This is a genomic window from Exiguobacterium sp. UBA6309 (genome assembly GCF_002439205.1).
Taxonomy (GTDB): domain Bacteria; phylum Bacillota; class Bacilli; order Exiguobacteriales; family Exiguobacteriaceae; genus Exiguobacterium_A.
The window spans coordinates 1-115343 of record NZ_DJTL01000025.1 but is presented as its reverse complement, the minus strand read 5'-3'; the positions used below and the strand labels follow the sequence as shown (position 1 = coordinate 115343).

The 115343-nt window shown below is 47.1% G+C and carries 102 protein-coding genes, 1 tRNA gene, 1 other RNA gene, 2 pseudogenes and 5 other annotated features (1 of these 111 running past the window's edge); of the genes and pseudogenes, 94 read left to right on the top strand and 12 right to left on the bottom strand.

Annotation, left to right across the window (positions count from 1 at the left end; genetic code table 11):
• The 22 genes from B3M90_RS07085 to B3M90_RS06980 all read left to right on the top strand — a co-directional run.
• On the top strand, positions 1-172 hold the 3' end of the coding sequence (locus B3M90_RS07085; protein ID WP_214852973.1) for a metallophosphoesterase family protein. Its footprint begins 338 nt before the window's first position; the window shows 172 of its 510 coding nt (coding positions 339-510); the start codon falls outside the window, past its left edge; its stop codon occupies positions 170-172.
• 73 nt (positions 173-245) lie between these two features.
• Positions 246-319, top strand: a tRNA-Arg gene (locus B3M90_RS07080).
• 102 nt (positions 320-421) lie between these two features.
• A complete protein-coding gene (locus B3M90_RS07075; RefSeq protein ID WP_290783169.1) occupies positions 422-946 on the top strand; it encodes a hypothetical protein in 525 nt (174 codons plus the stop codon).
• Positions 947-972: 26 nt separating this feature from the next.
• Entirely contained in the window at positions 973-1959 is a 987-nt protein-coding gene (locus B3M90_RS07070; RefSeq protein WP_290755026.1) for a hypothetical protein, read from the top strand.
• Between the two features lie 110 nt (positions 1960-2069).
• Positions 2070-3362 carry a trigger factor gene (gene tig / locus B3M90_RS07065; protein ID WP_290772025.1) on the top strand — a complete coding sequence of 431 codons (1293 nt, stop codon included), beginning with the start codon at positions 2070-2072 and terminating at the stop codon, positions 3360-3362.
• Positions 3363-3596: 234 nt separating this feature from the next.
• Positions 3597-4862 carry an ATP-dependent protease ATP-binding subunit ClpX gene (gene clpX / locus B3M90_RS07060; protein WP_290783166.1) on the top strand — a complete coding sequence of 422 codons (1266 nt, stop codon included), beginning with the start codon at positions 3597-3599 and terminating at the stop codon, positions 4860-4862.
• A gap of 69 nt (positions 4863-4931) precedes the next feature.
• On the top strand, positions 4932-7241 hold the full coding sequence (lon, locus tag B3M90_RS07055; RefSeq protein WP_214852982.1) for an endopeptidase La: 2310 nt from the start codon (positions 4932-4934) through the stop codon (positions 7239-7241).
• 1 nt (position 7242) lies between these two features.
• Entirely contained in the window at positions 7243-7824 is a 582-nt protein-coding gene (gene yihA / locus B3M90_RS07050; protein WP_023468975.1) for a ribosome biogenesis GTP-binding protein YihA/YsxC, read from the top strand.
• 183 nt (positions 7825-8007) lie between these two features.
• Positions 8008-11055 carry a hypothetical protein gene (locus tag B3M90_RS07045; protein WP_290755022.1) on the top strand — a complete coding sequence of 1016 codons (3048 nt, stop codon included), beginning with the start codon at positions 8008-8010 and terminating at the stop codon, positions 11053-11055.
• Positions 11056-11802, top strand: a complete 747-nt coding sequence (locus B3M90_RS07040) for a response regulator (protein WP_214852987.1) — start codon at positions 11056-11058, stop codon at positions 11800-11802.
• Positions 11799-12821, top strand: coding sequence for a HEAT repeat domain-containing protein (locus B3M90_RS07035; protein WP_214852990.1), 1023 nt, complete (start codon positions 11799-11801; stop codon positions 12819-12821). The genes B3M90_RS07040 and B3M90_RS07035 overlap by 4 nt, the downstream gene beginning before the upstream one ends.
• Complete coding sequence (locus tag B3M90_RS07030) at positions 12811-14244, top strand: glycosyltransferase family 2 protein (protein ID WP_056062594.1); 1434 nt, start codon at positions 12811-12813, stop codon at positions 14242-14244. The genes B3M90_RS07035 and B3M90_RS07030 overlap by 11 nt, the downstream gene beginning before the upstream one ends.
• A 27-nt stretch (positions 14245-14271) precedes the next feature.
• Positions 14272-15414, top strand: coding sequence for an AI-2E family transporter (locus B3M90_RS07025; RefSeq protein ID WP_052018986.1), 1143 nt, complete (start codon positions 14272-14274; stop codon positions 15412-15414).
• A 214-nt stretch (positions 15415-15628) separates the two neighbouring features.
• Positions 15629-16969, top strand: coding sequence for a glutamyl-tRNA reductase (gene hemA, locus B3M90_RS07020; RefSeq protein ID WP_035406423.1), 1341 nt, complete (start codon positions 15629-15631; stop codon positions 16967-16969).
• A gap of 83 nt (positions 16970-17052) precedes the next feature.
• Complete coding sequence (gene hemC, locus B3M90_RS07015) at positions 17053-17979, top strand: hydroxymethylbilane synthase (protein WP_214852993.1); 927 nt, start codon at positions 17053-17055, stop codon at positions 17977-17979.
• Positions 17945-18649, top strand: a complete 705-nt coding sequence (locus tag B3M90_RS07010; protein ID WP_290783162.1) for a uroporphyrinogen-III synthase — start codon at positions 17945-17947, stop codon at positions 18647-18649. Before hemC ends, B3M90_RS07010 begins: the two co-directional genes overlap by 35 nt.
• The gene (hemB, locus tag B3M90_RS07005; protein WP_023468970.1) at positions 18646-19635 is read left to right on the top strand and encodes a porphobilinogen synthase; all 990 of its coding nucleotides are present in this window, start codon (positions 18646-18648) and stop codon (positions 19633-19635) included. Before B3M90_RS07010 ends, hemB begins: the two co-directional genes overlap by 4 nt.
• The gene (gene hemL / locus B3M90_RS07000) at positions 19632-20942 is read left to right on the top strand and encodes a glutamate-1-semialdehyde 2,1-aminomutase (protein ID WP_290755011.1); all 1311 of its coding nucleotides are present in this window, start codon (positions 19632-19634) and stop codon (positions 20940-20942) included. Before hemB ends, hemL begins: the two co-directional genes overlap by 4 nt.
• A gap of 54 nt (positions 20943-20996) precedes the next feature.
• Positions 20997-21226, top strand: a binding site (T-box leader).
• Positions 21227-21276: 50 nt separating this feature from the next.
• A complete protein-coding gene (locus B3M90_RS06995; RefSeq protein WP_396200878.1) occupies positions 21277-23913 on the top strand; it encodes a valine--tRNA ligase in 2637 nt (878 codons plus the stop codon).
• Between the two features lie 54 nt (positions 23914-23967).
• On the top strand, positions 23968-25212 hold the full coding sequence (locus B3M90_RS06990) for a bifunctional folylpolyglutamate synthase/dihydrofolate synthase (RefSeq protein WP_290783160.1): 1245 nt from the start codon (positions 23968-23970) through the stop codon (positions 25210-25212).
• Positions 25213-25282: 70 nt separating this feature from the next.
• The gene (locus B3M90_RS06985; RefSeq protein WP_290783158.1) at positions 25283-28882 is read left to right on the top strand and encodes a DUF5057 domain-containing protein; all 3600 of its coding nucleotides are present in this window, start codon (positions 25283-25285) and stop codon (positions 28880-28882) included.
• 18 nt (positions 28883-28900) lie between these two features.
• Complete coding sequence (locus tag B3M90_RS06980) at positions 28901-29587, top strand: ankyrin repeat domain-containing protein (RefSeq protein WP_290783156.1); 687 nt, start codon at positions 28901-28903, stop codon at positions 29585-29587.
• Between the two features lie 48 nt (positions 29588-29635).
• On the opposite strand, the gene B3M90_RS06975 is transcribed toward B3M90_RS06980, so the two are convergent.
• Genes B3M90_RS06975 through B3M90_RS06965 form a run of 3 tightly spaced genes read right to left on the bottom strand, consistent with a single transcriptional unit; the run spans position 29636 to position 32336 of the window.
• Complete coding sequence (locus tag B3M90_RS06975; RefSeq protein WP_290783154.1) at positions 29636-31207, bottom strand: type II secretion system protein; 1572 nt, start codon at positions 31205-31207, stop codon at positions 29636-29638.
• Between the two features lie 18 nt (positions 31208-31225).
• A complete protein-coding gene (locus tag B3M90_RS06970; RefSeq protein WP_290783152.1) occupies positions 31226-31846 on the bottom strand; it encodes a PilW family protein in 621 nt (206 codons plus the stop codon).
• A complete protein-coding gene (locus B3M90_RS06965) occupies positions 31809-32336 on the bottom strand; it encodes a prepilin-type N-terminal cleavage/methylation domain-containing protein (RefSeq protein WP_214853014.1) in 528 nt (175 codons plus the stop codon). The genes B3M90_RS06970 and B3M90_RS06965 overlap by 38 nt, the downstream gene beginning before the upstream one ends.
• Positions 32337-32565: 229 nt before the next feature.
• Between B3M90_RS06965 and B3M90_RS06960 the strand changes: the two genes are divergently transcribed.
• From B3M90_RS06960 to B3M90_RS06850, 23 genes are all read left to right on the top strand, one after another.
• Positions 32566-33894 (top strand): G5 domain-containing protein, encoded by a 1329-nt coding sequence (locus tag B3M90_RS06960; protein WP_290783150.1) that lies wholly within the window; start codon positions 32566-32568, stop codon positions 33892-33894.
• 15 nt (positions 33895-33909) lie between these two features.
• Positions 33910-34224, top strand: coding sequence for a hypothetical protein (locus B3M90_RS06955; RefSeq protein ID WP_214853017.1), 315 nt, complete (start codon positions 33910-33912; stop codon positions 34222-34224).
• A gap of 8 nt (positions 34225-34232) precedes the next feature.
• On the top strand, positions 34233-35897 hold the full coding sequence (locus B3M90_RS06950) for a GspE/PulE family protein (protein WP_214853019.1): 1665 nt from the start codon (positions 34233-34235) through the stop codon (positions 35895-35897).
• A complete protein-coding gene (locus B3M90_RS06945; protein WP_214853021.1) occupies positions 35894-36940 on the top strand; it encodes a type IV pilus twitching motility protein PilT in 1047 nt (348 codons plus the stop codon). Before B3M90_RS06950 ends, B3M90_RS06945 begins: the two co-directional genes overlap by 4 nt.
• A gap of 4 nt (positions 36941-36944) precedes the next feature.
• The gene (locus B3M90_RS06940; RefSeq protein ID WP_290783148.1) at positions 36945-38162 is read left to right on the top strand and encodes a type II secretion system F family protein; all 1218 of its coding nucleotides are present in this window, start codon (positions 36945-36947) and stop codon (positions 38160-38162) included.
• 138 nt (positions 38163-38300) lie between these two features.
• Positions 38301-38834 (top strand): type II secretion system protein, encoded by a 534-nt coding sequence (locus B3M90_RS06935; protein WP_290783146.1) that lies wholly within the window; start codon positions 38301-38303, stop codon positions 38832-38834.
• 59 nt (positions 38835-38893) lie between these two features.
• A complete protein-coding gene (locus tag B3M90_RS06930; RefSeq protein ID WP_290783144.1) occupies positions 38894-39649 on the top strand; it encodes a prepilin peptidase in 756 nt (251 codons plus the stop codon).
• Positions 39650-39667: 18 nt separating this feature from the next.
• Positions 39668-41407, top strand: a complete 1740-nt coding sequence (locus B3M90_RS06925; protein ID WP_290783142.1) for a fimbrial assembly protein — start codon at positions 39668-39670, stop codon at positions 41405-41407.
• Positions 41404-42138 (top strand): hypothetical protein, encoded by a 735-nt coding sequence (locus B3M90_RS06920; protein ID WP_290783140.1) that lies wholly within the window; start codon positions 41404-41406, stop codon positions 42136-42138. Before B3M90_RS06925 ends, B3M90_RS06920 begins: the two co-directional genes overlap by 4 nt.
• Before the next feature lie 107 nt (positions 42139-42245).
• Complete coding sequence (locus B3M90_RS06915; RefSeq protein ID WP_290783138.1) at positions 42246-42821, top strand: Maf family protein; 576 nt, start codon at positions 42246-42248, stop codon at positions 42819-42821.
• A gap of 46 nt (positions 42822-42867) precedes the next feature.
• Positions 42868-43500: a RadC family protein gene (radC, locus tag B3M90_RS06910; protein ID WP_050677672.1), complete on the top strand. Its 633-nt coding sequence runs from the start codon at positions 42868-42870 to the stop codon at positions 43498-43500.
• Between the two features lie 162 nt (positions 43501-43662).
• Positions 43663-44697, top strand: a complete 1035-nt coding sequence (locus B3M90_RS06905) for a rod shape-determining protein (RefSeq protein ID WP_029342258.1) — start codon at positions 43663-43665, stop codon at positions 44695-44697.
• A gap of 14 nt (positions 44698-44711) precedes the next feature.
• Positions 44712-45596: a rod shape-determining protein MreC gene (gene mreC / locus B3M90_RS06900; RefSeq protein ID WP_035406478.1), complete on the top strand. Its 885-nt coding sequence runs from the start codon at positions 44712-44714 to the stop codon at positions 45594-45596.
• The gene (gene mreD, locus B3M90_RS06895) at positions 45589-46092 is read left to right on the top strand and encodes a rod shape-determining protein MreD (protein ID WP_035406481.1); all 504 of its coding nucleotides are present in this window, start codon (positions 45589-45591) and stop codon (positions 46090-46092) included. Before mreC ends, mreD begins: the two co-directional genes overlap by 8 nt.
• A gap of 3 nt (positions 46093-46095) precedes the next feature.
• Positions 46096-46770 (top strand): septum site-determining protein MinC, encoded by a 675-nt coding sequence (locus B3M90_RS06890; RefSeq protein ID WP_214853036.1) that lies wholly within the window; start codon positions 46096-46098, stop codon positions 46768-46770.
• A gap of 50 nt (positions 46771-46820) precedes the next feature.
• A complete protein-coding gene (minD, locus tag B3M90_RS06885) occupies positions 46821-47624 on the top strand; it encodes a septum site-determining protein MinD (RefSeq protein ID WP_029342255.1) in 804 nt (267 codons plus the stop codon).
• Between the two features lie 63 nt (positions 47625-47687).
• On the top strand, positions 47688-49028 hold the full coding sequence (locus B3M90_RS06880) for a ribonuclease E/G (RefSeq protein ID WP_290783134.1): 1341 nt from the start codon (positions 47688-47690) through the stop codon (positions 49026-49028).
• A 74-nt stretch (positions 49029-49102) separates the two neighbouring features.
• Positions 49103-49172 (top strand) — a sequence feature (ribosomal protein L21 leader region).
• A gap of 15 nt (positions 49173-49187) precedes the next feature.
• Complete coding sequence (gene rplU / locus B3M90_RS06875; protein ID WP_012370978.1) at positions 49188-49496, top strand: 50S ribosomal protein L21; 309 nt, start codon at positions 49188-49190, stop codon at positions 49494-49496.
• A 3-nt stretch (positions 49497-49499) separates the two neighbouring features.
• On the top strand, positions 49500-49838 hold the full coding sequence (locus B3M90_RS06870; RefSeq protein WP_023468945.1) for a ribosomal-processing cysteine protease Prp: 339 nt from the start codon (positions 49500-49502) through the stop codon (positions 49836-49838).
• A gap of 14 nt (positions 49839-49852) precedes the next feature.
• Positions 49853-50131, top strand: a complete 279-nt coding sequence (gene rpmA / locus B3M90_RS06865; RefSeq protein WP_012370976.1) for a 50S ribosomal protein L27 — start codon at positions 49853-49855, stop codon at positions 50129-50131.
• 68 nt (positions 50132-50199) lie between these two features.
• Positions 50200-50682 carry a Spo0B domain-containing protein gene (locus tag B3M90_RS06860; protein WP_035406489.1) on the top strand — a complete coding sequence of 161 codons (483 nt, stop codon included), beginning with the start codon at positions 50200-50202 and terminating at the stop codon, positions 50680-50682.
• Positions 50683-50697: 15 nt separating this feature from the next.
• On the top strand, positions 50698-51993 hold the full coding sequence (obgE, locus tag B3M90_RS06855) for a GTPase ObgE (RefSeq protein ID WP_214853046.1): 1296 nt from the start codon (positions 50698-50700) through the stop codon (positions 51991-51993).
• Positions 51994-52046: 53 nt separating this feature from the next.
• Complete coding sequence (locus tag B3M90_RS06850) at positions 52047-53315, top strand: hemolysin family protein (protein WP_290783131.1); 1269 nt, start codon at positions 52047-52049, stop codon at positions 53313-53315.
• Between the two features lie 45 nt (positions 53316-53360).
• Here B3M90_RS06850 and B3M90_RS06845 read toward each other — a convergent pair whose 3' ends face one another.
• Positions 53361-53903, bottom strand: coding sequence for a transcription repressor NadR (locus B3M90_RS06845; RefSeq protein WP_058264756.1), 543 nt, complete (start codon positions 53901-53903; stop codon positions 53361-53363).
• 24 nt (positions 53904-53927) lie between these two features.
• On the bottom strand, positions 53928-55010 hold the full coding sequence (locus B3M90_RS06840; RefSeq protein WP_290783129.1) for a cysteine desulfurase family protein: 1083 nt from the start codon (positions 55008-55010) through the stop codon (positions 53928-53930).
• A gap of 98 nt (positions 55011-55108) precedes the next feature.
• Here B3M90_RS06840 and B3M90_RS06835 point away from each other — a divergent pair, with 98 nt between their 5' ends.
• From B3M90_RS06835 to B3M90_RS06740, 19 genes and pseudogenes are all read left to right on the top strand, one after another.
• Positions 55109-56578, top strand: a complete 1470-nt coding sequence (locus B3M90_RS06835; protein ID WP_290783127.1) for an L-aspartate oxidase — start codon at positions 55109-55111, stop codon at positions 56576-56578.
• Positions 56493-57344, top strand: coding sequence for a carboxylating nicotinate-nucleotide diphosphorylase (nadC, locus tag B3M90_RS06830; RefSeq protein ID WP_349679685.1), 852 nt, complete (start codon positions 56493-56495; stop codon positions 57342-57344). Before B3M90_RS06835 ends, nadC begins: the two co-directional genes overlap by 86 nt.
• Positions 57334-58431: a quinolinate synthase NadA gene (gene nadA / locus B3M90_RS06825; protein WP_290783125.1), complete on the top strand. Its 1098-nt coding sequence runs from the start codon at positions 57334-57336 to the stop codon at positions 58429-58431. Before nadC ends, nadA begins: the two co-directional genes overlap by 11 nt.
• Positions 58432-58593: 162 nt before the next feature.
• Positions 58594-59187: a Holliday junction branch migration protein RuvA gene (gene ruvA / locus B3M90_RS06820; protein ID WP_023468936.1), complete on the top strand. Its 594-nt coding sequence runs from the start codon at positions 58594-58596 to the stop codon at positions 59185-59187.
• 4 nt (positions 59188-59191) lie between these two features.
• Positions 59192-60187, top strand: a complete 996-nt coding sequence (gene ruvB, locus B3M90_RS06815) for a Holliday junction branch migration DNA helicase RuvB (protein WP_035406506.1) — start codon at positions 59192-59194, stop codon at positions 60185-60187.
• A 4-nt stretch (positions 60188-60191) separates the two neighbouring features.
• Complete coding sequence (queA, locus tag B3M90_RS06810) at positions 60192-61232, top strand: tRNA preQ1(34) S-adenosylmethionine ribosyltransferase-isomerase QueA (RefSeq protein WP_214853061.1); 1041 nt, start codon at positions 60192-60194, stop codon at positions 61230-61232.
• Complete coding sequence (tgt, locus tag B3M90_RS06805; protein ID WP_214853063.1) at positions 61232-62377, top strand: tRNA guanosine(34) transglycosylase Tgt; 1146 nt, start codon at positions 61232-61234, stop codon at positions 62375-62377. The genes queA and tgt overlap by 1 nt, the downstream gene beginning before the upstream one ends.
• 72 nt (positions 62378-62449) lie before the next feature.
• A complete protein-coding gene (gene yajC, locus B3M90_RS06800) occupies positions 62450-62740 on the top strand; it encodes a preprotein translocase subunit YajC (RefSeq protein WP_214853065.1) in 291 nt (96 codons plus the stop codon).
• A 153-nt stretch (positions 62741-62893) separates the two neighbouring features.
• Positions 62894-65105, top strand: a pseudogene (gene secD / locus B3M90_RS14495) (protein translocase subunit SecD).
• A gap of 72 nt (positions 65106-65177) precedes the next feature.
• Positions 65178-67487 carry a single-stranded-DNA-specific exonuclease RecJ gene (gene recJ, locus B3M90_RS06785; protein ID WP_290783120.1) on the top strand — a complete coding sequence of 770 codons (2310 nt, stop codon included), beginning with the start codon at positions 65178-65180 and terminating at the stop codon, positions 67485-67487.
• Complete coding sequence (locus B3M90_RS06780; RefSeq protein WP_290783119.1) at positions 67466-67984, top strand: adenine phosphoribosyltransferase; 519 nt, start codon at positions 67466-67468, stop codon at positions 67982-67984. Before recJ ends, B3M90_RS06780 begins: the two co-directional genes overlap by 22 nt.
• Positions 67985-68125: 141 nt before the next feature.
• The gene (locus B3M90_RS06775; protein ID WP_035406523.1) at positions 68126-70324 is read left to right on the top strand and encodes a RelA/SpoT family protein; all 2199 of its coding nucleotides are present in this window, start codon (positions 68126-68128) and stop codon (positions 70322-70324) included.
• Between the two features lie 14 nt (positions 70325-70338).
• Positions 70339-70788 (top strand): D-aminoacyl-tRNA deacylase, encoded by a 450-nt coding sequence (gene dtd / locus B3M90_RS06770; protein ID WP_214853089.1) that lies wholly within the window; start codon positions 70339-70341, stop codon positions 70786-70788.
• Positions 70789-70833: 45 nt separating this feature from the next.
• Positions 70834-71055 (top strand) — a binding site (T-box leader).
• 42 nt (positions 71056-71097) lie between these two features.
• Positions 71098-72378 (top strand): histidine--tRNA ligase, encoded by a 1281-nt coding sequence (hisS, locus tag B3M90_RS06765; RefSeq protein WP_214853092.1) that lies wholly within the window; start codon positions 71098-71100, stop codon positions 72376-72378.
• Positions 72375-74141: an aspartate--tRNA ligase gene (gene aspS / locus B3M90_RS06760; RefSeq protein WP_290783116.1), complete on the top strand. Its 1767-nt coding sequence runs from the start codon at positions 72375-72377 to the stop codon at positions 74139-74141. The genes hisS and aspS overlap by 4 nt, the downstream gene beginning before the upstream one ends.
• Positions 74142-74203: 62 nt before the next feature.
• Positions 74204-74788: a DNA-3-methyladenine glycosylase gene (locus B3M90_RS06755; RefSeq protein WP_290783114.1), complete on the top strand. Its 585-nt coding sequence runs from the start codon at positions 74204-74206 to the stop codon at positions 74786-74788.
• Between the two features lie 289 nt (positions 74789-75077).
• Positions 75078-76262 (top strand): DASH family cryptochrome, encoded by a 1185-nt coding sequence (locus B3M90_RS06750; RefSeq protein WP_290783112.1) that lies wholly within the window; start codon positions 75078-75080, stop codon positions 76260-76262.
• A gap of 73 nt (positions 76263-76335) precedes the next feature.
• Positions 76336-76525: non-coding RNA, 6S RNA (gene ssrS / locus B3M90_RS06745), on the top strand.
• Between the two features lie 93 nt (positions 76526-76618).
• Complete coding sequence (locus tag B3M90_RS06740; RefSeq protein WP_290783110.1) at positions 76619-77383, top strand: tRNA threonylcarbamoyladenosine dehydratase; 765 nt, start codon at positions 76619-76621, stop codon at positions 77381-77383.
• 10 nt (positions 77384-77393) lie between these two features.
• Here B3M90_RS06740 and B3M90_RS06735 read toward each other — a convergent pair whose 3' ends face one another.
• Positions 77394-78731 (bottom strand): replication-associated recombination protein A, encoded by a 1338-nt coding sequence (locus tag B3M90_RS06735; protein ID WP_290754944.1) that lies wholly within the window; start codon positions 78729-78731, stop codon positions 77394-77396.
• A gap of 60 nt (positions 78732-78791) precedes the next feature.
• Here B3M90_RS06735 and cymR point away from each other — a divergent pair, with 60 nt between their 5' ends.
• Genes cymR through B3M90_RS06715 form a run of 4 tightly spaced genes read left to right on the top strand, consistent with a single transcriptional unit; the run spans position 78792 to position 82157 of the window.
• Positions 78792-79199, top strand: coding sequence for a cysteine metabolism transcriptional regulator CymR (gene cymR, locus B3M90_RS06730; RefSeq protein WP_290783413.1), 408 nt, complete (start codon positions 78792-78794; stop codon positions 79197-79199).
• Positions 79200-79212: 13 nt separating this feature from the next.
• Complete coding sequence (locus B3M90_RS06725; RefSeq protein WP_396136358.1) at positions 79213-80340, top strand: cysteine desulfurase family protein; 1128 nt, start codon at positions 79213-79215, stop codon at positions 80338-80340.
• Positions 80341-80356: 16 nt separating this feature from the next.
• Positions 80357-81478: a tRNA 2-thiouridine(34) synthase MnmA gene (gene mnmA, locus B3M90_RS06720; protein ID WP_029342234.1), complete on the top strand. Its 1122-nt coding sequence runs from the start codon at positions 80357-80359 to the stop codon at positions 81476-81478.
• Between the two features lie 13 nt (positions 81479-81491).
• Positions 81492-82157 carry a tetratricopeptide repeat protein gene (locus B3M90_RS06715; RefSeq protein ID WP_058703823.1) on the top strand — a complete coding sequence of 222 codons (666 nt, stop codon included), beginning with the start codon at positions 81492-81494 and terminating at the stop codon, positions 82155-82157.
• A gap of 44 nt (positions 82158-82201) precedes the next feature.
• On the opposite strand, the gene B3M90_RS06710 is transcribed toward B3M90_RS06715, so the two are convergent.
• Positions 82202-82750, bottom strand: coding sequence for a VOC family protein (locus B3M90_RS06710; protein WP_214859649.1), 549 nt, complete (start codon positions 82748-82750; stop codon positions 82202-82204).
• Between the two features lie 116 nt (positions 82751-82866).
• On the opposite strand from B3M90_RS06710, the gene B3M90_RS06705 reads away from it, so the two are divergent.
• From B3M90_RS06705 to B3M90_RS06635, 15 genes are all read left to right on the top strand, one after another.
• On the top strand, positions 82867-85092 hold the full coding sequence (locus B3M90_RS06705; protein WP_290783108.1) for an ATP-dependent RecD-like DNA helicase: 2226 nt from the start codon (positions 82867-82869) through the stop codon (positions 85090-85092).
• 42 nt (positions 85093-85134) lie between these two features.
• Positions 85135-85345: a binding site (T-box leader), on the top strand.
• Between the two features lie 57 nt (positions 85346-85402).
• Entirely contained in the window at positions 85403-88045 is a 2643-nt protein-coding gene (gene alaS, locus B3M90_RS06700; protein ID WP_290783106.1) for an alanine--tRNA ligase, read from the top strand.
• A gap of 34 nt (positions 88046-88079) precedes the next feature.
• A complete protein-coding gene (locus B3M90_RS06695; protein WP_029342229.1) occupies positions 88080-88349 on the top strand; it encodes an IreB family regulatory phosphoprotein in 270 nt (89 codons plus the stop codon).
• A complete protein-coding gene (gene ruvX / locus B3M90_RS06690; protein WP_056062458.1) occupies positions 88346-88768 on the top strand; it encodes a Holliday junction resolvase RuvX in 423 nt (140 codons plus the stop codon). The genes B3M90_RS06695 and ruvX overlap by 4 nt, the downstream gene beginning before the upstream one ends.
• A gap of 14 nt (positions 88769-88782) precedes the next feature.
• Entirely contained in the window at positions 88783-89070 is a 288-nt protein-coding gene (locus tag B3M90_RS06685; RefSeq protein ID WP_023468909.1) for a DUF1292 domain-containing protein, read from the top strand.
• Positions 89057-89350 carry a DUF1292 domain-containing protein gene (locus B3M90_RS06680; RefSeq protein ID WP_023468908.1) on the top strand — a complete coding sequence of 98 codons (294 nt, stop codon included), beginning with the start codon at positions 89057-89059 and terminating at the stop codon, positions 89348-89350. The genes B3M90_RS06685 and B3M90_RS06680 overlap by 14 nt, the downstream gene beginning before the upstream one ends.
• Before the next feature lie 78 nt (positions 89351-89428).
• The gene (gene mltG, locus B3M90_RS06675; protein ID WP_290783104.1) at positions 89429-90577 is read left to right on the top strand and encodes an endolytic transglycosylase MltG; all 1149 of its coding nucleotides are present in this window, start codon (positions 89429-89431) and stop codon (positions 90575-90577) included.
• 71 nt (positions 90578-90648) lie between these two features.
• Positions 90649-91287 carry an O-methyltransferase gene (locus tag B3M90_RS06670; RefSeq protein WP_081780346.1) on the top strand — a complete coding sequence of 213 codons (639 nt, stop codon included), beginning with the start codon at positions 90649-90651 and terminating at the stop codon, positions 91285-91287.
• A 16-nt stretch (positions 91288-91303) separates the two neighbouring features.
• Positions 91304-91951, top strand: coding sequence for a uridine kinase (gene udk / locus B3M90_RS06665; RefSeq protein ID WP_214853116.1), 648 nt, complete (start codon positions 91304-91306; stop codon positions 91949-91951).
• Between the two features lie 56 nt (positions 91952-92007).
• The gene (gene greA, locus B3M90_RS06660; RefSeq protein WP_029342224.1) at positions 92008-92481 is read left to right on the top strand and encodes a transcription elongation factor GreA; all 474 of its coding nucleotides are present in this window, start codon (positions 92008-92010) and stop codon (positions 92479-92481) included.
• A gap of 52 nt (positions 92482-92533) precedes the next feature.
• Positions 92534-93232, top strand: coding sequence for a 5'-methylthioadenosine/S-adenosylhomocysteine nucleosidase (mtnN, locus tag B3M90_RS06655; RefSeq protein WP_035406568.1), 699 nt, complete (start codon positions 92534-92536; stop codon positions 93230-93232).
• Between the two features lie 107 nt (positions 93233-93339).
• Positions 93340-94284, top strand: a complete 945-nt coding sequence (locus B3M90_RS06650; protein WP_214853126.1) for a beta-ketoacyl-ACP synthase III — start codon at positions 93340-93342, stop codon at positions 94282-94284.
• A 1-nt stretch (position 94285) separates the two neighbouring features.
• A complete protein-coding gene (gene fabF / locus B3M90_RS06645; protein WP_214853128.1) occupies positions 94286-95524 on the top strand; it encodes a beta-ketoacyl-ACP synthase II in 1239 nt (412 codons plus the stop codon).
• A 226-nt stretch (positions 95525-95750) separates the two neighbouring features.
• Positions 95751-97178 carry a peptide ABC transporter substrate-binding protein gene (locus tag B3M90_RS06640; protein ID WP_214853130.1) on the top strand — a complete coding sequence of 476 codons (1428 nt, stop codon included), beginning with the start codon at positions 95751-95753 and terminating at the stop codon, positions 97176-97178.
• Positions 97179-97384: 206 nt separating this feature from the next.
• Positions 97385-99028 carry a peptide ABC transporter substrate-binding protein gene (locus B3M90_RS06635; RefSeq protein ID WP_290783099.1) on the top strand — a complete coding sequence of 548 codons (1644 nt, stop codon included), beginning with the start codon at positions 97385-97387 and terminating at the stop codon, positions 99026-99028.
• 97 nt (positions 99029-99125) lie between these two features.
• Here the strand turns inward: B3M90_RS06635 and trpS are convergent, their stop codons facing one another.
• Both trpS and B3M90_RS06625 read right to left on the bottom strand, forming a co-directional pair.
• On the bottom strand, positions 99126-100127 hold the full coding sequence (trpS, locus tag B3M90_RS06630; protein ID WP_214746458.1) for a tryptophan--tRNA ligase: 1002 nt from the start codon (positions 100125-100127) through the stop codon (positions 99126-99128).
• Between the two features lie 51 nt (positions 100128-100178).
• Positions 100179-100384: a binding site (T-box leader), on the bottom strand.
• Positions 100385-100440: 56 nt separating this feature from the next.
• Entirely contained in the window at positions 100441-100821 is a 381-nt protein-coding gene (locus B3M90_RS06625; RefSeq protein WP_214853136.1) for a DUF3899 domain-containing protein, read from the bottom strand.
• Positions 100822-101093: 272 nt separating this feature from the next.
• On the opposite strand from B3M90_RS06625, the gene B3M90_RS06620 reads away from it, so the two are divergent.
• The 5 genes from B3M90_RS06620 to B3M90_RS06600 all read left to right on the top strand — a co-directional run bounded on the left by B3M90_RS06620 (position 101094) and on the right by B3M90_RS06600 (position 107055).
• The gene (locus B3M90_RS06620; RefSeq protein ID WP_214853139.1) at positions 101094-102707 is read left to right on the top strand and encodes a peptide ABC transporter substrate-binding protein; all 1614 of its coding nucleotides are present in this window, start codon (positions 101094-101096) and stop codon (positions 102705-102707) included.
• A 331-nt stretch (positions 102708-103038) separates the two neighbouring features.
• Positions 103039-103965, top strand: a complete 927-nt coding sequence (gene opp3b / locus B3M90_RS06615) for an oligopeptide ABC transporter permease (protein ID WP_035406592.1) — start codon at positions 103039-103041, stop codon at positions 103963-103965.
• Positions 103965-104996: an oligopeptide ABC transporter permease gene (opp3C, locus tag B3M90_RS06610; protein ID WP_214853140.1), complete on the top strand. Its 1032-nt coding sequence runs from the start codon at positions 103965-103967 to the stop codon at positions 104994-104996. Before opp3b ends, opp3C begins: the two co-directional genes overlap by 1 nt.
• A 32-nt stretch (positions 104997-105028) precedes the next feature.
• Positions 105029-106102, top strand: a complete 1074-nt coding sequence (locus B3M90_RS06605) for an ABC transporter ATP-binding protein (RefSeq protein ID WP_035406599.1) — start codon at positions 105029-105031, stop codon at positions 106100-106102.
• Positions 106102-107055, top strand: a complete 954-nt coding sequence (locus B3M90_RS06600) for an ABC transporter ATP-binding protein (protein ID WP_035406602.1) — start codon at positions 106102-106104, stop codon at positions 107053-107055. The genes B3M90_RS06605 and B3M90_RS06600 overlap by 1 nt, the downstream gene beginning before the upstream one ends.
• A 46-nt stretch (positions 107056-107101) precedes the next feature.
• Here B3M90_RS06600 and B3M90_RS06595 read toward each other — a convergent pair whose 3' ends face one another.
• Positions 107102-107635, bottom strand: coding sequence for an HD domain-containing protein (locus tag B3M90_RS06595; RefSeq protein WP_290783096.1), 534 nt, complete (start codon positions 107633-107635; stop codon positions 107102-107104).
• A 223-nt stretch (positions 107636-107858) separates the two neighbouring features.
• Here B3M90_RS06595 and B3M90_RS06590 point away from each other — a divergent pair, with 223 nt between their 5' ends.
• From B3M90_RS06590 to mecA, 3 genes are all read left to right on the top strand, one after another.
• Positions 107859-107996, top strand: coding sequence for a hypothetical protein (locus B3M90_RS06590; protein ID WP_023468890.1), 138 nt, complete (start codon positions 107859-107861; stop codon positions 107994-107996).
• A gap of 172 nt (positions 107997-108168) precedes the next feature.
• Complete coding sequence (gene spxA, locus B3M90_RS06585; RefSeq protein WP_012370920.1) at positions 108169-108567, top strand: transcriptional regulator SpxA; 399 nt, start codon at positions 108169-108171, stop codon at positions 108565-108567.
• A gap of 171 nt (positions 108568-108738) precedes the next feature.
• The gene (gene mecA / locus B3M90_RS06580; protein WP_035406608.1) at positions 108739-109365 is read left to right on the top strand and encodes an adaptor protein MecA; all 627 of its coding nucleotides are present in this window, start codon (positions 108739-108741) and stop codon (positions 109363-109365) included.
• 62 nt (positions 109366-109427) lie between these two features.
• Here mecA and B3M90_RS06575 read toward each other — a convergent pair whose 3' ends face one another.
• Positions 109428-110150 carry an SDR family NAD(P)-dependent oxidoreductase gene (locus B3M90_RS06575; RefSeq protein ID WP_290751705.1) on the bottom strand — a complete coding sequence of 241 codons (723 nt, stop codon included), beginning with the start codon at positions 110148-110150 and terminating at the stop codon, positions 109428-109430.
• 70 nt (positions 110151-110220) lie between these two features.
• Between B3M90_RS06575 and cls the strand changes: the two genes are divergently transcribed.
• From cls to pepF, 3 genes are all read left to right on the top strand, one after another.
• Positions 110221-111732: a cardiolipin synthase gene (cls, locus tag B3M90_RS06570; RefSeq protein WP_214853158.1), complete on the top strand. Its 1512-nt coding sequence runs from the start codon at positions 110221-110223 to the stop codon at positions 111730-111732.
• Between the two features lie 18 nt (positions 111733-111750).
• On the top strand, positions 111751-112701 hold the full coding sequence (locus tag B3M90_RS06565; RefSeq protein WP_290754914.1) for a competence protein CoiA family protein: 951 nt from the start codon (positions 111751-111753) through the stop codon (positions 112699-112701).
• 64 nt (positions 112702-112765) lie between these two features.
• On the top strand, positions 112766-114568 hold the full coding sequence (gene pepF, locus B3M90_RS06560; RefSeq protein ID WP_035406619.1) for an oligoendopeptidase F: 1803 nt from the start codon (positions 112766-112768) through the stop codon (positions 114566-114568).
• 230 nt (positions 114569-114798) lie between these two features.
• Here the strand turns inward: pepF and B3M90_RS06555 are convergent.
• Positions 114799-115343: pseudogene (locus B3M90_RS06555) on the bottom strand (IS3 family transposase); the annotation flags it as partial.

The window sequence follows — 115343 nt, the reverse complement described above, 5'->3', positions numbered from 1 at the left end:
GTATCGGGATGGTGTGTTATTCATCAATCCAGGATCGATTCGGATGCCACGCCATCGCCCAGACAAGACGTATGCGATTCTTGAAGTAGAACAAGACCGCTATTCTGTCGATTTTCTTGACATGAACGGGGATCGCGTCAATGCACTTCACCTCGACGGAACATTTTTGTAATAAAATAAATGCAATCTTTGTAATGTGATTGACACGAAAGAATTGTTCTAGTATAGTTTATTCGTGTTGACACGTCCCAATAGCTCAGCAGGATAGAGCAACGGCCTTCTAAGCCGTCGGTCGGGGGTTCGAATCCCTCTTGGGACGCTATAATTAAAATAGAGACTGCCCTTACGAGGGCGGTCTCTTTTTTTTATTTCAATTTTCGCTTATAATTAAGGTATCATGAACTTGAAAGGGATGAAAGCGATGTGGAAGAAAGTTGGAACAGTCCTGTTACTCAGTACGTTTCTTGTAGGATGTAGTGAGATTTCAAATACAGTTGATGATGCAAAACAACAGGTCAACGATGTGAAAAATAGTGTCGATTATGCTGGAGAACTTCAAGGGATTGCGAAAGATACCGCACAAGTCACGTCCGACTTATCTTCTTCTTTTAATGAAGCGGCTACGAAAGCACGCGAATCCACGAATCCGGAGCAAGCGCTCGACCAACAAATCGAAAAGTTAAAGGAAAACGGAACGATTGATCAGTTCAATCAAGAGCTGGACCAAATCGACCAACGATTGGCGGGACTTGAAAATCCACCGCAAGAGTTACAAAATTTAAGTGCAAAGCTCGAGCAGTTCGTGAATCAATCAGAAGACATCACACGACTTCTTGAAACAGACGTCTCTCTCGATACATTAAATCGTCTCGGTATCGAACAGGCAGGGAAATTACAAGATGCGATCACAAACTGGACGTCTTTGCTCGATCCGTTTACGAAATAAGTAGTTGAATGAAGGAGTGCAGGAATATGGAGACATCCCGCTGGATGGAACACGAACTAGAAGCAGAACGAGCTCGGGTCCTCCGTTTGCCGGCAGCTGAACAAGAACGGCTGGTAAAAGAATTAGAGACTGACCAATTGATAGGAGAAGATGTATTATACCGACTCTATGTCATCCAGCCGTTTTTACTGCATGACCGTGAACGATACGAGACTGTAGCAGAACGTTTTCTTGAAGTCGAGGGTGTGGAGCAAGTGCTCGCACTCTTTCTTTATGAACTCGGAGAACGGTATCCAATGAAGCTCGCTCTACGCTCGGCGTCACCGTATCTGCCGTATGGACTTGCGCTTCGATTAGACGAGATTAAACAGCGGATGACGGTGCGAGAACAAAAGACGACACCGGTTCAAAAAAACAATGTTACTCAGAGTGCCGTAACTTCTGGAACGGCGTTGATGCATGTGTTGCAACATGGAAGCTGGGTCGAACAAATGCGCCATTTGGCTGGTGCTGAATTCGAACGGACACCTGCGCTCTTTGACTACATTACACACAAGTATCTTCGTGCTCAGGATACAGAACATCAAAGCCTAATCGTCATCGATCAGTTATTAGGAAGTGTGATTGAGCATCTGTCCTATCCGGCAGACATTTATGTGCCGCATTTAGATGTACACTGGACGATCTCGACGCGTCAGGATTTAGAAGAAGTGCTGATTGCACATCAACAGGAACAACAAGCGTTACTCGCATCGATGCATACATTAGAACGAATGGATCCTTTTCGAGCCTTGCTCGTCTTGCGTTCGGACCAGTTGATTCATCTTGAAGAACGAGAAGCAATCGGGTCGGATATGGAGAAATGGCTCCTCGCATGCGAAGAACTAGCAGGGTTGTCGTTTGAAAAAGAAGAGCCGGAACGTGTCTTAAGTCCGCTAGCAAAGCGATTATATCAGGGAGTGCATATCCTCTATCCGGAAGTCATCGCATTCGAGCAAATTTACTTCGATTGAGACATCCGGAAACGATTCGTTCAACAGTGGTAATCGTCAGAACGATTGTGCTATAATGTGACTTGTTGTACACACATGTACGCTAATTGACAATTTTGGAGGGACTCAGCATGACTGCAAAATGGGAAAAACAATCAGGTAGCCTCGGCGTCCTCACGTATGAAGCGCCTGCTGAAGCATTTGATAAAGCGGTAGACCAAGCGTTCAAGAAAGTCGTTAAGACTTTGAACACACCAGGTTTCCGTAAAGGAAAAATGCCACGCGCAATGTTTAACAAAATGTACGGTGAAGAAGCACTGTACCAAGATGCACTCGATATCCTTTATAAGGACACAATCGAAGGTGCAGTCGTCGAATCAGGAATCGAGCCAATCGCGCTTGAAAACATCGACGTTGAAACACTCGAAAAAGGCAAGCCAGTCGAATTCAAAATCACGTTCGTCATCGAGCCAGAAGCTACACTCGGTGAGTACAAAGGTCTTGAGTACACAGCAGTTGAAACGAACGTTACTGACGAAGACGTCGACGCTGAACTCAAAACATTGCAAGAACGCGGTGCAGAACTCGTCGTTAAAGAAGATGGCGTCATCGAGAATGGCGATACAGTCGTATTCGACTTCGCAGGTTTCGATGGGGAAAACCAATTCGACGGCGGAACTGCTGAGAACTACTCACTCGTCATCGGTTCTGGAAACTTCATTCCTGGATTCGAAGAGCAAATGATCGGTTTAAAAACTGGCGAGCAAAAAGATCTTGAAGTGACATTCCCAGAGGAATACCACGAAGCATCACTCGCTGGAAAACCAGTTACATTCAAAGTAACAATCCATGAGGTCAAAGCGCAAGAGCTCCCTGAATTGACAGATGAGTTCGCAAAAGAGATGGATGAAGAAGTTTCTTCACTCGACGAGTTGAAAACAAAAATCCGTACGCGTCTCGAAAACACACGCAAACAAGAAGCTGATGCTTCAATGCGCGATGAGTTAGTCGAAGCGGCTACGAAAAACGCGACAGTTGATCTTCCAGAAGTCATGGTCGAAAACGAAGTCGAGCGTATGGTTCAAGAGTTCACACAACGTATTCAATCACAAGGCATCGACCTCAACATGTACTTCCAGTTGACTGGAACGACAGAAGAGGCAATGCGTTCTGAAATGAAAGAGCAAGCGGAAGAGCGCGTTAAGGCACGTCTCGTCCTTAAGCAAATCGTTGCTGACGAAAAAATCGAAGTAACAGATGAGGAAACTCAAACTGAACTTCAATCAATGTCAGAACTCTACAACATCCCTGCAGATCAACTTGAAACGATGCTTGCACCACAAGGTGGTCTTGAAACGCTTAAAGGCGATCTTCAATTCCGTAAAGCTATCGATGTTCTCGTCGACAACGCAAAAGCAAAATAAGCCATTTCATGGTTTTCGATCGACTTCAAGCCCAATTTCTGGTCTTGGAGTCGATTTTTTTGTACGATAGGTCAAACAAGGACAAACAATCCTTGGTTCAGAACATCAAACTGTAAATCGTTCGTCCAGGATTTGAAAGACTTTCCTTGTTCATGCTACAATCATAAATAGTAAAACGTGAGACGGGATGCTACAGGCATCCATACAATTTCCACGTTAAAGGGGTGGACCTTTATGTTTAAATTCAACGAAGAAAAAGGTCAGCTAAAATGTTCTTTCTGTGGAAAGACACAAGAACAAGTACGCAAACTTGTTGCTGGACCTGGCGTTTACATTTGCGACGAGTGTATCGAACTCTGCAATGAAATCGTAGAGGAAGAACTCGGTACCGAAGAAGAAGTCGAGCTGAAGAACGTTCCAAAACCGCATGAAATTCGTACGACACTTGACGATTATGTCATTGGTCAAGAGAAAGCGAAGAAATCGTTGTCTGTAGCGATGTACAATCACTACAAGCGAATTAATGCTGGTGGTCGCGCAGATGATGTCGAGCTCTCAAAATCGAACATCGTCATGATTGGACCAACAGGTAGCGGTAAGACACTTCTTGCCCAAACGATGGCACGTATCTTAAACGTACCGTTTGCGATTGCAGATGCAACAAGTTTGACGGAAGCCGGTTATGTCGGTGAAGACGTCGAGAATATCCTGTTAAAACTCATTCAAGCAGCTGACTATGATGTCGAGAAGGCTGAAAAAGGAATCATCTATATTGATGAAATCGATAAGATTGCTCGTAAATCAGAAAACCCGTCAATTACACGTGATGTTTCTGGTGAGGGTGTCCAACAAGCTTTACTGAAGATTTTGGAAGGAACTGTTGCAAGTGTACCGCCACAAGGTGGACGCAAACATCCGCATCAAGAATTCATCCAAATCGATACGACGAACATCTTGTTCATCGTTGGTGGAGCATTCGATGGTATCGATCAGTCGATCAAACGTCGTCTCGGTAAAAAAGTCATCGGCTTCGGAAACGATTCAGAGAACCGTAACCTCACACAAAAAGAAATTCTAGCAGCCGCATTGCCAGAAGATCTTCAAAAGTTTGGTTTGATTCCTGAGTTCATCGGTCGTTTGCCAGTCATGGCAACACTCGAGCCACTCGATGAAGAGGCACTCGTTCAAATCTTGACGAAACCGAAAAACGCCCTCGTGAAACAATATAAGAAAATGCTTCAACTTGATGATGTCGAACTCGACTTCACGGAAGATGCACTTCTTGAGATTTCGAAGCTCGCAATCGAACGTAAAACAGGTGCGCGTGGTCTTCGTTCAATCATCGAAGAAACTATGCTAGATATCATGTTCGAAATTCCATCGCGTGAAGACATCGCGAAAGTCATCATTACAGCAGAAACGTTGACTGGTAAGCGCGGTCCAACGCTTGAGCTGAAAGATGGTACAATTGAACATGGGAAAGAAAAAGAAACGGCGTAACACCGTGACAAATCGGCTCGGAGGCTACTTGTACGCCTTTCCGAGTCTTTTTGTTTAGGAGGAATTCGAATGAAGAAAAAACAATATCCACTTTTACCGTTACGCGGTGTCGTCGCGTATCCGTTGATCGGATTGACGATTGATGTCGGGCGTCCGGTATCCTTAAAAGCCTTACTTGCATCAAAGGAACACGAGATCGATCTCGTCGTCGTCACGCAACGTGATCCAGAAGCAGAGCCGTCTGTAGACGGGTTGCATCAGGTCGGTACACTTGTTCAAATCGCGAAGATGAGTGAACTTGGGAATGATACAGTTCGTGTCCGCGTTATCGGGAAGGAACGCGTCCGGATTGAAAACGTTGAGGAGACGGACGAAGGGTATCAAACAGTCATCGAACCAATCGAGAAGATGGACATCAAAGGGGCGAAACAAGAAGCGCTCGTTCGTCTAATTAAAGAACAGTTCGGTCAACTCGTCTCTCGGATCAAAGGAATCGGCACGGATGAGCGTCGTCGGTTCGAGACCTATGAACGTCTCGACTCATTGACGGACTATATCACATCGAAGTTACCGATCGATATCTCGAAGAAACAGGAGTTCCTCGAACAACAGGATCCGGTCGAACGGGGATTGATGCTGCTTGACGTCATGAAACATGAATATGAAGTCGTCGAACTCGAACGTGAGATGCGTGAACGGACGAAGAAGACGATTGAACAATCGCAACGCGAGTATTACTTGCGGGAACAATTGAAGACGATTCAACAAGAACTCGGTGGCGAGTCGACATCCGTTGAAAGCGATGCGACGAAATACCGGGAGCAACTGTCCATGCTTGATTTACCGGAAACGACGGTTGCGAACGTCGAGAAGGAAATCAGTCGTTTAGCTGTCGTACCGGCGACAAGTCCCGAACATGGGGTCATCCGCAACTATCTCGAATGGTTCTTCTCGTTACCATGGAATGAGGCAACCGATGATTTCTTGAACGTTTCAGCTGCTTCGGAACAGCTTGAAAAGGATCATTACGGTCTAGAAAAGGTCAAAGAACGAATTCTTGAGTATCTCGCCGTTCGTCAATTGACGGATTCGCTACGGGGTCCGATTCTCTGTCTTTCTGGTCCTCCGGGGGTCGGGAAAACGTCGCTTGCTCGTTCGATCGCAACAGCGCTCGAGCGGAAGTTTGTCCGCGTCTCACTTGGTGGCGTGCGCGATGAAGCGGAGATCCGTGGACATCGCCGGACGTATATCGGTGCGATGCCAGGTCGAATCATCCGCGGTTTAAAACAAGCAGGAACGAATAACCCGGTCTTCTTACTGGATGAGATTGATAAGATGTCAAATGACTTCCGTGGTGACCCATCGTCCGCGATGCTTGAAGTTCTTGATCCGGAACAAAACAACAGCTTCTCCGATCACTACATCGAAGAACCGTTCGATTTATCAAATGTCCTCTTCATTGCGACAGCAAATGATGTCTCGAACATCCCAGGACCGTTGCTCGACCGAATGGAACTGATTCAGATTGGTGGCTATACGGAACAAGAGAAGACGGAAATTGCCGTTCGTCATCTATTATCGAAGCAACTTGCTGAACACGGTCTGAAAAAGAGTCAATTGACGGTCAAAGCAGACGCGCTAGAAGAAGTCGTTCGTCGTTATACACGAGAAGCCGGTGTCCGTAATCTTGAACGTGTCCTCGGCTCACTTTGCCGGAAAGCAGCAAAACAAATCGCGATGGGTGAGAAGAAGCGGGTGACGGTGACGAAGCGTAATCTAGATGATTTCTTAGGTAAACCGATCTACCGTTATGGTCAAGGCGAGCTAGAAGATATGATTGGCGCAGTGACTGGTTTAGCGTATACTGCTTTTGGGGGCGATACGTTGACGATCGAAGTCAGTCTTGCTCCGGGTAAAGGGAAACTGCAGTTAACCGGGAAACTCGGTGACGTCATGCAAGAGTCCGCTCAGACTGCGTACAGTTTCGTCCGAGCAAATGCGACGTCCCTTGGCATCGAACCGAACTTCTACGAAACACAAGACATCCACATCCACGTCCCTGAAGGTGCTGTACCAAAAGATGGTCCATCTGCTGGTATTACACTGGCAACAGCACTGATTTCCGCCTTGACGAAGCGTCCGGTTCGCCGGGACGTCGGGATGACAGGTGAAATCACACTACGCGGACGGGTCTTACCGATCGGTGGACTAAAGGAAAAGTCACTCGCAGCACATCGTGCGGGCTTGACGACCGTTCTTCTACCACAAGATAATACGCGGGACATCGATGATATCCCGGAAAGCGTCCGCGCAGGAATGGAATTCATTCCGGTCGCGACGATGGAGCAAGTGCTCGAACATGCATTAAAAGGAGAGTAACATGAAAATTTATAAAGCTGATTTTATTACGAGTGGTGTTAATCCGGAACATTATCCGGAGCCATTGTTGCCAGAAGTGGCACTCGCAGGGCGATCGAATGTCGGAAAGTCCTCTTTCATCAATAAACTGGTTCAGCGAAAAGCACTCGCGCGGACATCTTCGAAACCAGGTAAAACGCAAACCTTGAACTTCTTTAACATCAATGATGAAGTCATGTTCGTCGATGTACCGGGTTACGGGTATGCGAAAGTCTCGAAGACGGAGCGTGAAGCGTGGGGCAAGATGATGGAGAAGTACTTCACACAACGTGAAATCCTCAAAGGTGTCGTACAGCTCGTCGACATCCGACACGATCCGTCTGCGGATGATGTGACGATGTACGATTTCTTGAAGTATTACGATCTACCGGTCATCGTCGTTGCGACAAAACTCGATAAAATCAAAAAGAGTCAACGTGATAAACATATCGCGGCAATCAAACGTAAATTGCAATTTGATGGTCAAGATACCTTAATTCCTTTCTCATCTGAGACAGGAGAAGGCGTCGATGCCGCATGGGAAGCGATTTATCGTCTTCTGTAAAAAACGAAACGTTCTGTTCTCCTACAATAGGAGAGCAGGACGTTTTTTTTATGAGGGTTAAAGTAATCTAAAAATAGCATCTAATTATTTCCTTACAACATTTTTGATTTCCATTATATGAACATCATTTGATTCACGTTACAATGATAGGAACAAATTGTTCTAGTGGGAGGCTATGCCAATATGAGGCGTTATAAATGGACGTTCGCAATCGTCGTCTTACTCATTCTGACACCATTTGCCATTTGGTTCTTGAAGCAGGAAAAGACATTAGACATTGCGCTATTTGATTACACGAACGGAACGGAAGAGCGAGAGCATGCCGGAACGACGTGGTTATTGAATCACTTAAAGATCCGAAATACGCAAGGGCAAGATTATACGTATTCGGACTACATCAACCGGTATGATGGTACACAAGGTAAAAAAATGTTACAACAAGCCTCTAAAGCAGATGTGCTGTTGTTTACGGATACGTACGGAAAATCATATGACGTCAACGGGAAAAAAGAACATCGTGGTGGCTTGACGACAGAAGACGTCGAACTAGCAACTGAAGCGATTTCGCAAGGAAAAACCGTCGTGGCGGAATTTAATACAGCAGCAAGTCCGACGTCAGTCGAGCGGTCCAGTGCGTTTCGACAATTATTCGGAACGGCTTGGACAGGATGGATAGGTCGATTTTTTCCAGATTTAACAAAACTGCAAGGTCTTGAGAAAAACGTCGTAGCTCAATTAAAAACACAAGCGAAAGAAAAAGAGTTCAAACTATCAGGTCCGGGTTATGTTTTTATTAATGATTCGACCGAAAAAGCTTTTTTCGTCAATGATGACACTCCTTTACTTTACAAGTGGGATCAAAATAAGGGGAATGCAAAAGATGAGGTCCGTTATAACTACTGGTTCGAGATTCTTGAACTAGATGGCGGGAAACAACAAGCGCATTTCTCTTGGAATCCTTCGAAACAGACACAAGCAATGCTTCGAAAATACCAGTTGCCGCTTGAGTTTCCAGCGTATGTCACGCAAGGAAGTGGTCACTATTTTGCCGGTGATTATACGGACGTCGCGGATATCCCACGTTATTATCGATACAGTGGTCTCGATTGGTTCCGCAAACAGTTCATCCTCGATAGTGCGGAAAGTGAATCGGCGTTCTTCTGGAAGATTTACGCCCCGACGCTGACGCGGATTCTTGAAGATACGAAACGGATCTCGACACAAACTGCGAAGATCAAACCACTTTCACAAACGAAGGTCGGTAATCAAGAGTTGCGGACCCGAGCTCGTGAAGGACAGGACACGCTTGAGATGTATCAAGATGGTGAATGGAAGCCGTACTTCGTTAAGGGTGTCAACATTGGACTTGGTCGACCAGGTGCATTTCCCGGGGAACATGCCATCAGCCGAAACGAATATGATCGTTGGTTGAAGGAAATCGGAGCGATGGGGGTCAATACGATTCGTGTGTACACGTTGCACCCTCCTGCTTTTTACGATGCATTAAAAGCTTACAACGAACAGGCGAAACAACCGATTTATCTCATGCAAGGCATGTGGGTCGAAGAGAAGCCGTTCGAGGAACTAAAAAATGCATTTGATCCAAAGTTCATGAAGATGACAGATACGGAAGCAAAACGAATGGTTGACGTCATTCATGGAAACGCAGTCGTTAAAGAAGTTGTTGGTCATGCTTCCGGAACATACACTTCAGACGTCTCGCAATACGTTTCAGCATTTGTCTTCGGAATCGAATGGTTACCGGAAGCTGTCGTTGAAACAAATAAAAAGAACAAAGGAACACGTTTCGAAGGACAATATGTAACGACGACGAAAGAAGCGTCTCCTTTCGAATCGTGGTTAGCAGGTCGGATGGATACGGCGACTGCACACGAAATCAAAGAGTACGGCACAACACGACCAATCGGTTCGACGAACTGGCCGACGACGGATCCGTTGAAACACCCAAAAGAGATTGAGGAAGAACAGGACCTCGTCTCCATTGATTTCAATCACTTAAAAGCAACGAAGGATTTCCCGGGTGGCTTGTTCGCGTCTTACCACATCTATCCGTACTATCCTTCGTTCATAAAGGAAGAGTACAGTCAAAAAACGGACAAAGGATCTGAATCGTATGCCCGTTACTTGAAGAAGATGAAGGATTATCATGATATGCCGCTACTTGTATCAGAATTCGGAATTCCGAGTTCTCGCGGGAAGACGCACCTCGGACCAAATGGTTTCGATCAAGGGCATGTCAGTGAGAAGAAACAAGGCGAACTCGTCGCACAACTCTATCAAGACATTAAAGACGTCAAAACAGCCGGTGGACTCGTCTTCATCTGGCAAGATGAATGGTTCAAACGGACGTGGAACACGATGGATTATGATGATGCCAATACGCGTCCCCGTTGGTCGAATGTCCAGACGAGCGAACAACATTTCGGTATGCTTGGTTTCCTGCGTTCAGATATCGTCATTGACGGGAAATTGGATGATTGGAAAGGGTATGCACCAGTCGCTGAAAATAAGGATCAAGCGATATATATGACATCCGACGAAGCCTATCTCTATTTGCGTATCGACCGGAAAAAAGCAGAGCCGACGACACTTGCGCTATCGACGAAACCGAACGATGGGAATACGAAAGTCGGTCCGTTGATGCTTGACGAAGGAGCGGAATATCGCCTGACGATCGATCAGAAGGCGCGCATCGATGTCGATGCTCGTTATGATATCTTCCGTTATCACTATGGTCTCAAGATGCCGTTTGAGATGGTAAAACCACCGTCTGATCAAAAAGACAGCGGTAAGTTCGTTCCAATTTATCAAATGCTCGATTATGCAAGACGCGACCCGGTGACGAAAAAAATCGTCAAACCAGCCGTCAAGTGGGACACGGGTGTTTTACATGAAGGAGAACCAGACGATATCTTGACAGATATCTCAGATATCACGAAACCAACCGTAGAGCTCCGTATTCCATGGATGGTCTTGAATATGCGAGACCCTAGTAAACATGAAATCATCGGTGACTTCTGGAAAGATGGATTAGAAGCGAAGATGATTACGGAAGGAATCGAAGTCACAGGTCAAGTTGGTGAGACACGTATCCCTGAAAAGGATCGTGGTTTCTACAACTGGGCAGAGTGGACGAATCCGCAACAGCGAGAAGAACTGAAACCTGTCTATCGGACGATGAAAAAAGCATTCACTGAGGGAGGAAACTAAATGCGACGTGAAGAGATGTGGAAAATAATCAATCAGTCGTTTGAATCAACAAGTCAAGATCGTGAAGTCAGTTCGTCGATTGAATGGACGGAAGAAACCGTCCGGCAATCGTCGACGAATACCTTGTTCGTGCACACAGTTGGACGAATGCCGGAGACGGTCAATGGTCTGATCGAAGAGGGATGGTGCGTGCAAACGGACATCTCTTATGCCGATGTCGTTCTCGCAAGCGAACCTGTCATCGAGGAACGAATTCCCGTCGTGTATTTTAATACGGAGACCTCTTTCTATGGTTTAGAAAATGCGCGAGAAATTCTACCGGCGACACTATCGCGGGAGCTTGTCCTTGACCGGCTAGCGCGTTATAAGAAAATCCATCATATCGCGGATGTCGTCGTCGTAACGGAAGATCCGCATATCCGTCGGATGATGGAACGGGAACTGACGGAACGCTTCGAACGGTTCGTCACATTCGAACGAGCAGAGACATTCCTTGACGAGTACGTAGCATCCCGTCCGTACTTACTCGTGTTTACGTCAGCATTACCACGAGCAGATGGGCTGGAATTACTACTGCGAGCAAAACAACAGAGTGTCGCACCGTTCCAATCGATGATGATCTCGATGTACAACCGTGAACGCGATCATGTTCTTGCGATTGACCGAGGTGTTGATTATATTATGACCCTTCCCTTAAAAATCGAAGAATTCCGCGCGTGGATTCGAAAAGTTGAGGATGGCCGATGATGCAGGCGATTCTAGTATTTATCGTTGTACTCGTTTTCTTACAAGGTGGAGCATTGGTCTATCTCGTCGTTCAAAAACGAAAACGTGCCAACCGCGAGCATTCCCGTAGCGATTGGCAACTTGCTTTTCGAGATGACATCTACGACTATGCGACAGGTGAACGTCAGGACATGCCGACGGTTCAAAAAGGAAACGAGGATTTAGCTGAGCTTGAGCTCTTCGCACTGTCTAACTTGACGGCAACACCGGCACATCTCGAACGAGTGCAAGCTTTTGTCGCTGCTAATATGCAAGCCTATTACGAACAACAATTGAAGCATCACCGTATTGACCGTCGCTTGAACGCTTATGAGGCCGTCTCTCAATTCCGTTTGGTAGCAGTCGCACCGATGATTCATGCGCGTTGGGGAAACACGATTGAAAAAGAAGAGAGCGATGTCATCGTTCGGACCCTCGTCTCACTATCACCGCAAGATGCAATCGCCATCGCCAAGCAAGAAAATGGGATTAGTTTCTTCGGTGCGATTCTTGCGGTCGGTCGTAGTCAAGACTTAGAGGAATGGGTGGCTGTGTTTGAAGAATTGACACTGTCTTTTAAGTTAGCGATCCTTCAGTTGATCTTTGATCGCGATGAGACACGTTATATCGCACTCGTTCGTGACAAGACGACAGATGAAAATCCAGAAATCCGAAAACGTGCCCTTCGTGCGCTCACGCGAATCGGGCTTGAGGAGGACTGGAAGTTATATGTGCCTTACTTGGAAGAAGAATCAAGTTGGGTTGAGCAAATGCTTGCCCTTCGTTTCTTAGAACATGTCGTTCCAGCCGATGCGATACCAGCGATCTTGCCGTTTGTCGGTAGTCGATCGTGGTGGGTCCGGACGGCTGCCTTTGATGCGCTGCTTGCTTGTGGCGGGATCGAACAATTGGCGAAGGTATCAAGTACACATCCCGACCGCTATGCACGTCAAAAAGCTACAGAACGGTTGGCAAAGGAGATGAAGCATCATGTCGTCTGAGACAATCCAAGCCATTATTGAAGTCCTTTCATGGACAGTGTTGATTTATATGTTACTCGTCATCGTGTTCTATTCGATGCTTTACCTGATTTCAGCTCAAATGGTGCGACGGCAACGCTTCCGTCGGAAAGAGAGCTCTTACTTGCCACTGATGCGCTCTCTCTATACACGGCCGGTCAGTATCCTTGTACCAGCGTACAATGAGGAATATACGATCGTCTCGAGTGTCCAAGCTTTGCTAGCACTTGACTATCCGGAGCATGAAGTCATCGTCATCAATGATGGTTCAAAGGACGGAACGATGGACGAATTGTTCCGATCGTATGAGCTGGAGAAGGAAATCCGCTATCCGAGGATTCTAATCGGTTCGAAGCCGGTCAAACAAGTCTACCGTTCGCGGATCGATAGTCGTTTGATCGTTATCGATAAAGAGAATGGTGGAAAGGCGGATGCCTTGAATGCCGGTATCGACCATTCCAGTTATCCGTATTTCTGCTCGCTTGACGCGGATTCGATTTTAGAGCGGGATGCCCTATTAAAAGTCATGAAACCGATCGTCGAGTCCGACGAAGAGGTCGTCGCGACATGCGGTTCAATCTTCCTCGTCAATGGCTGTACGATTGAAGGTGGTGAAATCGTCGAGATTCGGACACCAAAACAACGGATCGTCTTGATGCAGATGATTGAATATTTCCGAGCATTCTTATTTGGCCGCCTTGGACTTAGCCGTTTCAACATCTTATTGATTGTCTCTGGTGCGTTCGGTCTGTTCCAAAAGAACATCGTTGTCCAGGCAGGTGGATATAAGGAAGGACTTGTCGGTGAGGATATGGAACTTGTCGTTCGTTTGCACCGATACATGAAGGAAAATAAACTCGATAAACGCATCGAGTACGTTCCGGCACCAGTCTGTTGGACGCAAGCTCCGGAGTCAATGGAAGTGTTGCGGTCGCAACGGACACGTTGGCACCGTGGGCTAGCTGAGACACTCTGGACGCATAAGCGCATGATCGGTAATCCGAAATATGGTTCTGTTGGTGGCGTTTCGATGCTATATTTCTTTTTGATTGAATTACTCGGACCTATCGTTGAACTGATCGGATATTTCATCATTCCGCTCAACCTGCTCGTCGGGACGCTTAACTTTGAATTTGGTATCGTCTTATTGGTCGTCGCCTTACTCTATGGTTCCTTATTATCAGCAGGTGCCGTATTATTGGAAGAGTGGACGATGCACCGATTCAAGAACGTCAAAGAATTGATTCGGTTGTATTTATGGTCCTTGACCGAGTCGTTCTGGTACCGTCCGATTTTAGTCTTCTTCAAACTAGGTGGATTGATTCAATTCTTGACTGGTCGAGGAAACTGGGGACAGATGGAGCGCCAACGCCTCGAAGACGTCACCGAGGAAAAAGTCGGCTGACGAATAGGTATGAGGAGGATATGCTAGGTGGATTTGTTACGAAACAAATGGTTTAAAGCATTAATTTGGGTATTAGTGATTTTTCTTGTCATCTGGGTCGGTACAAAGATCTCATTTTTATTCCAGCCGATAAAAGTCATGCTGGCATTGATCTTCCCACCGCTCATTATTGCGGGTATTTTCTATTACTTCACGCTCGGGATCGTAGATGCGTTACAAAAACGAGTCAAGAAACGTGGTCTTGCCGTGTTGATCGTTTTACTTGGTTTCATCACGATCCTGACGATCGCCGTCGCTTCAATCGGACCGATCTTAGTTGAGCAGGTGACAGATTTTGCAACGAGCATTCCGACGCTCGTCATCGAATTGCGTGATCAAACGTTAAATTTACGCGATCAGCTGATGGACAATCGTTTTATCTCGACCTGGGTACATGAGAATACAGATTTATTTGATAAGTGGACGAATGAAGCGACATCGTATGTCGGTACCGTCTTCAAGTCCGTCTCGACGTCCGTTGGAACGATTTTCGGTGTCATCTCTTCGACGGTCTTAATCATCGTCTTAGTGCCGTTCATCTTAGTGTATATGTTGCTTGACGGGTATAAATTCCCTGACTCCGTCGTGAAATTGTTACCGCGTAGCTACGAAACGGAAACGCGTAAAATTCTGCACGACATGCACGTGACAGTAAAGCATTACGTCAACGGACAGGTCATCGTCTCAATCTGCGTCGGTGTGATGTCCTTGATCGGCTTTTTCATTGCTGACATTCAATATGCGTTATTGCTTGCCTTATTCTGTACGGTGACGAACATCATCCCGTATCTTGGACCTTACATCGGTGCCGTCCCGGCAGTCATTGTCGGATTCATTGATGATCCGATCAAAGCGGTCTATGCGATCATCACGATCGTCGTCGCGCAACAAATCGAATCGAACTTGATTTCTCCTTACGTTCAAGGAAAAACACTCAAGGTCCATCCCCTGACGATCATCATCGTTTTGCTAGTTGCCGGGAAAATCGGTGGCATCATCGGTGTCATCTTGGCAGTTCCGACCTATGCGGTCTCAAAAGTCGTCATTCAGAACATCGCTCGGATTTATCGTTTACGTCAGCAACGTCTCGACGTACCGGACGTGACGGTATCACCTGAATCGTTGAAGTAAAGTGTAACCCTCTGCTCTTTTTAGGAGCAGAGGGTTTGTGATTTTTACGGGAGAGGGATAAGGTAGAAGAAGAGAAAAAATGAAGAAGATTTCACAACTTCGACTCATTTTAGTTTATAAATTGATTGGAATCTTTTTTATAATGGTTATAATGTAGGATAGAGAACGAAAAGATAGATCGGAACGAAATCTTTGGACGTAAGGGGTAGAGCGCATGCATATCGTAGTGGTCGGCTTGAATAACAAAACAGCGCCTGTATCAATACGCGAACAAGTCTCATTTGGGGAGCATGAGATGAAGGGAGCGGTCGTCGCATTGCGCGATGAAAAAAGTATCTTTGAAAGTGTCATCGTCTCGACATGTAACCGGACGGAACTGTACGTCGTGACGGATCAGCCACATACAGGACGGTATTATACAAAACGTTTCCTTGCAAACTGGTTTGGTTTGACGATGGAAGAGCTCGAGCCGTATCTCTTCATCCATGAAGGATTCGATGCGATGAAACATCTGTTCCGCGTGACAAGTGGTCTTGATTCAATGATCGTCGGTGAAACGCAAATCCTTGGTCAGGTCAAGACAAGCTTCTTCATGGCACAGAAGCTTGAAACGACAGGAACGGTCTTTAACAAACTCTTCAAAGAAGCGGTCACGCTCGCCAAACGGGCTCACGCAGAAACTGGAATCGGTGAAAATGCCGTTTCTGTCAGTGCTGCTGCCGTCACGCTTGCCGAACAGTTACTCGGATCGCTTGAAGATAAATCGATTGTCGTCATCGGTGCGGGAGAAACTGGCGAATTGACGACGCTCAACTTATATGAAGCAGGAGCTCGTGACATCACGGTCTTTAACCGAACGCTCGCCAAAGCAGAAGAGGTCGCGAATCGGTTCGAAGGATCAGCGCATTCGATTAATGAAATGCAGTGCGGTTTGCTTCGGGCAGACATCGTCATTTCTTCAACAGGTGCAAAACGTGCCATCATCAAACGGGAAGACATCGCAGCAGCACAGCTGTTCCGTCACGATCGTCCATTCTTGTTGATTGACATCGCAGTACCGCGCGACATCGAACCGACCGTTGGTGACTTGCCAGGCGTTCATTTATATGATGTCGATGATCTGACATCGATCGTCCAGCAAAACATGGCGGAACGGATGAAGGAAGCGGCGAAAATCGAACAACGAATCGAAGCGGCAATCGCTGAGTTCGAAGGGTGGATGACGACACTTGGTGTCGTGCCGATCATCACGGAATTACGAGACCAAGCATTGCGGATTCAACAAGAGACAATGCAAAGCTTGGAACGGAAATTACCGGAGATGTCAAAACGTGAAAAAACCGTCATTGGTAAACACATGAAATCCATCATCAATCAATTGTTGCGTGAACCGCTATCTTACATCAAAGATGCGGCAGCGAAACCGGATGCTGATGAGCGGATTGCGCAGTTCATGGATACGTTCGCATTAAACGAAGACTTGTTTGATGGGCTCGAAGATGAAATCGTGACGTCAGAAGAGACGACACCTTCAGCAAAAGCTGTGAACCGGTGAACAAAGTACGATTTGTGTTACAATAGAAAATGCATGGGGCGGACTTGTGCCGCCCCTTTATCATTGTACAGGGGGATTTTAGCATGCGAAAAATCATTGTTGGATCGCGAAGCTCGAAGCTAGCGATGACACAGACGAAATGGGTCATTGATCAGTTGAAACAAGCCGGCGCGCCGTATGAGTTCGAAATCAAGAACATCATCACAAAAGGAGACCGCATTTTGGATGTGACGCTCTCAAAAGTCGGTGGTAAAGGGTTATTCGTAAAAGAGATCGAACAGCAGATGATTGACGAAGAAATCGATTTTGCTGTTCACAGCATGAAGGATTTACCGTCTGAACTACCGGATGGTCTCATCATCGGTGCCACACCAGCGCGTGTCGATGCGCGTGATGCCTTGATCACGAAAACAGGAGAAGGTCTTGCTTCCTTGCCAGAAGGTGCGGTTGTCGGCACGAGCAGCTTACGTCGTGGATCACAATTGCTAAAACTCCGCCCTGATTTAAAAATCGAATCGATTCGCGGGAACATCGATACACGACTTGATAAATTAAAAAATGGTCCGTTTGACGGGATTCTGCTTGCAGCAGCTGGTCTAAAACGGATGGGTTGGTCTGAAGACGTCGTCTCGGAATATCTCTCGACAGATGACATGATTCCAGCCGTCGGTCAAGGAATCCTCGGTATCGAATGTCGCGAACATGACCAAGAAGTACGTGACCTTCTGCACCTGATTCATGATCAGATGACGGAAAAAGTAGCTTACGCAGAGCGCGCTTTCTTAGCGGCGATCGAAGGTAGCTGTCACGTTCCTGTTGGTGGATTCGCAACGATCAACGAAGACATGTCAACGACACTTGTTGGATTCATCGGATCCGTCGATGGAGAGCAAATCCTAATCGAGCGCGAATCAGGTCTTGACCCGATGCAACTCGGTCAAGACGTTGCCGAACGTCTGCTTGCTTCGGGCGGTCGTGAGATTCTCGCGACACTTCCGGATGACTTGTAAGCAGGTACTCTTCACGGGCAGTCGACCACCGACGACCGAGCAGATGGCGCGACTGCGCGCCGTTGCGATCGAGTCGGTGCACTATCCTGTCATTGAAACGCGACCGGTTTCGTTTACGTTGCCAAGGGGAATTGATTGGCTCATCGTGACGAGTCCGAATGGTGTCCACCGGATTGCTGATGCGTTGCCTGAATTAGCTGCAACGCGTATCGCGGTCGTCGGACGAAAGACGGCAGACGCACTTGCGAAGTACGGTCGAACAGCCGACTTCTGTCCGTCGACCTTTACAGGAGATGCACTCGTCGCAGAACTCGTACCATACTTGTCTGACGGCGATCATATCGTTTTTGCGCGAGGGAACCGCTCGCGGCAAGCACCGGTCGATCAGTTACGAAAACTGAATCGATATACGATCGAGGATATCATCACCTATGAAACCGTCACTCGTCGGCTACCTGAAGCACTTGTCAAAACAGCCACCTATATTGGACTGCAGAGTCCTTCCGCTGTCGAAGCGATTGCTCCGCTAGACCCGAAGACGACCTTCATCGTCATCGGGACGATCACGGAGCAAGCAGCTAAAGCAGCCGGACTTCAACCGATCCATGTCGCCCGTGAATTCACGGTGGACGGCATGATTGATCGTATCATTGAGGAGGAATCAGCATGAACACATTAGAATACGCACGTCACCGTCGTTTGCGCCATACCGCATCACTCCGGTCACTCGTCCGCGAGAACCAGTTGCATAAATCAGATTTGATTTATCCGATCTTCGTCGCTGAAGGTGAAGATATTAAACGCGAAGTCAGTTCGATGCCAGGCGTCTTCAACTTATCACTTGATCATCTGACGGCTGAGATTGAAGAAGTCGTCGCACTCGGAATCGAATCTGTCATTTTATTCGGTGTCCCGCACGACCACTTGAAAGACGAGCAAGGATCAGGTGCGTTTCACGATCACGGGATCGTTCAAGAAGCGACACGTCTCGTCAAAAAGGTTGCCCCGCAGCTAACGGTCATCGCCGACACATGCTTATGTGAATATACGTCGACAGGTCATTGTGGAATCGTCGCCGACGGTACGGTCGATAATGATGCGTCATTACCGCTTCACGTCAAAACAGCCATCTCACAAGCTCGAGCAGGTGCCGACGTCATCGCTCCATCATCGATGATGGACGGATTCGTCGCAGCGATTCGTCAAGGATTAGACGAGAACGGCTTCAGCCATATTCCGGTCATGAGCTATGGTGTTAAATACGCGTCTGCTTATTACGGCCCATTCCGTGACGCGGCAAACTCGGCACCGGGAGAAGGCGACCGGAAAGGTTATCAAATGGATCCAGCAAACCGTCGCGAAGCGTTCCGCGAAGCAACAGCGGACGTCGATCAAGGAGCTGACTTCATGATCGTCAAACCTGCACTTGCGTTCATGGATATCATTCGTGATGTGCGCGAGCGAATCGATCTACCAATCGTTGCGTATAACGTATCGGGTGAGTATGCAATGGTCAAAGCCGCTGCCTTGAACGGCTGGATCGACGAAGAACGAATCGTCCTTGAGACGATGCTTGGCTTTAAACGAGCAGGCGCTGATTTAATCATCACCTATTTCGCAAAAGACATTTGTCGTTACCTGGAGGGGTCGAAATGAGCTTAATTAACCAGAACTCAAAATCAAAAGAAGCATTCGAGCGGGCACTCCCGCTCATGCCGGGTGGTGTCAACAGTCCGGTCCGTGCTTATAAATCGGTCGGGATGACACCGATTTTCGCAGATCATGCGAAAGGATCAAAGCTCTATGATATCGACGGAAAAGAGTATATCGATTATGTCCTGTCATGGGGACCAATGATTCTCGGTCATGCCGATCCAATCGTCACTTCAGCGATCCAAGAACAAGCGACACGTGGCTGGAGCTACGGGACACCAACGGAAATCGAATCAGCGATGGCGGAAGTCGTCATCAGTCGGGTGCCGTCGGTCGAAGTCGTCCGGATGGTCAACTCAGGGACTGAAGCAACGATGGCAGCGCTTCGTCTCGCACGTGGCTACACAGGTCGGACGAAAATCCTCAAGTTCGAAGGCTGTTACCATGGTCACGGTGACTCGCTCTTGATCAAAGCAGGTTCAGGTGTCGCGACACTCGGATTACCGGATTCACCAGGCGTTCCGGCGCAAATCGCGAGCATGACGCTGACAGTTCCGTACAACGATTTGGATGCTGTCCGGATCGCGTTTGAAAAACACGGCGACGATATCGCTGGTGTCATCGTCGAACCGGCTGCTGGGAACATGGGCTTCGTGCCACCAGAACCAGGCTTCCTCGAAGGCTTACGGGAAATCACGTCGGAAAACGGCGCTTTATTGATCTTTGACGAAGTCATGACCGGTTTCCGTGTCGGATTCCACTGTGCGCAAGGACACTTCGGTGTCACACCGGACATCACATGTCTCGGTAAAGTCATCGGCGGTGGCATGCCAGTCGGGGCTTACGGCGGACGTCGTGACATCATGGAACAGATCGCACCACAAGGTCCAATCTATCAAGCGGGTACATTATCCGGGAACCCACTCGCGATGGCAGCGGGTCTAGCGACATTGACACAATTGAAACCAGAGCACTATGAAGAGTTCGACCGGAAAGCAAGCCGTTTGTCGGAAGGTTACCTGAACGCTGCGGCGAAATACAACATTCCGCTGACGACGAACCGTGCAGGCGCGATGTTCGGTGTCTTCTTCACGAATGAACGCGTCACGAACTTCGAAAAAGCGAAAACATCGAACCTTGAGATGTTCCGTTCGTATTATCAAAAGATGGCGGCGCGTGGTGTCTTCTTACCACCATCACAATTTGAAGGTCTCTTCCTGTCGATCGCTCATACGGATGAAGACATCGAGCGGACGATCGAAGCCGTCGAATTGACGTTCAAGGAACTCCAAGTTGAATTTGGTCGTTAAGCAGTTCTTGACGATTGCTTGAACTCTCGGCTAAAATGAGTAAAGAAGAAAATGGCAACAGCGATGACGGGAAGAGTAGTCCTGTATTCGTACCGGTGTAGAGAACACATCCTTGGCTGAAAGATGTGACGGGCGAACAGGAGGAAGGTCACCCCACGAGCTGGTATCGTGAGTCTTACGAGCGATATCCGTCCTCCACACGTTACGTGGCTCGAGGGCATCCGATTTTGGATGAACTAAGGTGGTACCGCGGAAAAAAGCAACGGCTTTCTTTCGTCCTTAGCATAGGACGAGAGAAGCCGTTTTTATTATGGACAAAAAGGGAGCGATCAGGATGCAGGAATTATCAATGCCAACGAAGTATGATCCGCAGGCAACGGAAGAAAAATGGTACGACTTTTGGGTGAAAGGTGACTATTTCAAAGCCGATCAGGATCCAGAAAAAGAGCCGTACACGATCGTCATTCCACCACCGAACGTCACAGGTAAATTGCACCTTGGTCACGCGTGGGACACGACGTTACAAGACATGCTGACACGGATGAAGCGGATGCAAGGATTCGACGTCCTTTATCTACCAGGAATGGACCATGCCGGTATCGCGACGCAAGCAAAAGTCGAACAAAAACTGCGGGCAGAAGGGCAATCACGTCTTGAAATGGGTCGTGAGAAATTCCTCGAGCAATCTTGGGCATGGAAAGAAGAGTACGCGTCAACGATCCGTGCACAATGGGCAAAACTCGGTCTTGGACTCGATTATTCGCGTGAACGCTTCACGCTCGACGAAGGGTTGTCGGAAGCAGTTCAAGAAGTCTTCGTGAAACTTTACGAAAAAGGCTTGATCTATCGTGGCGAATACATCGTTAACTGGGACCCAGCGACGAAAACAGCGATCTCGGATATCGAAGTCATCTATAAGGATATCGAAGGGGCGTTCTATCACTTCAACTATCCATTGACGGACGGTTCAGGTCACGTTGAACTCGCGACGACACGTCCTGAGACGATGCTCGGTGATACAGCGATCGCCGTGAACCCGAAGGATGAGCGTTATGCTCACCTCGTCGGAAAAACGATCACGTTACCAATCGTCGGTCGCGAGATTCCGATCGTTGCCGATGACTATGTCGACATGGAGTTTGGTACAGGTGTCGTTAAGATTACACCAGCACATGACCCGAACGACTTCGAAGTCGGTAACCGTCACGAGTTACCACGTGTCCTCGTCATGAATGAAGATGGAACGATGAACGAGAACGCAGGGAAATACGAAGGCATGGATCGTTTCGAATGCCGAAAACAAATCGTTGAAGATTTAAAAGCAGAAGGTGTTCTGATCAAGATCGAACCACACTTGCACTCTGTTGGTCACTCGGAACGTTCAGATGCAATCGTCGAGCCGTATCTCTCATTACAATGGTTCGTCAAAATGGAACCACTCGCGCAAAAAGCACTCGAGGAACAACAAGGACCGGACAAGGTCAACTTCGTTCCACAACGCTTTGAAAACACGTATGTACGCTGGATGGAAAACATCCGTGACTGGTGTGTCAGCCGTCAACTGTGGTGGGGACACCGGATTCCGGCTTGGTACCATAAAGAAACAGGCGAAGTCTACGTTGGCAAGGAAGCACCAGCCGATCTCGAGAACTGGGAGCAAGACAACGATGTTCTCGATACATGGTTCTCTTCAGCCCTTTGGCCGTTCTCAACGATGGGTTGGCCGAACACGGACGCAGCGGATTATCAGAAATACTTCCCGACATCGACACTCGTTACAGGGTACGACATCATCGCCTTCTGGGTATCACGGATGATCTTCCAATCTTATGAATTCACGGGACAACGTCCATTCCAAGACGTCTTGATCCACGGATTGATTCGTGATTCGGAAGGACGCAAGATGTCGAAATCCCTCGGGAACGGGATCGACCCGATGGATGTCATTGAGAAGTATGGTGCCGATTCACTTCGTTGGTTCTTAACGACAGGATCGACGCCAGGGAATGATCTTCGTTTCTACTGGGAAAAGATCGAAGCAACATGGAACTTCTCGAACAAACTGTGGAACGCAAGCCGTTTTGCCTTGATGAACATGGATGGTCTAACGTTTGATCAGATTGATTTGACAGGCGAGAAATCACTCGCAGATAAGTGGATCCTGACACGTTTACAGACAACGATTGATGACGTGACACGTCTATCGGATAAATATGAGTTTGGTGAAGCAGGACGTATTCTCTATCACTTCATCTGGGAAGACTTCTGTAACTGGTATATCGAGATGGCGAAGTTACCGCTCAACGGGGAAGACGAAGCAGCGAAACAAACGACGCGTTCGGTTCTTGCCTATACACTCGACCGGATCATGCGCTTGATGCATCCGTTCATGCCGTTCATCACGGAAGAAATCTGGCAACACTTACCGCATGAAGGTGAGACGATCACACGTGCCGCATGGCCGACACGCGAGGCGTCACTCGACTTCCCGGAAGCTGTTCCAGCATTTGAAGCGGTTCAGAACGTCATCCGTTCGGTTCGTAACATCCGCGCGGAAGTGAACGCACCGATGTCGAAACAGATCCAACTGTTCATCTCGACGAACGACGCACGTGTTCAAGACGACTTGTCGTCAAACAGCTCGTACTTGCAAAAGTTCACGAACGCGTCTGAACTCCGGATTGAAGAGCAAATGCCAGCGCCAGAAAAAGCGATGAGTGCGATCGTAACGGGAGCAGAATTGTTCATCCCACTCGCTGACTTAATCAACATCGAGGAAGAAATCGCGCGCTTGAATAAAGAACTCGTCAAGTATACGAAAGAAGTCGAACGGGTCGAGAAAAAACTCAACAACCCTGGCTTCGTCGGCAAAGCACCGGCACATGTCATTGATGAAGAAAAAGCGAAGGCACTTGATTACACGGAAAAACGTCAAGCTGTCGAAGCACGCATCAACGAACTCTCACACTAATTACAGCAGTGGCTCAAGTCTCCTTGAGCCACTTTTTTTAAAGGAGCGAACAGCATGAGGACGCGAGAAGATGTATTGGATTGGTTATCGAGCTTACTAGCATTCGGCGTCAAACCAGGTCTTGAACGGATGCAGGCGATGTTACTGGAATTACAGATTGACCCGGACGCGATTCCGACGATTCATGTCGCTGGCACGAACGGAAAAGGATCGACGGTTGCGTTCTTACGTGAGATGGGAATTGCGGAAGGATTACAAATCGGGACGTTTACGTCGCCGTATATCATTCAGTTCGAGGAACGGATCATGTTGAACGGGGTGCCGATCGCAGAAGATGAACTGGTCGCAGCTGCGATCGCTGTTCAAGCTGCCATCGGGCACATCGATCCGGCACTCGGTACGGTCACTGAGTTCGAGGCATTAACGGGGCTTGCCTTCTACTACTTTGATCAGATTCGCCCGGATTTCGTCATCTATGAGGTCGGTCTCGGTGGACTGTATGACTCAACGAACGTCTTCAAGAAGCCGTTCGCAGCGATCATCACATCAATCGGTCACGATCATCAAGCGATTCTCGGAGATACGCTCCAAGAGATCGCCTTACAGAAGTTCGGCATCATCAAACAAGGGACACCGGTCATCGCCGGGAAACTGCAAGAAGAACTGACAGTGCCGTTAATGGCGTATTGCGGTGACCGGAATGCAACGTTGAAATGGAGTCAGGAAGCCATCATCCGTTACCGCTTAAAAGAGACGGGGACCTGGGCGACATATGATGGAATACCAGAGACGCGCTTAGGTCTTGAAGGCCATCATCAAGTCCATAATGCGGCGAACGCCGTCATTTGTGCGCGGCGACTCGGCTGGTCGAAGGCGGCAATCCGAAAAGGATTACGGGAGGCAAAACATCCGGGACGGTTTGAGATCATCTCGCGCAAACCACGAATCATTCTCGATGGTGCCCATAACCCGGAAGGCATCACGGCACTGGTTGAACGCTTAAAAGAGGAGTCAAAGCCCGTGACGTTACTCTGTTCGATTTTGCGTGACAAAGACCGGACGGCGATGCTTACGCAGCTAAGCAACGTTACACCAGATATTTACGAGACGACATTTGATTTTCCGCGAGCAAGGACATTCGATGAGTTAAAACAAGACGGGGCTAATGTAACGACGGTCGAAGCGTTCTTCAATCAATTAGAGATGGACCGGACATATGTCGTGACGGGATCACTTTATTTCATCAGTGAAGTGCGTCATTATTACGCTTCCATTTTTACAAAAAAGGGAAAATCCTGATTCTCTCGTTATAATGAAATGGGGGAGTATAGTCCCATATTTTGATGACACGATGAGGAGACGATAAATGATGAAGCAGTGGATCCGTCTAGCCTTAGCTACCTTACTGATTTTTTCAAGTTTTACGTATATACAGGAGCCACATTCTAAAGCCGCAACGGGTGAAAAGTTTAAGATTTTAGAAATACGTGATGAATGGTCGACGACGAATCGGATTGATCCGGAAACGACAATTGCGTCATTGTCACTATTAAAAGAGTTGAGTACTAGTCAATATGATGTCAAGATGATGACGGTCAAAGAGTTAAATGCGTCCCGTTTTCCATTAGATGGAGCGTTTGATGCGATTGTTTTTGATCCGTCTGTTTTTACAGGATTAGACCGTTATGCTGTAAAAGTTTCTGATACTTCGAAACAGCATAATACAAGTAGAATAGAAAATGACATTACGAAATTAAAAGCAAATGAGATTCTGACGAACTATATTCAAAAAGGACTGCCGGTCTTTTTGCACTCTGATGTGCTGACACATGCAACGAGTAATTTCACTTCGATTTTTAAGCAAAGCATGACATCTGGTGCTGCGATTGCCTACACGGATTCGAAACAAGTCGTCCTCCGACTAAAATCTGAAAAAATCGAGCGACCTCGTTTGAGCAAAGTAGCGGTTTCGCAAGCTGGTCAATCGTTAACATCGGTAGATAAAGCAGCACCGGCTTCACCAGATAAACCAATTGATTTTAATTTTACGCTTGATCAAACTACAGCTAATACACGTGTCCAGTTGTATATTGACTTTAATAGTAATGACCAATTCGATGAGTCAGAGAAAGTCGACGAGAAAGTAGCTACAGTTTCTGGTTCAGTATCGTATCGCTTTGATGCACCGAGCTATACGGGACCACGGAATTGGATGATTCGACTCGTAAGTGAAGATGGGCTGACGGATTATAAGATGGGAAGCTTTTTAATGCAGGACCAAGAAGTTAAAGCGAAAATTTTACAAGTCACGCGTTCTGGAACGACCGGTTCAATCAACGGTTTTATGAACTCAGGAACTTTACTAAAACAAGATGGGTTATATGACTTCAATGTAGAAGTCATTTCTGCGGACACGTTTAATAAAGCGTATGCCAGTAAAAATATAAATACATCCTATGATATGCTGATCTTCGGTTTTCAGGATTCGTATGGTGCAGCTTCACTCAGTGATCCTGCATCAGATGCTATTCTTAACTTCACGAATACAGGGCAAGGATTGATGCTGACACATGATACGATCTTTAGACCGGCACAATCCAGCAAACCAGAGCTATTCTGGGAAACAAAGTTTGTAGATCTCGCAGGTCAAAAGAACTTTACAAACATGGGTTACGCGGCACCTCGAACATCAGGTCAAGCCGTCAAACAAAATGCGGGCGTCATGACTTCCTATCCATTTGCCTTAGCTGATACGGTTGCTATCGCAACGACACACAATCAATACTTTGGTCTGGATCTTGAACAACCGGATTTGATTCCATGGTATAACATCCGGGAAAACAACCTTAGTAGTTCGAATCAGGCTGCCGGAAGAACAATTGGTGATGCGCGCAACCACTATTATATGTATACCAAAGGAAACGTTACGTATTCCGGAGCAGGACATACTTCGAGCTTTAATCAACAACAAGAAAAAGAACTATTCTCGAACACGATGTACCGCGCGTTCATTGGTGCGAACCATAAACCTTTAATAAAGAACATCTTACCAACGGATAAATCAAGTTATCTCGAGAACGAACCGTTGACGATCTCGTATCAAGTCAACGACTACGACCTACAAGATCGTGAGTTGAAGACACGTATCTATATTGATGATGAGAAAGTCTTTGAAAACAATAAGTTGAAAAACAACTCGTTCGTCAGTCAATCGTTCGATTCAAAGCTCAAAGGGAAGACGAGTGTGACGATCCGGATTGAAGCAGAAGATCAACGAGGTGCCAAAACAATTGAGACGCGGACCGTTCAAGTCGTTCGTCCAGCTGCGTCTATGCCTTTCGTCCTTTCACGCTCGATTGACCCAGCTACGATTCCAAAAGGGGAAACAGCGGATATCACCTACACCGTCAAAACGTCTCCGATGATGCAAAAGGATGCCATTGGTAACAACGGATACATCATGGGACAATTCTCGGTGACGATGGAAAATATCCTGTTCAACGAACAATTCCCAAGTAATCTTGAAATCTTATCAACGACTGGTCTGACTGGAGCGAATATTACAGGACAGACGATTAAAGGGAGACTCCCGGATATCGAATACGATGAGGCGATTTCAGGTGTTCATAAAGGGGAATGGATCGCAGATCAATCAGAAGTAACATTCACTGTCAAAGTACGTGCCAAAGATAATGCAGGAGTTCATGTACTTGATAAAAAAGACAATACGCTGACATCGACGAAAAACGTCTACCGAGATAAAAAGAACGGAAAAGATAAATCAACAACTGTCACCAATGATCCACAAGCTTTTCCGACGATTGGTTATGCACTAACACCATCCTATGCGACAAGTGCGAAAATTCCGTCCGTTAAGATGGATATCACAACACCATCATATAAAGTTTTACCAGAAATCAGTCCTATAGGTAGTCAGTACGGCACGTTAAAATGGTCAATCGTAGATTCAGAAATCGCATCCATCGATGAAGCTGGTGTCATCAAGCCGAAAAAAGTCGGGACGACACAGATTAAACTCGTCGTACCAGTCGGAAACGGTAAAGAGTTGACGGCGACTTCTGAACTCGTCATCAATGATGTGTTCGGAGGACTCATCGTCCGCAACGTGCCAGATACGTTATATATTGGCGAAACAAAATCAATGACAGGAATCGCTTCGATGGTTTCGGGAAGCAACACGCCGATTCAGTGGATCATAACGAATGATTCGCGGGTTACGACAAATGGTTTAACTAAGAATACGTTGGAGTTGACAGGAAAGACACCAGGCACAGTCACGGTCAAAGCGGTCGTACCTGCGACAGCTGGAAGCTCGACTTATCTTGCCCAATCAACGACGTATACGATTCAAGTGAAGTTGCCGGAATTATCCGTTTCCCCAAGTAATCTGGAACTGTGGGTTGGATCGAATCAAGATGTAACGGCGACGTTCAATCCGAACTATCCGTTACCATTTACGACTTCAACTGCTAGTAATGCAATTGAATTGAAACAGACAGCATCGGGTTATACGATCACGGGTAAAGTCGGCACACCAAACGGACCGGTCGAAGCGTTGTTGAAGTTAACTGATTTCCCGGATACAGTCGCGAAGACGCTTGTACGAGTACGTGAGAACCCACTTAATCTGACAGCCGATGATATCGCGATGACGATGAAGGATGATAAAAAATCACCGATTCTGCGCTGGTTCCCAGTGACGACGACAGAACGCTTCTATCGCTTAGAAGTGCTTCAGGGTAAGGAATACGTCAAAATTGATCCGACAGGACAAGCGCTACAACCACTTCGTCCAGGTGTGGCACGCATTAAAGTTACAGTATTAAAAGAAAACAAAGATGTGCTCGAAGTCATGAAAGACAATCAAAAAACACCACTAACGACGACATTCAAGGTAACGATTAGTTCTGAAGCAGGAACGTCAGACTTGGATGGAGATGTTTATTAAGAAGTGGGGACGCTATCTATGAAACGCAGACGAATCATTGTCGTCCTCTTGATTTTAATCATTATTGGAATCGGGGGGGCGATATATGTTACGAAATCAAATCAACAAGCAGCACTGGAACAAGGACTGCGTTCAGAAAAACCAGAACAACTTGCGAACGCATTAAAAGATGCTTCTTTATCAACAAAGAAGAAGGATCGTTACATTCGTCGCTTCCAGGAAACACTCGCTTTTGACAAAGCAAACCTCCTTCTTGATGAGCAGACCGTAAAAAATAAAGCGAACTGGTTTTATGCGGCGCAATTTGCGCCGCGTAGCACGGTCGCTGAATGGTTGGCAGAAGGTGCAAAAATCAGTCAACTGAATGCGCAAGGTCAGTCGGTTCTTCATGTGGCAACGAGTGTGAATCGATCGATTGATGCGTATGCTCTTTTGATAAAAAAAGCGTCTAAAAAAGAGCTCAATCGCATCGATGACTTTGGTCATACACCACTCTTTTATGCGACACTGGATCAAAATGAGGCAGCGATTGAACTGTTGTTAGAAGCAGGAGCTGATTCGAATCGTGGGAAAGAGAAACCGGTCTATGAAACGGTCAAACAAAATCGAAAAGATTTGTACGCCATGTTAGAACAGAATGGTGCAACGGTAGAAAAGAACAAGGTGAAAAAGCTTGTTAAACAATACCGAGCAACAAAATTCTAGTCAAAAAAGAGTCATTCGTCGCAAGCGAATGACTCTTTTTTATATATGTTACGGTTGAACGCGTTTTGGTGTTTCGACATACAATTGGACGGCTCGATTGAGTGGAAGTAAGGCTGTTGGATTTTTTAATACCGTCGCATCATACGCCATACGTAGACGGGATGCTTCAAAGTCAGATGATTTGTTAGCGACCATCAGTTTTTCGAGTTCTTTTACGTTTGCAGGAAACGCATTTTCAGGTAAGTCCAATTTTCCACGATAGGCGTTGACTTCTAGATTACCCTTCGTAAAAATGCCACCGCGTACATTCATCGTCGAACCTACAGAGTAAATCGTATTTTTTTGATTGTCGTCACTATACAGAAACGCATTTAAATCAGGTGTAGTTGTTTGGGGCGTCGAAAATTTATTGACGCGGTTAATGACAAGATTTCCTTTGCTGAGTAAAATCAATGTATTTTGTTTAGCTGTTGAAGTCAGCCCTTGAATGTTTGCGTCATCCAGACGACTTGTTCCGGTCGCATAAATCGTCGTTGCAAATCCAACATTTCCTCGAATCAGTAAGTTGCCAAGAACGACGAGAGGACGTTTGATCTCGAGCGGCTGGGTCAAAGGATTCAAGGAAGAGATCGTTAAGTTGCCGTTAATGATTAAAGGTTCGAGTGTTTCTTGAACAAGATCATCTGTCAATGTCACAGTATTGTCTGTATTCAATGCTGGACTGATCATTTGTCGCTTCGTATCAAGTTCCGTTAAAAAAGGTCCCGTTAATATAGATTGTGGAATTGAGGAATTTTTTAATGCAGAAGCCACTTGCGTAAAAGGCGTATTCACTGGTAATTTCAAGAAATCGTTCAACGCATAGTCGAAATCGAACGGAACTAATGTTTCTTTCGTTGATACTAGCTCCGTTGCACCTTTCGGATCAAAAATCGTTTTATCACACACGAGGTAATCCCTACACTTCAATAATGGCTGAGTTTTTTCTTGAAAAACGCGTACCTGACCTGCGATATAAGGAAGTGCTTTAGTATTAGTAAAGGCTCCATCCTCGTCGTTGTATTTAAATATCGGGGTCGCAGTTGCTTGCAGAGCGTTGCGAGAAAAAATATTACCTTCGATCAAGGGGGCGCCATTTAAGATGACTTGATCATCTGAGCCTAACGTATAGTACAAAAAACTAGGAATGGCAGATAAATAGACACGTTGTCGATACGTTTTTTTGATTGCCGGCTGATCGCCTTTTTGTTTTGAAACTGTCGCCGTTAAATCAAGCGCTTTGACACGAACGTTCGATGCGGCTTCATTTAGCTTGACGGTCACGTTCGGAACGATTGTTTTTAAGGGTAAGACGATAGAGCTGTCGAGATTCTCAAACAATGCTTGAGAAGAAGTCGTTGGTGAAGTCCCAGTCGTCTTTGAAACAATATTCTGGAGGGATGCGACTGCTAAATCAAGATCATTTTGTGTCGTCGTCTCGACATCGATATCTGTCTCACGAATTTCAGTCAGGCGATTCGACTGTAAGCTGATACCGATTGTCGCAACAGCGAGGACAGACAGGACGGTTAAAGTCACAAGAACGAAAAGTAATGTATAGCCTTGTTCGGATTTACGCATACCGTGTTCCTTTCTGAGTTAAAATCCAATCGTACTCGTGAAGGTCTGAACTTCCTCTTGATCTGTCGATTGAATTGTAGTTGTAATCGTTAAAATACCGTGAATGACGTAGCGACCCGGATACGTTCCTGATGTAATGGTTTGATACTCCGGACTCGATAACTTGAACGTTTGAAGTAATTCCGTTTGGTCATCGATTGACTGTGTCGCTGATTCATACGTTAGTTCGGTACTGTCCAATGTTTGTTCTGCGAACGTATAACGGACTGGTCTCGCTTTCTCTTCTGAAGAAGATGATTCTTCTGTTGCGTCAAAAGGTTCAAATCCACTGGCGCGTTCAAGTAATCCAGTATCGGCGTTCAAGACAGGAAGTGATCTTTTATAAAACGATAATTGTTTTGCTTCATCGACCCGAATTGCATCAAATCCACTGATTTCATTTAATATGATACCGACGCGGCTATCAGCTTCACTACGCAGTTCACTGATGATTCCTGTTGCCCGAAAGCTTTTCGTACCAGAGATGAACACAGTCAGGATGACAGCACTGAAAATCGAGGCGATGACGATGGCGACGAGTAGTTCGACGAGCGAGAAGCCGTCATTTTGTTGTCGGAAAACTTTGATTGAGCGTCGCATTCGTAATCGATCCTTTCAATGATGTAATCGGTTCAGTAGTTCCTTCTATGTAGACGAATACATGGAGGTCAAGAAGATTCGGATTAACGACTCCTTCGAGTTTCCGAGGGGTCACACTGTATTTGACTTCAAAGTCAATGTTATTGATTTCAGGATTAGTAAAGATTGATGAACAAATAGCCGATAGTTCACAAGAAGGAGACGTGGGCTCGGGAATGACATATTTTCCATTCAGATAAGTAGCTTTGTCTGCTTGTTTTGATAAAGAACTGAAGGCGAAGGGTTCGTCACTTGTCGCTTCTAAAGCTTCTCGCTTGATATAAGAGGTTGCGTTTTTTGCCAGATAATTCGCGAACGTCAACTCCGTACTGTCGCGTGAGGCAGCTAGTGACTGAGAAAAAATGCTGATCAGAGAGACCGATATGATAGATAAGATCGTAATACTGACTAATACTTCGATTAGCGAAAAACCGCCTTGCTCGCGTTGCATGGATTCACCTCTACTTCATGATAGATGAGGATGAAAGATCCTAAATGATTTTTCTAGAAAATCAAAAACAGCACCTATTCACAGATCATGAAAGGATTTGTCAGGATAGGACTTATGTTTCATCATAATATTCATTATAATGGAAATACTAGGCACCTGAAATGATTAAATTCATACAGAAAGGAAACAGATGATGATTAATCCGAAGCGTTTTGCTATACATACACTTTTGCTACTAGTACTAGTAGCCTTGATTTACGTACCATCGTTTGCCTTGATTTCCTTTACCGGTAAAGCAACGGCACCTACGACGTTTTCTGAGACGGCACGGATTGGATCGGTTCCAGTCAGTGGCATGGATCGAAAGGAAGCACAATCGAAAGTTGAGAAAGCGATTACGGAGTGGACGAAGAAAACGCCGCTGACGACTGGAACGGGAGAAGAGACGACACCGATTCCAACAGAAGTCGTGACGATCAACGCCGCTGATTCTGTCAAAAAAGCTTCTTTGAAAAAAGGCGGAGACTTGATGGTTGCAGTAGACGAGGCAGCGCTAGAGAATTTTCTAGCGACACAGCCAATCAGTTACTCGGATGAGCAACTCGTTGCCTTTAAAACCTGGTTAATCGATACGAGCAAAACGTTACAGGAAGGAAACTTTGATCCTGCTCAATCAGAAGCTGCAGTCGATCCAACAGGGGAGGTCGTCTCGACGGTTTCATTCTCGACACGTTCTGCTGCTGAAGAACAGATGATCACGGCAATGATGAATGTCGAAATCAAGCCGGGACAATTGATGAATGTCAAGACGTACGGCATGGATGCAGTCGCAGGATCGTATGTCGGTAGCAAGCTATACGAACTGTTCGCAAAGACACCATTTGAAATCGTCGAACGGATGCCGCATGCGGCATTACCAGACGGCGTCACACTAGGATATGACGTCAAAATTGATGAGAAAACAGATTTTGCTGTTCGTAATACACAAGCATCCATCTATCGTGTCATTGCGACCCAAAACGGGAGCGATGTCACGCTTGAATTGCGAGGCACACCGTTCAAGGAAACGGTCACGACCGTTCTTGAAGGCGAAAAAACGATTCCATTCCGGACGATCACACGTTATTCTGCAACGCTTACGGCAGGAACGACGAGCGATACACAAGCGGGAGAAGAAGGGAAATCGATTGAAGTCTATCGCGTGACGAAGACGGCTCAAGGTGAGAAGAAGCAGTTATTGTCTCTTGATTTCTACAGCGCCATCCCGGCAATCGTCACAAAGAGTAGTCAAGAAGAACAAGCACCTGTCGTCGTACCTGAACCGGAAGATGACACGAACTCTGATGATTCTACGGATACGAATGATTCCAATGATTCAACGAAAACAGATGATACAGACAATCAAACGACGGATGAACCGCAGACAGATGGCGTCGAGACGCCGGATACACCAACGTCTCCGACAAGTCCGACGTCACCTGATACACCTGATAGTAACGAAACGGGTGATCCTGCTTCACCAGTAGAAGGTGAAACAACAGGAGAACCTGTCGGATAAGAAGGAGGAAACAAGATGAACTGGACGACGATAGCAATTGAACTAGGTATCATCATCGGTCTAGCGACAATCATCTGCGGTCTGATGTTTGCGGTGACGATCCCTTACGTGACGACTGTGACGACAAAAGCGATTTTATCCGTTGCGGCGATCTTGATCGTGACGTTGATCTATTTCAGTATTCAACTCGACTGGATCACGAACCCACTCGTTCTCGCCGGGATTGTCGTCTTATGTCTGTTGACCGCAGTCGTGACAAGTGTAGTTGATGAAAAACATCAAAAACCGGATGTGTTAGAGGAAGAAGAAACATGGCACGCGGAAGGATGACACGTTAAATGGCAATGAAACGAAAACGTTTAGGGGAAATGTTGATCGAAGAAAGCCTCGTGACGGAGCAACAAGTCGAAGAGGCGTTGACGGTCAAACGATCGACCGAAAAACTCGGGGATGCACTGCTTCGACTTGGTCACTTGACGGAACAACAATTACTAGAGGCACTGCATCATCAATTGAAGATTCCAATCATCCAGTTGTACAACTATCCAGTTGACGTCGCCGTCACGAAACTGATTTCAAAAGACCTCGCACAGCGACATACACTCGTTCCAGTTTACCGGGAAGGAAATCGTTTATTCATAGCTATGGCGGATCCGATGGATTTGATCGCGATCGATGATTTGCGGATGCAGACCGGTCTATCCATTGATGTCGGAATCGCGACGCGTGACGAAATCAGACGAACGATTCTGAAATACTACGACATTGATTCGTCGTTACGGGAGCTACTCGAATCCGATGACATGATGGAGTCGGATCAATCCCGTGATGTCGTGACACGCGAAGATGCACCCATCATCCGGCTCGTCAATCAAATTCTAGAGAACGCGATTGCTCAGCGTGCATCCGATATTCATATGGATCCGCAGGAAACGTCGATGACGATCCGGATTCGGATTGATGGAGAACTACGAACGGAGAACAATTATCCGAAGCAGATCCAAAGCATTCTGACGACCCGGATCAAAGTCATGAGTGAACTTGATATCACTGAGTCACGCTTGCCACAGGATGGACGGATTAAATATGTCTTTAACGGATTACCATATGATTTCCGTGTCTCGACCTTGCCAACTGTTTACGGTGAGAAGGTCGTTATCCGGATTCTTGACAGCTCGAACTCGAACATCTCGATTTCAAAAATCGGTTTTAGTTCGCGGAATGAATCACAGTTCCGGGAGATGCTGAAGCGCCCGAACGGCATCATCTTGATCACCGGTCCGACTGGGTCCGGGAAATCATCGACGTTGTATGCCGCGTTAAATGAGTTGAATGACGAGTCACGCAACATCATCACTGTTGAAGATCCGGTCGAGTATCAAGTCGATGGAATCAACCAAGTTCAAGTCAACGCGAAGATTGGGTTGACGTTTGCGAGTGGTCTTCGCTCGATTCTTCGTCAGGATCCGAACGTCGTCATGGTCGGGGAGATTCGCGACATCGAGACGGCTGAGATTTCGATTCGTGCTTCGCTAACAGGACACTTGGTTCTTTCGACTTTACACACGAACTCTGCCGTTAGTTCGATCACGCGATTGATTGACATGGGGGTCGAACCGTTCCTTGTTGCTGCTTCTGTCAGTGGATTGATTGCACAACGACTTGTTCGCCGTGTCTGCCGTGATTGTGGCGAAGTCCATCCGATTTCGAAACGAGAACAAGAGTTATTTGATCAAGAAGGAATCGAAGCGACGACGGTCATGCGTGGACGTGGTTGCTCGTCTTGTAATATGACGGGGTACCGTGGACGGGTTGCGATTCAAGAGGTCATCATGATTGATGAAGTGTTACGCCGGATGATCATGAATCAATCGACGGAAAGTGACATCACAGCGTACGTTAAGGAGCAAGGACAACGATTCCTGCTTGCAGATGGTCTATCAAAGGTCGCAGAAGGGATCACGACGACAGAAGAGATTTTACGGACGGTGATTTCAGAATGAATAGTACGATGGAACGAGCACAAATCGAAGATATCTTACGTTCGTCGAAAGAACGAGGAGCGTCCGATGTTCACTTGACGGCGGGATCACCACCCGTCTTTCGAATCAACGGAACGTTGACACCGTTTGGGACAGAAAAGATGAAACCGATCATCATTGATGGATTTGTCAGGTCTTTGATTACAGAAGAGATGTACCAACAGCTGAAACAGGACCGAGACATCGACTTTTCATTCGGTGTGACCGGTGTTGCCCGGTACCGGGTCAATTGTTTTTATCAACGGGGCGCTTTGTCAATGGCGTTTCGGACGATTCCGACAGAAGTACCGACACTTGAACAACTGGCGCTTCCGCCTGTCTTAAAACGATTCTTAACGAAACCACACGGGTTGATTCTCGTGACGGGTCCGACGGGTTCCGGGAAATCGACGACGCTTGCAGCGATGATTAATGAAATCAATCAGACGATGTATAAACGGATCATTACGCTCGAAGATCCGATTGAATACTTACATAGTCATCATAAAAGCCTAATCGATCAGCGAGAAATCGGGATCGATGCGCCGCGCTTTGCAACCGGCTTACGTTCAGCGCTCCGTCAAGATCCAGATGTCATTTTGCTCGGTGAGATGCGGGACCTTGAGACGATTGCGACCGCCGTGACGGCAGCGGAGACGGGTCACCTCGTCTTTGCAACGGTCCATACGTCGACGGCTGCCTCAACAGTCAGCCGAATCATCGATGTTTTCCCGTCAGAGCAACAAGATCAGATTCGAGCTCAACTGGCGAACGTCCTTGCGGGTGTCATCTCGCAACGCTTGATGCCGCGTTCAGACGGCACAGGACGCGTCGCTGCCCTTGAGATCATGGTCGATACACCAGCTGTCTCGAACTTGATTCGGACCGGTAAGGAATATCAGATTCAATCCGTCCTGCAGACGGGTAAACAATACGGCATGCAGACGATGCAGATGGCATTGCAGGATCTCGTCAGTCGGGGATTGATTCCGGCTTCTGCTGCATCACCGTACATATCGGGGTGAACACATGGCAGTATTCATTTATGAAGGTCGGACGATGGCCGGCAAACGAAAGAAAGGCAAGATTACAGCACTGACGAAACGAGAAGCCGCAGAACGGTTGCGGACGGATCAGATTGCTGTGACTTCGCTTCAAAAACAAGAGTCAAAAGGATTGAACACCGAGATTACGTTTCTCAGTGCAAAACCGAAAATTGAACATCTCGTCATGTATGCGCGTCAGTTCGCGACACTCGTAAGGTCTGGTGTCTCAATCGTCAAGGCGACGGAAATTCTGCGGAAGCAGACGGAGTCGAAACCACTCGAACGGGCACTCGTTGAGGTCGAAGATGACTTACGAAGTGGGATTCAGTTTTCGCAAGCGATTGAAAAACATCCACGAGTCTTTGATACATTCTTCGTCAGTATGGCGATGGCGGGAGAGGCAAGTGGGAATCTCGAGGAAGCACTTGATAACATCGTCACCCAGCTTGAAAAACAATATGAAATCAAACGGAAAGTCATCTCGGCATTGATCTACCCAGCGGTTGTTTCACTCGTTGCCGTTGGGGTCGTCGTCTTCTTAATGATGAACGTCGTACCGACGTTTGCATCGATCTTTGATCAGCTCGGTAGTGAGCTACCGTTGATCACGAAGCTCGTCGTTGCCGTATCGGATTTCTTCGTCGCGTACTGGTGGGTCATGTTGTTAATTGCTTTTGGATTGGTTGGATTACTGTACTTTAATTTAAAAAACGAACGCCAACGACTATTTTTCGATCGCTTTTTATTAATTATTCCCGTTTTTGGTCCGCTGATCCAAAAGTCGCAGATTGCCTTGATGACCCGGGGGCTGTCCGTCCTGCTTAATGCTTCCGTCCCAATTTTAGCCTCACTCGATATCACGGAGCGGATCGTGACGAATCGGATCATCCGGAAGGGGATTGCCGACGCTAATGAAGCGATGGCGCGTGGCATTCCGATGCACGAACCACTTGAGAAAAACAAATATTTTCCACCTCTCGTCACGCAGATGATTGCGATCGGAGAAGAGTCAGGACGTCTTGATACGATGCTGACGGAAGTCGCGAACTTCTATGAGACAGAAGTCGAGACGACGACAGACCGTTTAAAGTCAATCATTGAGCCACTCTTGATCGTTGTCTTAGCAGCAATCGTTGGTGTCATCGTCATTGCCGTCGTCGTACCGATGTTTAAAATTTACTCGGATATACAAGCGAGTTGACAATTGTAAAAACATTTACCTGATGTGAAAAAAAGACATATTCTACAAAAAATATGGTGCTACTATAATAGTATTCATCTGGATAGTATTACCTACTAACCAAGAACAGTGAAAAAGTACTAGGGAGGCATAAAGAAAATGGTAGAACGTTTAAAAGAAATCTGGTTAGATGCAAAACAAATGCGCGATGAGCGTGGATTGACGTTGATCGAGTTACTCGTCGTCGTCGTTATCTTAGGAATCATTGCAGCAATCGCTGTCGTCGCAATCGGTGGGTTGATCGAGAACTCACGTAAAGATGCCGTTGTTTCGGATGCGAAGCAATTAGTTGCAGCAGCAAAACTTTATACATCTTCAAATCCTGTCCAGCCAGGCGAAACAGTTAAAGTAGGAGTAAATGCTAATAATGAAGCAATTGTAGCTAATGATGTAGCAAAAGGTACAGCTGCAGCTCCACGAACAGATTCTCTTAAGAAGTATATCGATGACATGAAAGATGCTTTAAATTCTGATGCGGACTATGAAGATTCATTTGTAACTGTTTCGGAAAAAAATGGTTCATACGATTACAAAGTAACGTTGAAGAGTAAGTCTGAAGATTATACTTACTTCACTGGAGCAGCACCGAAAGACTTAAAACGTTCTGGAGTAAAAGAGAAAGTAACTAAGTAATTATGACACCCCCTCCTCGGGGGTTTTTTTCTGAACTTTTTTGAAAGGGAGGTCGTGTCATGACGATTGTCTTCACGGTTTATTTTTTCTTGTTAGGCTTACTCATCACGTCGTTTACGAACGTCGTCGGTCTGCGCGTCCCGGTCGGGGAGTCGATCGTTCATCCGCGCTCTCATTGTCCAACGTGTGGACATGTTCTTGGACCGCTCGAACTAACACCGGTACTCGGTTACGCTGTACTCGGTGGGAAGTGCCGCTCTTGCGGACAGTCGATCTCAATCAAGTATCCAGCGCTTGAATTACTCGGAGGGATTCTTTACGCCTATGCCTTTTGGCAGTTCGGTTGGTCGATGGAACTCGCGTTGACACTCGTCCTGACGAGCTTGCTGTTCATCCTGACGATGTCGGACTTAGCTTACATGCTGATCCCGAATAAAATTTTACTCATCTTTTTGCCGATTGCCTTGATTGTGCGCTACCTTTCTCCACTCGAAAACTGGTATAATCCAATTATTGGTGGAATCGTCGGATTCGTTCTATTATTCGTCATCTTTCTTGCTTCCCAGCGTGGTATGGGGGCAGGGGATGTCAAGCTGTTCGGACTGCTCGGAATCTTCCTCGGACCGCTTCACGTCGTCATTGCCTTGTTCGTCTCGGCATTCGTCGGTTCTGTCCTTGGGTTAACGTTACTTGGACTCGGACGCGTGAAACGGAAACAACCAATTCCCTTCGTTCCGTCGATTGCCGTCGGGACATTACTGACATATTATTTTGCGGATGATTGGGTATCGTGGTACCTCGATTTACTGCTTTAAGAAAGGAAGAACGTACATATGGCGCAACGGCGTAAAGGTACATATATTTACTTTAATTTCACCGATGTCGCAATTTTCGGTGCAGTCGTCAAAAAAGGCGTCATCAAGCGCCGGGCAGTCGTCGCGCTGCCGCCAGGAACACTGCAAGGAGGCTGGTTGCAACCGGAAGCCTCGCTTGATTTCATCTTTGACGGGTTATTGACGAAGCTGAAAGTACCGCGTGGCTCGCAAGCGGTGCTGGCGCTCGATGGTTCACTCGTTCTCGCCCGGAAACTCGATATTCCGGAAACGATCGAGACAAATCAAATTCGCGGCTACCTGTTCATGGAAATCGGACATAGTATCGTCTTGCCGTTTGAAGAACCGTATTTTGATTACACAGTTCTGGAAGAAGAAGGCAAGCGAGAAATCATGCTCTATGCCGCGCCAAACGAGGCGCTGAAGCAATATACACAACTGTTCAAACAAAAGCATTTGCGACTCGTTGCTGCTGAACCACAACCACTCGCGACCTACTTCGGGATTGAAGCCCATCATCCGGTCGCAACGGAAGCCGATACGTTATTGATCTGGAATGCGAATGCAACGAACCATCAGCTGATCATCATTGAAGATCATGTGCCACGTCTGATTCGCTCCGTTGATACGTTTGCGGCTGACGCGTGGGATGTTGATGTCATCGACGATCAACTGCATTACCGTTACCGTTCGGATGACCCGACGGTCGAACTTGTCTTAGATGAAATGTTACTCGAGTTCTCACGTGTGCTCGATTTTTATCGTTTTTCACTCGCGCGCGAAGGACGAGAGATCACGAACGTCGTCCTTGCCGGCGACTTTCCGTTCCGAGATGAACTGGCGACGCGATTCCGGTCGAACTTTGATTTAAGCCTTGATGAGATTCCTGACATGATGACGATTGACGGACAGTCGATTCCACGGGCCTACTTACCACTTGCTGGTCTTGCTTCACCGCGAAAAGACCGCATCAACTTGTTACCGGAAAACGATGAAGCACCGAAGTATCCACTCGTCGCTTCATTGATCCTCTTATTGTTCGGCGGACTCGTCGGTGGCTATCTCTACTGGCAAACGGATCAATTCGCAGATCGCGTCGAATCGACGAACGATCAAATACAGATCGTCCGTCAGTTGCAGTCGGAATCGGATCAATCGGCGAAACAAGAAGTTGCACAACTTAAACAGACAGTCGAAGGGCTCGAAACGACGCCTCGTCCTGCTGTACCAACACTTGAGCGGATTACTCGTTATCTCCCGGAGCGTGGTTACATTCTTCAATTCGCCTATGGTGCGGATCATGCTGTGACGATGACAACTCAGTTCGAGACGCTCGACGAACTGAACGATTTTTATCGCGAATTGTTGACGGATAAAGTTTTCTCAGGAACGAATCTTGCCAGTGTGACGACACGGACGATGAACGAAAAGGCAGATGTCGTCACGACGACGACGGTTGATCCGACGACCGGGCAAGAAGTCCCGACGACGGAAGTCACACCGTCTGACGATGCCAAATCTGAAGAACCCCGTTATATCGGACAGTTCTCGTTGAACGTCAATCCGACGGAAGTCATTAAGGGTGAGACGAACGAAGCCGATCCGGAAGTACCAAAAGAAGATCAGCCAGCTGAATCAGAGACGGATAGTTCAACGGAAGCGACGCCTGCGACCGATTCGACGACCAATACGACTGATCCGAATGTAACGACTGAAATCGAGGAGGTGCCGGACAATTGAAACGTTATAGTAGCTTCATCCTCCTCGTTCTAACGATCTTGATCGTCCTCGGTGGGGTTGGTTACTTCGGTTATACGACGTATACGACACACCAAACGTTGCAAGAAAAAGAAGCGACGTTGAAACGGGAACAGATGGTGCTCGAGCAAGCGAAAGCGAACGAACAGAAAGTCGACGTCGCTGAGTCAAGTTTCCTCCAACAAAAAGTCCCGGTAACGGCATCAAACGATGACGTCATCGATGCGATCAACGCATCGAGTCAGATTGCCGGTGTCAAAGTCCAGTCGATCACGTTTGGTCAGGCGACCACAACGCCAACACCACAATCACCGGTGACGTCAACACCTGCCGTTGACGGAGCGATGGCGACGGAGTCTGATCAGGCAGCTGCATCTTCATCTGCAACGACGGGAACGACCACTGCGAATGCGACGCCACTTCCGGCATCATTGACGGTTGAAGCCCCGTCGTATCTTGAATTGATGGCATTCCTGAAGCAAATCGAGCGGACGGATCGAATCACGGTCTTACGCCAAATCCAGTTATCGGGACCGGAAGAACCGGGTCCGAGTAGCGGAACGCTTTTGCTTGAGGATGAGATGCTTTCATTCACAGTCGAGATTGAATCGTATTATCGTCCGGACCTGACGAAGTTGACGCCGGATAAGCAAACGCCACTCGAGGAGAAGACGCCGAAGTCGGATCCATTTGTCGATGTGACAGGAAATTAAAAGAAAACAAGCGGTTCCTATGCTGTTAGGGACCGCTTGTTTTTTGTTAGACTATTCGATGACTCGAATTATCCGATTCGAAATTAACGGGAAAGAACGTGATACTAATGATAACGCAACCACACTTGATTCTAGCGTCGGCTTCACCGCGCCGGACGGAACTCCTGCAACAAATCGGAATCGCTCACGCAGTCGTACCAGCGAATGTCGTCGAAGAAGCGCCGTATCCGATGTCCCCGCATGAATACGTCCGTCATCTATCGCAAAAGAAAGCACGAGCGATTATGACAGACGGGGTCATTCTGGCTGCCGATACAGTCGTTGCAATTGACGATATGATTCTCGAGAAGCCAGCAGATAGGGTAGAGGCACGGGCGATGCTTGCGCGTCTATCGGGACGCGCACATGAAGTCGTAACAGGAGTGACGATTCGCTTCGGAGAGAAGGAAGAGACGTTCGACGTGACGACGCACGTTCGTTTTGGTGCATTGCCAAACGAATGGATCGAAGGGTATATCGCGACGAACGAGCCCTATGATAAAGCGGGCGGCTATGGCATCCAAGCGATGGGTGGTCTGTTCGTCGAGGCGATCGAGGGCGATTATTATAATGTCGTCGGACTGCCGATCCACGAGATCACAAAACGTCTCGCGTCCTTTGACATCAAGCCGATGTTTGCGTAATCCTGAAACAGAGAGGTCGGATGCTGTGATTGAATGGCCGAAGGATATGGTTCAGTTAAAAGGCTTGGCACAAGCGACGACAGTCGAGTTACTGGCATGTCTCGTCCGAAGTGGAACGCGCGACCGGACACCGCTCGAAATCGCGGAAGAATTACTGCACATCTATCCTTCACTGATTGAACTCGAGGCAGCTGGAGTCGGTGGACTCGAGAAAGCGCCAGGTGTCGGGAAGGCAAAGGCGTTGCAAATCATGGCGGGACTGGAACTCGGTCGTCGTCTCGTCACGGAACCGAAGTGGGTTCGACCGACGATCCGTTCACCGGAAGACGCAGCGGAGCTGTTGTTAGAAGAAATGCGCCTCTATCAACAGGAACATTTCATCTGCCTGTATTTGAATACGAAAAATGAGGTTGTCTCGAAAAAGACGTTATTCATTGGAGGATTGAACACGTCAATCGTCCACCCGCGAGACGTTTTCCGGGAAGCGATTCGCTGCTCGGCTGCGAACTTCATTGCCGTCCATAATCATCCGTCCGGTGATCCGACGCCAAGTCGGGAAGATATCGAGGTATCAGAGCGACTCGTTGAGGCAGGAAGGCTCATTGGAATCAGTTGTCTTGACCACATCATCATCGGGCATGGACAATTTATTAGTATGAAACAGCGCGGATTTATGTAAGAATAACGTCTGAAGGGAAAGTTTCGTTTCTTTCCGTCAGACGTTTTTTTGTGTGTTTTCTAAGGCGAACTGTAAACAAGCTGTAACGTTTTAACGCTTTCCAATGAAGGCTTTTCCGTTATAATTAGTGAAGTGTATTCTCAGAGAGGGGTTTTTTGAATAATGTTTGGATCATTCAGCCGTGAAATCGGCATTGACTTAGGTACGGCTAACACGCTCGTGTATGTAAAGGGGCAAGGAATCGTCGTCCGTGAACCGTCCGTCGTTGCTTTCCGTACGGATACAGGGAAAATTGAGGCGGTTGGTAATGCAGCAAAAAACATGATCGGTCGTACGCCGGGTAACGTGACTGCACGACGCCCGATGAAAGACGGGGTTATCGCGGATTATGAAACAACCGCTACGATGATCAAATATTTCATGGATCAAGCTTCAAAGAAAAAAGGCTTGTTCTCTTCTAAGACGAACGTCATGATCTGTGTACCAAGTGGTATTACATCGGTCGAAAAACGTGCGGTTGAAGATGCAGCGAAACTTGCGGGTGCGCGTGAAGCATACACGATCGAAGAACCATTCGCAGCAGCAATCGGTGCAGGTCTTCCGGTTTCAGAACCAACAGGATCGATGGTCGTCGACATCGGTGGTGGTACGACAGAAGTTGCTGTCATCTCACTCGGTGGTATCGTCACGAGCCAATCGATCCGTGTCGGTGGTGATGAGATGGATGAGTCGATCATTCGTTACATCAAATCGAAATACAACTTGATGATCGGGGAGCGGACAGCTGAGACGTTGAAAATGACGATCGGTTACGCTCGCATCGATGAAGAGTCAGAGAACGAAACGATGGAAATCCGTGGACGTGACCTCGTTACAGGTCTTCCGAAACAGATCGAAGTCACAAGTGCTGAAATTTGTGACGCGCTCTCAGATACGGTCGAAGCGATTCTTGCAGGTGTCAAGCACACGCTTGAGCAGACGCCTCCTGAATTATCAGCAGACGTCATGGACCGCGGTATCGTCCTGACAGGTGGTGGGGCGCTCTTGAAGAACCTCGACGCTGTCATCGAAGACGAAACACGTATTTTGACACTCGTTGCAGAAAACGCACTTGATTGTGTCGCAATCGGTACAGGAAAATCACTCGAGATGATGAATGTCCTTCGTTCGAAATCAGGCATCTCGCAAAAAAGATAAGGACGGGATGAGCGATGAAGCGATTTTTAAATAATCGAAAACTGCTCATCACACTCCTTAGTTTTCTCCTTTTGGTGATCTTAATCGGGATTTCGCTGCAAGGGCGTAACCAATCCCACTGGTATCAAAGCTTCGTGCGTGATACCGTGGGCGTCGGTCAACGCCTTTTCGCGACACCGATTGGCTGGATTGATGATACGGTCACTTCGATTAAAGAAGTGCGTGACGTGTACAAAGAGAATGAACACTTGAAATCACGATTGAATGACTATGCCGGTAATGCCGTGAAAGTCCGTGATCTTGAGCGTGAAAATAAAGAATTAAAAGACATGCTCGACCTCAAAGGTTCGATTCGCGACTATAAACTGTTACCGGCAGAGATGATCGGGCGGACATCGTCCGAATGGCAACGGTTCGTCACGATTAACATCGGCGAACAAAAAGGTGTCAAACCGAACATGGCCGTCGTAACAGCAGATGGATTGATCGGTCGCGTCATCCAGGCGAGCGCCTATACGTCCCTTGTGCAGTTGATGTCTGATACGAGTCGGACGAATAACGTTTCGGCAACGGCAGACGACACGAAAGGAAAAGGAGTCTTCGGAACGATTGAAGGCTTCGATGAAGAGACGAAATTACTCAAGTTCACGAAAATTCCGAACGACGCGAAGTTGAAAAAAGGGCAGACCGTCACGACGTCCGGTCTTGGCGGAAAGTATCCGAGCGGGATCGTCATCGGAAAAATCGAAGAAGTGAAATCCGATCAGTATGGGGCTTCGAAAATCGCATACGTCAAACCGGCAGCAGACTTCGAACAGTTCGGTCATGTCTTCGTGATTGAACGCGAAGCGAAGGAACCTTTCGCTGAGACCGATAAGGGAGGGAACACTCGTGAATAACGTTAAGTTGTTTTTCGCCGTGTTCCTTCTTTTTATCTTAGAAGGAACGTTGTTCGCGGGACCGCTTGGAGATGGTTCGCCGTATGTCATTCATACGACCTTGATTGGTCTGATGTTCCTCGGTCGGTACGGGAAGCTTGAACAAGCACTCGGATTCGGACTCGTTTTCGGATTGCTCTATGATTTCGTGTACTCGGATATTATCGGGATTTACTTATTTGCGTTATCCGCCATTCCGCTTTTTAGTAGCTTCGTGCTAAAATATGTAAAGGAGAACGTATTGACGATTCTCGTCACGTTCACGTTCAGTGCCATTTTGTATGAACTCGATATATATTTCTTCACGGCTTCGGTCGTTGGTGTCGGGGTTTCCTTCCAAGAACTCGCGACACAGATCATTCCAAGGAGTTTGGTTGCCCAGTTGATCGGGATCATCATCCTGTATTATCCGATGACCCGACTCGTGCAGTCGACCCTTGACGAGAAAAGAGGATGAGTCATGATTGAGCGTAAACGTTATGTAACGATGAAAGGCCATCGTGGTGGCCTCGCCGTCTATGTGAATGAAAGGTGCAGTGTGGATGAATTTCTTGACGATTTAGAGTTGACGCTTACGGACAAATCCGTCGAGAACGGACGCGCCGTACCCATCACCTTCTTCTTCGGTCGACGTTATGTCGATGAAGGGGTGTTGACGGCCGTCGAATCTATCGTCGCGCGACATGATTCCTTCTCTTTCAAAGGCTATGACAGTGAGTGCATCACGAAAGACGAGGCAAAAGCCTTGTACGGAGAGCGGACGTTCCATTATTTTGGTGGCACGGCACGCAGTGGGCATGTATTAGACGTTGAAGGTTCGATCGTCATCATCGGAGATATCAATCCGGGGGCGGTCGTCCATGCGACAGGAAGTATCTATTGTCTCGGAGCTTTGCGTGGTACCGTTCATGCAGGTAAAGGCGGTAATACGGAAGCAGTCATCGCTGCAAGTGTGTTGCAACCGAAATGGGTTGCGGTCGCTGGAACCGTCCATGAGGAGCCGGATGACGCACCGATTCCTGCTCTCGATATGGGCTGTGCATTTTTAGGCGAAGACGGGGTGGAATTCTCCCGCCTTCAAACCGTTCCGCTTGCGCGGATGGATCAGTTTGCGATTGATAGTGAAAGAGGGTGACGGATATGGAACAAGTGAAAGAACAGGTACATATGGAGGCGAAGACGAATATGGGACGCGCCATCGTCGTCACATCCGGTAAAGGCGGCGTCGGTAAGACAACGACGACGGCGAACATCGGAACAGCACTTGCATTGATGGGGCATTCGGTTTGTCTCGTCGATACGGATATCGGGTTACGTAATCTGGATATCGTGCTTGGTCTTGATAACCGGAGTATCTATAACATCGTTGACGTCGTAACGGGACAATGTAAATTGCACCAAGCGCTCGTCCGCGATAAGCGTTTTGAAGAGATGTATCTGTTGCCTGCTGCTCAATCAAAGGATAAGTCCTCCGTCACACCCGAACAGGTGAAGGCAATCATCGATACGCTGAAACTTGAATACGACTTCGTCTTGATTGACTGCCCGGCCGGAATCGAACAAGGATTCATGAATGCGATCGCTGGAGCGGATGAAGCTGTCGTCGTAACGACACCGGAAAAGGCAGCCGTCCAAGATGCGGACCGGATCATCGGGATGCTCGAACGCTCAGAACGAAACATCGTTCCAAAACTCGTCATCAATCGGGTGCGTTCGCACATGATGGCATCAGGTGATATGCTCGATATCGATGAGATCATGCGTATCCTCTCGATTGATTTGCTTGGTCTGATCATCGATGATGAGGAAGTCATCGCCGCTTCTCACCGTGGTGTGCCTGTGACGATGAATCCGGATAACCGGGCTGGACTCGGCTACCGGAACATCGCCCGCCGGATTCTCGGAGAATCCGTGCCACTGCTTGATTTAAATGAACAACCGCAAAAAGGCTTCTTCGTCAAATTGAAGAAGATGCTTGGGATGAAATAAGAATGGGAAATTAGACTAGGACGACATCGTCGCGCCTAGTCTAATTTTTTTGGAGGGATCAGTATGCGATGGATTAGTGAACAGACCGCTTCACTCGAACGATTGGCGTTGGTCGAAGGCGGTCGATTGATTGAATATCATGAACGGATGCGTGACGAGATCCGGGTCGGAACGTTCGTCTATGCCAAGGTCGACCGGTTGCATCCGACGCTCGGAGCAGCCTTTTTGATCGCGACTGACGGTACGCCGCTTTACTTACCGCTTAATGAAACGGTGGAAGCACTTCGTCGCTATCCGGACGTGCCAACGATCGGACAAGCCGTCCAGGTCGGGCAGACATTGCTCGTTCAGGTCGTCAAGGAAGGGGTCGCACCGAAGCAACATAAGGTGACGCAGAACATCACTTATGGTGGACGTTATCTTGTCTATTTCCCGTACGGTCGCCGCGTCCGTTTCAGTCGGAAGTTGGATCTCGTCGTCCAGCGTCAACTGGCGGAGCAATTGACGACGACGGAAGAAGAAGGGATTCTTTACCGGACGGAGGCAGCGAAAGCATCAATCGACGAATTGAAACAAGAGTTACAGTCATTACGGATACGGCATAAAGAACTCATGCAGGCGCCGCGTCTTGAGCAAGACGAGGCATTGATCGTCCAGGAAGCGAAGCGACTTCCGCATGTCACCGATGCGCTCGTCATGACGCGTCAGGAAAAGGAACGCCTCGAACTGCTCGGTCTGTCCGTTGAACGATCGCTACGAAAAGGGCGCTTACCCGAGATGGAAGCAATCGACGGAGCAATCGAGAAGGCGATGCAACGGGTCGTCTGGCTTGATGGTGGAGCGTATCTTTTAATTGAGGAAGTCGAGACGATGACTGTCATCGACGTCAACAGTGGGAAGACGATCTCCGTCAAGGAACAAAAGCGGACGTTCGATCAAATCAATGAAGCGGCTGCTGTCGAAGTCATGCGGCAATTACGGTTACGTAATATCAGTGGGATGATTGCGGTCGATTTTTTACGTGGCTCAAGTAAAGGGCAGACACGGGTGACCCAACTTCTCAAAGAACGAGCCGCACTTGAGACGAAACAGATCGAAGTGTATGGATTTACGAAGATGGGCTTATGCGAGCTGACGCGACAACGTCACGGGAAATCGCTACAGGAACGTTCACAGGAATCCGGTCAGTGGACACGATTAAGCGTCTATCGGTTGATTGAACCGAAGTTGCTTGAGATCGCGACCTATGCGGAAGCGGTCGTGATTCGCGCGCCGCATCACTTGTTACAAGACGAATTCATCTCCCGTCAACCACTAGAAGTCCATGTGCTCGAAGGCGATCCAGCCGTCCTATTCACTGGGTCGTCACAGGACTGTCTCGATTTCATCAAGCGATCGGAATAATCCTTCAGAACAGCATTGACAAGGTGGAAGAACGTTTGGTATTCTGAATAACGTTAGTTCGTTTGGAAGCACCCAAATGACTACAACCGCACAGACCGGGTTTTAAAGCATACGCTGCCCGTGATGGCGAGTCTGAGTTCCTAAGAGGAGGTGCACGTAATGTACGCAATTATCAAAACTGGTGGTAAACAAGTCAAAGTCGAAGCTGGCCAAGAAATCTACGTTGAGAAATTAAACGCAGACGTCGACAGCACAGTTGAATTTGGTGAAGTATTGATCCTTGGTGGTGACGATGTTAAAGTCGGCGCTCCACTCGTAGAAGGTGCGAAGGTCGTAGCAACGGTCATCAAACACGCTCGCGCGAAAAAGATCACTGTCTTCAAAATGAAAGCGAAAAAGAACTACCGTCGTAAGCAAGGTCACCGTCAACCTTACACGAAGGTCCGCATCGAGAAAATCGAAGCGTAAGCCATGATACGTGTCAAGATTCGACGAGATGAAGCGGAACTCGTCCGCTCCATCGAAGTGACAGGACATGCCGAGTTCGCAGAACCAGGTCTCGACCTTGTCTGTGCCGGCGTCTCGTCGGTGATCTTCGGGGCATACAATGCCATAGAAGCATTACTCGGGCAGGTCCTGCTCCTTGAAATGGCAGAACAACAAGAGGGTGGCTACTTTTATGTAGAACCGTACGCTGACTTAGCACCGGATGTCAGTGAGCGCACCCAATTGTTACTGGAAGCGACCTTGGTCCAGCTTGGTACCATCGCTGAAAGTTACGGTGAGTTTATCCAACTTGAACAAGTATAGGAGGTGGATTCCACATGTTGAAACTTAATCTTCAGTTCTTCGCATCGAAAAAAGGGGTAGGTTCGACAAAGAACGGTCGTGACTCGCAATCGAAACGCCTTGGGGCGAAACGTGCAGACGGTCAAACTGTTTCTGCTGGTTCAATCCTCTACCGTCAACGCGGTACGAAGATTCACCCAGGTATGAACGTCGGACGTGGTGGCGATGATACACTTTTCGCAACTGCAACTGGTGTCGTTCGTTTCGAACGTCTCGGACGCGACAAGAAACAAGTCAGCGTTTACCCAGCATAAGGATCGACGAAGCAGACTCTAGCCACTTTCGAGGGTTAGGGTCTGTTTTTTTTAGGAGGGAACGACCGATGGAGGAACAGCAGGTACTTGATCTTTTAAAGACTCTTCGTCACGAGTGGTTGAACCGGATACAACTCGTCCGTTCGTATGGCGCGATCGGAGACGAACAAGCAGTCGAGTCGATCTGTTCGGCATACCGGGATCAAGCATCTCGGGAAGGACGTCTAGCGCAAATCGGATTGCCGAAAACCGCACTGGCGTTACTACAAGCTGAATGGTCAGGCAAAACTGTGACGTATGATGTCATCGGAGCACCCCACATGGAAGATGAGCGGCTGAAGCAACTCGTCGAAGCAGCCATCACCATGATTGATGTAGGAGTAGGAGAAGTATCCGTGACCTTTCACGAGGGCGTGACCATCGAGATCTATCGGGATCTACTAGATATGTCGCGCCTTGAAGATCTAGTGACGCCGATGGAAATCGAGTCGCAGACGGAAAATGAGTGTGTGATTGAGATTGAAAGTCTTCCGTTTGAGGAAGAGAAGTAAGAGGAGGGATCCGACATGTTTGTCGATCAGGTAAATATTTATGTAAAAGCAGGTGACGGAGGACGTGGACAAGTAGCGTTCCGTCGCGAGAAATACGTTCCAGACGGTGGACCAGCCGGCGGTGACGGTGGTCACGGAGCTCACGTCGTCCTCGAAGTCGACGAAGGACTTCGGACATTGATGGACTTCCGTTACAAACGTCACTTTAAAGCAGTTCAAGGTGAAAACGGAATGTCAAAAGGCATGCACGGTCGTAAAGCCGAGCACCTAATCGTCAAGGTTCCACCGGGCACAGTCGTCTACGATGATGATACGGATGCGGTCATCGCTGACCTCGTCCATCACGGACAACAAGCAATCGTCGCAAAAGGCGGACGTGGCGGACGTGGGAATACACGTTTTGCGACACCAGCCAACCCAGCTCCAGAGCACGCGGAAAACGGTGAGCCAGGAGAAGAGAAGTACTTGAAGCTTGAACTGAAGATGCTAGCAGACGTTGGTCTCGTCGGCTTCCCGAGCGTCGGGAAATCAACGATATTATCGGTCGTTTCAGCAGCACGTCCGAAAATCGGAGCATATCACTTCACGACGATCACGCCAAACATCGGTGTCGTCGAAACGGAAGATAGCCGTAGCTTCGTCATGGCTGACTTGCCTGGATTGATCGAAGGTGCAAGTGAAGGCGTCGGACTCGGTCACCAGTTCCTCCGTCACGTCGAGCGGACGAAAGTCATCGTCCACGTCATCGACATGAGTGGGATGGAAGGACGCGATCCGATCGAAGACTACAACATCATCAATAAAGAGCTCGCAGACTATAACCTTCGTTTGACAGAGCGTCCACAAGTCGTCGTCGCGAACAAGATGGATATGCCGGATGCGGCAGAACATCTCGAAGCCTTCAAAGAAGCTTTCCCAGAGCTTGAAGTATTCGAGATTTCAGCAGCAACACGTCAAGGGCTACGCGATCTGTTATTCCGAATCGCTGACCTAGTCGATGCAACACCAGAATTCGGTCTTGAGGAACTCGAAGAGAAAACAGCGACACCACGTGTCGTCTATGGTTACGAAGCACCAGAGGCTGGCTTTACGATCACAAAAGATGAAGACGATTGCTTCGTCATCAAAGGACCACGCATCGAAAAACTCTTCACGATGACGAACTTCATGCGTGAAGAATCGATTAAACGTTTCGCTCGGACACTTCGTCAAATGGGTGTCGACGAAGAGTTGCGTCGTCTTGGTGCGATTGACGGCGATGTCGTTCGTATCCGTGATTTCGAGTTCGAATTCGTCGAGTCATCATTCTAAGCGGTTCATTCCATTAGGAAACGGAGTGTGAAAGCATCGTGGACCCATTGCCCATGATTTCAGTCGTTTGGTTAATTCCGATTCTCATCTTATCCGCATTCTTTTCCTCAGCCGAGACGGCACTCGCGAGTGTCAACCGGTTGCGGTTGTTGCACCAATCGGAAGCAGGGGACGCGCGTGCGTCCCGTGTATTCCGCTTACTTCAACGCTACGAAGAGACACTGACGTCGATATTGATTGGGAATACGATTGTCAACGTCGCCTTTATCCTATTTGGTGGATGGTGGATCATCCAGTTCGTCGAGACGATCGCAACACAAACCGTTGCCTTTCTTGCGCTATTTTTCCTGTTGCTGTTGTTCGGGGAATTGATACCGAAGTCGTATGCTCGTGAACATACGGAACGTTACGTGTTATTGATCGGACGTCCACTTCGTTTGTGTCTGTTGGTCTTTCGACCGCTTGTCTTCCTGTTACTCCGCTTACGCCAGTTTGCGCTTCGATTGATTGGAGCGGATCCGAAAGGACCGCTCGTGACCGAACAGGAACTCAAGGCACTCGTCGATATCAGTCAGGAAGAGGGAATCATGGGGCTTGCAGAGGCTGAACTCGTTCATCAAGCAGTTGATTTTCAACATGCGACGGTCGAGGATGCGTTGACGCCACGGATGGATATTCAAGCGATTGATATCGATGCGCGGCTCGAAGACATCCTTGCTGAAGTCCAGAAGGGCGGCTATTCTCGTCTGCCGGTCTATAAGGATTCGATTGATCACGTCATCGGCGTCTTATCGGAGCGGGACTTTCTGCGTGCATACGTGAAGAATGGCTCTGTGGATATCCGGGAATGGATTCGACCGGTATCATTCGTCGTGCCGCAGACAAGATTGATGGATTTATTGCCGGAACTCAAAGTCAAGCAGTCTCATATGGCAGTTGTCCTTGATGAATTCGGAGGGACGGCAGGTCTGATCACCCTTGAGGATATTTTAGAAGAAATCGTCGGGGAGATTTGGGATGAACACGATGAATCATTGGAATATACGAAACGGATTGGTCCAGAGCAATTCGAATGTCTAGCGGAGTATGACATTGAAGACTTCTGTCAGCAATTTCAATTGACGATGCCGGACACGGATGCCCAGTCACTTGGGGGATGGATCATGGAAGAGAGCGGACAGCTGCCGGACGTGGGAACGGCGATACGCTATGAACGTGTCACGTTGACCGTCTTGCATATCGAGAACCGTCGCGTTCGAAAAGTCTTAGCAACGTTCGATCCGCCCGCTACGATGCCAGAGCTACCACTTGAATCGATGTAACAATAAAAACCGCTTATTCCTTAGGAATAGGCGGTTTTTTAATGTTTAGACATCGAGTTCCGAAACAAGAATTCCGAGACGATCGAGTTTCGCGATGGCGGCTTCTAGTGCGTCTTCATGGTCCGCTTCAAGCGTATGAATATGGACTCCGTCCGTCAGGCTCGACAGTGGAGTAGCTTGTGTCTCATGTAACTGCTCTAGCAATACCCGGACATCCCGGCGACTCTTTAGCATCAACTCTCCTGTGATGAAACCATAGACAGGATGCTCGATGATGACATCGCGGATGACGACGCCTTCGTCAACAATGGCGTCACACTCATCCTTTAATTGATCGATGCCATGACGGCAAACGATCTTGCGGCGTAATTTCGAACCGTCGATTTCAGGATCATTGATCAAATACCCACGAGCTGTCGCGATGACGGGGTACCCTTTTGCTTTTAATAATGATAAATCCTGCACGATCACTTGGCGGCTGACGCCTGCTTGTTTCGCCAGTGCTGTTCCCGTGACAGGTTGTTCACTTTCCTCAATCATACGAAGTAATGATTTCCGGCGTTCTTCTCCGGAGATACGTTTCCCCATCATGTCTCCTACCTTTCTCCAGTGTCATGAAATCGTGTTCAACACATCAATGCACTGTTCGATTTCTTCGTTCGTCGTGTGTCTTCCAAAACTGAGTCGGATCAACCCATGAGCCGCTGATTCGTCAAAGCCGATGGCGCGTAATGTCGCATTCGGACCGTTTTCTCCAGCCCGGCAGGCACTACCGGCGGAAACGGCGATTCCAGCACGATTCAAGGCGAGCAACGCGTATTGACCGTCCCGTTGTTTCGTATGGATGGCGCAGATGGAAGCGAGTTGCGTTGGCGACTCAATCATTGTGTAACGAGACGAAGACAATGTTTTTTTTAGCATACCACGAAATCGACGGCTTGAAGCTTGGATTCCTGGATTTTCGAAGCGCGACGCTTCACAGGCAGCGATGAAGGCGGCAATTCCCGGAACATCGACTGTGCCTGGGCGAATCCCGAACTCATGATGTCCTTCGTAGTAGGGACTAAAGAGCGGTCGTCGCAAATACAGGGCACCTAACCCTTTAGGACCGTAGACTTTATGGCTACTCATCGTGTAGGCGTCAAAGGAGTCAATGTTAACATCATCTTTTAAAAATCCTTGAACCCCATCGCAATGAAACAAAATCCCGCGTGATTGACAATATACTGCAATTCGTTCGACTGGGAACCGAAAACCGGTATCCGAATTGACGTGTTGAATCGAGACGACACCAACCTCGTCCGTACAAGCCGTAACGAATCGATCCCAGTCGAACGTTCCGTCCGGTAGTAGAGAAAGATGACGTGTTTCTTGTGCCCAGCGCGCAAGTGGAAGCAAGACCGAGTCGTGTTCACATCGAAGTGTCAAGACAACTGATTTGTTACTCTGTCGTATCAAGTGTGTCAAAGCGATGTAATTTGCTTCTGAACCGCTTCCTGTAAAGATGATAGATCCTTCTTTTTGAGCTAATTGTTGCATCAGGTACTGTCGTGCTCGTTGAAGCAGGCGTTCTGCATCCCCACCGATATCATGAAGAGAAGAACTGTTGCCGTAGAACGATTGAGCGGCTTGTTGATAATGGTTGAGTGCTTGTGGATGTAGCGGAGTAGTAGCTGCGTAATCGAGATAGATCATGAAAAAATCCTGTCCTTTCGTCTTGTCACTCAGCTAAAAGTATGCCAAACTTATTGTCAAGTCAATAGTAAACATTTAGATATAGAGGTGTAAAACATATGTCTTTACATAAAAGGCTTGAGACGGATGTGTTGATCATTGGAACAGGGCTTGCCGCGATTTCGGTCGCCTTGCATCTTCCGCCTGGAACTGATACGTTGCTTGTCACAAAAGGCACGCGATTTGAGACCAACTCTGTCCGAGCACAAGGTGGGATTGCTTCTGCTTATGCGGAAGTTGATCATCGTGGTCATTTTGAAGATACGTGTCAGGCGGCAAAAGGGCGCATCAATTTGTCAGCTGTTGATTATGTGACCCGATCAGGAGCCGAGGCAATGGAATTCTTGTTACGACAAGGTGTCCCGTTTGATCAATCCGAGGGAGAGTTCTTGCTCGGTCGAGAAGGTGCGCACCGTTTGCCGCGGATTTATCACTCTGGCGGGGACGAGACCGGCAAACGGATCATGGAGACGTTAATGCCGCGAGTGCCTTTTCCGATTCTCGAGCAGACGTGTATCACGGAATTGATTCAAGTAAATGGACAGATTGTAGGTGCAGTTGGATATAGCCTTGGAGAACCGATCGAGATTGTGGCGCGAGCAACGATTCTCGCTACTGGTGGAGTTGGTGGATTGTTCGCGGCGTCGACGAATGATCCATCGATTCAAGGAAATGGGATTGCACTAGCTTTTGAAGCGGGAGCGACGATTCGTGATCTCGGCTATATCCAGCACCATCCGACGGTACTTGTTCATGCAGGTCGCTCAGAAGGTTTGATTACGGAAGCACTACGCGGAGCAGGAGCCATTCTTGTGACGAAAAGCGGGGACCGGATCATGGCAGATCATCCGATGCAAGATTTAGCGGCGCGCGATGAAGTCGCAAAACGAATCCATGAGGTGCGAAAACACGAACCGGTCTATCTCGACACGTCAAACGTCGTTGATCGAACAAAACGGTTTCCAACGTTTGTTGAAAAATGTGAAAAACTGAACATAAATCCGGATCTCGTTGAAATCGCACCAGGCATTCATTTCTTAATGGGTGGAATCGAGACGGATCTGACAGGGCAGACGAATGTCGAAGGACTTTACGCGGTCGGCGAGACAGCATCGATCGGACTGCACGGTCGAAATCGTCTGGCGTCGAACTCGCTTCTTGAGTGTGTCGTCATGGGGAAAGCAGTAGCAGAACAGCTCAAGTTATTACCTGATTTAAAGCTAGAACGCGTCAAACGACGTCCAGGAACACTTCGTTCCGTAACAGACCGTTTATCGCAGGTCATCGGTGTCGAAATGGATATTAGGCAGGTACAAGAATGTCTGGATGCGTTAAAAGGCTGGGCATTAGAAGAATCCGGACAGGAAGCAGAAGAAAATCGATTACGTTACGTGACAGCATGTCTATTGCTTGAAGGGGCGCGAAGTCGGTTGACAGGAGAGGATGAGAACATTGAACAAGTGGCAGTTACGGCAACAACTGGAGGCATTTTTAATCGAGGACATCGGACAGTGGGATATCACGAGTGAAGGATGTCTGACGGGACAAGAACGCGGAACCGGTCGTTTTTTAGCAAAGGAAGACGGTGTCTTTTGCGGAGTAGACATCATTCAGGAGATGGCGCATCTCTTACAAGTCGACGTGACGATTCATGTAGCGGAAGGGACGGTCGTCACGCGAGGAACACTCCTTGCCGAGTGGTCTGGCTCGTTACAGGATATTTTAAGCGGAGAACGGGTCGCCTTAAACCTTGTACAGCGTTTATCTGGAATTGCAACGAAGACACGTCAAGCGGTCGAGGTAGCAGCAGGACGAATCCGAATCACGGATACACGGAAGACGACCCCTGGATTACGAATGCTCGAAAAACATGCCGTTCGCGTCGGTGGTGGCTATAGTCATCGCGGACGACTCGATGACGCGGTCATGATCAAGGACAACCACATCACGGTCGCGGGATCGATTACGGAAGCGGTGATGCGAGCAAAACGTGTCGCGGGACATACGACACCAATCGAAGTTGAAGTCGAGACGGAAGCGGAAGTGCTTGAGGCAGTGGCTGCAGAAGTCGATATCATCATGCTCGATAATCGGACGCCAGCAGAAATCAAACAGCTCCGGCAATTGATTCCACCACATATCACGGTCGAACTATCCGGCGGGATTACGATAGACACGTTATCAGACTTTGCGGATAGCGGAGCAGACGTCATCTCACTCGGGGCACTCACCCATTCAGCAACAGCACTTGATATTAGTATGAAAATCGAAGGAGGAAAAAAAGATGTCATTTGATCTATTACGTCACGAGGGAATTCCGGCGTCGTACTTACAGAAAACAGAAGCAGACTTGATCGCGATCATCGAAGGGGTCAAAGCACGGATGGGCAGTCGCTTGTTCTTACCTGCCCACCACTATCAAAAAGACGAAGTCGTCCAGTTCGCGGATGCGACGGGAGATTCGCTCCAGCTCGCGCAAGTCGCGAAGCAGATGACAGAAGCGGAATATACAGTCTTTTGTGGTGTCCACTTCATGGCAGAGACGGCAGATATGCTAACCGATGCGTCGCATACGGTCGTTTTGCCTGACATGCGTGCTGGCTGTTCGATGGCGGATATGGCAAATGATACGCAAACGGAGCGTGCTTTTACGATCTTGACGGAACGATTTGGGGAGTCGATCTTACCATTGACGTATGTCAATTCGACAGCAGCCATCAAAGCATTCGTCGGTCGTCACGGTGGGGCGACGGTGACATCATCGAACGCTGTCCAAATGGTCGAGTGGGCGCTTGCTGAACGAGACATCTTATTCTTCCTGCCGGATCAACATCTCGGTCGCAATACGGCACATGCGCTCGGAATTCCGTTAGAGCAGATGGCGATTTGGGATCCGATTCGCGACGAACTCGTTTTTGACGGGGAGGACCAAGACGTCCGCGTCATCTTATGGAAAGGGCACTGCTCGGTGCATGAGAAATTCACAGTCGGTCAAATTGAACAGTTCCGTAAGACGGATCCGGAGCGAAAGATTCTCGTTCACCCAGAATGTTCGCACGAAGTCGTGACGGCGTCTGATCTCAATGGATCAACGGCGTACATCATTCAACAAATCGAACAGGCTGCTCCTGGAACGAAGTGGGCGATCGGAACAGAGATGAACCTCGTCAATCGACTCGCGACGACTCATCCGGATCTTGACATCGTGTCGCTCAATCCGTTCATGTGTCCATGTCTGACGATGAACCGGATTGACTTGCCGCATTTGGCTTGGGCGCTCGAACAAGTCGAAGCAGGTGAGCCGGTCAACATCATTAAAGTCGACGCAGAGACGACGCGGCATGCCGTGTTGGCGCTCGAACGAATGCTTGAGCGTTCGTAAAATAGAGAGTGAGAGCGTGGTCGTGCAAACGATCACGCTTTTTGTTTTCTGATTGAGAGAGCGAACGTATGTATTGATTTTTGCTGAAGAACGCTTTGAAGCCAAACGAAGATGTATGCTACAATAACACGAGAGTTTGTTTATAGATGGGAGCGTTCCACATTGATAGAATTCGTACGCGGCGAAGTCGCTTATGTCTGTGCGGAATTCGTGACGGTAGAAGTTGGCGGGATTGGATACAAGATCGTAGCACCGAACCCGTTTTTTTATCGGACCGGAGACGAACAGATCATCGTATATACGTATCACTATGTCCGTGAGGACCAAGAAGTCTTATTCGGATTCCGTTCCCGGCGTGAACGTGCCTTGTTCACGAAGTTGCTCGGTGTGACAGGGATCGGACCTAAAGGAGCGCTTGCAATCGTCGCATCAGGGAATGTCGATGCGCTTGTTGAAGCAATCGAACAAGAAAAGGAAAGTTATCTCGTCAAGTTCCCAGGTGTCGGCAAAAAGACAGCAAAACAAATGACACTCGACCTAAAAGGAAAGTTAGCAGAGCTCGCGCCAGACTATGTACCGAGCGAAGGCTTGTTCGCACAAGGTAACGCTGAGTTGAACGAAGCCTGTGAAGCTCTGACGGCGCTCGGTTACAGTGATCGAGAAGTCGAAAAAGTCAAAAAAGCGTTGCAGGCAGAAGTCCTGTCAACGGATCAATATGTTAAACGGGCACTCCAGTTGTTATTGAATGTGAGGTGAGGACATGGAAGAGCGCATTTTGTCAGAATCCGCCCATGCGGAAGATCAAGAAGAGTGGAGTCTGCGTCCTCAGACGCTCGAACAATATATCGGGCAGGAGAAAGCAAAAGGAAACTTAAGTGTCTTCATCGAGGCGGCAAAAATTCGTCAGGAAACACTCGATCACGTTCTTCTCTACGGTCCTCCAGGTCTTGGGAAGACGACGCTTGCGACAATCATCGCAAACGAGATGGGGGTCGGCATCAAGACGACAGCCGGTCCTGCGATCGAACGACCAGGTGATCTAGCGGCAATTCTCTCATCACTTGAGCCGGGCGATGTCCTGTTCATCGACGAGATTCATCGATTGAGTCGATCAATCGAAGAGATTCTATATCCGGCAATGGAAGACTATTGTCTCGATATCGTCATCGGTCAAGGGGAACTCGCCCGCAGCGTCCGAATTGATTTACCACCGTTTACGCTCGTTGGTGCAACGACGCGTGCCGGGATGTTATCGGCACCGCTACGTGATCGTTTTGGAGTGACGCTGAAGCTTGAATATTATACGATGTCAGAGTTGTCTGCCATCGTGACCCGGACGTCACGATTGTTCGGATTCGAAGCGGATCGTCTGGCAGCAGAAGCGATCGCCCTCCGTTCACGCGGAACACCACGTGTCGCGAACCGGTTGTTACGGCGTGTCCGTGACTTCGCTCAAGTTGCCCATCAAACCGAGATCGATGCCTCGCTTGCGACAAGTGCACTTGATCGCTTGCATGTCGATGCGCTCGGACTCGACGATGTCGACCATCGTTTATTACGATCGCTTGCAGAACGGTTTGCCGGTGGTCCGGTCGGTCTTGAGACGATTGCAGCGACAATCGGAGAAGATGCGCAGACGATCGAAGATGTGTATGAACCATATCTACTGCAACAAGGCTTTTTACAACGTACTCCGCGCGGACGTGTCTTAACACCGTTCGCCCGCCAACATTTAGGACTGAAAGAAGGAAATTGAACCAATGGATGTAAACTTATTTGATTTTCATTTACCAGAAGAACAAATTGCTCAAGTGCCATTGCTCGACCGGACGAGTTCGAAACTGATGGTTCTCGATCGGGAGACGGGTGCGATTCAGCATCAGCACTTCCATGATATCGTCGACCACTTCCGCGAAGGTGATACACTCGTCATCAACGATACGAAAGTCTTACCAGCACGTCTCTTTGGTGTAAAGGAAGAGACGGGTGGGAAAATCGAATTGTTGCTTTTGAAGCAGACGAGTGACGATGTGTGGGAAACGCTAGCAAAACCAGCAAAACGCGTCAAACCAGGAACGATTTTGTCGTTTGGTGACGGGTTACTCCGTGCTGAGTGCGTCGAAGCACTTGAAGACGGGGGACGGATTCTGAAGTTTTTCTATGACGGCATTTTCTATGAAGTGCTCGACCAACTCGGAACGATGCCACTGCCACCGTACATTCATGAACAACTAGAAGATCAAGATCGTTACCAGACGGTTTACGCTCGCGAACGTGGGAGCGCTGCGGCACCAACAGCGGGTCTTCATTTCACGCCGGAATTGCTCGAAGCGCTTCAAGCGAAAGGTGTCCGGATCGCACCGTTGACGTTACATGTCGGACTTGGCACATTCCGTCCTGTTTCGGTCGACGACGTCGATAGTCACAAGATGCACAGTGAGTACTACGAACTGCCGGAAAGTTCAGCTGCTCTACTACGCGAAACACGGAAACAAGGCGGACGGATCATCGCGGTCGGTACGACGTCGACGCGAACGCTTGAAACGGTCATCCGTGATCACGGTGACTTCGTCGAAGCAACAGGTTGGACGGACATCTTCATTTTCCCAGGTCAGGAAGTCAAAGGGATCGATGGATTGATCACGAACTTCCACTTACCGAAATCAACATTGATTATGCTCGTGTCCGCGTTATCGACACGGGAACACATTCTGCATGCCTACGAAGAAGCTGTCGCGAATGGCTATCGTTTCTTTAGCTTCGGTGATGCGATGTTCTTAACGAGAGAGGAACGAAACTAATGACAAAACACGCAGTAACATATGAACATATCAAGACATGTAAACAATCCGGAGCGCGGTTAGGAATCGTCCACACGCCGCACGGTAGTTTTGAGACACCGGTCTTCATGCCGGTCGGAACACAAGCGACGGTCAAGACGATGGCACCGGAACAAATCAAGGACATGAACGCGAACATCATCCTCGCGAACACGTACCATTTATGGGTGCGTCCTGGACACGATGTCATCAAGGAAGCAGGCGGTCTGCATAAATTCATGAACTGGGATGGCGCGATTCTCACGGACTCAGGTGGTTTCCAAGTCTTCTCACTCGCTGATCTCCGGAATATTTCGGAAGAAGGCGTTCATTTTCGTAACCATTTAAACGGCGACAAACTGTTCTTATCACCAGAAAAAGCAATGGAAATCCAGAATGCACTCGGTTCAGACATCATGATGGCGTTTGATGAGTGCCCACCGTATCCAGCTTCTCACGAGTACATGAAAGCATCTGTTGAACGGACAAGCCGCTGGGCAGAACGTTGTCTTGCAGCGCATGAACGTCCACATGATCAAGCGCTGTTCGGTATCATCCAAGGCGGAGAATACGAAGACTTACGTCGTCAAAGTGCAAAAGACCTCGTTGCGCTTGATTTCCCGGGTTATGCGGTCGGTGGTCTATCGGTCGGAGAACCGAAAGACGTCATGTACCGTGCGCTCGAATTCACGACACCACTCATGCCGGAAGACAAACCGCGTTATTTGATGGGCGTTGGTTCACCGGACGCGTTGATTGAAGGCGCGATTCGCGGAATCGATATGTTCGATTGTGTCTTACCAACACGAATTGCACGAAACGGAACGTTGATGACCTCAAAAGGTCGTCTTGTCGTTCGGAACGCGAAATATGCACGTGATTTCCGTCCGCTCGATGAGAACTGTGATTGCTACGCGTGTAAGAATTACTCACGTTCGTACATCCATCACTTGATTCGTGCGCAAGAAACGTTCGGTCTTCATCTGTGTTCGACACACAATCTTCACTTCCTCGTCAAGTTGATGGAAGGCGTTCGTCAAGCGATTCGTGAGGATCGTCTGCTCGATTTCAAGGAAGAATTCTTCGAAGAATACGGTTACAATTTACCGAACGCAAAGAATTTCTAACAAATCGTCTGACAAATCAATCCTTTCACGGTATAATGAACGTGATTTGAATGATAAAAGGAGCTGAATATGATGCAACAATTATTGACATTCCTCCCGATGATCTTGATCTTCGTGGTGTTCTATTTCTTGTTGATCCGTCCACAGAACAAACGCCAGAAGCAAGTGCGTCAGATGCAAAATGAACTCTCACGCGGCGATTCGATCGTAACGATCGGTGGTCTTCACGGGGTTGTCCAAAAAGTGGACGACACGACGGTGACATTGAAGTCAGGAAACGCACAATTGACATTCAACCGAAGTGCTGTGGCAGAAGTGACGAAAAAATCAACGACTGTCATGGGCGACGAAACGGTCGAATAAGGCATTGAAAAGACGCTTTCCGGATTCCGGAGCGTCTTTTCTGTTTATATATGAGAAAAACGTTTGCTAAGATTACCATTTCTTTTGTAAGCTAGGGTAGGAGAACAAAGTTGTCTGAAAATATACTGGGAACTAGAGAAAGGACAATGTAGCATGATCAAGAAAGGGAAACTTGCCACATTCTTCATCGTCGTCATCGCGTTGCTCGTACTGATTGGTACGACATCGTCATGGTTGTTGAAGGATACGAAGCTCGGCCTTGACCTTAAGGGTGGCTTCGAAGTCTTGTATGAAGTACAACCGCTGAAAGAAGGAGACGTCATCGATCAAAATGCGATGAGTGCGACGCTGACGGCAATCGAGAACCGTGTCAACGTCCTCGGTGTCTCTGAACCAGATATCCGGATCGAAGGCGATAACCGGATTCGCGTTCAGCTTGCTGGCGTCAAGGATCAGACGGAAGCGCGTCAAATCCTATCTTCGACAGCACAATTGTCATTCCGTGACATCAACGATAAGTTGTTGCTTGATGGATCAGACTTAAAAGCCAAAGGGGCAAAAGTCGGATATGATCCGAACACGAATGAACCACTTGTCGAGTTGACGATGAAATCAAAAGAGAAATTCTATGAAGTGACACAAAAAGTCTCACAAATGCAACCACCTGCGAATCGTCTCGTCATCTGGCTCGATTACGAGAAAGGCGATTCGTATGAAAAAGAAATTCAAAAAGCAAACTCGAAGATCGTCTCGGATGCATCGGTCACACAACCGATCAATTCGGATAAAGCGATCATTTCTGGTGGCGATATCGATGCCGAGTACGGGAAACAATTATCATCGATCCTAAACGCCGGCGCATTACCGGTCAAACTCGAGGAGATTTACTCGACGTCGGTCTCTGCTGCTTTTGGACAGGATGCACTTGATCAAACATTGTTCGCGTCAGCGATTGGTGTAGCTGCGGTCTTCTTGTTCATGCTCTTGTTCTACCGGATCTCTGGATTCGTTTCGATCATTACATTACTGTTCTACATCTATCTCGTCATGATCTTCTTTAACGGGATCAATGCCGTCCTCACGTTACCGGGGATTGCGGCACTCGTTCTTGGAGTCGGGATGGCGGTCGATGCGAACATCATCACTGCTGAGCGGATCAAGGATGAATTACGAAGTGGTAAATCCGTCTTGTCCGCGTTCAAAGCCGGTAACCGTCGTTCGTTCGGTACGATTCTTGATGCCAACTTGACGACGTTGATCTCTGCTGGTGTGTTGTACTACTTTGGTACAAGTACGGTCAAAGGATTCGCCATCATGTTGATGGTTTCGATCGCCGTCACGTTCGTCACGAACGTCTTTGTCTCACGTTACCTGATGCAACTCCTTGTCAGTAGCCGATGGTTCGATAAGAAGAAATCATGGTTCGGTGTAAAGGAGAGTGAAATCCGTGAGCTTTAATCCTACGAAATTCGATTACGTCAAACATCGTAAAATCTATTTCGCAATCACGATCGCGCTTGTCATCGTGTCGGTCCTATTGTTGTCGTTCCGTGGTCTGAACCTCGGGATCGACTTCACGCAAGGAACGCGCGTCGAGATTTCTTCTGAGAATCAAATCAAGGAAGCGGACGTCCGCTCTGTCATTGAAGAGTCAGGCATTGATGCTGCGGAAATCGATGGCATCCAATTTGCTCAAGGTGGAAAACTAGCGAACGTCACGTTCGTTGGGGAATTCAGCCAAAATCAAATCTCTAAAATGAAACAAACGATTGAAACGGAATATAAGAAAGAACCGAGTATCTCGACGGTTTCGGCACAAGTTGGTCAAGAAATCGCGCGTAACGCGATTTATGCGGTTTTACTTGCGTCACTCGGGATCGTCATCTACGTCTCGTTCCGATTCCAACCGTTATACGGGATTGCGACAGTACTCGCATTGCTACATGATGCGTTGATGATCATTGCTTTCTTCTCGCTGTTCCAGATCGAAGTCAACCTGTACTTCATCGCAGCCGTCTTGACGATCATTGGGTATTCCGTCAACGATACGATCGTTACCTTCGACAGGGTACGAGAAAATCTCGGACTTGCTGAAAAGGGCGGACGGAAAGTCTCATTCGATGAGTTGGCGCATATCGTCAATGAATCGATTCAACAGACGATCATTCGCTCGATCAATACGGTCGTCACGGTCATCATGACGGCAGCAGCGCTCTACATCTTCGGTAGCGAAGCGATCCGTGGATTCAGTCTTGCCCTGCTTGTCGGGTTGATCATGGGGATGTATTCTTCGATCTTCATCGCTGCTCAGCTCTGGCTCGTCATGAAAGGTCGGACACTTGGTCGGACAAAACGCGCTTCTTAAAAGAGTATCCGCATCAGCTATCGCTGGTGCGGATTTTCTATTATAATGGGGAAGTTGATTGGAGGGTTTGAGATGTACCATGCTAAAAAAACATGGCTTGATAAAGTCATCGATTCAGAACAGATCGAACAATTGACGGCGGATGGCACAATCTCATCGCACGTCGCACAACTACTTGTCCAACGGGGATTCACGACACGTGAAGCAGCCCGTGAATTTCTAGAAACCGATCAAATGGCATTCCACGATCCATTTGCTTTTAAAGACATGCCGAAAGTCGTTGAACGGATTCAACGTGCCGTCAACGAAGGCGAAATGATTTTGATTTATGGTGATTATGACGTCGATGGTGTGAGTTCCGCTGCGATTCTCTGGCATGCCTTGATTGAAATTGGAGGGATGGCAGAGTGTTATATCCCAAACCGATTCACGGAAGGCTATGGACCGAATGAAGCAGCATTTCGCTGGGCAGCGGAAGAAGGGTTTAGTCTCGTCATCACTGTCGACTGTGGGATTTCCGGTATCCACGAAGCAGATGTCCTGAAGGAACTCGGGGTCGATTTAATCATCACCGATCACCACGAAGCCAAAGAAACGTTACCCGATGCCTTTGCCTTGATCCATCCAGGTGTCGATCCAGACTATCCGTTCTCAAAACTTGCTGGGGCAGGCGTCGCCTTTAAAGTCGCACATGCTCTCCTTGATCGTGAACCAGTCGAATTACTCGATCTTGCCGTGCTCGGAACGATTGCCGATCTTGTCCCGCTCGTCGGCGAAAACCGCTTGCTTGCGATTCGTGGAATCGAGGCGCTAAACGCAAGTGAACGTCCAGGTATCCTTGCGTTACGTGACGTCTGCAGTTTAACTGAGGACGAACTAACGGAAGAGTCGGTCGGATTTGCATTCGGTCCACGGATCAATGCAGCAGGTCGTCTTGATTCTGCGATGCCAGCGCTCGAGATGTTGCTAGCAGAAAGTAAAGATGAAGCACTTCATCTCGCGAAACAACTCGACCAACAAAATAAACAACGTCAAGATATCGTCAAGCAGATTGCGGAGGAAGCAACGGCGCTTGTCGAGGAACGCTTCAAGGATGACCGCGTCCTCGTCGTCGATGCGGCAGACTGGAACCCAGGTGTCGTCGGCATCGTCGCCTCGCGACTCGTTGAAAAATATCATCGTCCTGTCATCATGCTGTGTCATGATGCTGAAAAAGGAACAGCGAAGGGTTCTGGACGGTCGATTCCAGCCTTTGACCTCTTCGCTGAACTGACGAAATGTGAAGATATCTTGCCGCATTTCGGAGGCCATCCCGCTGCTGCCGGCATGACGCTCTCTTCCGATGACGTTGAGACGTTACGTCAACGCTTGAATGAACAAGCGAGCACGTTACCAGACGATGCCTTCATCGCGACAATCGATGTCGACCTACGTCTACACGTCAGTGATGTCTCGATTCAGTTGATTGAAGACATTCAGCGACTCGCACCGTTCGGGATGGGAAACCCCGCGCCACGGATTGTCATTGAGCAGGCGAAGATTCGCGATATGAAACGGATCGGCCGTGATCTGACGCATGTCAAGGCACTCCTATCAGGCGACGGGAAGGAACTCGATGCAATTGGCTTCGGCTTCGGCGACCTCGTCGATGAAGTCTCGACATTATCGGAGATTCACTTGATGGGCAGTCTGAACATCAATGAATGGAATGGTTTCCGTAAACCACAATTGATGATTCAAGACGTCGCTGTCGAAGATGTTCAAGTGTTTGATTACCGTGGAGGTAAGCGCCCGCTGAGCGATCTATTCGCCTTACCGCACGAGACGACGACATTCGTCGCCTTTACCGATGAGATGAAGGAGAAATACACTGAACGTTCGTTGAATGGTCCGATTCGACAAAACATTGTCTTTCTTGACCTGCCGGAAGAGGAAGCAGCATTTTATCCATATGTGGAACAGGCAGAGCGGATTTATTGTGCCTTTAAGGATGAAGGATACTATTTCGAGACGATTCCGTCGCGGGAAGACTTCAAGCATTACTTCCAGTATTTCGCGAAATGTCCACGAGACGAGCTCCGGATCGGTCTCGTACGTTTGTCGAAATCGCGAAAATGGACGAAACGATCGATTAACTTTATGCATTCGGTATTCTCGGAACTTGATTTTCTTGTTACAATGGAGGACGGGCTGCCGGGTGTGAACCCAAATGCTGCAAAACGAGATCTGACGGAAGCTCCGACGTACCAGCGTCATGAAGCGCGTCAAGAGCTCGAGCAACAATACATTTATTCGTCACTCGCTCAGTTGAAAGAGCGTTTTGATACTTTGGTAGAAGCGGCGAAGCAGGAGGAAAAGACATGGAGTTCAAACAGCATATAAAAGAGGTCGAGAACTGGCCGAAAGAAGGAATCAGTTTCAAAGATATCACATCACTCATGCAGAACGGACCAGTGTACAAACAATCGGTCGATGCACTCGTTGAGTATGCACGGAGTAAAGGCGCGGATGTCATCGCGGGTCCGGAAGCACGTGGATTCGTCGTTGGTTGCCCAGCAGCTTACGCGATGGAAATCGGATTCGTACCTGTCCGTAAAGAAGGAAAATTACCGCGTGAGACAGTCCGTGTCGAGTATGGTCTTGAGTACGGAAAAGACGTCTTGACGATGCATGAAGATGCGATTAAGCCGGGACAACGCGTCGTCATCCTTGACGATTTGCTCGCAACAGGTGGTACGATCGAAGCGACGATCCAAATGATCGAAAAATTAGGCGGAACAGTTGCCGGAATCGGATTCTTAATTGAACTCGATGGTCTTGGCGGACGTGAGAAACTCGAAGGATATGACATTCTTTCATTGATTCGCTACGAAGACTGAAGACACTATACTCTCTTGGTACTTGATGACCAAGGGGGTATTTCTTTTTATTTTGACATCTTCTCAAGATTTCACGATAATAAGAATTATATATTAGGGATTCCGTTGCAGACGATCCCGGGGACTGGGTGAGGAAAAGGGATGACAAATAAACAAATCGTAAATGTAGAAGACCTTCTCGCTCGATGTGCGGAATACATGACGCAAGCTGAAGTCAAAGACATCGAACGTGCTTACCAATTCGCGAAAGACGAACATGATGGGCAATTCCGCCGTTCAGGGGAACCGTACATCATTCATCCGGTACAAGTTGCCGGTATCTTAGTCGATATTGGTTTGGATGCAACGACGATCGTCGCTGCGCTTCTTCATGATGTCGTCGAAGATACGGACATTACACTCGAAGAATTATCCGAACGATTCGGATCTGACGTTGCGATGCTCGTCGATGGCGTCACGAAACTCGGGAAAATCAAATATAAATCGAAGCGCGAAGAGTTAGCTGAGAACCATCGGAAGATGTTCATCGCGATGGCGGAAGACATTCGTGTCATCTTGATCAAACTGGCTGACCGTTTGCACAATATGCGGACGTTGCAACATATGGTCAAGGAAAAGCAAGTGCAAAAGGCAGAAGAGACGCTTGAAATCTTCGCGCCACTTGCGCATCGTCTCGGGATTTCGACGATCAAATGGGAACTCGAGGACATCAGTTTGCGCTACATCAATCCGCAACAATACTACCGGATCGTTTCGATGATGAAACAAAAACGGACGGAACGAGAAGCGCTCGTTAGTTCGGTTATTGAAGAGGTCAATGAAGTACTCGATGATGTACAGATTGCAGCGGAAGTCGATGGACGTCCGAAACATATCTATTCCATTTATAATAAGATGCAAAACTCGAAAAAAGAGTTCAGTGAAATCTATGATTTGATGGCTGTTCGCATCATTGTTGATTCAATCAAAGATTGTTACGCCGTACTCGGAATCATTCATACGCAGTATAAACCGATGCCGGGACGTTTCAAGGATTATATCGCGATGCCGAAGCCGAACATGTATCAGTCGCTGCATACGACGGTCATCGGACCGAAAGGCGAGCCGCTCGAGGTCCAAATTCGGACGCGAGACATGCATTTCATTGCCGAGTACGGGATTGCCGCTCACTGGGCGTATAAAGAAGGTAAGGAACAGGAAGCAAAATCTGGGTTTGAGGATAAGATTGCTCACTTCCGCGAGATTTTGGAGTTACAGAAGGACACGGCAGATGCCGAGGAATTCATGGAATCGGTCAAAGTCGACTTCTTCAGTGACATGCTGTACGTCTTCACACCAAAAGGTGACGTCATCGAGTTGCCGAAAGGTTCTGTTCCGATTGATTATGCCTACCGAATTCATACGGAAATTGGTCACCGGACGATCGGAGCGAAAGTCAACGGACGGATGGTACCGATCGACTATAAGCTAAAGACAGGTGACATCATCGAAATCGTCACGTCGAAGCATAGTTATGGTCCAAGTAAGGATTGGCTCAAGATTTGTGTGTCGAGTCAGGCGAAAAATAAAATCCGTCAATGGTTCAAACGTCAGCAACGCGAAGAGAACGTCTCAAAAGGACGGGAACTGATCGAAGCAGAAGTGAAGAAGCTTGGCTTTGAGCCGAAAGAAGTCATCAATGAGAAGACGCTCGAAGACGTGACGCGAAAGTTCAACTTCTCGCAAGAAGAAGACATGTACGCTGCTGTTGGCTATCATGGTCTGACCGCTGCCCAAGTCGCGCATAAATTAACGGAAAAATTACGCAAAGACAAAGAATCCAAAAATCTAGAACTGAACGAAGCAATCAGTGAGATGAAGACGTTCGATCGTCCGAAAAAGGAAAATCCGGAGGGGGTTCGGGTCAAAGGCATCGATAACATGCTCGTTCGCATGAGTCGTTGTTGTAATCCGGTTCCAGGGGACGATATCGTCGGATATATCACGCGTGGGCGTGGCGTCTCAATTCACCGGACGGACTGTTTGAACGTCATTCACGAACAAAATCCAGAACGTCTGCTCGAAGTCGAGTGGGAACATGAAGGTAAAGCCGTCAAGAGTTATAACGTCGAAATCGAAATTTCTGGATTTGACCGGGCAGGATTGTTGAATGATGTCTTGCAGTCGGTATCTGCAACGAATACGAACATCGTCGCTGTCAGTGGGAAGGGCGACGACAGTAAACAAGCCAAAATCACGATGACGATTGCGATCAATAATGTCAATCATCTACAAAAAGTCGTCGATCGAATTAAACAAATCTCTGACGTGTATGCTGTACATCGCGTCATGATGACGTAAGGAGCGGATCCGTCGTGCGAGTTGTATTACAACGAGTCAAAGAAGCAAGTGTCACAGTCAATCAGGAGGTCATCGGTCAAATCAAACAAGGATTTCTCTTGCTCGTCGGTGTCACACACGAAGACACGATCGATCAGGTGAACTGGTTAGCTGATAAAATCGCAGGACTCCGTGTGTTTGAAGATGAGGAAGAACGGATGAATCGCTCGTTACAGGATGTCGACGGTCAGATTCTATCCGTCTCGCAGTTCACGCTGTATGGTGATGTCAAAAAAGGACGTCGTCCAGCCTTCACGGAAGCGGCGAAACCGGATGTTGCCAATGAGTTGTATGAAGCGTTCAATGAACGTCTTCGTGCGCAAGGACTGACGGTCGAGACAGGTCAGTTCGGTGCCATGATGGATATCGCGCTCATTAATGATGGACCTGTAACGTTGATTCTTGAAAAAGAAGCAAACGCTTGACAGGAACCGAGAGACGAGGCAATATTAGACGTAACCAAATGATTCATACGACCGAAGACGAAGAGGAGTAATCAAGACCTCGTCTGCTTAGAGAGTCGCCCCTTGGCTGAAAGGGCGAACAGACGAACTCGATGAAAGACCCTTCCGAGGTATCTTCCTGAACCGATAGTAGGGAAGGTCGTACGCAGGCGTTAACTGCACCGAGTGGTCAAATGTGATTTGACAACCAGGGTGGTACCACGGGATCTTCAAGTTCTCGTCCCTTTGCGGACGAGAACTTTTTTGTATTCAAAAAAGGAGGAATTTGAGATGAAATTACCACGCGGTACGTTTGATGTCCTTCCAGGAACAGTCGAACGTTGGCAGTACATCGAACAACAATTACGTGAAATTAGTAAGCGTTACAACTATAAGGAAATCCGGACGCCGATTTTTGAGGAGACAGAACTTTTCAAACGTGGCGTTGGTGAGACGACGGATATCGTTCAAAAAGAGATGTTCATGCTTGAGAAACGCGGAAAAGACCAGTTGACGTTACGCCCGGAAGGAACGGCTGCCGTCGTTCGTTCATTCGTGACGAACAAACTGTTCGGTTCACCGAACCAACCAACGAAATTGTTCTACATCGGGCCGATGTTCCGTTATGAACGTCCGCAAGCAGGACGTTTCCGTCAGCTCCACCAATACGGAGTTGAAGCACTCGGAAGTGAACAACCGGCCATCGATGCGGAAGTCATCAGTCTCGCGATGAGCATCTACCGTTCATTCGGATTGAAGCATCTTAAACTGGTCATCAACACGCTCGGGGATAACGAAAGTCGCGCCGCACACCGGGCAGCACTCGTCGCTCACTTTAAACCAGTCGTTCACGAATTATGTCAGGACTGTCAGAACCGTCTCGAAACGAATCCACTTCGTGTCCTTGATTGTAAGGTCGACCGCGATCACCCGAGCATGGCAACAGCACCATCGATTCTCGATTACTTAAACCCGGCATCAAAAGCGTATTTCGACGAAGTATTGCTTCACTTAGATGCACTTGGTATCGAGTATGTCGTTGACCCGACGCTCGTTCGCGGAATCGACTATTACAATCACACGGCGTTTGAAATCATGTCAGAAGCAGAAGGTTTCGGAGCAATCACGACACTGTGTGGTGGTGGTCGTTACAACGGTCTCGTCGAACAGATCGGTGGACCAGCAACACCGGGAATCGGATTCGGAATCGGTATCGAGCGTTTATTGATGGCGCTTGAGAATGAGAACGTCTTACCGGCAGTCGATGATCAAATCGATGTCTTCATCGTCGCGCAAGGCAGTGACGAAGTCGAAAAGACAGCAACACGTCTCTTACAATTGATGCGTCTTGAAGGACTTGTCGCGGATCGCGATTATCTCGGTCGGAAGTTCAAAGGACAATTTAAGGCAGCAGATCGCTTGAAAGCACGTTACACGGTCATCCTCGGGGATGAAGAAGTCGAGCGTGGTGCAGCTGCCCTCAAAAACATGGCTACAGGGGAACAGACGGACGTTCCGTTATCAGCAGTCGCTGATACGATCGTCGCGAAATTAAAGGAGGAAGCACAATGATCGGACGCACGCATATGAACGGACAGGTGACAGAAGAAGTCATCGGACAACACGTTCAACTTAAAGGATGGGTTCAAAAACGACGTGACTTAGGAGGATTGATCTTCCTTGATCTCCGTGACCGTAGTGGCATCGTCCAAATCGTCTTCCAACCGGAAAACGAGCAGGCACACCGTCTTGCCGAATCGATTCGTTCGGAATATGTCCTCGATATTAAAGGACATGTCATCGCACGTGAGAATCCGAACCCGAACATCCCGACTGGACAAGTCGAGGTCGTCGCGGATGAAGTCGTCATCTTAAACGCAGCGAAGATGACACCGTTCCCGATCAGTGAAGAAGCGGAGCAGACGTCAGAAGATTTACGTCTTAAATACCGTTACCTCGACTTGCGTCGCCCATCGCTCCAAGAGACATTCCGTCTCCGTTCGAAAGCATCGAACATCATGCGGAACTTCCTCGATGAGCAAGACTTCCTTGAAGTCGAGACACCGATCTTAACGAAATCAACGCCAGAAGGCGCACGTGACTATCTCGTCCCAAGCCGGGTTCACCCGGGCGAGTTCTACGCCTTGCCACAATCTCCACAATTGTTCAAACAATTGCTGATGGTGTCTGGTTTTGAGCGGTACTTCCAAATCGCACGTTGTTTCCGTGATGAAGACTTACGGGCAGACCGTCAACCTGAATTCACGCAAGTCGACATCGAGACAAGCTTCATGGACATCGAAGACTTGTATGCAATGATGGAGTCGATGATGACACGCGTCATGAAAGAAACGCTCGGAAAAGATATCGTGACACCATTCCCACGGATGCCGTATGCAGAAGCAATGAGCCGGTATGGTTCGGATAAACCGGATACACGCTTCGGTCTCGAATTGATCGATGTCGCGGATGCCGTCAAAGGAGCAGGATTCAAAGTATTCGATATGGCACTTGAAGCAGGTGGAGAAGTCAAAGCATTGAACGTCAAAGGTGCAGCTGAACGCTTCTCACGAAAAGACATCGATAAGTTACAAGAATTTACGGCGATTTATGGTGCAAAAGGTCTCGCATGGGTCAAAGTGACAGTGGACGGATTGAATGGTCCAATCGCGAAGTTCTTCGACGAAGAAGCAACCGCTCGCTTGACAGCGGCGACAGATGCGGAAGCAGGCGACTTGTTGTTGTTCGTCGCAGCAAAAGCATCGATCGTAGCAGACAGCTTAGGTGCGCTCCGTCAGAAGTTGGCGAAGGAACTCGACTTAATTGATGAGTCGGTCTTCAACTTCCTTTGGGTGACAGACTTCCCACTTGTCACGTACGAAGAAGAAGATGGTCGTTTCTATGCGAACCACCACCCGTTCACGATGCCGCGTCGTGAGGATCTCGAATTGCTCGAGACGGATCCTGGCAAAGTCCTCGCCGTCGCGTATGACCTCGTCTTAAACGGATATGAGCTCGGCGGTGGATCACAACGGATTTATGAACGGGATATCCAGGAGCGGATGTTCAAGTTGCTTGGCTTCTCAGAAGAAGAAGCAAACGAGCAATTCGGCTTCTTGATGGAAGCATTCGAATACGGAACACCACCACATGCGGGGATCGCACTTGGTCTAGACCGTCTCGTCATGTTACTCGCAGGGCGTTCGAACTTGCGTGATACGATTGCCTTCCCGAAAACAGCATCAGCAAGTGATCTGTTGACGGCAGCACCAAGCCCAGTCTCGGATGCGCAATTAAATGACCTCTCAATTCGTACAGCAGTCAAACAATCGTAAGTCACGACAAGCGAATCTTCCGGTATGGGAGGTTCGCTTGTTTCATGAAGGAGGGCGAACGGATGGAACGACACTTTTTTGAACGGTCTCCAGTTGAAGTCGGACCAGATTTCTTAGGAACACACATCACGGTCGATGAGGTAACGATGCGAATCGTCGAGGTCGAAGCCTATCTCGGTCCTCACGATCAAGCGGCACACTCGTTTTCCGGTAAACCAACGAAACGAACGGCACCGATGTTCGGTCCACCCGGACATTTATATGTTTATTTCACGTATGGTATGCATCACTGTATGAATATCGTTTGTGGACATGAAGGGGAAGGATACGGACTGCTGTTACGAGGTGCCGAAATCATCAGAGGGCACGATCAGGTCGCTAAACGCCGTTTTGGTTGTTCCTACGCGGAATTGACTGCGATTCAAAGACGAAATCTCGTCAATGGACCGGCAAAATTGTGCCAAGGATTCGGTCTAACGACTGCTGATTCAGGTCAGGATCTTTATCAAGACCGGTTTCGACTCGTTGCCGACCCGGTCGATGCAATCGTCCAGACGACACGCATTGGTATTCCAAATGCTGGAGAAGCGACGGCCTATCCATGGCGTTTTTATGTCGACGCGAGTGAAGGTGTCAGTAAACGTTAAAAAATGGACGCTCCGATCAGGAAGCGTCCATTTTTTATTTAGGATTGTTGATTGATTTTTTAGCTTGTTGTTTTTTATAGAATTTATAAACGATTGGCCCAACCGTCGTTACAAGCGTCACTAATGTTCTGAGTTTACCGCGTTTTGCAGCCATTGATCCATTCACTCCTCTGATTTGTTGTAGTAATCATATTCCACGAAAACAACGTCTTAAAACCTCGTCGGCACATCGATTGGTTTTCTAAGTCCCTTGGTCGGGTCATAGTATAAGAGAAGGGAGCCGATCAATATGGGAGCAGTCGTCTGGTACCGCAATGATTTGCGTGTCGATGATCATGAAGCACTTCGAAGCGCATGCGAAGAACAAGATACGATTCGGGCAGTATACGTTAAAAATCATAAGGGACAGCTGTTTGAAAGAGGCGCACAACAAGCGAAATTCGAAGAAGAGTCATTAGCGAATTTAGCCGATCATTTGTCTCAAATCGGAATTGCATTAGATATTTTAGAGGGGAAGGTGAATGAGGCACTTGATTCTTATCTCCAAGCGGATGATACCGTCTATTTCCATAAGATGACTGGAACAGAAGAAGTGGCAAGTGAACAGTATATCGAAGACAGATATGCCGTCCGTTCTTTTGAGACACAGACACTACATCGCCGGGAAGATATCGGAAGTGACGAACTGAAGCGCGTCTTTACAGCGTTTCGAAAACGTGTCGAGGCGAAAGGAACCTTCTACGATCCACTTGATCCACCAACCGGTATTCGATTAATAAGGGAGGAATCAGTCAAAGCGGATCCAGAGATCGCGTTCCCGTTCCGTGGTGGAGAATCAGCGGGGAGAGCACGTCTTCAAGAATACTTTGTTGATCCTGTATTCATCTATAAAGAAACACGTAATGGTTTTTTGCGAGATGATTCTTCGAAGTTATCTGCCTGGCTAGCGAACGGATCGCTGTCACCGCGTCGCGTCATGGCTGAATTGCAGGAAGCCGAGCGAAAAAAGGGAGCAAATGAATCAACGTATTGGTTGTATTTCGAACTGTTATGGCGTGACTTTTTCCATTTAACGATGCGTGAGACAGGAAGCCGTCTGTTCCGGTCGAGTGGATTACAAGACGGTCAATACACGTGGAAGACGGACCAGCTAGCTGTCGAACGTTGGATAGAAGGAAAGACCGGTGTTCCGTTCGTCGATGCCTTCATGAACGAGATTCGCGAGACGGGATGGATGTCGAACCGCGGCAGACAAATCGTTGCCAGTTATCTGATTCATGAATTAAAGCAGGACTGGCGCATCGGAGCACGATATTTCGAACAACAGTTGATCGACTATGATGTCGCTTCGAACTATGGCAACTGGGCGTTCATCGCGGGTGTTGGGAATGCAACACGCACACCACGATTTGATCCCGCATTCCAACAACAACGATATGATCCGAATCAACAGTTCACGAAACGTTGGACCTAAAAAAGCATCTTTTTCTGGAGTGGGAAGTAGTTGCATTTCAGAGGGGAGGATGCTATATTAAATGCATCAGATGGGGTTCCTGAATTGTACGAGAGCCGCCTTTTATCTTTGAGCCACTCTTTTTTGATAGGGAGTTTGACGTTCCAACTAGTAGTACATGCCTCGTAACACAGCAGGAGGACGTACGAATAGGAATCGGATAAGACACCCACCTGCACAGCAGGTTCAAAAATAAGGTATCGACACGGCACTTCGGGTCCCATCGTCTTATTATTTTATTGTTCGACACGTCGCATGACGTTTTTTTTTATGATATAATTCCGAGTAAAACAGTATGAGTATTGTGAGGTTATGAGATGTTACATCAATTTTCGCGTAATGAACTAGCAATCGGTAAAACTGGACTTGACGCATTGGCATCCAAGTCTGTCGCTATTCTGGGAATCGGCGGTGTTGGTTCGTTCTCAGCAGAAGCACTTGCCCGTAGTGGTATAGGTCGTTTGATTCTCGTCGATAAGGATGATATCGATATTACAAACGTTAACCGACAAATTCATGCCTTGCTTCCGACGGTCGGTCAGCCGAAGGTCGATGCGATGGCAGAACGTCTTGCGTTAATCAATCCAGACCTTGAAATCGTTCGTTTAAAGATGTTCTACAATGAAGAAACATTCGAGTCGTTCTTTGAACAGCAGCCGGATTATGTCATCGATGCATCGGACACGGTCTCGTTCAAAATTCACTTGATTCAAGAATGTAAGAAACGTAACATTCCGATCATTTCGAGCATGGGGATGGCAAACAAGATGGATCCGACACGCATTAAGATCGTTGACATCAAAGATACAAGTTATGATCCTCTGGCGAAGGTCATCCGGACGAAACTTCGAAAAGCCGGTATTCATAAAGGCGTTCCTGTTGTCTTTTCCGATGAACCGCCCGTTAAGATCATTGAAGAAGTCCGTCAAGTTGTCGGAAACGATGCAGCTGCGATTCGTAAAGCGAAGATGCCGCCGAGTTCGAACGCATTCGTGCCTTCAGTTGGTGGATTGATTGCAGCGAGCTACGTCATCAATGAGATCGTCCGTGAAGCTGGCGTGACGATCGAACGCGTTCGTTAAAAAAGCGACCTTATGGTCGCTTTTTCTGATGTGTGGCTGTTTGTTTGTTCCAAAAATCGAGTCGAGCCTGCAGTTGTTTTTCAAAACCGCGTGGGCTTGGACGATAAAAGATGGGTTTGGTCCGGGCAAGGTTTTCTGGCCAATAATTCTGTGGCACATAGGCATGTTCGAAGTCGTGCGGATATTGGTAGGTGACGCCATTCCCAAGTGCCGCTGCACCCGGATGATGGGCATCGCGCAGGTGTGGGGGAACAGGTCCACCATCTGAACGACGGACGAGCGTCAATGCTTGGTCAATGGCTGAGATGACGGCATTCGATTTCGGTGCTGTCGCGAGATATAGGACCGTTTCAGCAAGCGGAATCCGAGCTTCCGGGAAACCAACGTATTCGCACGCGCGCGCACAGGCATCGACCATCAATAACGCTTGCGGATCAGATAGACCGATGTCTTCTGCCGCATGGACATAGAGACGACGAACGATGAAACGGGGACTTTCACCGGCTTCAATCATGACGGCGAGCCAGTAGAGCGCGGCGTCCGGATCGGAACCACGAATCGATTTAATGAAAGCGGAGATGACATCATAATGACGATCGCCGTCCTTATCATACTTCAATGCCTTTTGCTGAATCGATTCCTCCGCGACAGCGAGATCGATCGTGATTTGACCATCGATTTCCGGAGTCGTCAAGACGGCGAGTTCGAGCGCATTCAATAATGCCCTGTAATCGCCATCTGACAACTTGACGTAATGATCGATCGCGTCCTCCGTGATCGTGATCGGATATTTGCCAAGACCACGCTCTTCGTCCTTCAGGGTTCGGTCGAGGACGATTCGTAAATCGTCTGCCGTCGGGGGCTCGAAACGAAATACCGTTGCTCGTGATAAGAGAGCAGCATTGACTTCAAAACTCGGATTTTCAGTCGTCGCACCGATCAACGTGATCGTACCCGCCTCAAGTGCCGGCAGTAAGGCGTCTTGCTGCATCTTATTGAACCGATGGATCTCATCGAGAAAGAGGATCGTTTTTTGATCCTCGAACTGAAGACGAGCCTCGGCTGCTTTTAAAATCTCCCGTAATTGTTCCAGTTTTGCCGTGACCGCATTCAATTGCTCGAATGCTGATTTCGTATAACTGGAAATGACACGTGCGAGCGTCGTCTTACCGGTGCCCGGTGGACCGTAAAAAATGACGGTCCCGAGACGGTCGGCTAAGATGGCGCGCCGCAAAAGCGTCGTCTCTCCGATTAGATGGCGTTGTCCGACGATTTCATCAAGATTCTGCGGACGCATCCGATTTGCGAGCGGTCCGGCAGGAGACTGGGATTCAAATAAATGTGCCATACACATACGCTCCTTCCACTTTTAGCTACTACTATACTAGAAAGGATGATCCTTCGCATGATGAAAATCTCGACGAAAGGGCGATATGGTCTGACGATCATGATCGCACTCGCAAAAGAAGCTGAATCAAAACCATTGTCCTTAAAAAAAATCGCCCAGATGTATGATTTATCAGAGCACTACCTCGAGCAATTGATCGCACCACTTCGAAATGGGGGTCTCGTCAAAAGTGTCCGCGGCGCTTATGGCGGGTATAAGCTCGGTCGTGAAGCACAAAACATTACGGCGGGTGAAATCATCCGCCTGCTTGAAGGACCACTCGTCGTCGTCGAAGTCGATGCTTGTGACGAGGTCACGAAACGCAAACTTTGGGATAAAATCCAACAAGCGGTCGATCAAGTACTCGATTCAACGACACTACAAGACTTAGCAGAAGAAGACGATACAGGATACATGTTCTATATTTGAGAGGTGAATACGAATGAATTACTTTGACCATTCGGCGACGACGCCGATGCGTCCAGAAGTCCTTGAGGCGATGACGCCTTATTTGCTCGAACAGTACGGGAATCCATCAAGTGTCCATGCGGCTGGTCGTTCTGCTCGGGCGGCGATCGACAATGCACGCCGACAGATCGCACAAGAATTAAATGCGAAACCAACCGAACTGATTTTCACGAGTGGTGGAACGGAGTCGGATAACTACGCCATCTTCGGTGCGGCTGAGGCAGCGCTTGAAAAAGGGCGTCATCTCATTACGACACGGTTTGAGCATCATGCCGTACTCCGTGCGTTCGAAGAGCTTGAAAAGCAAGGCTATGATGTCACATATCTCGATGTACCGTCGTCTGGCGTTGTGTCGTTGACTGCCTTACAAGAAGCAGTTCGGGAAGATACGATACTCGTCTCGATCATGTTTGGTAACAATGAAGTCGGAACGATCCAGCCAATTGCGACATTCGGTCAATTTTTACGGGAACGCGGTATTTTGTTTCATACGGATGCGGTGCAAGTGTTCGGCAAACAAGCAATCGATGTTGAAGCGTTACAGGTCGATCTCTTATCCGCGTCTGCTCATAAAATTAACGGTCCAAAGGGAATCGGACTATTGTACGTGCGGACTGGTGTGAAGTTAGCACCTCACACGTTCGGCGGAGAACAAGAACGCAAGCGTCGTGCTGGTACAGAGAACGTACCGGGAATCGTCGGTTTAGCGAAGGCGCTCGAACTGATGGTAGCGGAGCGTGATCAACAACAGGATCAGATCACACAGTTGCGTACCGTCTTGCTGACTCGATTAGATGAAAGTGGTATCAAGTATGAAGTCAACGGTATCGAGGGATTACCGAATGTCCTCAATCTTTATTTCCCGCAAATCGAGATCGAACCGTTCTTGATCATGCTCGATATGCGGCAGATGGCGGTATCGAGTGGGAGTGCATGTACGGCAGGGTCTGTCGAACCTTCGCATGTCCTGTCGGCGATGTATGGCGAAGATGAACGAACGCGCGCATCTGTTCGGATCAGCTTTGGGCACGGAAATGATGTTCCGCAAGTCGAACTACTCGCACAAGCCTTGCAAGATGTCGTAAAATCGTTTCAGAATTAACTAAGAGGTGAAATGAATGAATACACGAGCGAAAGCCCCGAGTGAAACGACAGTCGTCGTTGGGATGTCGGGCGGTGTCGATTCGTCTGTGACGGCTCATTTATTAAAAGAGCAAGGCTATAACGTCATCGGGATCTTCATGAAAAACTGGGATGACACGGATGAGAACGGCTTTTGTACGGCGACGGAAGATTATGAAGACGTCATCGCCGTAGCCAATCAAATCGGCATTCCGTATTATGCGGTCAATTTTGAAAAAGAGTACTGGGATAAGGTCTTCACGTACTTCCTCGATGAATATAAACTCGGTCGGACACCGAATCCAGACGTCATGTGTAACAAGGAAATCAAGTTCAAAGCGTTCCTCGATCACGCGATGCGCCTTGGTGCCGATTTCGTCGCAACAGGTCATTATGCACGTGCTGTCTATGAAGATGGAGAACATAAATTGCTTCGAGGCGTGGATGCAAATAAAGATCAAACGTATTTCTTGAATCAATTGTCGCAAGAGCAAATCGCGAAGGCGATGTTCCCAATCGGTCACATGGAAAAATCAGAAGTGCGCCGGATTGCAGAAGAAGCGAACCTTGCAACAGCTAAGAAAAAAGACTCGACCGGTATTTGCTTCATTGGCGAGCGGAACTTTAAACAGTTCCTCGGTCAATACCTACCGGCACAACCCGGTGAGATGCGGACGCTTGACGGCAACGTCATGGGTCGTCACGATGGATTGATGTACTATACGATGGGGCAACGCCACGGGCTTGGTATCGGTGGAGACGGAGAACCTTGGTTCGTCGTCGGAAAAAACCTAAAAGAGAACATTCTCTATGTCGATCAAGGATTCCATAACGAATTATTGTATTCGGAAGGATTACTTGCTTCAGATGTCAGTTGGACATCAGAACGTCCAGTCGGTGAGACATTCCGTTGCACAGCAAAATTCCGTTACCGTCAACAAGACACAGCCGTCACGGTTCGTGTCCTTGAAGATGGACTCGATGTTTCGTTTGACGAACGTCAACGGGCGATCACACCAGGACAAGCGGTCGTGTTCTATGATGGAGACATCTGCCTCGGTGGTGCGACGATCGATGCAGCCTATAAAGCAGGCGAACGCCTCGCTTATCTAGCGTAAGGAGCAAAAGAAGATGAACTATAATGAAGTAGGGTTCCGGCATCTAGAAGCTGGAAATTATGAATTAGCAGCGCAAGCTTTTAATGATGCGATCGAACAAAACCCAAAAGATCCGACAGCATACGTCAATCTTGGAACATTACTGCAATCGATGAACGACGCTGATCGTGCCCTTCGTTTTTATGACCGGGCACTGATGATCGATAATACGTTCGCGAGTGCCTATTATGCGAAAGGTGCTCTGTTCTTTGCTGCCGATCAACTCGTCGAAGCAGAGGAATCATTGCGCGCAGCCTTATTATATGGACTTGATGACGCTGATCTCCATTTCATGCTAGGGATGACGTATCAAAAACTCGGTGATCCAGTACGCGGCTTACCTCGTTTACAACGCGCGTCAGAACTAAACGGTGTCGATATCGAGATCGCATTCCAATACGGACTTGCCTTAGCGCAAAACGAGAAGTTGGAAGAAGCGGTCGAGATGTTCGAGCATGTCTTGATGCTGGACGAAACGCATACAGATGCACGCTATAACTATGCGATCGCCCTTGCCTTCCTCGGTCAACAGGAAGCGTGTTACGCAGAACTTGAAGCCGTTCTTGCCTATCAGCCGGAACACGCCCTTGCACGAGATGCGAAAGCGAAGATGGATGCGTTATTAAAACAAGCAGACTGATTCAAAAAAGACGATTCCAAATGGAGTCGTCTTTTTTACGCTATTTAATTCCCGACTTCACGAATGACGCGAAGTGGAGGTCCGGAAAAGTCTTCATAGGCTTCATCCATGTTTTTCGTATACAGTTCGATGACGTTATTTTCTGTATCCTTGAAATAAGCAGAATGCTCTTTTTGATTCGATGTCTCCTGTTCGTCCCATTCTCTGAGCTTCACGGTAATCGATGCTTCCCGCAATTGATTCAAGGCTTGTTGGAACTCGTCCTTCTCAACGTAAAAGGCACAATGAACATGGACACCACCTTCATCGTACAACGTGTCCCATTCGGACACTGGTAAGTGTTTGACGGTCCGTTCTTCCATCGTGAAGTCCCGTTTCAGCCACAGACCGAGTCGAGTGTTACCGCCGATGTAAAGCCACGTTGCCCAAACCCCGTCTTGTTTAGATTGTTCTTTACTTGGTTCCGCATCCTCAGGAGCCCATTGCTCGACGATCGGAATGCCAAGTGTCCCATTCCAAAAACCGACCGCACGGTCCATATCCTCGACTTCAAGTACTAATTCACACAATCCTGCAATCGGTAAACGTGCCATCCTTAAACTCCTCCTCTTAACGAAATGGTTCACGGTATCTTTCCCTGATTTAAAATCCGGTAAACGAATGCTATGATGAAAGCAGCGAATGAAAAAGAGAGAAAGAAGGTGGAGTGATGGAGCACCCCCATCAAGTCGTCGGGCGCGTCAAACGTGTGCTCTTTTCTTCTGAAGAAGAAGCACACTCCATTGTATTGGTCGCCGTCAAAGAAAAGAACTTTGATTTAAAAGAAACCGAGCTCGTCATTACGGGTACAGGAGTCGGAATCGAACTCGGAGGAACGTATCAAGCATTCGGCCGTCTCATTGATCATCCTCGCTTCGGAAAACAACTGAAGGCGGAGCTGATTCGCCGATCGGTTCCGATGACCAAACATGCGACGATCCGCTTCTTGACGAATGGTTCGTTCACCGGCATTGGTCCGAAGACAGCGAAAAATATCGTCGATGCTCTTGGAGAAGAGGCAGTGGATCTCATCTTAAAGGATGAACGGGTACTGAATCAGGTGCCTGGGTTAAAACAAAAACAAGCCGACATCATCTTGAATCGACTCGCGACGCTATACGGTGTCGATCAGTTGATGCTGTTTCTAGCGCCATTTGATGTCACACCGAAGCTGGCGGCAAAGATTTATGCTGCTTATGAAGGGGACGCGATGGCGCGAATACGAGAGAATCCATATTCCTTGATGTATGAAGTGAATGGGATTGGTTTTAAGATAGCCGATCATATCGCCGCGCACCTCGGACTCGTCGGATTACATCCGGAACGCGTCGCTGCTTCGATCATGCACATATTAGAACAAGAAGCGGGCGAGGGACATGCCTTCGCGACGGTCGACTCGCTGTTGCAACGGGCACCCCGTCTGCTAGGGGAAGATCCGGGAGAGCGGCTGGAACAAGCGATCGAACTGTTGCTCGCTGAAGATAAGGTCAAGCTTGAAGAAGGTTGCTTGTATTTACCGACGATCTTTTATGCGGAAGTCCGCGCGGCGAAGGAACTCGCGCGGGTCATGGCGAACGGAGCGGAACAAGAAGTCGATGTCGCGACGATCCTTGAAGCAATCGGGCACCTCGAAGAACAGTTCGGCATGGAATATGCCGCGCAACAGCGAGAAGCGATTGAGTTAGCGGTCAAAGCGCCGCTGATGGTCTTGACTGGTGGACCGGGTACCGGTAAGACGACTGTCATCAAGGGAATTTTGCATGCGTTGCAAGAAATTCATGACTGGCCGCTTGAGAAGAGTCGCGTCAAGACAGGAGAGGTCTATCCATACGTCCTTGTTGCACCGACGGGACGTGCCGCTAAACGTCTGTCGGAAGCAACGGACGTGCCGGCGATGACGATTCACCGTCTATTGAAGTATGATGGAACGAACTTTCAACTGAATGAGGATCAGCCGATCACGGGAAAAGTACTGATCATCGATGAATCGTCGATGATTGATATCTACTTGTTATCGAGTTTGCTTCGCGCCGTCCCGAATGGCATGAAGATCTTGTTCGTCGGTGACCGCGATCAATTGCCATCCGTCGGTCCAGGACAGGTGCTGGCAGACTTGATGGATACGGAAGGAATTCCCGTCGTCCGTTTGAGCGTCGTCCATCGTCAAGCAGAAGATTCTTCGATATTGCGTCTTGCGCACGATTTGAAGAACCGGACGACGTCTGCTGATTTGTTATCACCACTTGCGGATCGCCGCTTCTATACTGCGTCTCCGCAAGAGACGTTACGGGGCATCTCGGCCTTCGCGGAAAAAGCACTCGCAAAAGGCTACTCGAAATTCGATGTCCAGGTCCTCGCGCCGACCTACCGGGGTCAGGTCGGGATCGACGAATTGAATGTCGCCTTGCAACGCGTCTATAACCCGGAGGAACCGAAGAAACGGGAAGTCAAACAAGGAACGCGGATTTACCGGACCGGGGACAAGATTCTCCAGCTCGTCAACAATGCGGAAGAAAACGTCTATAACGGAGATATCGGCGAAATCGTCAATATCTTCTTCGCTAAAGAGAATGTCGATAAAGTCGATAAAATCATCGCCCGGTTCGATCAGACGGAGGTCGAGTACAACCGGAGTGATTGGGATCAATTCACGCACGCCTATGCGATTACGATCCACAAAGCGCAAGGATCCGAGTTTCCGATCGTCTTGATGCCGGTCTATTTCACGGGGGCATTCAAGCATTCCCGAAACTTGATTTATACGGCGGTCACCCGTGCGAAGTCGAGTTTGTTATTGTTCGGCGACCCACGAGCGTTTCATAAAGCGTCGCAAGAAGAGGAGCCGCGGCGCCGAACACGATTGATCGAACGACTCGGTGGGGTGACAAAGACTTGACGGATGCTGTTCGATAGGTAATAATCACGATAGATGAATGGACGTAACACGTTGATGGAAGATAAGTAAAAGGAAAACTCGAGTCCAGAGAGAAGTGAGTCTGCTGCAATCACTTTCTCGAGTCCCTTTGAAGCTCCTTCCGGAGTCAGGTGTAAACACCTGCGGGTCATCCCCGTTATCAGATGTTCGAGGTAGGCAATAGGTTGCTTACGAACGAGGGTGGTACCACGGAAGCGATGCTTTCGTCCCTTTTCAGGGATGAAAGCATCGCTTTTTTGCGTCCAAATAAAACCAATGGAGGTAACTGTTCATGAAAGCTCTAAAACCATTAACGGGTGCACAAATCCGTCAGATGTATCTTGATTTCTTCCAAAGCAAAGGGCATGCGATCGAACCGAGTGCTTCACTCGTGCCGGTCGAGGATCCATCGCTCTTGTGGATCAACTCGGGTGTTGCAACACTCAAGAAATATTTTGATGGTCGTGTCATTCCTGATAATCCACGTATCGTCAACGCACAAAAATCAATCCGGACGAACGATATCGAAAACGTCGGGAAAACAGCGCGTCACCATACGTTCTTCGAGATGCTTGGAAACTTCTCTGTCGGTGATTATTTCCGTGAAGATGCAATCAAATGGGGTTGGGAACTCTTGACGAGTGATGACTGGTACGGTCTTGACCCAGAACGTCTTTCGGTCACGATTCATCCGGAAGATGATGCAGCGCGTCAAATCTGGCTTGAACTCGGTGTACCGGCTGAGCGGATCATTCCGCTTGAAGATAACTTCTGGGAAATCGGTGAAGGTCCATCTGGTCCGAATACGGAAATCTTCTTCGATCGTGGTCCAGCTTTCGGAGACGATCCGAACGATTCAGAACTTTATCCAGGTGGCGAAAACGAACGCTATCTCGAGATCTGGAATATCGTCTTCAGTCAGTACAACCACGACGGACACGGCAACTACACGGAACTTCCGCGTAAAAACATCGATACTGGGATGGGACTCGAACGGATGGCGTGTGTCATGCAGGACGTGCCGACGAACTTCGATACGGATCTGTTCATGCCGATCATTCATAAGACAGAAGAAATCAGCGGTAAAATCTACCGTGATGATTCGAAACTCGATGTAGCATTCAAAGTCATCGCAGACCACATCCGTACTGTGTCATTCGCGATTGGTGATGGTGCTCTTCCTTCGAATGAAGGACGTGGATATGTCCTTCGTCGTTTACTACGCCGTGCGGTTCGTTATGCGAAAATGCTTGGGATCGAACGTCCGTTCATGTATGAACTCGTTGATACGGTCGGGAACGTCATGATTGACTTCTACCCACAAGTTCCGGAAAAAGCGGACTTCATCAAACGCGTCATTAAAAACGAAGAAGAACGTTTCCATGAGACGCTTCATGACGGTCTTGCAATCTTGAACACGGTCGCTCAGACGTCTAAGGCGAACGGTGAGCATGTCATCAGTGGTGAAGATGCGTTCCGTCTGTATGACACGTATGGTTTCCCACTCGAATTGACAGTCGAGTATGCGGAAGATCATCAGATGTCTGTTGATGAAGAAGGCTTCAAACAAGCGATGGACGCACAACGTCAACGTGCGCGGGCAGCACGTGAAGAGAGCGGTTCGATGCAACAACAATCGGAAGTCCTCTCGACACTAAAAGATAAAAGTACGTTCGTCGGCTATACCGACCTTAAGGCGGATGCAAAAATCATCGCATTGTTGCATGATGGAGAACGAGTCACAGAAGTGGCTGCTGGTGAAGAAGCGCAAGTCATTCTCGATATCACGCCGTTCTACGCTGAAAGTGGTGGTGAAGTCGCGGATACAGGAACAATCGAAGGCAAAGACTTCGTTCTTGATGTCAAAGATGTTCAAAAGGCGCCAAACGGTCAAAACTTGCATACGGTCATCGTCCGTACAGGAATCGCAACGGAAGCGGCGGATGTCGTTGCAAACGTCGAAGCAGCAGAACGTAAAGCCGTCACGAAAAACCATACAGCAACACACTTGCTTCATAAAGCATTGAAAGACACGCTCGGAACACACGTCAACCAAGCGGGATCACTCGTTTCTCCAGAACGTCTCCGCTTCGACTTCTCACACTTCGGTGCAGTGACACAAGAAGAGTTGACAAAAATCGAACAAGACGTCAACCAAGCGATCTGGGCATCATTACCGGTTGATATCGAAGAGATGAACATCGCTGATGCAAAAGCAAAAGGCGCGATGGCATTGTTCGGTGAGAAGTACGGGGAAACGGTCCGTGTCGTCTCAGCAGGCACATACTCGATTGAATTGTGTGGCGGAATCCACGTCGGAAACACTGCAGAGATCGGTCTGTTCAAGATCGTCTCAGAGTCTGGGATCGGTGCAGGTACACGCCGGATCGAAGCCGTGACAGGTGCAGGCGCGTATCGTGTGATGAATCAACACTTAGAAACACTCGAACAAGCAGCAGCTGTCTTGAAAACGAAAACGACGGAAGTTCCAGTTCGTATCGAAGCACTGCAACAACAACTTCGTGAGACGGAACGGGCGAACGAATCGTTGCAAGCAAAACTTGCGAACATCGAAGCTGCTTCACTAAAGGACGATGTTGAGGAAATCAACGGCGTACGTGTGCTTGCGAAACGTGTCGACGTCTCAGATATGGATGCCCTTCGCGGTATGATGGATGAGTTGAAGAGCTCACTCGGATCAGCAATCATTGTTCTCGGTAGTGCGCAAGGTGAGAAAGTCAATCTCGTCGCAAGCGTTTCAAAAGATTTAATCGACCAAGGCTATCATGCTGGTAAATTGATCAAGGAAGTCGCAACACGCTGCGGTGGTGGCGGTGGCGGTCGCCCTGACATGGCTCAAGCTGGTGGGAAAGATGCGTCGAAATTAGAAGAAGCACTCGCGTACGCTTCACAATACGTGCAATCACTGGCATAATAGAAACGTAGTGTATATGAAAGAGGTGATGAACGTGAGTCAGATGGATCAAACGATGAAATTCAACTTTCCAGAAGACGATAACAAAGCAGCGACACGGGATGTGTTGTTGACGGTCTATCATGCTTTAGAAGAAAAAGGATATCATCCGATCAACCAAATCGTCGGCTATCTCCTATCTGGAGATCCTGCTTACATTCCTCGTCATAATGACGCACGTAACTTAATTCGTAAGATTGAACGTGACGAATTGCTCGAAGAACTCGTGAAATCTTATTTGGCGGAGAGTGGAAATTCAAAATGAAACGTGCAATGGGACTAGACGTCGGTTCGAAGACGATCGGGGTAGCGGTCAGTGACTTGATGGGCTGGACGGCGCAAGGTGTCGAGACGGTCAAGTGGACGGAACCGGATTACCCAGAAGCCTTCAAACGGCTCGATGTCATCATGGAGACATACAATGTCGAAATCCTAGTCATTGGTCTTCCGAAAAACATGAACGGTTCCATCGGTCCCCGTGCGGAGGCGAGTGAAGCCTTTGCGAAGGAAATCGAACAGCATACTGGGCTTGAAGTCGTCTTCATGGATGAACGGTTGACGACGATGCAAGCAGAACGGATGCTGATCGATGCCGATGTCAGCCGCAAGAAACGAAAACAAGTCATCGATAAGATGGCTGCCGTCATGATCCTGCAATCGTATTTGGATCGGGCGAATCGATGAAGGGGGAGAAACCGATGGCTGAAGAAAAACGTCAGTATCTCTTTCCAGATGAAGAGGGCGGCGAACATCTTTTCGAAGAATGGTACCGTTACTCGAGTGAACGGACAGGAAAAACCTATCTATTTCTTGAAATGATCGGTAACCCTGACGAAGGAGCGGATGATCTAATCATCTGTGAGATCGATGAATATGGAGAAGGCGAAGATGATTTTGAATTGAGCCTGATCGATGAAAATGATGAGCAAACTTGGGATGAACTCGAGCTTGCGTTAAAGGAGCGGATCACTGATGCAACAGAATGAGCCAACACGTTACGTAATTCCGGACGGCGAAGGAAATGATTTCGAATTCGTAGAACGTCTGCGTTATGAAAGCCCACGTTCGAGCAAGACATACATCTTCCTCGAGCCAATCGGAGCAGATTATGACGAAGCAGAAGAAGTCGACATCTTCGTTTACGAACTCGACGAATACGGTGATGGAGACAACGACTTCAACCTCGTACCAATCGACGAAGACGATACAGCGACTTGGGATGAAATCGAAGAAGTCTTTAACACGCTCGAAGATCAGTTAGACTAACCCGACTCATGACAGGTGACGTCGTAAGAGACTTTCTCTTACGGTGTCACCTTGTTTTAAGAGAAGAAGGAGGAACCGATGGAGAACGAATGGAAGCAAAATGCTGAAATCGAAAAAAGGCGACGCCGGACATCACGCCGGATCACGCTAATCATCCTTTCTGTATTGTTGACGATTTTTCTAGTTGCCAGTGCGGTCGTCTATGTCTTTTTGAAAAATGCGCTTGAACCAGTCGATGAAACAGCGACGAAATCCGTCAAAGTCGAAATTCCTTTAGGCGCAGGAACGAGTACGATCGCTTCCTTACTAAAGGAAAAAGACTTAATCGCAAACGAGACGATTTTCCGTTATTACGTCCGTTATAAGAATGAATCGTCATTCCAGGCGGGTACATATACCCTGTCACAAGCCATGTCCCCGGATGAAATCATCAATGAATTGAAAACGGGAACGGTCATGAAGGCAGCGGATGTGAAAATCACGTTACCTGAAGGCATCACGATGGATCGTCAAATTGATTTAATCGCGAAAGCGACGAAGTTCAAAGAAGAGACGATTCGTAAAGAATTGACGGATGCGATGTTCATCGATGCCATGATTGAAAAATATCCGATGCTGACGGATGAAGTGAAGAAGAATGGCATCTTGTACGCACTTGAAGGATATCTCTTCCCAGCAACGTATGAGTTCGATAAAGGAAAAAGCATTGATCAAATCGTCGAGACGATGCTCGACGAGACAGAAAAAGTCTACGATGAAAATGAGGATGCCATTCGAAAGTCAGGCATGACCTTCCATGAAGTGCTCAGTCTCGGTTCAATGGTCGAGCGTGAAGCCGCGACACCGAAGGATCGTCGTGAAATCGCAGGCGTCTTCAAAAACCGTTTAGATGATGGCATGAAACTTCAGTCGGACCCGACGGTTTGGTATGGCACTGGCGAGAATACGGCCTTGACGACGCTGAAGGATCTTGAGAATAACTCGAAGTACAATACGTATAAGTACGAAGGAATTCCGATTGGTCCGATTTCAACGGTCAGTAAGGATTCCGTATTAGCTGTCTTGAACCCGAATAAAACAAAATATGTCTATTTCTTCGCCCGTCCACCAAGTGATACACATCCACGAGGACAGATTCTTTACGAAGAGACATATGAAGAACATCAACGAAACGTCGTTAAGTATAAACCGGAATGGGTGGAATACGAAGCGAGTAAAGAGCAATGAGCAACGGGTTGGGTTGAAGCGGGAAGTTCGCTTCAAGTCAGCCTGTTTATGCGGAAGAGGGAGTGAATGGCGTGAAGGATTTCACGACCTATGTCGAATCGATGATTCATCCTCGTGATGCCCTACTAGAAGAAATGGAGCGTTATGCGGAAGAACATCATATACCGATCATCGAGTTGACCGGTTCCGAAGTCTTATTGTCGCTCCTGCGATTACAGCAACCGAAGCGTATTCTAGAAGTCGGAACAGCAATTGGTTATAGTGCGATCCGGATGGCACGTGCGTTACCGGATGCGCGTATTACGACAATCGAACGGAATGCAAAGCGGTATGAAGAAGCAAAAACCTTCATCGCCCGGTCAGATGTGGCGGATCGGATTGACATCATTTTTGGTGATGCAGTAGAATTAGCCGAAACGCTTGAAGACCAGTTTGATGCAGTCTTCATCGATGCAGCTAAAGGACAGTATAAAAAATTCTTTGCGGGATATGGGCGACTCATTCCAGAGGGCGGCGTGCTTTATACGGACAATCTCTTCTTACACGGAGATGTCCTTGAGCCTGACCCGAAGACGTTCGATCGAAGAAGACGTCGGCTCGTGCGTCTCGTCAAAGAATTCACGGTCTGGATGATGGAACAAGAACAATATGATACGACGATTTTTCCACTCGGTGACGGTGTATCCGTCAGTCGGAAAAAGTCGAAATGATGGAGGAACGAATGACATGCAAAAACCGGTAGTAATAGGCGTAGCGGGCGGAACGGGTTCAGGGAAGACGACGGTGGCACGTTCACTTGTCGATGCGTTCCCAAGCGAATCAATCGTCATGATTGAACAGGACGCATACTATAAAGACCAAAGTGAATTATCAATGGAAGAGCGATATCAGACAAACTATGATCATCCATTTGCTTTCGATAATGGTCTTTTGATCGAACACATTCAAGCGCTCCGCGAAAACATTGCCGTTGAAAAACCGGTATATGATTATGTCGCACATACACGTGCTCAAGAAACGATTCGTCTCGAACCACGTGATGTCATCATCGTAGAAGGAATTTTAGCGCTTGAAGACGAACGGTTACGGGAACTAATGGATATTAAGGTGTTCGTCGATACGGATGCGGACGTTCGCATTCTTCGTCGGATGCAACGTGATATCAACGAACGTGGGCGTTCAATTGATTCTGTCGTTGAGCAGTACACGAATGTCGTCCGTCCCATGCATCTACAGTTCTGTGAACCGACAAAACGTTATGCGGATATCATCGTACCAGAGGGCGGTGAAAACCACGTGGCAATCGATTTACTCGTAACGAAAATCCGAGCGATCCTTGATTATCGATCATCACTCGACCAAAGAGGATATTGATTCCAAAAAAGATGTGAATATACTATACTAGTGGAATAAAAAGGAGCGTGACAAAAATGGCAGAAAAGCAATACTACATGACGCTTGAAGGTAAAGCGAACATTGAAAATGAATTGAATGAATTGAAGTCAGTCCGCCGGAAAGAAGTCGTCGAGAACATCAAGATTGCCCGTTCGTTCGGTGACCTTTCAGAGAACGCAGAATATGATTCAGCAAAAGAAGAGCAAGCAATGGTCGAAGGCCGGATTGCTCAACTGGAAGAGATGCTTCGCAACGTTGCCATCATCTCGGAAGAAGAGAAGGATATCTCAGTCGTCGGTATCGGAACGACAGTCACTTTCTTGAGTGTCGAAGACAACGAAGAAGATACGTATACGATCGTTGGTAGTGCCGAAGCAGATCCGTTCACGGGTAAAATCTCGAACGAATCACCAATCGCAAAAAGTTTAATGGGGCACCAAGTCGGAGATCAAGTCTCTGTACCAGCACCAGGCGGCGAATACGCAGTAAAAATTACATCGATCAAATAAAGAACACAGGAGCCGGAGCAATCCGGCTTTCTGTTTGATGGAGGAATGGACCATGCCAATCGCAATCATCGGCGCAATGGAAGAGGAAGTCAACTTATTGCGCAACGAGTTGTCAGAACGTAAAGATACAGTCATCGCAAACTATCATTTTTATGAAGGACTCTTGAATAGCGTTCCTGTCGTCATTTTGAAGTCAGGAATCGGGAAAGTGAACGCTGCGATCGGTACGACATTATTGCTTGACCACTACAAACCAACTGCTGTCATCAATACCGGCTCAGCAGGCGGATTTAAAGAAGGCTTAACGGTCGGGGATGTCGTCGTCTCAACAGAAGTACGTCACCATGACGTAGACGTGACAGCGTTTGGTTACGAATATGGTCAGGTACCTGGAATGCCAGCTGCCTACCAAGCAGATCCAAAGCTCGTAGCAACAGCAGAAGCTGTCATCGAGCGCATGGATGCAATTCGTGTCGTTCATGGATTGATCGCGACAGGTGACTCCTTCATCCATGATTCAGAGCGTGCTGCTCAAATCAAGGCGCACTTCCCAGAAGTCGCAGCCGTCGAGATGGAAGCTGCGCCAATCGCACAAGTCTGTCATCAGTTTGGTGTTCCGTTCGTCGTGACACGTTCGATTTCAGATAGCGCTAATGAAGAAGCGTCACTCTCGTTTGATGAATTCCTCGAGATTGCGTCAATCAATTCCGCTAAAATGGTCATGGAAGTCGTTCGGACGTTAGCAGAATGATGTAGAAGGAAGGGCACGGGAGACCTTGCTCTTCCTTTTTTCTTTGACAAAAGCAAATTAACGCTTTATATTAGTACCAGATACTAATAACCAAAAGGGGATGCCTTATGAAGATCGGGATTGTAGGATTAGGAACGTCTTTGCCATCACGTCGCGTAACGAATGATGAGCTAGCAACGACGCTTGACACAAGTGATGAATGGATTCGGACACGAACAGGAATCGGGGCACGACGAATTGCAGCCGATGATGTGGATGTAACAGACTTAGCGACAGAAGCGGCTCAGAAGGCACTCGATGATGCTAGATTGACAGTAGAGGACATCGGCTTGATCATTGTCGGAACGGCAACAGGACGTGCGTTCCCTTCTACAGCCTGTATCGTTCAAGAGCGCTTGGGAGCACGAGGGGCGACCGCTTTTGATATCAGTGCGGCCTGTAGTGGATTCATCTTCGCATTACAAACAGCTGCAAGCATGTTATCAACAGTCGAAGGAAAACATGCACTGGTCATCGGTGCCGAAAAAATGTCGAGTATCGTTGACTGGTCAGACCGGTCTACAGCGATTTTATTCGGGGATGGTGCAGGAGCGGTCGTCATCGGACAAACTGAGCAAGAGGGATTAAATGCTTTTGAACTCGGAACAGACGGACGTGGAGCCCATCTGTTGTTTAAGGATGTCGATGGACCAATCGAGATGAACGGTCGCGAAGTCTTTAAGTTCGCCGTTCGTAAATTACCGGAAATCGTTGAGAAGGTCATTCAAAAAGCAGACAGCACGCTTGAAGATGTCGATATCTTGATTCCGCATCAGGCGAACCTACGCATCATCGATGCAGCGTGCGAACGACTGCATATTCCGCAAGAAAAAGTCATCGTTACGATCGATGAGCATGCGAATACATCTGCTGCTTCGATCCCACTCGCACTCGAAGAAGCACGTAAGCAAGGTCGTCTGACACCAGGTACGAAACTTGTACTTGCTGGCTTCGGTGCCGGATTGACTTGGGGAGCAGCATATATTACTTGGACTAAAGGAGAGAACACATAAGATGATGAGAAAACGCGTTGTAGTCACAGGAATCGGGGCATTGACACCAATCGGGAATGATGCGAATACATTCTGGGATGCATTAAAAGAAGGAACGAACGGAATTCGTCCGATGGAGCGTCTTGATATCGATGAGTATCCAACGAAGGTCACGGGCGAATTACAGAACTTCGATGTCACAGAATTCATTGAGGCGAAAGAAGCACGTAAAATGGACCGCTTCGTTCATTACTCACTTGTCGCAAGCATGGAAGCTGTAAAAGATGCTGGAATTGATATCAAGTCGATTGCTGAACGTGCAGGTGTCTGGATTGGATCAGGAATCGGTGGCGTTGAAACGATCGAGAAACAAGCGAAAATCTACTTTGAACGTGGACACCGTCGTGTCAGCCCATTCTTCATTCCAATGATGATCCCGAATATGGCAAGCGGTCAGGTATCGATTTATACCGGAGCAAAGGGACCGAATAACTGTTCCGTCACAGCATGTGCTTCAGGAACGAATGCCATCGGAGAAGCACTGCGTGTCATCGAACGTGGTGACGCGGATGTCATGATTGCTGGTGGTGCGGAAGCGCCGATCACGAACTTAGCATTTGCTGGTTTTTGTGCCAACAAAGCGATGTCAACGAACCACGATCCTGAGACGGCAAGCCGTCCATTTGACGAAGGACGTGACGGATTCGTCATGGGAGAAGGGGCAGGAATCTTGATTCTTGAAGAATATGAGCATGCAGTAGCTCGTGGTGCGAAAATCTATGCAGAGGTCAGTGGGTATGGATTAACAGCTGATGCGTACCACATCACAGCTCCGGATCCAGACGGAGACGGTGGAGCACGCGCGATGGCGATGGCGATTCAAGATGCGGGCATCACTCCGGAGGCAGTCGGATACATCAATGCTCATGGAACGAGTACACCAATGAACGACATCCTTGAAACAAAAGCGATCCACAGTGTCTTCGGTGAACAAGCGAAACAACTCGTCGTCAACTCGACGAAATCGATGATCGGTCACTTACTTGGTGGAGCAGGTGGCGTCGAGGCAATTGCGACGATTAAATCATTACAAGAACAAACAGTTCACCCGACGATTCATCTCAAACAGCCGAGCGAAGGCTGTGATCTCGATTATGTGACAGAAGGTTCACGTCACGTCGAAATGACTTATGCGCTCAGCAACTCGCTTGGGTTCGGTGGACACAACGCATCACTCGTCTTCAAACGGTATGAAGCTTAAGCTCAAGCGACTCCCTTGAAACATCAAGGGGGTCGCTTTTTTGATGAAATTCTGATTCAATAGAGAAATGCGTGTTTGACGCAGAAAGGAGTCGTTTATGACTAACATCACAAGAAAAACATCAATCCTGATATTGATCTTATTTTTATTGATTGGTCTCAGTGGTACGCTCATATATCGTCTATCATCATCTCAAAAGACCAAAACAGATCAGGAGACCCAAGCAGTGAAGGTTGAATTAATTGAATCATCACTCCCGAAGACATCCGATATTGCGTTAGCGACAGATAGTCGTTCTCAGACACTGTTAGCACAACTGTATGAAGGATTATATGTCTTTACTTCTGGGACATCCGTCCGTCGAGGATTAGCACAGGATATGTCAGTCTCAAAGGATCGTCTGACGTATACGATTCAACTCAAACAAACGAAAAATGCGCAGGGTCAGCCGATCACGGCACAAGACTTTGTCGATAGTTTCCGACGTGTCGCAGCTAATAAAACGAATTCTCCTTATGGTTTTTTATTTGAAGTGTTTGAAAATGGACGTGCCGTCAATGACGGAAAAATGAAGCCAGAGCGTTTAGGTGTAAAGGCGAAAGGACGCAATCAACTTATCATCACGTTGAATCAGCCGGTTTCGAATCTAAAGGAATTACTTGCGATGTCCGTCTTCTATCCACAACCGGAATCAAAGAAGTGGGAAGAACTTGTTGGAAATGGTGCATTTACACTAGAAAAAATGTCGAAAAGCGGATATACGCTTAAGAAAAATGATCAGTATCATCAGCAAAACGTTGTTACAGTAGCGAAAATAGAAAGCCGTATCATTCCCGATCATCAGACGCAATGGAGTTCGTATGAGAAAAGCAAGGCGGCTATCCTTCCATTACAAGAAAGTGTCGAAACACAAGGTGATCAGGTTTCACGACCGACCTATCAAAAAAAGCGGAGTGGTGTCTTTTATATCGCCTTTAATCAAAAAAATGACACGTTCCGCGATACGACACTCAGAAAGCGGATTGCTCACGCCTTGATGGAAAAAGAATCGGTTCAACTTCCTTTAGGGTATGCAGGTATTCCGACGAATCGATTCGTCGTCACTGATACGAACGTATTGATGTCAGAATCCGTTCAAGAGAAACCTGAAAAATCACAAGAACACAGTAAACAACAAATTGAGATGCTTAATTTTGATGATCCACAAGCAAAACGGATTGGGGAACAACTCGAAACCTATCTTGAGAAACAAATACCTGAGATTGATATCATTCTTAAGCCAGTCGCGATTGAAGAGAAAATCGACAAAGAACAATCATCACGATATGCGATGACTTTGACTGGATGGATGCCAGATTATCCAGGACCGCTAGCCTATTTAAATCAATTCGTCTCAGACAATCCTTTAAATTCGGTGAATTATCAATCCAAGGTATACGACCAGACAGTTGAAAAAGCACGAAAAGAAAAAGAGATAAAACGAAAACAAGCACTCTATCATCAAGCCGAAAAACGGTTAATCCATCAGGATGCTGTCGTCGTTCCTTTGTATCAGACGACTGAGAAATTATATGTTTCTGATACGATTCAAGGAATTGAAGTACCGATTTATGGACCGGAATACCTACTCCGCTCGATGAAAATTTTAAAATAATCACTTAACTGGGACCATTATTTCTTAAGGTCCCAGTCTTTTTTTGAAAAAATATTTAGAAAAATCGGATAAAAGGTTTGCAAAATTATCAGAACATTGTAAACTATTTGTAACGAAGGGTTTGATTCGAATATAGTAATTCTTTTTTTTTCGGTCAAAAACCTGACAGTATCATTTTTTTAGAAACCTAGGGGGGTCATCGTAACATGAAGAAGAAAAGCTTTGCTTTAGCTACATCGGTAGCACTCGTATCAAGTGCGTTCCTCGCAGCTTGTTCGACAACGGATTCAGGCGACAAATCGGGCGACACAGGTTCAAGCAAAAAATCCAATGATCAAACACTTAATTTGATCGAAGGTTCGGATATTCCGACACTCAACCCGACGACTTCAACAGACTCAGTTTCATTTAACGTATTGAACAACACGATGGAGGGTCTTTACCGTCTTGATGACAAGCAGCAGCCGACTCCAGGTATCGCTGAGAGTCATACAGTCTCAGATGACAAATTAACATACACGTTCAAATTACGTGATGCAAAATGGTCTGATGGTACACCACTTACGGCAAAAGATTTCGAATATGCATGGAAAGAAGTTCTAAATCCTGAAAACGCTTCACAGTATGCATACGTCTTCTACAATATCGAAGGTGCAGAAGAGTACAATACGAAAAAAGGCGATCGTGATGCTGTCGGTGTTAAAGCAGTCGATGACAAAACGCTCGAAGTTAAGTTAAAAGCACCTGCAGATTACTTCCTCGGACTCACTGGATTCGGACCATTCATGCCGAAATCAGAAGAACTCTCGAAGAAAATCGGGAAAGACTTCGGTTCGACTGCAGACAAGGCGCTCTACAACGGACCATTCAAGTTAACAGAATGGACACGTGAACAAGGCTGGAAAATGGTTAAAAACGATAACTACTGGGATAAAGATGCCGTCAAACTTAAAACGATCAACGTTAAGGTCGTTAAAGAGACAGCGACAGGTGTTAACCTTTACGAAAAAGGTGACATCGACCGTACAGGTCTAACTTCTGAGTTCGTTGCTCAGTACAAAGACAATAAAGAATTTAAAACAAAAGGTGAATCAACGATCTTCTACCTTAACCTCAACACAAAGGTAAAAGCGCTTGATAATGAAAAAATCCGTCGCGCCATCGATATAGGTTACAACAAAAAAGGAATCACGGATGTCATCCTTGCAAACGGATCACTTCCAGCAAACTACCTCGTACCAAAAGATTTCGCAAAAGATGCTGACGGAAAAGATTTCCGCGACAAGTATCCGGCATTCAACGAATACAATGCCGATGAAGCGAAAAAACTCTGGGAAGAGGGTCTCAAAGAAATCGGTCAAAAATCGGTTGATCTTGAGCTCTTGAACTACGATAGCGACGATGCTAAGAAAATCGGTGAGTTCTTGAAAGGGGAACTTGAGAAAAACCTTCCAGGTATGAAGGTTACGATCAAACAACAACCATTCAAAAACAAACTTGATCTTGAAAACAAAGGTGATTTCGAGTTCTCATTCGCTGGCTGGGGTCCTGACTACCAAGATCCAATGACGTTCCTCGATCTCTTCGTCACGGGCGGACCATACAACCGTGGTAAATGGTCGGACAAAGAGTACGATAAACTCATCAAAGATGCACAAACTCAAACAGATGCAACAAAACGTTGGTCTGAACTACAAGAAGCTGAGAAAATCCTTCTTGATTCAGCAGCAATCTCACCTGTTTATCAGCGTGGACGTGCATTCCTCGTTAAACCATACGTCAAAGGAGTCGTCGAGCATAACTTCGGCGCAGACTTCTCTTACAAATGGGCTTCAATCGAAGGAAAATAAGCAAAATAAAAACTACTTCCGATTTGATTCGGAAGTAGTTTTTTGTTTGGAAATATCAAAAAAGACCGGAGCATTCCGATCTCTTTTGGAGAAAATCTTATTTTTTTACTTTGGCACGCTTCCGCTGTAAGCCCATTGCCTTTTCGATTTTCGCGAGTTTTTTGGCAGCGACTGCTTCTGCGCGATCACGTCCAGCGTCAAGAATTTGATCGAGTTCTTCAGAATCAATCAATTCATAATAGCGCTGTTGAATCGGTTCGAGTTCCGCAATGATCGCTTCTGCGACATCTGTTTTGAATGTTCCATAATTCGAGCCCTCGTATTTTGCTTCAAGAGCTGGAATCGAGATACCAGCGAGTAGGGAATAGATCTCAAGTAAATTCGACACACCTGGTTTGTTTTCACGATCGAATTTGACGATGCCTTCTGAGTCCGTGACAGCTGATTTCACTTTTTTACGAATGACATCTGGTGCGTCAAGCATCGAGATGAAGCCTTTCGGATTTTGATCAGATTTTGACATCTTTTTATCTGGCGTCGTCAAACTCATGATTCGGGCACCTGATTCAGCAATGATCGGTTCTGGTAATGTGAACGTCTCATAATAGCGGCTATTAAATCGTTGGGCTAAATCGCGCGTTAACTCAATGTGTTGTTTTTGATCGTCACCGACCGGAACGAGTTCCGCGTCGTAGAGAAGGATATCAGCTGCCATGAGCGTCGGGTAGACGAACAACCCTGCACCAATCCGCTCTTTTCCTTGTGATTTATCTTTATATTGCGTCATACGTTCTAGTTCACCCATACCGGAAAGACATGTCAACATCCAGCCGAGTTGCGCGTGCGCTTTGACTTCTGATTGAACGAAAATCGTTGATTTTTCTGGGTTCAGACCACTTGCGATATAAAGAGCAGCAAGGGCGCGTGTATTGTTCATCAGTTCGACACGATCGATATCGACCGTGATGGAGTGCAGATCGACGACGCAGTAATATGCATCATGACCGTCCTGTAAGTTCACGAAGTGTTTCATGGCACCTAAGTAATTTCCGAGTGTCACTGTTCCTGTTGGTTTGATACCTGAGAAAATCGTTTTCATAATGAAATCCCTCCAAATAATAAAATCAAAATAAAAAACGCCCCTTGAAAATCAAGGGACGAGTCATCGCGTTGCCACCCAAGTTGCTATTTACATAGCCGCTCAATTTGCTGTAATGGGCAAACCCATCTGACTCTACTTGATTCGAATCAGCCACTCGAAAGTCCATTCACTTAGGCATCACCTGTCCATTTTCAGCACCATGGACTCTCTGAGAGGAATGGATCTAAGTTACTACTCTTTGTCGTCGTGTTTTCTTGTTTGATTAGTTTGAGTTTACCATACCTGAGATAGAGCGTCACGTTGATTTCGTTTAAAAATAGGAGATGATCAGCGAGACGACGATGAAGATGACACCGCTTGAGACGTAGGGTTTCGTCCGTGCTGAAGCACGGCGTTGCTTTTTGCGAAGCACTTCTTCCTCCTCGTCTTCATCTTCGTAATAATCGCCATCAATCTCTCGCAACTTTGCTTCCCGCTGCTTTTTGAATCCAGCTGTCATGCCGCGGAAGAAGCCGTTAGCAGACATATTCGAGAAGAATCCTACTGCAACTAACAAGAATCCTGCTATGAATAAACCACCAGACAGATGATACAAGATGCTGTGAGTCGAATCCGTCATAGTTGCCCAAATCGTGTAAAGCAGAACAAGAATGACCGCAACGATGACCGGTCGGAAATACGTCGATCGCATGAAAATCCCCCTTTACGTACATAGATATTCTTAGTATACGAAACTTTTAACGCTGTTACGAATCGGTAACAAATGAATGATGCAAAATAGCAAATAGTGTGACTATTCACTTGACGTTAATGCTATTCTCACATAAAATCAATTTATCACTTCGTTTAAGTTTTTGAAACTAGGTCAATGCATTTTGGGGAATACATTGCAGTTTCGACGGGACGTTATTGATGTCATAGGCATTATGGCAACTTGGAAATTGAAAAGGAGATGACTTACCGATGAAGAAAAAAACAGTCGGTCTCGCTTTATCAGTCATGCTTGCAGGAAGCGCTGTGCTTGCTGGATGTTCGACAGGTGGCGGAGACAAAGATTCAGGTTCGACAGACGGCAAGAAAAATCTACGTTTAACGGACACTTCGGATATTACGACAGTGGACCCAGCGAAAGCTACGGATTCCGTCGCTTTCAACATGATCGGAAACACGATGGAAGGTCTTTATCGTTTAGACAAGGACGGAAAAGCGATTCCAGCACTTGCAGAAAAAACGGATATCTCAAGCGACAATTTGACGTATACGTTCACGCTTCGTGATTCGAAATGGTCAGACGGTTCACCCGTCAAAGCACAAGATTTTGAATTCGCGTGGAAACGTGCTGCTGATCCAAAAACAGGTTCTAGTTACTCATACATCTTTGACACGTTAAAAAACGGCGCTGATGTTACACAAGGTAAAAAGCCTGTTGATGAACTCGGTGTTAAAGCAATCGATGATAAAACGTTAGAAGTAAAACTCGAGCGTCCAGCTCCGTATTTCCTCTCACTGACATCGTTCGGTACGTATACACCGATCAGTGAAGACTTCTACAAGAAAAACGAAAAAGACTTCTCGCTCAAACCAGATAAATTGCTTTATAACGGGCCTTTCGTTTGGGAATCTTGGAAAACGGATTCAAAACGTGTCCTGAAGAAAAACGACAACTACTGGGATAAAGATGCTGTCAAACTCGACGAAGTCACGATCAGTGTCGTTAAAGATACGTCAACAGTCGCAAACTTGTATGATTCAAATGAAATTGATTACGCAGGTCTGACTTCAGAGCAAGTTGAAGCTTACAAATCGAAGCCTGAATTCAAGACAGCGCTTCGTTCTTCAATCGCTTATCTGAAGTTCAATAACGAAGATGCAACGATGAAAGATGTCAATGCACGTAAAGCAATCGCTCGTGCGATCGATCCAAAAGGTATCACGGATACGCTTCTTGCGAATGGTTCAATTCCAACAACAAGCTTCATTCCAAAAGACTTTGTCAAGGATGCATCAGGTAAAGACTACACGAGCGACATCAACTGGTTCGATCGTGACGCGAAAGAAGCAGCAGATCTTTGGAAAAAAGCAAATGGCGATAAGAAAACGACGATTGAATTGCTTTCGTTCGATAGTGAAGATGCGAAGAAAATCGGTGAGTACATGAAAGGTCAAATCGAGAAGAATCTTCCGAACGTCACTGTCTCAATTAAGCAACAGCCGTTCAAGAACAAACTCGATCTTGAAGCAAAAGGAGATTACCAAATCTCTTACTCACTTTGGGGTCCGGATTACCAAGATCCAATGTCTAACCTGTCCATCTTCGAATCAACGAACAGTCAAAATGACGTGAAGTACAAATCAGCTGCGTATGATAAATTATTAAACGCGGCAAACGACGAGTCAGATTTGACGAAGCGTTTAGATTTGTTCAAACAAGCTGAGGCACAATTGATTGAAAAAGATCAAGCCATCGCACCAATCTATCAAGCTGGTTCTGCATACTTGAGCCGTCCATCGGTTAAAGATTTTAACCGTCAATTGTTCGGAGCAGATTTCCAATACAAATATGTTGATGTGAAGTAATCGAGAACGGGAGCGTCCCTAAGTCAGTTCGGGTGCGCTCCTGTTTTATACTACTTTGAATGAACGGAAACTCATTTTTAGCGGAAATGTGAAATTTTCGTAAAAAAGTGGTTCTAATTACTTTGTTAGCAAAGTATAATGGAACCAAACGAAAAATTCTGACTATTGGACGACATTAAAAAAGCGTCTGATCGAACATCGAATCAAAGCACAATTAAAAAGAATTTTAAATTTTTATAACAAAATTCTTGAATGTTCCGACAATTGTGGGTCATACTGATTTTATTGATGTTTCGAAAAAACAGAAAATCTTTATAGGGGGTGCCATCTTATGGGCCGTTATTTAGCTCAACGCCTGGTTTACGGCGTATTGACGTTTTTACTCATCGCTTCGTTCACTTTCTTCCTGATGGATCTGCTACCAGGTTCACCATTCCAGAACCAGGAGAAACTTTCTCCTGAACAGTTGAATATCCTTCGGGATAAGTACAATTTGAATGATCCACTACCACAACGCTATGCAGCGTACATGGTTAACTTATTCCAAGGAGACCTTGGTGTATCGTTCAAATATGACAGCCGTCCAGTTACGGATTTAATTTCTGAACGAATTGGACCATCGGCTCAACTTGGAGTTCAAGCACTCGTACTTGGTGTACTCTTAGGTCTCGTACTTGGTGTAGTTGCTGCACTTCGTCACAACACAGTTGTCGACTACGGAGCAATGTTCATCTCGGTTCTCGGGATTTCAGTACCATCTTTCGTATTTGCCTCACTCCTTCAGTATTATGTCGGCGTGAAATGGGGCGCTTTGCCAGTAGCGTTCTGGGAAAGTCCGGCGCATACGATTCTACCAACGATTTCGTTGTCTCTTGGGGTCACCGCCTCGATTGCCCGATTCGTAAGGACGGAAATGCTTGAGGTTACAGGTCAGGATTACGTCACGTTAGCTAAAGCAAAAGGCCTAGATGGTCAATCAATCACTTGGAAACACATGGTTCGGAATGCATTGATTCCTGCTATTACGATTCTTGGACCTATGACTGCTGCATTGATCACAGGTACATTTGTCATCGAAAAAATCTTTGCTGTACCTGGACTTGGTGAGTTGTTCGTATCGTCAATCACACAAAATGACTATACAGTTATCATGGGTACGACGCTGTTCTTCTCGGCAATCTTCATTCTCATGATTTTAATCGTCGACTTGCTATACGGTGTCGTTGATCCACGGATTCGTTTGGGGGGTAGTAAATAATGGCTGAACAAAATTCAAATGCAAAAGCGGAACAGTTCGATTCATCGTTATTTCAACAAGTCGAGTTCAATGAACAAGCCGGTGAACGAATTGCCGGTAAAAGCTTAAACTTTTGGCAGGATGCTTGGATGCGCTTGCGTAAAAACAAAGCAGCGATCATTTCTCTTGTCTTGATCATCGTGATTGCCATCATGTCATTAGCGGGTCCTGCAATCTCTGGTAAAGATGCTTATACCCAAACAATCACTCAAGCTAAACTTCCACCTAAAGTAACAGGATTAGAGTGGGCTGGCTTTGATGGTATGGCAACACTTGGTGAGACACCAATCGATTTTTATAAACAAAAACAAGTAAAAGAAAATTATTGGTTTGGTACGGACCACCTTGGTCGTGATCTTTGGTCACGTGTCTGGGAAGGGACGAAAATTTCACTCTTCATCGGTTTGATGGCAGCGCTCATTGACGTTCTCGTCGGTGTCACATACGGTGGTATTTCAGCTTATTACGGCGGTCGTGTCGATAATATCATGCAACGGATCGCGGAAATCCTGACAGGGATACCGAACTTAATCTTGATCATCCTCTTCATCTTGATTCTTGAACCAGGAATCACGACGATCATCCTCGCGATGACGATTACTGGTTGGATCGGGATGAGTCGACTCGTTCGTGGTCAGATCCTGAAACTAAAGAACCAAGAATTCGTTCTCGCAGCACGTACACTTGGTGCTTCTAGCGCACGTTTAGTCTTCAAGCATTTGATTCCAAATACCTTGGGTACAATCATCATCTCGCTCATGTTCACGATTCCTGGGGCAATCTTCTTCGAAGCTTTCCTAAGCTTCATCGGTCTTGGGCTTGCACCACCGCAACCGTCGCTTGGTACACTGATCAATGAAGGGTACAAAGAACTTAAGACGTTTCCTTTCTTGCTCGTCGTTCCATCGACAGTGCTCGTACTCCTCATGATCAGCTTCAACATGTTGGCAGATGGATTACGTGATGCGTTCGATCCACGTCTACGTCGCTAACAAATATTAGATTAGAGAGGAGCTCATCCAAAATGGAAACAATCTTGTCAGTCCGCGACCTGAACGTCGCTTTCCATACGTACGCCGGGACGGTACAAGCCGTCCGCGGAGTATCGTTCGATTTAAAAAAAGGTGAAACACTCGCAATCGTTGGTGAGTCCGGTTCTGGTAAATCGGTTACTTCAAAAGCCATCATGCGTCTGATTCCAAATCCGCCAGGTGAAATCACAAAAGGTGAGATCTTATTCGAAGGTCGCGATTTGGTTAAGCTTTCTGATAAAGAAATGCAAAAAGTACGCGGTCGTGATATCGCAATGATCTTCCAAGATCCAATGACATCACTTAATCCGACAATGACGATCTACAAACAGATTGCCGAAGGTTTAAAACGTCACCAAGGATTGACAGGTGATGCTGCTAAAAAACGTACGCTTGAATTACTGACGCTTGTAGGGATTCCAAACCCAGAAGCACGTCTGAAACAATATCCACACCAATTGTCTGGTGGGATGCGTCAACGGATCGTCATCGCAATCGCACTTGCTTGTAATCCGAAAGTCTTGATTGCCGATGAGCCGACGACAGCACTCGATGTTACGATTCAAGCGCAAATCCTTGAGTTATTGAAAGACATTCAACAAAAAACGGGTACAGCGATCATCTTCATCACGCACGATTTAGGCGTCGTAGCGAACATGGCCGATCGTGTAGCGGTCATGTATGCAGGTAAATTAATTGAGAAGGGTACAGTCGATGAGATTTTCTACGAGCCACGTCATCCATATACTTGGGGACTCCTTGGTTCAATGCCACGTCCATCGGATGACCGTTCACAAGATTTACCGGCGATTCCAGGAACACCACCTAACTTACTTCATCCACCAGTCGGTGACGCGTTTGCACCACGAAATAAATATGCAATGAAGATTGATTTTGAAAAAGAACCTCCTTTCTTCAAAATTACAGATACTCACGAAGCGGCGACATGGTTGCTCCACCCACAAGCACCGTATGTTGAGCCACCACTTGCAATTCGGGATCTGGCGTTGAAATACCGCCCAGATAGCGTATTCGCGAAATCGCTTCTGAAAGGCGGTCTGAAATAATGGAAAACCGTAATAAATTACTTGAAGTAAAAAACTTGAAGCAACACTTCAACATTGGACGCGGACGTGTCGTTAAAGCGGTTGATGGTTTATCATTCGATATCTATGAAGGCGAAGTACTTGGTCTTGTAGGTGAATCGGGTTGTGGTAAATCAACGACTGGTCGCTCAATCATCGGATTGTATGAGGCGACAGACGGCGAAGTCATGTTCAAAGGTGAAAACGTTCATGGTAAAAAGTCGCGTAAAGATAAATTGAAGTTCAACCGTGCTATGCAAATGATTTTCCAAGACCCTTATGCGTCACTTAACCCACGGATGACAGTCGGTGATATCATCGCTGAGGGAATTGATATTCATGGTCTAGCAAAGTCGAAAGACGAGCGGAATAACCGTGTGTACGATTTACTCGAAACAGTTGGTTTGACGAAAGAACATGCGAGCCGTTACCCACACGAGTTCTCGGGTGGTCAGCGTCAACGGATTGGAATCGCGCGTGCGCTTGCTGTAGAACCGGACTTCATCATCGCGGATGAGCCAATCTCGGCACTTGACGTATCGATTCAAGCGCAGGTCGTCAACTTGATGAAAAAACTGCAACGTGACCGTAGTTTGACTTACTTGTTCATCGCCCACGACTTATCGATGGTAAAATATATCTCGGATCGTATCGGTGTTATGTACCAAGGTCACCTCGTTGAACTATGTAGTGCGGATCGCTTATATGAGAATCCGGTCCATGCTTATACGAAATCGCTCTTGTCTGCGATTCCTCTTCCGGATCCAGAGCACGAGCGTACGCGTAAGCGGATCGTTTATGATCGTCCGACGAGTGGACCTGTTGGTAAATCAGATGAAGATTCAAGCATTCCACCACTTCGTGAAATCGAACCAGGTCATTTTGTTTCGATGACGGATGCAGAACTGGAAGCATATCAAGCGCAACTCGTATAATTGTTTAAAACAAAAGGCATTTCCACGTTGATCGTGGAAACGCCTTTTAATTTTCTGATGCAATTCGTGGAAGATGCGCGAAGCGATGAACGACAGAATCAATCGCAACAAGACGGCGCATGGCTTCATCAAAATCGATTTTTTCATAGTGATGTAGTCCGCCTGGTTGTTCTTCTAGCGTATCCGCATCGTGCACAAGTTGTTGAAGTGGTGTCCGATTGATTGCACCAGGTGGAAGATACGAATCCGTATGCAAGAGAACGGCAAGTGCGATTTCTTTGGCACGAGCTGGTTCTTCACCAAGGCGAATCAAAAGTTTATGGGCGCGTTCAGCCCCTTTAATGGCATGAATATCATTTTGACGATAGAGATCATAGTTCCAAGTGCCATCGGTATACCATTCGTAATGCCCGATGTCATGGAGGAGTGCAGCTTTCGTAGCTGTATCCGCATCTAAACCTCGCTTCGTAGCGAGCGTCAGTGCGCGTTCAGCTACTGAAATCGCATGATTCAAGCCAGAACGGGATAAATATTTTTGAGCGATCGGATGATCGAGAATAGTGACGAGTGTTAATGACATGAATGAAAAACTCCTTCCTGAGCGTTGATATTTCTATACACTCTACAGAAAATTGAAAGAAATTGCAACTATTTTTCATTACTTAATCGACAATCTCACATATTTAATTGCTTAAAGTAGGAATAGATTTTTGATATACGTGGTATAATTACTAATGTAGAAGATGATTATTTTGCTTTCGTAGGTTGTTAGTTCTGTTTCGGACCGATTGGGGTGTCGGAATATGAAAGAACGTGACAAAAAGAAAAAGCTGAAGAAGCGCCTTTTGCGGGATATTTTAGAGAAAAAACTAAAAGAAATGAAACTTCCTAAAGCAAAAGAGACGATTTCTCAGCCATTTGATCACACGCCAGCTTGTTAAAGCCACGTGGTGGCTTTAACAAGCTTTTTTACGAAAAGTTCTTTCATCTTTATAAAAAAGCTAGGTTTTCTGCTTTATTAGATGTAAACTGTCAAGTAATAGAACCATCATCGATATCTATGTGTTCACTTAGGTGTTAAATGATGTTAAATCAGGGGGAGGATGTTTTTCAATGGTAACACTCTATACTTCACCAAGTTGTACTTCTTGTCGGAAAGCACGCGCGTGGCTTGAAGAACATGAAATCCCGTTCGTAGAACGTAATATTTTTTCAGAACCATTATCGCTCGATGAAATCAAACAGATTCTTCGAATGACGGAAGATGGAACGGACGAGATTATCTCAACGCGTTCAAAAGTCTTCTCGAAACTCGATGTTTCCGTTGAAAACTTATCGTTGCAGCACCTATACGATTTAATTCAAGAATATCCTGGATTATTGCGTCGTCCGATTTTGATTGACGAAAAACGTCTTCAAGTAGGATATAACGAGGATGAAATCCGTCGATTCTTACCACGCAAGGTGCGTACATTCCAACTTTTGGAAGCACAGCGTCTTGTAAACGAGTAATTTTAAAAAGCACGCTGCTTCGTGAGCAGTGTGCTTTTTGTTACCGATAAAAAAGGTTAAAATAAAGATAACAAAGGAATAGAAATATATCCTTCGGATTCGAAAGTATGAATCCAAGTCATGTCCTCGTTCGTATTCTAGATAAGGAACGAGAAGAAAGGAGTGGACAGATTGAAAATCGAACGCGTCAATGACAATACGGTCAAGTTCTTCATCACTTATACTGACATCGAACGCCGTGGTTTTGCCCGAGATGAGATTTGGTATAATCGGGAACGGGGAGAACAGTTATTCTGGCAGATGATGGACGAAGCGAATGAAAAAGAGTCCATCTCCTTCGAAGGTCCACTATGGATACAAGTGCAAGCTTTTGAAAAAGGTCTTGAAGTCACTGTAACGATTGCAAAAAATGCAGTCGATGGTGAGCAAGTCGATGAAGACGAACTCGATTCACTTTTACGATCAGCGATGTCTGAGACAGAAGATAAAGATACAGAATTAAGCCAGGATGTCTTATTTGAAACGCATGATTTCGAGCATATCATTGCGCTTAGTCAATATGCGAATGCTCCTGTCTTCGCAGAACTTGAAACAGCGCTTTACCAAAAGGATGGACTCTATCTACTACATGTTCATTTCGAAGATGATGTGAATGTAGAAGCACAAGAAAATGTCATGAGTTTAATTGCCGAATATCTTCATTTCAGCGAACAAACGATTCATCCTGTCGCTGAATATGGAAAACAAATCATTGCTTCAGACGTCTTTGCCTTTATTCGGAAATACTTTCCGAATTAAAGGAACTAAAAGTGCGAGTAAAAGGAGGATCACGAATCGTGATACCTCCTTTTATTCTGACATTAAGTGAGGGTATAACCACCGTCTACGATAAGGGCTTGCCCATTGATGTAACTCGCTTTATTCGAGAGTAAGAAACAAACGACTTCTGCGATTTCAGAAGGTTGTGCAGGTTCGCCACGAAGATGATGCTTCATCGCAAGATCAAACTTATCTTTCCCGCCATATAATGCGTGGCTCAATGATGTGTCGACCGGTCCCGGACAAATGGCATTAAAACGATACTTGCCATGGAAGCGGGCAGCGTATGTCTTTGTCAGTGTCAATAAAGCGCTCTTAGACGATGCATAGGGTAAGAGCATGGCGGGAAACTTGACGTGACCGACGATCGCGCTATTATTGACGATAGAGGCACCTTTTGAGAAACGTTTCGTCGCGAGCTGGATGATTCGTTCAGGGGCATGATAATTCACTTGGAACACTTCTTTTTGTTGATCGGAGATTCTCTCGGGTGCGACGGGTTTTCCAAATGTCCCTGCATTATTAAAAATCCCGTCGATTTCTGGAAAATCTTCGAGTGTTTCTTCAAAGAACCTGTCGATGGCAGAGGAATCAGTCAAGTCGACAGGGAAGAAATATAAACGTCCTTCTCCGCTAGATTCAAGAGAAGCTCCTTTGTCTTGATTACGACCAATGGCAAGAACGGTATGACCTTCTCGAATCAGTTGGAGGGCAGTTGCTTCTCCGATTCCACTTGTTGCACCAGTAATGATATACGTACCCATTTAAACGCTTCCTTTCTGTCATGAGTTCTTAACTACAATTTTTACAACATACATAAAAGGAGGGGGATTCATGCTACGACGTGTACAACTTCTCATGACCCTCATCTTGACCATCGGTTTAATCGCCTTTTTATCCTACTATTGGAGCGTCTATATGGTAGGCTGGCTGTCCATCGTCATCATTTTGGTCGTCATGAGCGTGTTCATCATCATTTTGCTTGAAAATCGTAACCCAGAACGCACACTCGTCTGGGCACTTGTCATGATGGCACTACCTGTTGTCGGCGTGTTTGTTTATTTTACGTTTGGTCAGAACTACCGCCGGAAACGAATGTTTCGATTGAAAGCAATGCTTGATGAAGAGTCTTATATTAAATACCGTACCCAGTTTAAAACAGCAGTACACCAATCAGTATTCCAAGAAGGACATTATGGAAAAGTTGTCACACTTATCGATTCGATCAGTCGACTTCCGATTTCGTATAATACACATACAAGAATTTTGACGAATGGTCAGGAGAAATTTCCGATTCTTTTAGAAGAAATTCGTCAAGCACAACATCATATCCATTTGGAGTACTATATCGTACGGGATGACGAGCTCGCATTGCAGTTACAGGAAGTATTGATTGAAAAGGCACAACAAGGAATTGAAGTCCGTTTTCTTTATGATGCCGTCGGGTGTTTTTCGACAGATAAGCATTATTTCAAGAAGATGCAGGAGGCAGGTGTTGAAGTTCGGGCATTCTTCCCTGTCGTATTACCGTTCATTTCGAGTAAGTCCAACTACCGAAATCATCGGAAGATCGTTGTCATTGATGGAACAGTTGCTTTTACGGGTGGAATTAACGTTGGGGACGAGTATATCGGTCGCGATCAGCATTTTGGATTTTGGCGTGATACGCATCTTCTTGTACGCGGAGAAGCTGTTTCTGAACTTCAATTAATTTTTCTCCAAGACTGGTACTATATGACGGGGGAACGCCTGTTTACACCGTTTTATATGGAACCACTGGAATATGTCGATGAAGCAACGGGAGGCGTTCAAATCATTGCCAGTGGACCTGATGAGCCACATGAGGCAATGAAGTCACTTTACTTCGGACTCATCACAGAAGCGCGTGAATCTGTTTACATTGCATCTCCATATTTAATACCAGATGAAGATTTGATGACAGCACTAAAGACAGCCGCTATGTCTGGAATTGATGTTCGTATTCTTCTGCCAAGCTTTCCGGATCATAAAATCGTATTTTATGCGAGTCGCTCTTACTTTGATGATTTACTCCAGGCTGGTGTGAAAATCTATGAGTATAACAAAGGATTCATGCATTCGAAAGTCATCGTCGTGGATGACGCCATCGCAACGATTGGAACAGCAAATATGGATTTACGGAGTTTTCATTTGAATTTCGAGGTAAACGCTTTTTTATACGGAACAAATTCGGTTCATCAATTAACACGTGATTTTTATGAGGATTTTAGCCAGTCTACACAAGTTGATGCTGATTTGTTTCATCGTCGTCCATTACGCCGCCGTTTAGTTGAATCAATTTCACGCTTATTCTCACCGCTACTCTAGCAAAAGGGGACGATGCTGATGTTTGAAGCTATTGATGGGTCAGGTAAACGCATTCTGATTCATAGGTTTTCTGTCCATGAATTAAAAGCGATGTCCTTACGTTGTCCGTATTGTCTGAAGCCATTGCGCGTCAGGCAGGGACGACGACCACATTTTGCACATATCTCAGCATGTTCAGGAGAAAGTAGCTTACATGTATCTTGGAAACGACGAATTGCAGATTCGTTGAGGAATGCAGGCGTTCGCGTCGAGACCGAATGGACGATTGGACAGCGACGCTTCGACCTGTGGATTCCGGAAAAAGAGATTGGGATTGAAATTCAGCGTTCTCCGATGTCGGCAGATGAATGGATTAGACGAGCAAGACTTGATGCGAAACAAGGACAAACGGTTCGTTGGATTGGGTTTCATCCGTCACATGGTGTCACATTTCGTTTACAAGGATGGATGCGTCAAGCCTTCTTAGAAAATGAGTATTTGGACTTGATCGTTGACAATCAAATCCGACGGTTTCGACATCCGGTTCCTTTTGCGAAACATTATGTCTATTGTACCGTTCAATCCCTTTCATTATCCGACTTCCTTTCGACGGAACTTCCGTCATTTCCTCGGAAATTTTCAATGGCTCGATGGCAAGGAATCGTCTTGCGCTATCGACAGCGTCCTTTTTATCCTTCGTTACCTCCACGAATGCTTAAACTTCCATTATATGAGGCAGGCTTTCATCTTCTGAATCTGCCATCATCGGTCTTTCTTCCGATCGGTCACTTATTATCGTATCCCGTTCATCCTTTTGAGTTTCAAATGGCAGTCTTTTTGCGGTTAAAAGGGGTTTATTCCTCTACTGCTTTAGAACAAGCCGTCTTTCATTTACTTCATCGATTGGATATCCCGTTTGAACGACCGATGATCGATTTACTTATCACGGAATGGTTAGAGCGGATCGAGGAGGCGAATCGGCTGTTTTAGCAGGAGCACTTCGATTGTTTGTCGAAAAGAAAACAGGTATAACTGAATTAAAGGAGTGAGGGAAATGGCAGAAGTATTAACACGTCAAGATGTTGACGTTTCAGAAACTTGGAATCTAGAATCGATTTATGCATCAAACGAAGCGTGGGAAGAAGAATTTGAATCGGTAAAAGCGATGCTTCCATTACTCGTCGAGTATAAGGGTCGTCTTGGACAGAGTGCGGATACACTCTATGAAGGGTTACAGTTACGAGACGAAGTCTCAAGACGTCTTTATAAGCTCTATACATACGCGCACATGCGTTACGACGAAAATACAGCGGATAGTTTCTATCAAGCTATGAACGACCGTGCTCGGACGCTTGCGTCACAAATTGGAGCCACACTTGCTTTCATGACACCAGAACTGTTAGCTGTACCTGAAACAACAATAGAAGCATATCTAAATGAAAATGCAGACCTTGCGATGTACCGTCATGCATTTGATGAGTTGAACCAAGAACGCGAGCATGTGTTGACGGAAGCGGAAGAAGCGATTCTTGCGAAGGCGGGAGAAGTTCTCGGTCAATCCGGTACGACATTCGGTATGCTGAATAATGCAGATTTGACATTCCCAAAAATCAAGGGAGAAGACGGGGAAGAGACAGAATTGACACATGGTCGTTTCATCACATTCCTTGAATCATCTGATCGTTCTGTTCGGGAAGCCGCATTTAAAGCGATGTACGGAACGTATGCGAAATACACGAATACACTCGCTTCAACTCTTGCTGGGTCAGTTAAGAAAGACAACTTCTATGCAGATGTTCGGAAGTTTCCTTCTGCACGCGCGGCAGCCTTACATGGTAATGCAATCCCTGAATCCGTTTATGATGGGTTGGTTGAAGCGGTGCATGAGCACTTACCATTGCTTCATCGCTATGTTGCCTTACGTAAACGGGTCCTCGGTCTTGATGAGTTACACATGTACGATATGTATACCCCCCTCGTTTCTGAGGTCGAGATGAAGGTATCTTATGAAGAAGCGAAACAATTGATGGTCGAAGGGCTCGCGCCGCTTGGAGCAGAATATAAACATATTCTCGAAGAAGGGTTGTCTGAGCGCTGGGTTGATGTCCGGGAAACACGTGGTAAACGGAGTGGGGCATACTCTTCTGGTGCTTACGATACACAACCATTCATTTTGATGAACTGGCAAGATAACATCAATAATCTCTTTACGCTCGCACATGAATTCGGACATTCGGTTCATAGCTACTACACGCGGAAATCTCAACCATATCCATATGGCGATTATTCGATCTTCGTCGCAGAAGTCGCTTCAACAACGAATGAAGCGCTATTGAATGATTATCTATTGAAAAAAGTGACGGATCGTAAAGAAAAACTCTATCTGTTGAACAATCAACTTGAAACATTCCGTGGAACATTGTTCCGACAAACGATGTTCGCTGAGTTTGAACATGCAATTCATGATGCGGCGCGTCTTGGACAATCGTTGACACCAGAATTCTTGACGTCAACGTATTATGCCTTGAATCAAAAATACTTCGGAGAAGAGATTGTATTAGATGAAGAGATTGGTTTGGAGTGGGCTCGGATTCCACACTTCTATTACAATTACTATGTCTATCAGTATGCAACAGGCATTTCGGCGGCGGCTGCCTTGACGGATCAGATCCTAGAAGAAGGACAACCGGCTGTAGAACGTTACATCAATAATTTCTTAAAAGCGGGATCAAGCGATTATCCAATCGAAGTACTAAAAGCTGCTGGTGTTGATATGACAACAAAAGCACCAGTTGAAGCCGCACTTCGTCAATTTGAACGTGTCTTAGATGAATTCGAAGCGTTATTAGCAGAGTGACATCTTTGTGACAAAATGAACAAAGTGTGGAAAAGAAAAAAGACTCACGGTATACTTATATTGTGAAGAGGGTCACATTCCCCAGTCGATTCTCTTTTTCCCCCATCCAATGGTCAAAAGAAGAAGTCCTTCTCGTCATGAAGGACTTCTTCTTTTTCTATGAGTGAACACCAAAAAAAGGACAGTGAAGCTCTGAACTGAACCAAAAAAGTTAGACAATAAATAATTTGTCAGGCGACCTTGAGGACCTGAGTCCGGTATTCCACCGGGCTCAGGTTTTTTTAGTCGTCTCTTGATACGACGATGGTTATAGTACTCGATGTAACGCTCAAGCTCATATTTGAAGTGATCCATGTCATCAAACTCCTTGAGATACAGGAGCTCTGACTTGAGCACGGCGAAGAAGCTTTCGATGGCTGCGTTGTCGAGACAGTTGCCCTTACGGGACATGCTTTGCGTGATGCCATGTTCGTGGAGCGTACCAGTGAACGCTCGATACTGATAATGCCACCCCTGATCGGAATGAAGGATTGGGCGCGCCTCTCCGTCGAGCTTCGCGATTGCCTGGTCCAACATTTCGCCAACGAATCGGTATGTAGGGCGGTCCGATAGGGTATAGGCAATGATTTCACGGTTTCCCAAGTCCATCATCGGCGAGAGGTAGAGCTTCTCCCCGAATAGGTGAAATTCAGTGACGTCAGTCACCCATTTCTAGTTCAGACCGGTTGCCTTGAAGTCACGTTGGAGAAGATTCGGTGCGACTTCTCCGACCCGT

Bases quoted from the DNA above. Each gene is read 5' to 3' on its own strand.
- B3M90_RS07075 (WP_290783169.1), top strand. From the start codon at position 422: ATGTGGAAGAAAGTTGGAACAGTCCTGTTACTCAGTACGTTTCTTGTA.
- B3M90_RS07070 (WP_290755026.1), top strand. From the start codon at position 973: ATGGAGACATCCCGCTGGATGGAACACGAACTAGAAGCAGAACGAGCT.
- tig (WP_290772025.1), top strand. From the start codon at position 2,070: ATGACTGCAAAATGGGAAAAACAATCAGGTAGCCTCGGCGTCCTCACG.
- clpX (WP_290783166.1), top strand. From the start codon at position 3,597: ATGTTTAAATTCAACGAAGAAAAAGGTCAGCTAAAATGTTCTTTCTGT.
- lon (WP_214852982.1), top strand. From the start codon at position 4,932: ATGAAGAAAAAACAATATCCACTTTTACCGTTACGCGGTGTCGTCGCG.
- yihA (WP_023468975.1), top strand. From the start codon at position 7,243: ATGAAAATTTATAAAGCTGATTTTATTACGAGTGGTGTTAATCCGGAA.
- B3M90_RS07045 (WP_290755022.1), top strand. From the start codon at position 8,008: ATGAGGCGTTATAAATGGACGTTCGCAATCGTCGTCTTACTCATTCTG.
- B3M90_RS07040 (WP_214852987.1), top strand. From the start codon at position 11,056: ATGCGACGTGAAGAGATGTGGAAAATAATCAATCAGTCGTTTGAATCA.
- B3M90_RS07035 (WP_214852990.1), top strand. From the start codon at position 11,799: ATGATGCAGGCGATTCTAGTATTTATCGTTGTACTCGTTTTCTTACAA.
- B3M90_RS07030 (WP_056062594.1), top strand. From the start codon at position 12,811: ATGTCGTCTGAGACAATCCAAGCCATTATTGAAGTCCTTTCATGGACA.
- hemA (WP_035406423.1), top strand. From the start codon at position 15,629: ATGCATATCGTAGTGGTCGGCTTGAATAACAAAACAGCGCCTGTATCA.
- hemC (WP_214852993.1), top strand. From the start codon at position 17,053: ATGCGAAAAATCATTGTTGGATCGCGAAGCTCGAAGCTAGCGATGACA.
- hemB (WP_023468970.1), top strand. From the start codon at position 18,646: ATGAACACATTAGAATACGCACGTCACCGTCGTTTGCGCCATACCGCA.
- hemL (WP_290755011.1), top strand. From the start codon at position 19,632: ATGAGCTTAATTAACCAGAACTCAAAATCAAAAGAAGCATTCGAGCGG.
- B3M90_RS06995 (WP_396200878.1), top strand. From the start codon at position 21,277: ATGCAGGAATTATCAATGCCAACGAAGTATGATCCGCAGGCAACGGAA.
- B3M90_RS06990 (WP_290783160.1), top strand. From the start codon at position 23,968: ATGAGGACGCGAGAAGATGTATTGGATTGGTTATCGAGCTTACTAGCA.
- B3M90_RS06985 (WP_290783158.1), top strand. From the start codon at position 25,283: ATGAAGCAGTGGATCCGTCTAGCCTTAGCTACCTTACTGATTTTTTCA.
- B3M90_RS06980 (WP_290783156.1), top strand. From the start codon at position 28,901: ATGAAACGCAGACGAATCATTGTCGTCCTCTTGATTTTAATCATTATT.
- B3M90_RS06975 (WP_290783154.1), bottom strand. From the start codon at position 31,207: ATGCGTAAATCCGAACAAGGCTATACATTACTTTTCGTTCTTGTGACT.
- B3M90_RS06970 (WP_290783152.1), bottom strand. From the start codon at position 31,846: ATGCGACGCTCAATCAAAGTTTTCCGACAACAAAATGACGGCTTCTCG.
- B3M90_RS06965 (WP_214853014.1), bottom strand. From the start codon at position 32,336: ATGCAACGCGAGCAAGGCGGTTTTTCGCTAATCGAAGTATTAGTCAGT.
- B3M90_RS06955 (WP_214853017.1), top strand. From the start codon at position 33,910: ATGAACTGGACGACGATAGCAATTGAACTAGGTATCATCATCGGTCTA.
- B3M90_RS06950 (WP_214853019.1), top strand. From the start codon at position 34,233: ATGGCAATGAAACGAAAACGTTTAGGGGAAATGTTGATCGAAGAAAGC.
- B3M90_RS06945 (WP_214853021.1), top strand. From the start codon at position 35,894: ATGAATAGTACGATGGAACGAGCACAAATCGAAGATATCTTACGTTCG.
- B3M90_RS06940 (WP_290783148.1), top strand. From the start codon at position 36,945: ATGGCAGTATTCATTTATGAAGGTCGGACGATGGCCGGCAAACGAAAG.
- B3M90_RS06935 (WP_290783146.1), top strand. From the start codon at position 38,301: ATGGTAGAACGTTTAAAAGAAATCTGGTTAGATGCAAAACAAATGCGC.
- B3M90_RS06930 (WP_290783144.1), top strand. From the start codon at position 38,894: ATGACGATTGTCTTCACGGTTTATTTTTTCTTGTTAGGCTTACTCATC.
- B3M90_RS06925 (WP_290783142.1), top strand. From the start codon at position 39,668: ATGGCGCAACGGCGTAAAGGTACATATATTTACTTTAATTTCACCGAT.
- B3M90_RS06915 (WP_290783138.1), top strand. From the start codon at position 42,246: ATGATAACGCAACCACACTTGATTCTAGCGTCGGCTTCACCGCGCCGG.
- radC (WP_050677672.1), top strand. From the start codon at position 42,868: ATGGTTCAGTTAAAAGGCTTGGCACAAGCGACGACAGTCGAGTTACTG.
- B3M90_RS06905 (WP_029342258.1), top strand. From the start codon at position 43,663: ATGTTTGGATCATTCAGCCGTGAAATCGGCATTGACTTAGGTACGGCT.
- mreC (WP_035406478.1), top strand. From the start codon at position 44,712: ATGAAGCGATTTTTAAATAATCGAAAACTGCTCATCACACTCCTTAGT.
- B3M90_RS06890 (WP_214853036.1), top strand. From the start codon at position 46,096: ATGATTGAGCGTAAACGTTATGTAACGATGAAAGGCCATCGTGGTGGC.
- minD (WP_029342255.1), top strand. From the start codon at position 46,821: ATGGGACGCGCCATCGTCGTCACATCCGGTAAAGGCGGCGTCGGTAAG.
- B3M90_RS06880 (WP_290783134.1), top strand. From the start codon at position 47,688: ATGCGATGGATTAGTGAACAGACCGCTTCACTCGAACGATTGGCGTTG.
- rplU (WP_012370978.1), top strand. From the start codon at position 49,188: ATGTACGCAATTATCAAAACTGGTGGTAAACAAGTCAAAGTCGAAGCT.
- B3M90_RS06870 (WP_023468945.1), top strand. From the start codon at position 49,500: ATGATACGTGTCAAGATTCGACGAGATGAAGCGGAACTCGTCCGCTCC.
- rpmA (WP_012370976.1), top strand. From the start codon at position 49,853: ATGTTGAAACTTAATCTTCAGTTCTTCGCATCGAAAAAAGGGGTAGGT.
- B3M90_RS06860 (WP_035406489.1), top strand. From the start codon at position 50,200: ATGGAGGAACAGCAGGTACTTGATCTTTTAAAGACTCTTCGTCACGAG.
- obgE (WP_214853046.1), top strand. From the start codon at position 50,698: ATGTTTGTCGATCAGGTAAATATTTATGTAAAAGCAGGTGACGGAGGA.
- B3M90_RS06850 (WP_290783131.1), top strand. From the start codon at position 52,047: ATGATTTCAGTCGTTTGGTTAATTCCGATTCTCATCTTATCCGCATTC.
- B3M90_RS06845 (WP_058264756.1), bottom strand. From the start codon at position 53,903: ATGGGGAAACGTATCTCCGGAGAAGAACGCCGGAAATCATTACTTCGT.
- B3M90_RS06840 (WP_290783129.1), bottom strand. From the start codon at position 55,010: ATGATCTATCTCGATTACGCAGCTACTACTCCGCTACATCCACAAGCA.
- B3M90_RS06835 (WP_290783127.1), top strand. From the start codon at position 55,109: ATGTCTTTACATAAAAGGCTTGAGACGGATGTGTTGATCATTGGAACA.
- nadC (WP_349679685.1), top strand. From the start codon at position 56,493: ATGAGAACATTGAACAAGTGGCAGTTACGGCAACAACTGGAGGCATTT.
- nadA (WP_290783125.1), top strand. From the start codon at position 57,334: ATGTCATTTGATCTATTACGTCACGAGGGAATTCCGGCGTCGTACTTA.
- ruvB (WP_035406506.1), top strand. From the start codon at position 59,192: ATGGAAGAGCGCATTTTGTCAGAATCCGCCCATGCGGAAGATCAAGAA.
- queA (WP_214853061.1), top strand. From the start codon at position 60,192: ATGGATGTAAACTTATTTGATTTTCATTTACCAGAAGAACAAATTGCT.
- tgt (WP_214853063.1), top strand. From the start codon at position 61,232: ATGACAAAACACGCAGTAACATATGAACATATCAAGACATGTAAACAA.
- yajC (WP_214853065.1), top strand. From the start codon at position 62,450: ATGCAACAATTATTGACATTCCTCCCGATGATCTTGATCTTCGTGGTG.
- recJ (WP_290783120.1), top strand. From the start codon at position 65,178: ATGTACCATGCTAAAAAAACATGGCTTGATAAAGTCATCGATTCAGAA.
- B3M90_RS06780 (WP_290783119.1), top strand. From the start codon at position 67,466: ATGGAGTTCAAACAGCATATAAAAGAGGTCGAGAACTGGCCGAAAGAA.
- B3M90_RS06775 (WP_035406523.1), top strand. From the start codon at position 68,126: ATGACAAATAAACAAATCGTAAATGTAGAAGACCTTCTCGCTCGATGT.
- hisS (WP_214853092.1), top strand. From the start codon at position 71,098: ATGAAATTACCACGCGGTACGTTTGATGTCCTTCCAGGAACAGTCGAA.
- aspS (WP_290783116.1), top strand. From the start codon at position 72,375: ATGATCGGACGCACGCATATGAACGGACAGGTGACAGAAGAAGTCATC.
- B3M90_RS06755 (WP_290783114.1), top strand. From the start codon at position 74,204: ATGGAACGACACTTTTTTGAACGGTCTCCAGTTGAAGTCGGACCAGAT.
- B3M90_RS06750 (WP_290783112.1), top strand. From the start codon at position 75,078: ATGGGAGCAGTCGTCTGGTACCGCAATGATTTGCGTGTCGATGATCAT.
- B3M90_RS06740 (WP_290783110.1), top strand. From the start codon at position 76,619: ATGTTACATCAATTTTCGCGTAATGAACTAGCAATCGGTAAAACTGGA.
- B3M90_RS06735 (WP_290754944.1), bottom strand. From the start codon at position 78,731: ATGGCACATTTATTTGAATCCCAGTCTCCTGCCGGACCGCTCGCAAAT.
- cymR (WP_290783413.1), top strand. From the start codon at position 78,792: ATGAAAATCTCGACGAAAGGGCGATATGGTCTGACGATCATGATCGCA.
- B3M90_RS06725 (WP_396136358.1), top strand. From the start codon at position 79,213: ATGAATTACTTTGACCATTCGGCGACGACGCCGATGCGTCCAGAAGTC.
- mnmA (WP_029342234.1), top strand. From the start codon at position 80,357: ATGAATACACGAGCGAAAGCCCCGAGTGAAACGACAGTCGTCGTTGGG.
- B3M90_RS06715 (WP_058703823.1), top strand. From the start codon at position 81,492: ATGAACTATAATGAAGTAGGGTTCCGGCATCTAGAAGCTGGAAATTAT.
- B3M90_RS06710 (WP_214859649.1), bottom strand. From the start codon at position 82,750: ATGGCACGTTTACCGATTGCAGGATTGTGTGAATTAGTACTTGAAGTC.
- B3M90_RS06705 (WP_290783108.1), top strand. From the start codon at position 82,867: ATGGAGCACCCCCATCAAGTCGTCGGGCGCGTCAAACGTGTGCTCTTT.
- alaS (WP_290783106.1), top strand. From the start codon at position 85,403: ATGAAAGCTCTAAAACCATTAACGGGTGCACAAATCCGTCAGATGTAT.
- ruvX (WP_056062458.1), top strand. From the start codon at position 88,346: ATGAAACGTGCAATGGGACTAGACGTCGGTTCGAAGACGATCGGGGTA.
- B3M90_RS06685 (WP_023468909.1), top strand. From the start codon at position 88,783: ATGGCTGAAGAAAAACGTCAGTATCTCTTTCCAGATGAAGAGGGCGGC.
- B3M90_RS06680 (WP_023468908.1), top strand. From the start codon at position 89,057: ATGCAACAGAATGAGCCAACACGTTACGTAATTCCGGACGGCGAAGGA.
- mltG (WP_290783104.1), top strand. From the start codon at position 89,429: ATGGAGAACGAATGGAAGCAAAATGCTGAAATCGAAAAAAGGCGACGC.
- udk (WP_214853116.1), top strand. From the start codon at position 91,304: ATGCAAAAACCGGTAGTAATAGGCGTAGCGGGCGGAACGGGTTCAGGG.
- greA (WP_029342224.1), top strand. From the start codon at position 92,008: ATGGCAGAAAAGCAATACTACATGACGCTTGAAGGTAAAGCGAACATT.
- mtnN (WP_035406568.1), top strand. From the start codon at position 92,534: ATGCCAATCGCAATCATCGGCGCAATGGAAGAGGAAGTCAACTTATTG.
- B3M90_RS06650 (WP_214853126.1), top strand. From the start codon at position 93,340: ATGAAGATCGGGATTGTAGGATTAGGAACGTCTTTGCCATCACGTCGC.
- fabF (WP_214853128.1), top strand. From the start codon at position 94,286: ATGATGAGAAAACGCGTTGTAGTCACAGGAATCGGGGCATTGACACCA.
- B3M90_RS06635 (WP_290783099.1), top strand. From the start codon at position 97,385: ATGAAGAAGAAAAGCTTTGCTTTAGCTACATCGGTAGCACTCGTATCA.
- trpS (WP_214746458.1), bottom strand. From the start codon at position 100,127: ATGAAAACGATTTTCTCAGGTATCAAACCAACAGGAACAGTGACACTC.
- B3M90_RS06625 (WP_214853136.1), bottom strand. From the start codon at position 100,821: ATGCGATCGACGTATTTCCGACCGGTCATCGTTGCGGTCATTCTTGTT.
- B3M90_RS06620 (WP_214853139.1), top strand. From the start codon at position 101,094: ATGAAGAAAAAAACAGTCGGTCTCGCTTTATCAGTCATGCTTGCAGGA.
- opp3b (WP_035406592.1), top strand. From the start codon at position 103,039: ATGGGCCGTTATTTAGCTCAACGCCTGGTTTACGGCGTATTGACGTTT.
- opp3C (WP_214853140.1), top strand. From the start codon at position 103,965: ATGGCTGAACAAAATTCAAATGCAAAAGCGGAACAGTTCGATTCATCG.
- B3M90_RS06605 (WP_035406599.1), top strand. From the start codon at position 105,029: ATGGAAACAATCTTGTCAGTCCGCGACCTGAACGTCGCTTTCCATACG.
- B3M90_RS06600 (WP_035406602.1), top strand. From the start codon at position 106,102: ATGGAAAACCGTAATAAATTACTTGAAGTAAAAAACTTGAAGCAACAC.
- B3M90_RS06595 (WP_290783096.1), bottom strand. From the start codon at position 107,635: ATGTCATTAACACTCGTCACTATTCTCGATCATCCGATCGCTCAAAAA.
- B3M90_RS06590 (WP_023468890.1), top strand. From the start codon at position 107,859: ATGAAAGAACGTGACAAAAAGAAAAAGCTGAAGAAGCGCCTTTTGCGG.
- spxA (WP_012370920.1), top strand. From the start codon at position 108,169: ATGGTAACACTCTATACTTCACCAAGTTGTACTTCTTGTCGGAAAGCA.
- B3M90_RS06575 (WP_290751705.1), bottom strand. From the start codon at position 110,150: ATGGGTACGTATATCATTACTGGTGCAACAAGTGGAATCGGAGAAGCA.
- cls (WP_214853158.1), top strand. From the start codon at position 110,221: ATGCTACGACGTGTACAACTTCTCATGACCCTCATCTTGACCATCGGT.
- B3M90_RS06565 (WP_290754914.1), top strand. From the start codon at position 111,751: ATGTTTGAAGCTATTGATGGGTCAGGTAAACGCATTCTGATTCATAGG.
- pepF (WP_035406619.1), top strand. From the start codon at position 112,766: ATGGCAGAAGTATTAACACGTCAAGATGTTGACGTTTCAGAAACTTGG.